The organism is Anaeromyxobacter sp. SG17, from assembly GCF_022690695.1.
In the GTDB taxonomy this organism is placed as follows: domain Bacteria; phylum Myxococcota; class Myxococcia; order Myxococcales; family Anaeromyxobacteraceae; genus Anaeromyxobacter; species Anaeromyxobacter soli.
Genome location: NZ_JALCYX010000009.1, coordinates 1 through 105,946, shown reverse-complemented (window position 1 = coordinate 105,946; position 105,946 = coordinate 1). Strand labels below are relative to the sequence as shown.

Genomic DNA, 105,946 nt, shown 5'->3' with positions numbered 1-105,946 from the left:
CGGCGCCGCAGGGGCCACGCTGCGCGCCAGGACCGGCGCGGCAGGCGCCAGGGTGGGCGCGCGCGGCGCGGCGGCGGGCGGCAGCGCGCCGAAGTCGAGCGAGGGCGGCGGCGTGTCCGCCTCGTCGGCGGGGATCTCCTCGAGGATCTCCGCCCCGTCCACGGTCGGGAGCTCCTCCACGATCTCCGGCAGCCCGAGGTCGTCCGCCGCGGCCGCCGCGGGGAGCGGGTGACTCTCCGTCACGCCATCCGTGTCGAGCCCGAGGCTCGCGTCAGGGTCGCCGAGCGCAGCGGGCGCGCCGGGGCCGGCGCCCTCGGGGGGCGCGGTCTCCCACGGCGCGGGCGCCTCCGCGGTCGCCCAGGCGCCGGCGGGGTCGGCTGCGTCGAACGAGCCGCCCGAGGCGAGCGCGAAGCCCTCCTCGAGCGCGCGGTCGGCGTGCCAGTCGCCGACGCCGCCGGCCGCGAGCGGCCGGTCCGCCTCGAAGCCGCCGCCGTCCGGGGAGCCGAGCGCGGCGGCCACGTCGAAGGCGGCCGAGTCGTCGTACTCGCCGCCGAGCTCGCCCGCGGCGGGCGCGAACACCGGCGGCGGGGCGGACGGATCGAGCCCGAGCGCCGGATCGACTCCATCGCCCTCCGCGGCGAGCGTGTCGGTGCCGTCGCCGAAGGCGGGAGCGCCGCTCGCGAGCTCGTCGTAGGCGCCGAACGCGGCGCCCTCCGGTGCCTGCTCGGCCGCGGGCGCCGGATCCCAGCCCGCGGGCGGGAGCTCGCCGGCGTCCAGCCGGAGCGGCATGGTGAGGGTGGGCTCGGGCTCCGAGGCGAGGCCGAGGAGCTGGGTCGGCTCCGGCATCGCGGCGGCGTCGAGCGCGGTGGGGTCGAAGCCGGCGAGCGCGTCGTCGGGCGCGGGCGCGACCTCGAAGGCCGACTCGTCGAGCGGCTCGAGCTCGAGGGCGGGCAGCTCGCTCGCGGCGTCGCCCTCGGGCGCGGCCGCGGCGAGGTCGAGCGCCTGCGTCGGCTCGGGCGCCTCCGGCGCGAGCGCCGGATCCCACGCCGCCTCGCTGCCCGCGCCGAGGAGCTCCGCCGGAGCTGCGTCCTCGCCCGCGAGCGCGGCCGGGTCGAAGGTCCCGTCCGCCTCGCCGAGCGCGGAGAGCTCGGGCTCGGCCGGATAGGCGCCCGCGTCCCACGGTCCGGCCGCGGCCGGAGCGGCGTACGCGCCCGGCTCCCATCCCGCTGCCCCGCCCGCCGCCGCAGGATCCCAGGCGGCCGCGTTCGGGTCCCAGGGCTGGCCGGCGGCATCGACCGGGAGGGCGTTCGGGTCCCAGGGCTGGCCGGCGGCATCGACTGGGAGGGCGTTCGGGTCCCAGGGCTGCCCGGCGGCATCGACGGGGAGGGCGCTCGGATCCCAGGGCTGCCCGGCGGCATCGACGGGGGCGGCGTTCGGATCCCATGCGCCCGCGCCCTGCGGCGCCGCGCCAGGATCGCCCTCCCAGCCGAGGACGGCGGGATCGAACAGGTCCGCCAGGTCCTCAGCGGTCGCGCCGTCCTCGAGGAGCGGCGCAAGGGCGCCCTCCGGCGGAGGGGCGTCGAAGGCGACCTCGGCCGGGGCGGCGGGGGCGGGCGCGGGGAAGAACGGCTCGGGCTCCGGCTCCGGGGAGAGCTCGGGTGGCGGGGGCGGGCGGTTCCGCAGCCCCGCCGGCAGGAGCGACTCGCGCAGCCGCGCCGCCGCCGCGTTCACGTCGAACCCGCCGCGCGGCGCCCCGCCGCCGGGCTCGCCTCCCACGAGGTCGCGGAGCTGGGCGTGCCGGCGCTCCTCGTCGGGCGAGAGTCCCTTCGCGAGCCGCTTGGCCTCGAGGGTCCGGTACTCCTGCATCACGCTGCGGGGATCGGGCATCGGGTCTTCCGGGGGGGAAAGCCGGCGGGGAGGGGCCGAGCGAGACGGCGGATGATACCTCGCCGGCCGGAGCCCACAAAAGGCGACGCCTCCTTGATTTCCCCAACTCCGGCGGCCATGTATGGCGCGCTCATGAGCCCCCTGCCGGTGGTCCAGAACGGCCGCGCGAAGCCGCCCGCGGCCGGCCCCGAGGCATTCCTGCCGACCACCCCCGGGGAGGTGCGCGCCCGCGGCTGGAGCGGGCTCGACGTCCTGCTCGTGACGGGCGACGCCTACGTCGACCACCCGAGCTTCGGCGCGGCGGTGATCGGGCGCGTGCTCGAGGCGCAGGGCTACAAGGTCGGGATCGTGGCGCAGCCGGACTGGCGGAGCACCGCCGACGTCCTGCGCATGGGCCGGCCGCGGCTCTTCGTCGGGATCACCTCGGGCGCGATGGACTCGATGGTGAACCACTACACGGCGCACAAGCGCCGCCGCTCCGACGACGCGTACACGCCGCACGCCGCCGCGGGCAGGCGCCCCGACCGCGCGACCGCCGTCTACGCTCGCCTGTGCCGCGAGGCGTTCGGCGCGACGACGCCCATCGTGCTCGGCGGCATCGAGGCGTCGCTCCGGCGCATCGCCCACTACGACTACTGGGACGATCGCGTGCTGCCCTCCGTGCTCGTGCCCTCCGGCGCGGACCTGCTCGTGTACGGGCAGGGCGAGAAGCCGGTGCTGGAGATCGCGCGCCGGCTCGCCTCGGGCGAGGACATCTGCGGCCTCGTGGACGTGCCGGGCACGGCGCTCGCGGTGCCGGACCTCGCGCTCGCCCTCCTGGACGGGCGGGCGCGCGCGACGCTCGAGCTCCCCGCCTACGAGGAGATCGCCCTCGACAAGAAGCGCTTCGCGGAGTTCAGCCGCCTCTACCACCTCGAGCACAACGGCGAGAACGCCCGCGTCCTCGTGCAGCGGCACGGCCACGGGGCGCGGACCCGCTTCGTGGTGGTGAACGAGCCGATGGCGGCGCCCTCGACCGAGGAGCTCGACCGCATCGCCGAGCTGCCCTACGTGCGCGAGGCCCACCCGTCCTACGGCGGGGCCCACATCCCAGCGCTCGAGCAGATCCGCTGGTCGATCCAGATCCTGCGCGGCTGCGCGGCGGGCTGCGCGTTCTGCTGCATCACCGAGCACCAGGGGCGCGACATCGCGAGCCGCTCCGAGGCGAGCGTGCTGCGCGAGCTCGCCACGCTCGCTTCGAAGGAGAGCTTCAAGGGCACCATCACCGACGTGGGCGGCGCGACCGCCAACATGTGGGGGATGCGCTGCACGGACGCCGAGGCGCACGCGGTGTGCCGGCGCGCCTCCTGCGTCTACCCCACCGTCTGCAAGTTCTTCGCGGTGGACCACGGCCCGCTCGTGGACCTCTACGAGAAGGCCCGCAAGGTGAAGGGCGTGAAGCACCTCTTCGTCGGCTCGGGCGTCCGCTACGACCTCGCCCAGGCGGACACGAAGAACGGCGCCCGCTACCTCAAGACCCTCGTGCAGCACCACGTCTCCGGCCAGCTCAAGGTGGCCCCCGAGCACGTCTGCGAGCCGGTGCTGAAGCTCATGAAGAAGCCGGGCGTGTCGTCGTTCGAGAAGCTGCGCAAGGACTTCGAGCGCTACTCGCGCGAGGCCGGCAAGGAGCAGTACCTCGTCCCGTACTTCATCTCCTCGCACCCGGGGTCCTCGCTCGAGCAGGCGGCGGAGCTCATGGACTACCTGCAGGACAACCGCTGGAAGCCGCAGCAGGTGCAGGACTTCATGCCGACCCCCATGACCCTCGCCTCGGACATGTACTTCTCGGGCTACCACCCGATGACGGGCGAGCCGGTGCACGTCACGCGCGACATGGACGAGAAGCGCATGCAGAAGGCGCTGCTCCGCTGGGGCGATCCGGCGAACCGTCCGCTCATCGAGAAGGCGCTCCGCAAGCTCGGGCGGCTCCGGCCCGGCGAGCGGCTCGGGCCGGGGATGCGGCCGGCGCGCGGGACCCCGAAGAGGCGCGGCCCCGGCGATGGAGCCCGCGGCCGCGGCCGCCGTGCCTAGCTTGTCGGGGTGATCCCGCACCTCCGTTGCGCCCGCGCCGCCGCGCTCTTCGTGCCCCTGGCGCTCGCCCTCGCCGCAGGCCGCGCCTTCGCGCTGCCCGCCCGCGGCGCGCCGCTCGTCTACCTCGCGCTGGGCGACTCGACCGCCGTCGGCGTGGGCGCCGCGAGCGGCGGAGGCTACCCGCAGCGGCTCGCGCGCCGCCTCGACTCGAGCGGTGTCCCGGTGAAGCTCACGGTCCTCGGGGTGAGCGGCGCGAACACCGCCGACCTCCGGCGAGATCAGCTCCCGAAGGTGATGGCGGCGCGTCCGGCGCTCGTCACCATCGGCACGGGCATCAACGACCTCATGCAGGGGCGCCCGCTCGCCGAGTTCGCCCGCGACCTCGAGATCGTCGCGGATCTCGTGCGGCGCACGAAGGCCACGGTGGTGCTGCAGACGCTCCCCGACCTCACCTTCTCGCCCGCCGGCTACGGCGCGCCGCCCTCGCTCGGCCGCCGCATCGAGGCCTACAACGCCGTCATCGCCCGCGTGGCCGAGCGGCACGGCTTCGTGCTCGCGGACGTCTACGGCAAGAGCCGCAGGGCGCTCCGCGACCGCCGGAGCGAGCTCTTCGGCAAGGACGGCTTTCACCCGTCGTCCGCCGGCTACGAGGTGTGGGCCGAGGCGATGTGGCCGGACGTCGAGCGCGCAGTGGTCCACCCGCGCGTCCAGGCCCGCCGGACGGCGGCGACCGAGCGGTAGGCCGCCGCGCAAGGGCCAGCGCCGCGCGCTCCGGGCCGGCGGGCTCGACACCTTCCCTTCGCCCGCGGCCGCGCGATAGCCTCGCGCCCCCATGGAAGACCACCCGACGGGCTCTCCCGACGCGCGCGCCGCGCGCCACCGCCGCCTCTGCGAGGCCGACCACCGCCACCTCTGGCACCCGTTCACGCAGATGCAGGACTGGCTCGCCGAGGAGCCGCTCGTCGTCGACTCGGCCGACGGCGTCCACCTCGTCGACACGCTCGGCAACCGCTACCTCGACGGCGTCTCCTCGCTCTGGTGCAACGTCCACGGGCACCGGGTGAAGGCGATCGACGACGCCATCCGCGCCCAGCTCGACCGCGTCGCCCACTCGACGCTCCTCGGCCTCGCCTCGACCGCCTCGATCGAGTGCGCCGAGGAGCTCGTGCGCCACCTGCCGCGCGGCCTCACCCGCGTGTTCTTCTCCGACGCCGGCGCCACCGCGGTGGAGATCGCGCTCAAGATGGCCTTCCAGCACCATCAGCTCCGCGGCGACGCGGCGCGCACCGAGTTCGTGGCGCTCCGCGGCGGGTACCACGGCGACACCATCGGCTCGGTGTCGGTGGGCGGCATCGACCTCTTCCACCGCATCTTCAAGCCGCTCCTCTTCGACGTGCACCACGCGCCGCAGCCGTACTGCTACCGCTGCCCGCTCGGGAAGGAGCCTGCGTCCTGCGGCATGGCCTGCGCCGACGCGGTGGAGCAGGTGTTCGCCGAGCGGCCGGGGAGGATCGCGGCGCTCGTCATGGAGCCGGTGATGCAGGGCGCGGACGGCATGATCGCGCAGCCGCCCGGCTACGTGCGGCGCATGCGGGAGATCTGCGACCGGCACGGGGCGCTCCTCGTGTGCGACGAGGTGGCGACCGGCTTCGGGCGGACCGGCACCACCTTCGCCGTCGAGCAGGACGGCGTCGTCCCCGACATCCTCACCATGGCGAAGGGGATCACGGGCGGCTACCTGCCCCTCGCCGCGACCGTCACCACGGAGCGGGTGTTCGAGTCCTTCCTCGGGCCTTATGAGGAGAAGCGGACCTTCTTCCACGGCCACACCTACGCGGGGAACCCGCTCGCCTGCGCGGCCGCGACCGCCTCGCTGCGGCTGCTGCGCGAGGAGCGCGTCATCGAGGGGCTGCCCGCGAAGATCGCGGCCCTCGCGCGCGCGCTCGAGCCGGCCGCGCGCATGGCGCACGTGGGCGAGGTCCGCCAGCGCGGGCTCATGGTCGGCCTCGAGCTCGTGCGGGACCGCGCGACCCGCGAGGAGTACGCCTACGCGCTCCGCTCCGGCCACGAGGTGATGCTGGAGGCGCGCCGGCTCGGCGCCATCCTGCGGCCGCTCGGCAACGTGGTCGTGCTCATGCCGCCGCTCGCCATGACCGAGCGGGAGCTCGAGCAGCTCGCCGCCATCGCGCTCGCGAGCATCGAGAAGGTGACGGCGAGGATCTGACCGTGCGCGGGCTCTTCGTCACCGGGACCGACACCGGCGTCGGCAAGACCGAGGTGAGCTGCGCGCTCGTCGCGGCAGCGCGGGCCGCGGGCGTGGACATGGTGGCGATGAAGCCGGCCCAGTCGGGGGTCACGCCCGGCGAGCCGAGCGACGCGGACCGGCTGCACGCGGCCAGCGGCGGCGTCGAGCCGCTCGAGGCCCTTTGCCCGTACTCCTTCGCCGCGCCGCTCGCGCCCGCCGTGGCCGCGCGCCTCGAGGGCAGGGCGGTCTCGCTCGAGGCGATCGTGGAGCGTGCCCGCGCGCTCGCCGCGCGGCACGACGCCCTGCTCGTCGAGGGCGCGGGCGGGCTCCTCGTGCCGCTCACGGAGCGGGAGACCTACGCCGACCTCGCCGTCGCGCTCGGCCTGCCGGTGCTCGTGGTCGCGCGCGCGGGGCTCGGCACCGTGAACCACACCGCCCTCACCGTCGAGGCGCTCCGCGCGCGCGGGCTCGTCCTCGCGGGCATCGTCCTCAACCGCGCGTGCGACCTCGACGATCCGTCCGTCCCGTACAATGCCGGGGAGATCGCGCGCGTGACGGGCTGTGAACCCCTCGCGAGCCTGCCGTACGCGCGCGATATCGCTGAGCGCCAGCGTTTTCTGCGATCCAGGCTCGCCGGCAAGATCCAGTTTTAGGGCACGGCGCGCGAAAATTGGATCCCCTCGGCGATCGATCCTAGAGATCGCCGCGTGCCGAACGTCGTCGACCTCACGCTCGTCTCCCGCGCCCGCCACGTCCTCCAGCAGGTCCTCGAGGAGCGCGGCCTCGGCTTCTTCCTCCTCGCCTCGTCGCGCGCGCCGAAGCTCGACGCCCGCCGCATCGCCTGGGTGGTACAGGCGGCGCGCCGCAAGGCCGGCCCGCACGCGCGCCGCGATCCGAACGCCCTCTCCCGCACCCGCCGCGTGGTCCGCCGCGAGCTCATCCGCCTGCTCGCCGAGGCCATGCTCCAGGCGGGGGTGTAGAGCGGCGACGCGCGCTCCCTGGCGCCACGTCGGCGGCAGAGCGGCAGCCGTAGCCGCTCGCGAGATCCTGTTTCGGCCGGAGAGGCGGCGCGCTACTCCGCCTTGCCCCCCTGCTTCGCCACGTAGCGCAGCCGCAGGTCGGTGAGGAGGTGCTCCATGAACTGCTCCTCCTCCGGCGTGAGGTTGCCCTTCGTCTTCTCGCGGAGCATGGCGAGGATGTCGATGGACTGGTGGGCGAGGGAGAGGTCGGGCTTGCCCGGGAGGCCGGTGTCGGGGTGCGGCGCGTCGCCGAGGTGGATGAACGCGCTCGAGGCGAGCGAGAGCACGAACGTGTAGAAGTCGATCCCGCCGGCGTCCTTCTCGTCCATGGCGAACCTCCCGAGGGGCGCGCGCGAGGGTCGCGGCCCAGGCGCTCCGGAGTCTACTGGAAGTCGAAGGCGATCCGCTCGGCCGCGTAGCCGCGCTGGACGAGCAGCACGAGCTGGCCGCTCCGGCGCGCCCGCGCGGCGGCGCGGCGGAAGGCCGCGAGGGTCGAGACCTCGGTCGAGTTCACCTCCCGCACGAGGTCGCCCTGCCGGATGCCCACCTGCGCGGCGGCCGAGCGCGGGGCGACGCTCTTCACCACCAGCACCGAGCCCCCCTGAACGCGCTGCTCCCCGAGCGTGAGCCCGGTCGCGCGCGCGGCGAGCTCGGCGGCGGCCTGCGCCGAGAGCTCGACCGAGGTCACCGACACCGCCACCCGCTGGCCGCGGCGGAGCAGCTCGAGCTTCGCGGCGCCGCCGATGGGCAGATCGCGCACGCGGAAGCGGAACTCCTCGGCGCTCTGCGGCGCGAACCCCTGCACCGACTCCACCACGTCGCCCTTCCGGATGCCCGCCGCCGCGCCCGGCGAGCCGGGATCCACCGCGGTGACCACCACGCCCCCCGTCGTGCCCTCGGCCGCGCCGTCCTTCGCGGGCAGGTCGTCCACCGCGACCCCGAGGTAACCCTCGCGCACCTCGCCGTGCTCGATGAGGTCCTCGGCGATGCGGCGGGCGCGATCGATGGGGATGGCGAAGCCGATGCCGGCGTTCCGATCGCCGAGGATGGCGGTGTTGATGCCGACGAGCCGCCCCTCGATGTCGAGGAGCGCGCCGCCGGAGTTCCCCGGGTTGATCGACGCGTCGGTCTGGATGAAGTCGAAGAGCGTCCGCTCGCCCGCCTTGAAGTTCCGGTGCACGGCGGAGACGACGCCGGTCGTGACGGTGTGCGACAGGCCGAACGGGTTGCCGATGGCGATGAGGGTCTCGCCGATGAGGAGCTCGTCCGAGCGGCCCGTGGTGACGAAGGGCAGCTTCTCCTTCGTCTCGAGCTTCAGCACGGCGAGGTCGCTCGACGGATCCGTCCCGACCACCTTCGCGATGATCTCGCGCCCGTCGAGCAGGCCCACCCGGAAGCGGGCGCCGCGCTCGACGACGTGGTTGTTCGTGAGGACGTAGCCGTCGGGCGAGACGATGACGCCCGAGCCGAGCGAGGTGACCGCGTACCCCTTGCGGTAGCGCGGGTGCTCGAAGAGGTCGCCGAAGAGGAGCTCCGCCATGGAGCTCCCCCGCGACGGCACGCGGATGCGGACGAGCTCCTCGGCGGAGACGTTCACCACCGCGCCGCGCACCTTCTCCACCGCGAGGACGACCGGCGTGCGCCGGTTCGGCGACGGCCGCTCGTCGGGGCGGGGGAGGGCGTTCGGTCGGGCGGAGGCGCCCGGGGCGATGAGGACCGCCCCGAGCGCGAGCGAGGCGAGGATCGCGCGGCGCGCGCGCACGGCTCTAGGCGGGAGGAGTCTCGCCGCCGGGGGCGGGCGACTCGGGCTCGTCGTCGACGTCGTCGAGATCGTCGAAGTCGTCGGAGTCCATCGATGCCTCGATCGGCATCGCCTGGTCCGCGAGGTCCGGCAGGGACTTCACGTGCTTCTCGTAATCCTTCTCGTCGAGGACGCCCTTGCGGACGTAGCGACTCGCGACACGCTTGTCGACGAGCTTGTTCTCGGGCTGATCGGCCATGGGTCCACCTGGAACGCGGGAGGCGGGCAAAATATGCGGCGCCTTGCGGGGCAGTCAAGCGCGTGTTAGCGCTGTCGTCATGCCCACTTCCGATGCCTCGGCGGGCGCCGCGCGGCGCGCGCGGCTCGCGGGGCTCTACGCCATCGTGGGGGGCGGGGACGCGATCGGGCAGGCGCGAGCCGCGATCGCCGGCGGCGCCGGCGTCGTGCAGGTCCGCATCAAGGACGCGCCCGCCGGCGCGGTGCTCGCCGCGGCGCGGGAGATCGTCGCCCTCGCGCGGGGACGCGCCCTCGTCATCGTGAACGACCGGGCGGACCTCGCGCTCCTCGCCGGCGCGGACGGCGTGCACCTCGGCGACGACGATCTGCCCCTCGCCGAGGCGCGCCGGCTCGTCGGGCCGGAGCTCCTCGTGGGCCGCACCACCCGCACGCTCGAGGAGGCGCGGGCCGCCATCGCCGAGGGGGCGGACCACGTCGGCTTCGGCCCGATCTTCGCCTCGCGCTCCAAGGCGCTCGCCGTCCCGCCGCGCGGGACGGCCCTGCTCCGCGAGGTCGCCTCCGCGCTGGGCGCGCCGGTCGTCGCGATCGGCGGGATCACCCTCGCGAACGTCGGCGAGGTGGCCCGCGCCGGCGCGGCCTGCGCCGCCGTCATCGAGGCGATCTTCGGCGCGGGCGAGCCGAGCGCGAACGCCGCCCGGCTCGCGCAGGGCTTCGCCGCCGGCCACCGGCTCCGGGAGACGACGCCATGAGGTCGCGACCGCGCATCGGCCTCACCCTCGACGCGGACGAGCGGGAGGGGCGCTACTTCCTCGGCCGCGCCTACATCGAGGCGGTGCTCGCCGCGGGCGGGCTCCCCATCCTGCTCCCGCACGCCAAGGACGCCGCCGCGGCCTACCTGGCGCTCCTCGACGGGCTCGTCGTGACGGGCGGGTTCTTCGACGTGCCGCCGGAGCTCTACGGCGAGGCGCGCCGCGACGCGTGCGGCGCCACGAAGCCCGAGCGCACCGCGTTCGAGAAGGATCTGCTCGAGGCGGCGCTCGCCGCGCGCATGCCGGTGCTCGGCGTGTGCGGCGGCATGCAGCTCCTCAACGTGGTGCGGGGCGGGACGCTCTACCAGGATCTCCCCGGCGACGCCGGCATCCACGGCCACGAGCAGCCCGCGCCGAAGGACGTCCCCTCGCACGAGGTGGCCATCCAGCCGGGCACGCACCTCGCGGCCCTCGTGGGCCCGGGCGCGCTCTCCGTGAACTCGACGCACCACCAGGCGGTCCGCGAGCCGGGCGCCGGCGTGCTCGTGTCCGCGCGCGCGGCGGACGGGATCGCCGAGGCCATCGAGCTGCCGGACCTGCCGTTCGCGCTCGGCGTGCAGTGGCACCCGGAGGCCGTTCTCCGCCACGAGCCGCGCCACGCGGCGCTGTACCGCGGGCTCGTCGCCGCGGCGCGGGATCGCCGCCGGTGAGCGCGCGCGCCGCAAGGGTCCGGGCGAGGGCGCCTGGGCCCGCGCGAGGCTCCCCTCCGCGCGTGCTCGTCGTCGCCGGCCTCGATCCCTCCGGCGGAGCCGGCCTCCTCGCCGACCTCGAGGCCGTCCGCGCCGCCGGCGCGGAGGGCTGGGCGGTCGCGACCGCCCTCACCGCCCAGGGGCCGGGCGGCGCGCGCGGCTTCGAGCCCGCGAGCCCGGGGATCCTGCTCGCCCAGGTCGACGCGCTCGTGCTCGGCGCCGAGCGGCCGCGGGCGGTGAAGACCGGCATGCTCGCCACGGCGTCGATCGCCCGCACCCTCGCCGTCCGGCTCGGCGAGCGCCCGCTCGAAAGGGTGCCGCTCGTCGTTGACCCGGTCCTCGTCGCCTCCTCCGGCGCGCCGCTCTTCCTCGCCGAGGGCCGCCCCCTCGGCGACGCGCTCGCGCCGCTCCTCTCGCGCGCGAGGCTCGTCACGCCGAACCTGCCCGAGCTCGCGGCGCTCACGGGTCTCGACGTCTCGACGGACGAGGCGGCCGTGCGCGCCGCCCGCGCCCTCCCCGCGCGCGCGGTGCTCGTGAAGGGCGGGCACCGCGTGGGGGCGCCGCTCGACCTGCTCGTCGTGCGCGGCAGAGTGACGCGGATCGCGGGCCGGCGGCGGCCGGGGACCGCGCGCGGCACCGGCTGCCGGCTCGCCTCGACGATCGCTGCGCTCCTCGCGCGCGGCGCGCCGCTCGAGGAGGCGGTGCGAGGAGGTAAGCGCGCGGTGGAGCGCTACCTCGACCGCGCGGCGCGCTAGAATGATGCGGAACCAGGGGGAGGTCATGACGGGGATTCACTCGCGCCGCGCCCGCGCCGTCACCGCGACGCTCCTCGCCGTGGCCCTCGTCGCCACGGCGCCGCTCCCGGCGCGGGGCCAGCAGGTGCCGGAGCAGCTGCCGGAGCAGGTGCCCTTCATCGAGCGCCGGGAGCCCGTCCGCCCGACGCGGCCGCCCCCCGATCGCAACCTCGTCCTCCTGTTCAACGTCGCCGGCCCGGCGGGGAACCCCTTCGACGGCGATCGCGGCTGGCGGCTCGAGGCGAGCATCGAGCGACGGCCGGAGGGCCGCCTCTCGTCCGCGGTGGTGATCGGCGGCGGCAGCGTGGCGGTGAAGGGCTACCCGGAGGAGTGGGCGCTCGGGTTCAGCGGCCAGGGCCGCTGGTATGCGCTCGGGGACTTCGATCGCGGCCTGTTCGTGGGCGGCGTCCTCGACTTCCGGCGCATCGGCCCGCACCTCATGTGCGGCGCGGGCCCGCTCGTGGGGTATCGCTACACCACCGCGCGGGGCGTCGCCGCCGAGGTCCACCTCGGCCTGCCGCTCCTCGCGGACTCGTTCTCGTCGGACGCCGCCGGCCGGGTGCCGCTCGGGGACGCCTGGCGGGCGATGCTGCCGGGCGTCTTCGTCGGCGTCGGCGCGGCGCTCCGCACCGGCCGGCGCTGAACGTTTCTGGCGGGGGCTGCGCCCCGGCGGCCTCGCTTCGCTCGCCTGTTCGCGCAGAGCTCCCGCGCGTCGCGCCCTCACGGTCCGTCGCGGCGCTTCTCCATCTCGGCGAAGTAGGTCGTCGTCTTGAAGAAGACGAGCGGGATCGTCCCGGTGGGCCCCTGGCGCTGCTTCGCCACGACGAGCTGCACCTCGAGCGTGTCGCCGCTCGCCGTGCCGGCCTGGACGTCCTTGTTGTCCTCGTCGTTGCGGTGCAGGAACATGACGATGTCGGCGTCCTGCTCGATCGCGCCCGACTCGCGCAGGTCGGAGAGCATGGGCGGCTCGCCCTTGCGCTTCTCCACGCTGCGGTTCAGCTGCGAGAGCGCCACGATGGGGCACTCGAGCTCCTTCGCGAGCGACTTGAGCGAGCGGCTGATGGTGGCGATCTCCTGCTCGCGCGACTGGGTGGCCCGGTCGGACGGGGCGTGCATGAGCTGGAGGTAGTCGATCATCACGAGGTCGAGGCCGCCGTTCTCGCGCTTCAGCTTGCGGCACTTCGAGCGGAGCTCGACCGGGGTGAGGACGAAGTTGTCGTCGAGCCAGATGGACGCGGCGCCGATCTTGTCCGCGTGCGTCGCGATCTTCTGCCAGTCGTAGGCGGAGAGCTGGCCCGCGGAGAGCCGCCGCCAGTCGAGCCGCGCCTCCGAGGCGAGCATGCGCAGCGCGAGCTGGTCGGAGGGCATCTCGAGCGAGAAGAACGCCACCTTCTTCGCCGCCTTGATGGCCGCGTGGGTCGCGATGTTGAGGGCGAAGGCGGTCTTGCCGACCGACGGGCGGGCGGCGAGGACGATGAGCGTGCCGGGCTGGAAGCCGAGGGTGTTCTTGTCGAGCGACTGGATGCCGGTGGGGACGCCGGTGATGGGGGAGAGGCCGGCCTGGACGCGCTTCTGGACCGCCTCGAGGTTCTCGATCGCCCGCATCACCGGCTCGGCGATCTTCTTCAGCGTGTCGGTGCCGGTGCCCGCCGCCGCGCCGAACACGTCCTGCTGGGCGGAGTCGAGGAACTGCTGGACGTTCGGCCCCGCCTCGTAGCCGCGCTCCACCACCCGCTGGGCGGTGAGCATCATCTGGCGCAGCCGGGCGAGCTCCTGAACCGCGCGCGCGTAGTGCTGCACGTTGGCGGTCGTGCCGATGGCGCGGGCGAGCGAGAGCGGCAGCTCGCGCGGGACGGCGCTGCCGAGCAGGCCCTTCGCGTCGAGCCGCTGCTGGACGAGGATCGGGTCGAGCGTCTTCGACTCGCGTGCGAGCTCCTCGCACACCGCGTACACGTGCTGGTGCTGGAGCAGGTAGAAGTCGCCCGACTTGATGAGGGCGGCCACCTGATCGAAGGCGGTCTCCTCGACCAGGATCGCGCCCAGCACCGCCTGCTCGGCGTCGAGGCTGTGGGGCAGGTCGCGGGCGCTGCGCAGCGGGGCGACGAGCGCCTCGGAGGCGCGTCGAACGGGATCGAGCTCGGCCATGGAACGGGCGAGAGCCTACCAGCGACCTCCGACGGGATCACCGTGGATGGCCGGTGGAAAACGTCGGAAATCCCGGGGGAGAGCGCTGTGGAGCGGCTGTGGACGGCGTGTGGACGGCTTGAATGCCGGCCGCGGCCGGACCGTCCGTCCCTTGCGCGTGGGCTGGCGCCGGCGGATCGGCCGCGCGTGCGAATCTCGGAGGCGACGGCCTCCCACCTCGCGGCGCGGCTCCGCCCACTGCTAGAACATCCCTCCATGAAGAAGCCAGCCCTCCTCGCCCTCCTCGCCGTCGCCGCCCTCGGGACCGGCTGCGCGGGCCTCACGAACCTCGCCCGCGTCGCGTTCAAGGATCCGAAGCTCACCTTCCGGTCGGCGACCGTGGAGGCGCTCGATCTCGAGGGCGCCACCCTCGGCGTGAAGTTCGACCTCGAGAACACGAACGGCTTCGGTCTCGACGTCGCCCGCGTCGGCTGGGGCGTCGAGGTGGAGGGGACCCGCATCGCGACCGGCGACATGCCGGGCGGGCTCGCCATCCCGGCGAACGGCGTCGCACCGCTCACCATCCCGGTCCGCATCCGCTACCAGGACGTGCCGGGCATCGTAGGGCTGCTCACGAGCCGGCGCGACGCCATCGCCTACCGGCTCTCCGGCAAGGTGGGCGTCCGCACGCCCATCGGGGTGGTGGACCTGCCGGTCTCGCACTCCGACCGGCTCGCGCTGCCGAGCCTGCCGAGCTTCTCGCTCGAGGGCGTCTCCTTGCGCACGGCCTCCCTCACCGAGATGGCGCTCGACGTGAAGGTCCGGGTGAAGAACCCGAACGCCTTCCCGCTCCCGGCGGGCCGGCTCGACTATGCCCTCTCGCTCGCGGGCTCCGAGGTCGCGAGCGCGCGGGACTCGGCCCTCGCCCGGGTGGCCGGCGGCGCCGCACAGACGATCGCGATCCCCGTGCGCCTCAACGTCTTCCGCGCCGGGCGCGCCGCGACCGACCTCGCCCGCGGGGCGCCGGTCCGGCTGGGCCTCGCCGGGACCGCGGAGGTGGCGGGCATCCCGCTCCCGCTCGCCCTCGACGCGACCGTCCCCGTCGGGCGCTGACCGCCCGGACCCCCGCGCGGCGCGGGCGCCCGCAGGGCCGCTCCACGCGGAGCGTTTCGCTTTACGCCCCGCCACCGCGAGACTAGCCTCCGCGTCGCGAAGGGAGCGGCATGGACGCGGATCAGCTGGTCGACGTGCCGCTCACGGCGGAGGAGCTCCGGGACGCCTGGCCGGCCCTCTCCTGGGAGGAGCGGATCGAGGGGTTCCACCGGCTCGTCCGCGCCGAGGCGGACGACTTCTTCCTCGAGCTGCCCCCCGCCGACGAGGCGGCGCTGCTCCTCGCGCTGCCGCCGCCCGAGCGGCGGCTGTGGATCCGGCTCCTCGCGCCCGACGACGCCGCCGACGTCATCCAGGACACGCCGGAGGAGGAGCGCCCCCGCCTCCTCGAGCTGCTCGATCCGGTGGCGCGGCGCGAGGTGACCGCGCTCCTCGCCTACGCGGAGGACGCCGCCGGCGGCCTCATGAGCCCGCGCTTCGCGCGGCTGCGGCCGGAGATGACCGCCGACGAGGCCATCCGCTACCTGCGCCGCCAGGCGCGCGAGCAGGCGGAGACCATCTACTACGCGTACGTCCTCGATCCCGACCAGAAGCTCGTCGGCGTCGTGTCCTTCCGCGACCTCCTCACCGCGGCGCCCGACCGCCGCATCGCCGATCTGATGAAGCGCGAGGTGGTGAGCGTGCCGGACACGCTCGACCAGGAGGCGGTCGCGCGCATCATGGCCCACGAGGACGTGAACGCCATCCCGGTGGTGGACGGGCAGGGCCGCATGCAGGGCATCGTCACCGTCGACGACGTCGTCGACGTGGTGCAGCAGGAGGCCACCGAGGACATCCAGAAGATCGGCGGCATGGAGGCCCTCGACGCGCCCTACCTCGCCACGGGCTTCCTCGCCATGGTGAAGAAGCGCGCGGGCTGGCTCTCCGCGCTGTTCATCGGCGAGATGTTCACCGCCACCGCCATGGCCGGCTTCGAGGACGAGATCGGGCGCGCGGTGGTCCTCGCGCTGTTCGTGCCGCTCATCATCTCGTCGGGGGGCAACTCCGGCTCGCAGGCCTCGACGCTGGTGATCCGCGCCATGGCGCTCGGCGAGGTGGCGGTGCGGGACGCCCTGCGCGTCGCCCGGCGGGAGGTGCTCTCGGGGCTCGCCCTGGGCATCATCCTCGCCCTCATCGGCTCCCTGCGCATCTTCGCCTGGCAGGGGCTGTTCGGGACGTACGGGCCGCGCACCCCCTCCATCGCGCTCACCGTGTCGAGCTCGCTCGTGCTCGTCGTGACCTGGGGCACGCTCATGGGCTCGATGCTGCCCATTCTCATCCGCCGGCTCGGCTTCGACCCGGCGAGCGCGTCCGCGCCGTTCATTGCGACGCTCGTGGACGTCTCCGGGATCGTCATCTACTTCACCGCCGCGCGGCTCATCCTCGGGCTGTAGCCGGCCGGCGACCCCGGCCCGGCACCCGGGCTGGCGCCCGAGCGGGCCGTTCTCGCGGGCGATGACCTCCTGTATGGGTCCGGTCTCCGGAGGCGAGCGCCTCCGCGAAGGGGGTGTCGATGAAGCCCGTCCTGCTCGTCCTCGCGCTCGCGGCGGCCCTGGGCTGCGCGTCGTCGCGCGGCACCGCGCGCCCGCACGCCGCGCGCCTCGCCGTGCCGATCGAGTACCACAAGCTCGACAACGGCCTGCGCGTCGTGCTCTCGCCGGACCGCAGCGTCCCCAAGGTCGCGGTGGGCGTCTACTACGGCATCGGCTTCCGCGTGGAGCCCAGGGACCGCACCGGCTTCGCCCACCTCTTCGAGCACATGATGTTCCAGGGCTCGCGGAACCTCGGGAAGATGGAGTTCATCAAGCTCGTGCAGTCGAACGGCGGGACGCTCAACGGCTCCACCCGCTTCGACTTCACGAACTACTACGAGGTCGTCCCCTCGAACGTGCTCGAGACCGTCCTCTGGGCGGAGGCGGACCGCATGCGCGGCCTCGCCGTCACGCAGGAGAACCTCGACAACCAGAAGGGCGTGGTCTCGAACGAGGTGAAGGTGAACGTCCTGAACCGCCCGTACGGCGGGTTCCCCTGGCTCGACCTGCCGCAGGTCGCGAACGACAACTGGTACAACGCCCACAACTTCTACGGCGACCTCGCCGACATCCAGGCGGCCACGCTCCCGGACGTCCAGAAGTTCTTCGAGACCTACTACGCGCCCAACGACGCGGTCGTGGCGCTCGCCGGCGACTTCGACCCGAAGGAGGCGCTCGGCTGGGTGAAGCGCCACTTCGCCGACATCCGTCCCGTCCCGCAGCCCCCGCGGCCGGACCTCTCCGAGCCGCGCCAGGAGCGGGAGCGGCGCGCGGAGAAGCTGGATCCGCTCGCCGAGCGGCCGGCGCTCGCGGTCGCCTGGCACGCGCCGCCGCGGAGCACGCCCGAGCACGCGGCGTTCGTGCTCCTCGATCAGATGATCCTCCAGGGGCGCGACTCGGCGCTCTACCAGAAGCTCGTGCAGGAGAAGGGGCTCACCGGCGACGTGTCGGGCGGCGTGAACCTGCTCGGGAATTCCTGGAACTACGACGGGCCCATGCTCGAGATCGCCTACCTCTTCCACGACACGGACCGGAGCGCGGACGAGCTGTTGCGCGCGGTCGACGAGGCGCTCGCGCCGTACCTCGAGAAGCCCGTGGACCCGGAGACCCTCGCGCGTGCCAAGGTGAAGGCGCGCTCCACGCTGTACTCGGAGATGGAGCAGTTCGCGGGGTTCGGCCTCGTGGACCTCCTCGCCGCGCAGGCGCTCTTCCACGACGACCCCGCCCGCGTGAACCGGATCGAGGAAGACCTCGAGGCGGTGACGCCGGCGCTCGTGCTCCAGACGGCGCGCGAGTGGCTCCGCCCGACGAACCGGACCGTGTTCCTCGTGAAGCCGAAGGAGCAGAAGGATCCGAAGGAGCAGAGGAGAGCGCCATGACCTTCCTCGCCGCCGCCCTCGCGCTCGCCGTCGCCCAGGCTCCCGCCGCGCCCGCGGCCGCTCCGCGCGAGGCGCCCCCGCCGCCGCGTCCGCCGCCCGACTTCCGCCTCCCGCGCACGCACGGCTTCACCCTCGACAACGGCCTCGCGGTCACGCTCGTCGAGATGGGCGTGCTGCCCAAGGCCACCGTCGCGCTCGTGTTCCGCGCCGGCACCGGCGACGATCCGCCCGGCAAGACCGGGCTCTCGAGCTTCCTCGCGGCCCTCCTCACCGAGGGCACGACCACCCGCAGCGCCGCCGAGATCGCCGGCGCCGCCGCGCGCTGGGGCGGGGCGATCGAGACGAACGTGACGCCGGACGAGACGATCGTCACGGGCACGGTGCTCTCGGAGTTCGCGCCCGAGCTCGTGGCGCTCGTCGCCGACGTGGCGGCGAACCCCGCCTTCCCGCAGCGCGAGGTGGAGCGCGTGCGGCAGGACACGCTGCGCTCCGTCGCCATCGCGCGCACCCAGCCGCAGGTGCTCGCCCAGGAGCGCTTCCTCGCGACGCTGTACCCGGACCACCCCTACGGCAAGCTCCTCCCCACCCCCGAGATCGTCCGCGGCTACACCGTGGACGAGGCGCGGGCGTTCCACGCCGCGAGCTACCGGGCGCGGCGAGCGCACCTCTACGTGGCCGGGCGCTTCGACCGCGCCGCGACCGAGGCGCGCATCCGCGCGGCGCTGGCCTCGCTCCCGCCCGGCGGGCCGCGCGAGCTCGCGCCGCCGCAACCCAGCTCGCGCCGCGCCGTGGAGCTCGTCGACCGCGCGGGCGCGGTCCAGTCGTCGCTCTACCTCGGGCTGCCGGTCCTCGAGCCGCGCCACCCGGACTACCTGAAGCTCGCGGTCGCGAACACGCTCCTCGGCGGCTACTTCTCCTCGCGGATCACCGCCAACATCCGCGAGGCGAAGGGCTACACCTACTCCCCCGCGAGCGCCGTCTCGGTGCGCGCCGGCACCGGCTACTGGGCGGAGGTGGCCGACGTCACCACGGCGGTCACCGGCGCCGCGATCGGCGAGGTCCTCCGCGAGGTGGAGCGGCTCCGCGCCGAGCCGCCGCGGGAGGAGGAGCTGCGCGCGGTGCAGGCGTACCTCGCCGGCACCTTCGTGCTGCAGACCTCCGATCGCGACGGCCTCATCGCGCGCCTGCGCTTCGTGGAGCTGCACGGCCTCGGCGAGAGGTGGCTCGAGGACTACGTGAGGAACGTCCGCGCCGTCACGCCCGACGACGTGCGGCGCATGGCCCAGACCTGGCTCGATCCCGCTCGCATGACGCTCGTGGTGGTGGGCGACCCGGCCCAGGTGAAGGAGCAGCTCCGGCCGTTCGGGGAGCTCGCCACGCCTCCTGGCGTTCCTGCGCCGGAGACCGCTCCGCCCGCCGCTCCGGCCGCGCCGAAGGAGGCCGCGCCCACGAAGCCAGCTCCTCCCGGCAAGCCGGCGAGACCGCGCACCTGAGCGCTCGCGTTCACTCCACCTTCGAGAGGAACTCCTTCGCCTGGTCCACGGTCTCGAAGACGTGGAAGTCGCGCCTCGCGAGGACCTTCAAGGTGTTGAACACCATGCGGTGCATGCCGGACAGGCCGGTCACCGCCGCCGCCTTCACGTGCGGCCGGTTCCCCTCGGTCAGCGAGCGGAGCGCCTCGATGAGCTTCATGTCCGCGACGACGTTCTTCGCGTTCGTGATGGTGAGGACGGAGCCGAGCGGCTGGGAGCGGACGTCCCGCGCGACCTGCGCGGCGAGCGCGACGACGCCGTCCGCGCCGAGCCCCTCGGCGTCGATGAGGTAGATGCGCTTTCCGTTGTGCTCGATGAAGCGGGCGCGGCGGCTGACGTCCATGGGGGCCTCCCAGGGCATCGAGGGTGCGGCTTCTTAGCACGGCCTCATGCGAGTTCCCGAGAGGCCGCCCCGCCGAGGTCCCGCCCCACACGTGACGAGGCGGCCGTTCGACAATCGCCGCGCGGCCGGAGCGCCGCACGCCCGGCCGGCCGACGCGGTATCGTTTGACGTCATAGGGATGGGTGCGTAGTCTGCCGGCCGTTTTGTCCGACGAGCTCGCCCCCGACATCCAGGCCTTCATGCTCGCGAGCGTGGACTCCTACGAGCAGCTCGAGATCCTGCTGCTGCTCCATCGCGAGCAGGCGGCGCCGTGGACCGCGGCCCAGGTGGCGGAGGCCCTCCAGATCTCGCTCGCGGCGGCGGCGAGCTCGCTCGACGAGCTCGCGGGACGGCGGCTCCTCACGGTGACGAGAGGGAGCGAGCGGAGCCACCGCTACGCGCCCGCGGACGCGGACACCGCCGACGTCGTCGACCGGCTGGCGCGCGCCTACGAGGAGCGCCGGGTGGCGGTCATCGACCTCATGAGCGCGAACGCGATGAGCCGGATCCGGCGCTCCGCGCTGCGCACGTTCGCGGAGGCGTTCCGGGTGACGGGGGCGAAGAAGCGAGATGGCTGAGGCGGTCTATCTCCTGTGCGCGCTCACGAGCGTGGTCTGCGCGGCGCTCCTCGTGCGGAGCTACGCCGCGACGCGGGTGCGGCTCATGCTCTGGAGCGCGCTCTGCTTCGTGGGGCTCGCGCTCAACAACGTGCTGCTCTACGTGGACCTCGTCCTCACCCCGCGCACGGACCTCTGGGTCGTCCGCACCGTGCCGGCGGTGGTGGGCATCGCCCTGCTCGTGTTCGGGCTCGTGTGGGAGTCCGAATGATGCAGTTCGTCTGGGGCGCCCTCGCCGCTGGCTGCGCCGTCGCGGGCCTGTTCTTCCTGCGCTTCTGGCGCGAGAGCCGCGATCGGCTGTTCGCCGGGTTCGCGGCGGCGTTCTTCGTGCTCGCCCTGAACTGGGCCGCCCTCGGGGTGGTGAACCCGAGCGACGAGACCCGGCACCTCACCTACCTGCTCCGGCTCGTCGCCTTCCTCATCCTCATCTGGGCGATCGTGGACAAGAACCGGCGCTCGGCGCGCTGAGCCCGGAGACGGCGGGCGGTCGCGGTCAGGCCGGCTCCGGCTCCTGCTCGGCGGGGCCGGCCGGGTCCGGCGCCACGACGCCGAGCCGCTTCATGCGCTTCCAGAGGGTGACCCGGGAGATGCCCAGCGCGTCGGCGGCGCGCGCGCGGTTTCCGCCGGTGCGCGCGAGCGCCCCCAGGATCACGTCCCGATCGGTCGCGGCCGGCGTGCGGGCCGGGAACGACCCGGCGCAGACGTCGCGCGGCAGGTGCTCGGGCGCGATCGCGAGGCCGCCGGCCTGCAGCGCGGCGAACTCCAGGACGTTCTGGAGCTCCCGCACGTTCCCGGGCCACGCGTAGGCATGGAGGAGCCTCAGCGCACCGGCCGTGGGTGGCGGCACGCCGAGGCGCGCGAGGAACCGCTCCGCGATCGGGCCCACGTCCTCCGGGTGCTCGCGGAGCGCCGGGACGCGGAGCGGGAACACCGCGAGGCGGAAGTACAGATCGGCCCGGAAGCGCCCGTCCGCGACCAGCTGCTTCAGGTCGCGGTGCGTCGCGCAGACGAGCCGCACGTCCACGGGGATGGGCTGCGAGTCGCCGACCCGCTCCACCACGCGCTGCTCGATGACGCGCAGGAGCTTCACCTGGACGGCGGGGGACACGTCCCCGATCTCGTCGAGCAGGAGCGTGCCGCCGCTCGCCTCCTGGAACCGCCCGCGCCGGTCGCGCACGGCCCCGGTGAAGGCGCCCTTCACGTGCCCGAACAGCTCGCTCTCGAGGAGGCTCTCGTTGAGCGCGGAGCAGGCGACCCTCACGAGCGGGCCCGCGGCGCGCCGGCTCTGGCGGTGGATCGCCTCAGCCACGCGCTCCTTCCCCACGCCGCTCTCGCCGAGGATCATCACCGTCGCCTCGGAGCGCGCGACGAGCGAGATCGTGCGGCGCAGCTCGCGCATGAGCGGGTGGTCGCCGAGGAGCCCGTGCCGGTCGTCGCCCTCCGCGTCCGCGCGGCCCGCCCGGTCGCCGGGGGGCGGGACCGCGCACGCGCCCTCGCGAGGCGCCGGGCCGGCCGCCTCGAGCTCCGTCACGTCCGTGAAGCTCTCGAGCGCGCCCGCGGTCCGGCCCGCCTGGTCGTGGAGCGCGACCGCGTTCTTCACGATGAGCCGGTCTCGGCCGTCCTTCGTGCGGATGGTGCAGCACTTCGTGCTCTTGCCGCGGGCCTCGATCCCACAGAGCAGCGGCCCGACGCCGCACATGCAGCCCCGCACGGCGTCCCCGGCGAGGATGGAGCAGCGGCGGCCGACGGCCTCGTCGGACGAGTAGCCCGTGATCCGCTCGGCGGCGGCGTTCCAGTAGGTGACGAGGCCCTCCTCGTCGGTCGTGAACAGCGCGTCCGGGAGCGCGTCGGCGAGCGCGCGGAGCATCTCCAGGCTGCCGAGGCCGAGGAACGGGAGGGGCGGCGTCGAGGTCATCGGATCCGGGGGCGTTGCGGGAACGTTCACCGGAAACGGCGGGTGAACGGGGCGAGACTAACAGACCGCTCGCGGTCGCCGCATCGGTCGGAAACCCGATACGCGCCCGGTACTTGGCCGTGCGGCCGTATGCCGCGGGAGCGCGCCTCGATGGCGCGTCTCTTGCGGAACGCCCCGCCGGCGCGCCGGAACGCGGCGCGAATCGAAAGGAGCAGTCCTCATCATGGAACTCACGCTTCACAAGGCGAGCCGCGCGCTCGGCCTGCTGGCGGCGCTCGCGCTCCCCGGGCTCGGGTACGCGGCGCACCCGTTCCCCATCACGCTCAAGGACGCGGCCGGCACGCCGGTCGCGACGAGCGCGCGGCCGTACAGCTCCGAGAAGAGCTGCGGCGGCTGCCACGACTTCGGGGCGATCACGCAGGGCTACCACTTCCAGCAAGGCCGCACGAACGCCGCCGGCGACCTCCAGGTCTCCGACACGTTCGCGGGCGACATCGGCGCGGGCCAGACCTACGGGATCGGCACGGGCGCCTGGTGGAAGCTCTCGGACGGCATGTACGGCAAGTGGTGACCCCCGTCGGCCGACTCGAGCCAGTTGGCTCGAAAGACGAATCGCAGCTCGACCGAGATGGACAAGACCTCCTTCTTCTTCGCGATGCAGTGCGGCGCCTGTCATCCGGGCGGCGCGGCGCTCGCCTACGACCGCGAAGGTCAGCGCTACTGGGACGGGAGCGTGTTCGGCCACAGCCGCTCCGCCAGCCCTCCCGCGGATCCGCAGCTCGACGGTGACTACGGGTTCGTGAACCCGGCCACCGGCGCGAAGGGCGCCGCGGCCTGGAACAAGACGGGCGTCGCCGAGGCGGACTGCCTGCTGTGCCATCTGCCCGGCTACAGCTGGAAGAACCGCACCGGCACCCTCGGCGCCGGCGCCGCGCTGACCGACGCGAGCGGCCAGCCGGTCGCGGCGTTCGCCGCGGCGAGCACGGCCGGGCTCGGCTTCGCGCAGGTCACGTTCGTCACGCCCGCGCCGCCGCAGCCGAAGGCGCAGACCGTGACGATCGACTACGCCGCGGGCGGCGTGAAGCCGGACGGCACCACGGCGCTCACGCTCGACAACGTCGGCACCTTCCTCGAGCGCAAGGTGCGCGACGAGAACTGCCGGCTCTGCCACGCCACGCCGGACCGGAAGAAGTCCGGCCGCTCGTGGACCGCCGACACCGACGTCCACAAGGCGGCGGGGCTGGGCTGCGTGGACTGCCACCCCGCCGGCCCGGACCACCAGATCGCCAAGGGCGACATCGTCATCGGCTCCGTCCGCGACGACCTCGACGGCGGCATGGTCGATTGCGCCGGCTGCCACCTCGAGGGCCGCGCGCCGGCCGGCATGTCCGCGCCGGATCCGACCGTGGCCCACGGGGACCTGCCCGCGATCCACCTGGAGAAGCTCGCCTGCCAGGCCTGCCACATCCGCTATCTGCAGGATGCCGCGAGCTCGGCGGACGTGACCGAGATCCCCGAGGTGTTCCTCGACATGGTCTCGACCGGCGTCCAGACGCCGGTGCTCTCGAGCGCCACCTTCGGCGGCGGCAAGAAGCTCCTCGGCAGCGATCCGCTGGACCCGTCGCGCGACCTGCCCGAGCTCGTCGCGGCGGCGGCCGAGGTCGACCCGGCCACCGGGAAGCCACACACGGAGTACCTCACGCGCTGGTACCCCTCGCTCCGGCCGTGGAAGGGGCCGTCGATGGCGGCGCAGAAGCTCGTCACCGTGAAGCCGCTCCTCACGGCGTGGTTCGGCGACTGGCTGTCGGGCGACGGGCTCGACGCGCGCATCCGCCCGATCCCGCTGCGGCTCGTGCGCAAGGCGCTCACCGGCACCGTGGCGACGCCGGCGCCCGGCGCGCCGCCGAACCCGTACGTCGGGGGGCTCGCGCTCGCCGACGACGACGGGGACGGCAAGCCGGAGCTCAACACCCGCGCGGAGATCAAGGCGTTCCTCCAGGCGATCGCGAGCGCCACGGACGTGGACGGCACGACGCCGATCGTCACCGCGAAGGCGGTGCTCGTGAAGGCGCCGCACGTCTGGTTCCTCGACGCGAGCGGCGAGGCCCAGTCCTTCGAGAGCCCGGTGGCGGAGAGCCACGACTTCGCCGTGAACCACAACGTGGTGCCGAAGCGCGATCCGCTGAGCCCCACGCTGAAGCCCGGACCGTGGGGCTCGGCCGGCTGTGCCGAGTGCCACTCTCCTCAGTCGGCGTTCTTCTTCGGCAAGCAGCTCATCGAGGTCTACGACGAGACCGGCGCGCCGCAGTACGAGCCGCACTGGGCGGCGATGGGCTACACGGCGGAGCGCGCCGCGGCGCTCACGGCCTCCGTGCCGCAGCCGCCCGCTCCTCCGCCCCCGACGACGGACACGGTGAAGAAGAGCTCCGGTGGCTGCGGCTCGAGCGGCGCGGCCGCCGCGCCCGCCGCGCTCCTCGGCCTGGCGCTGCCGCTCCTGCGGCGCCGCCGCCGCGTGACCGGCTGATCCGCTGAGAGCGGACGCGCGCAGCGCCGCCTCCTCCGAGGGGCGGCGCTGCCGCGGCCGCGCGAGCGTCACCCCGCGGGCGGCGCGCCTGGCAGCGGGGCGACTGCGGCACCGCGGCGGTCGCCTCGCGCACGAGGAAGCAGCGGGACGCGGGGCAGTTCGTGGCGCCCCGATGGTCGCGAATCAACGCGCGCTCCTGCCCGCCTTTGACCCGCGCACGGCCCATGCGCGAGCGGTGAGAAGGATGGATCCATCCGCCTCGACCGGCAGCATCCGGCGGAACCCCTCGCGCAGCGCGGCGCGGTCGTCCTCCGGGAGCGACATGACGTACGCCGGCGCCGGGCCCTGCCCGCCGAGGAACGGGGACCACACGTCGTCGAAGTCGCGAAAGTGCATGGGGACGTCGATGGCGCGCGAGGCGACGCCCGAGAGTCCCGCCGCGTCGAGCAGCGCCCGGAGCGGCGCGGGCGCGCAGATGGGAAAGCGATCGCCCTCGTCGAGGCGGGCCGCCTCGGGATGCCGTTCCTTCGCCGCGTCCCAGAACCGGCGCATGAGCTCCATCCCGGCGGCGTAGTCCCACACGTACAGCGCGATGGTGCTCCCCGGCCGTCCTGCGCGCGCCATCTCAGCGACCATGCGCGACGCGTCCGGCACGAAGTTCAGGACGAGCCCGGAGACGACGGCGTCGAACCGGGCGGATGCGACGGGCAGCGCCTGCGCGTCCCCGACTCCGAACGCGGCCCTCGCGTCCTTCACGGACCGGCGTGCGTGCGCGGCGAACCCCGTCGAGCGATCGATCCCCAGCACCGCGCTCGGCTCGGCACCTTCGGTGATCGCCTCGACGAGAGCGCCCGCGCCGCACCCGACGTCGAGCCAGCGCCGGCGAGGCGGTACGCGGAGCCAGCCGACGAACTCGCGCGCGACGAGCCGGCTCCAGCGGCCGACGTACGCCTCGTACGCCGCTCCCACCGCCCACACGTCGTGCACCGATCGCTCGTCAGGCATCTTCCAGACCCCGGGCGCCGACGCTCGGCCGTCCGGAGCATCGTCGTTTCGGAGGCGGGTGGGGGGCGCTACTCCCGGGCGGGGGTCGTTCGCGGCGCGGTCGGCCGGTGCCAATAGCCGGCGGTTCGCCCTTCGCCGTCGGCGCCAGCGGCAGCACTTGCCGGCGCTTCAGGGCGCGGTCGGTCTGGTGCCGCTCGCATCAAGACAAGCGATTCCTGAGTCGTCGACCGGCCCTAGCACTTCGGGTCCGAACCGGCGTCACGCAATAAACATCACCGTCGGCGAAATCGCTTCCTGCGCTCGCTTGACTCCAGAACACGCGACACGTACAAGGAGTGTCACCACTAATCGTGGATCGGCCGCATCGGGGCGCACCGAGCGCGAGGATGACATGATTGCATCCCTGATTGCCGTACAGTTGGCATACCTTGTCGACGCAATCTGTCCGAACGGTTCCACGAGGTCCTGCGCAATACCAGGGTGTGACTCCGCGCAGCAGACGTGTCTCGACGGTTATTGGGAAGACTGTGTATGCAGGACGTCGTGCACGCTTGGCGCAACCCGCAGTTGCACGCTGACGAGCTGCGTCTACGCTAACCAGACCTGTGGCGCCGACCCGATCTGGAACTCCAATCTGTGGGGCTCGTGTACGTGCGCATGCTACGCAGACAGCAATGCGTGCACGGATGATCTGTGGACGAATGGGCAATGCACGCATCCGGTCAAGAATATCGACGACGGAAACTCATGCACGACCGACACATGCGATCCGGCGACCGGCGGCGTCACTCACCCACCTGCTACCGGTCTGGCCTGTAGCGACAATAATGGCTGCACCCTCAATGACTCCTGCAACGCTTCCGCGCAGTGCGTCGGGACTCCAAAGCCAATCGACGACGGAAATCCATGTACGAATGACACATGCGACCCGGCGACGGGAAGCGTCAGTCACGTTGCAGCCACGGGCTTGGCATGCAGTGACGCGAATGCCTGTACGCTGAGCGACGCGTGCAACGCGTCAGGGCAGTGCGTCGGAACTGCGAAGGCGGTGGACGATGGGAATGCGTGCACGAATGACCGCTGCGATCCTGCGACGGGCGTCGTTTCGCACATCGCCGCGACGGGGTCGAGCTGCAGCGACAACAACGCCTGCACGCTTAACGATGTCTGCAACGCGTCGGCCGCGTGCGTCGGCACGCTGAAAACCGTCGACGACAGCAACCCCTGCACCGCGGATTCCTGCAACACCTCCACCGGGGTCGTAACGCACGCAGCGCTGACGGGGCAGGCGTGCAATGACGCAAATGCCTGTACGCTGAACGACTTGTGCAACGCGTCGGGGCAGTGCGTCGGTACAGCGAAGGTGGTGGACGATGGAAACGCGTGCACGACGGACGGATGCAATACCGCGACCGGCGCCGTTACGCATGTCGCCGCGACGGGGTCGAGTTGCAGCGACAACAATGCGTGCACGCTGAGCGATGTCTGCAACGCATCGGCCGTGTGCGTCGGCACGCTGAAAACCGTCGACGACGGCAACCCCTGCACCGCGGATTCCTGCAACACTTCCACAGGGATCGTAACGCACTCAGCGCTGACAAACGGGTGCTGCGCCACCGGCGTGGCCGTCACGTCGAAATGCTGCACGTCAGGGATCGCTGTGACTCCCGGCACGTCCTGCTCGGACGACGATGCCTGCAACGGGTTCGAGACGTGCAACGCCGCTGGATCGTGCGTTGCCGGCGCACCACCCGTTGTGGATGACGGGAACGCGTGCACGACGGACACCTGTGATCCCGCCAACGGAACCGTCCGCCACACGCAGGTGACGCTCGACGACGGAAACCCGTGCACGTGGGACTCATGTGACCCGACTTCGGGCGTGAGTCACACCGCCGCAACCTCGGACGCGAGCGGCGGCGCTTGCGTCGCGGGCACGTACTTCTGCTACGACAAGTATGGGCGCGTGATCAAGAAGCTGGTGTGCGTGGCGGGACAGCCCTGTATCGCGTCATGCCAGTAGCCGCGGAGACCCAGGTTCAATCAATTGCGCCCGATAAGTGAGTCCTCGGCCAACCTCGTCCCCGCAGGAGCACACATGTTCGTTGCGGCGCCGTCTCGTCGCCTCGCAATTGCGATGGTCATCGTCTTTGCGGCCTGTGGCCGTTCTCCCCGCGACGAAGAAGCGGAGCGCGCACGGGAGTTGAGCGCTCCCCGGGTTGGCGAGGCCTGGGCGGATAGACCCCACGTCGTGTTCACGAAACAGTCGCTTCTGATCACCACCCTCAACGTCCCCGTTCGTCTCCCGGCAACGCTGCCCAGCAGACCATCGCCGGACACGATACGAGTGGGAGACTCGTCAGTGGTCGTTGTCCAGGATGACGGGTCCGTGATCGCGCTCCGTGAAGGTCGAACGCGCATCGAAGCTGTGAGCGGGAAGTCCACGCTCGACGTGGAAGTACTTCCAGCACAAGCCATCGACCTATCGCCCGGGCGAGCCAGGATCGAGCGCGGAGGCACACTCGAACTTCAGCTCACGGACGTGTCCTCCGGAAAACGTCTACCCGCGAGCGCCGCCACGTGGATCACCAGTTCGCCCGAGCGCCTCGTCGTTCGCGATGGCGTCGCGTATGCGACGGGTGTTGCCGGTCCGGTAACGGTCCTGGCCAGATACGGCGACGCCGAGGCACAGGCTGAGATCGAGGTTCAGAAGGCAGTCCGGTTGGAGCTGAATCCTGCCGATGCGCGCATGCGACCTGGGGACGTGCGCCTGTTCCGGCTCGAAGGCGGCAACGCAGGCGAGCGCGTTGCGTGGTCGTCCACCGCTCCTCGCGTGCTCGCGTCGGCCGGGCAGGGACTATTTCAGGCCAGGAAGAATGGGCGTGCGCGGGTGTGCGCCGCTGCGCTGGAAGAGCGCGTCTGCGCAATCGTGGAGGTGGCGAGATGACTTCGACTGCGGCTGCCCTGGTCCTGATGGTCTCCGTCGCCAACGCTGGCCCGACCGTCGTCGAGAGCACCGGCGACCTCTCTTACGCGTATGACTTCGAGCTGCCGAAGGCGCGAGGTCGTTACCAACCCGAGCTCGCGCTCGTGTACTCCAGCGCGGACAACCGCGACGTGGGGTACGGTCACGGGTGGACGCTCACGTCGGTCTACATCGAGCGCGACACGCGAGCCGTCCCGGGCCGGAGCACGACCTGGCTCGTGTCGGGAAAGAACCGGAAGCTCCTCGTTCCATTCAATGTGCAGACGGTTTTCCGCCCCGAGGTAGAAGACGTCTTCTTCGAGGTGACAGCCCTGTCGTCGGGCGCGACGTATTCCGCGCGGGACGCGAGCGGGTCGACGTACTTCTTCGATCGAGTGTTCGGGAATCGGACGTACCTGACGCGCGTGACGGACCTCGACGGCAACGTGGTCACGTTCGGGTTCGACGTCGACAAGGAAGACCCTGTGTCGATTCAGTACAATGTGTTGCCGAATGCGCCATCGACGTTCGCCACGACCGTCCGGCTCGAGTTCGGGACCGGACTCGACGAGGCCGGAACGTCGGTACCCTCTGCGCCAAGAGCTGCAGCGGGCGGCGCTGTCAACCTCGAGTCGTCCTACACGTACATGGCTGAGCGGACATCGCGCCTCACGCGTGTTCGCGTGCTGGGAGGCGTAGGAGCCGCGCAGCGGACGATCCGAGGGTACGACGTCCGGTATACACCGGCGGGCGCGGGAGACGTCACGAGCGTCTCGCGCATCACGCAGCTGGGCGTCGACCTCACCGGCGAGCTTCCGCCCACGCGCTTCGTTTACGCGATCGCGAGCTCCTACGGGGTCGAAGCGTCGCAACCCGGAGCGCTGCCCCTGGTCCCGAAATGCTTCAAGCCGTCGGAGTCCCTTGTCGATCTGGACGGCGATGGGCGCGTCGATTTTGCCTGCTGGGGAACACTCAGCAACGGGCAAACGGGAATCTTATGGCTACGCAACGTCACGCCGATCGGAGGCGCGACCGTAGCTTTCGCAAGCAATTACACGGAGGTTTCAACGCCTGCGTGGGGCTATCTTCGTGATTTCGACGGGGATGGCGTCCCCGACATCGTGTACCCGTGGCTGAACGGGTCTGCGAACATGCACAGCATCTATCGAGGACAGGTCGGCGGGACGACGGTGACCTACTCCTCGAGCCCGATCGTTCTCGACGTCACAGCGTATTGCCCGCCGTTGAGCCAGGACCTCATACGCGGCGCCGGAACCATCGAGTGTAGAGTCATCGCGGACATGAACGGCGACGGCGTGATGGATTACGGTCGGCCGAGTGCCGAGCCGTGCTACGCGGACGCGTATCCGTTTTGTGCCTGCTCCTTTGCTCTGACCAGACTCAACGCTAACGGTACGGGAGAACTCGTGCCTTTTGCCGCGAGAAGATTCTTGCCCGGCTGTCCGCTCGAGCTGGACGCGCAGAACACGTACTCGACTCGTTCTGACACCACGCCGGCGGTCGACATCAACGGCGATGGTCTCGCCGACGCGGTGCGGAACCCGGGTACCTTCCATACGAACTCGCTGGGCTCGGCCAATTACCGGACGACAACGGGAATGTGGATCGTCGGGCTGAACGTCGGTCACGTGAACGACTTCGGGACCACGCAATATTGGGTGAACGACAGCCAGTTCAGTGGGTATGGCGACTCTCCCAATATCCGGCTTGACGCCAACTCGTCGATTTGCTCGCTGGCCACGGTAGACGATCAGGTCTACGGTTCCGCCGATCTTCTGGACTTCAATGGCGATGGCCGCCCCGACTTCTTTAATGCCGGGGGATTGAACTCGAGCCAGATCGCCTGGAATACTGGGCGCGCATTCGGTGCGCTCGTGGACGTCGTGGGACCCACGTCCGATGGAAAACAGTGGGCTCGTTGGGACGGTACGCTCGGTGGGGTATACGACTGGAAGAGCTCCCAATCGTGTTCGCCGAACTCAGGGGTATACGATTGCTGTTCAGCAGAGGTCCCGATGCTCAACTACGCCGGCGAGTTCACGGACATGAACGGCGATGGCATCCCGGACTTCCTGTGGCGGACGTTCGACCCGCCGAGCGTCTCGGCCATGCGCGGCCAGGTGACACTTCTGGATCCGAGCGCAGGCGAGCTTCCCATCGCCCGGCCGATGCTCCTCCAAAAGGTCGTCGTCCCCGACGGCGGGGAGTTCTCGATCCAGTACGTGCCGTCCACCACGTTGGCGGTTCCGCGAGCGCGGCTGAAGCCAGTCGTCTCCGCGCTGACCGTCAGCGGGGCCAACGTCGAGAAGAGCACCACTTACTACTGGTACGCGAATCCCTCGGGAGAGAAGGCCTGGTACGATCCCGCCAAGTTCGATGATCGCGGGTTCCGCGAGTCATGGTCCCAGAACGAGACGACGCGGATCGTTCGCCACACCACCTGGTCGGTGTCACACGCACTGGTGGGCCGCCCGACGCTCGTCGAGCTTGGCATCGCCTCGAACCGTGCGCTCGGAAGACCGGCGGTGTCCTCCGACGCGGGTGCTCCCCCTTCTGCTGCCGACGTGGCGTGGTTTTCTCGAGACTCATTCCAGTACCGTCTCAAGTGGCTCGGCGACGGAAGGGGCCTGGACTGCCTCGCCGCGGGAGAGCCGTCCGCGACCGACTACCCGGTGCGTGTGGTCCCGAAAAGTGTAGCGAAGGCGAACCTCTTCGGGACGACGCAGGCCACGGTCACTACCGCCGTGGATTGCGCCGACGTCGATGACGCTGGAAATTTCCTGAGGGTGGTGTCGACGCCCAGCCTTTACGGAACGCCGGGTCCGGCGCTTGTCACGACGCAGTCTTTCGTCGGAGCGACCAGCTGCGTCAACGTTCCCGCCGAGCTGACGACATCTCGGTGGAGCGGCACGAAGGAGCTCACCCGCGCGATCAAGACGTTCGACACCGACTGTCGCCTTATCGAAGAGTGGTCGCCGGACGAAAAGGGGGGGAGGACGAACCGGATAGCGTACACGTACGCCGGCCCTTTGAAGCAGCTCGATACGACGACGACGGGTGCCACCACGAAGCGCGCGGCGTATGACGCTACTTATGGGCTGTACGTAAAGCAGGAGACCACCGAAGATTCCGCGAAGACGATCAGCACGACGTACGAGTACGACGAGCCGACGGGTCTCCGGATCTCGGCGGTCGGGCCGTCCGTCACCCGTGACCTGAGCGGAGGCACGACCTCGGCGGGATTGGCTCGGTACTACCTCTACGACGCGTTCGGTCGGACCGTCGCGGTGTCGAAGCAGCCGTTCGCTACGAGTACCGACGCCTCGACGGCGGCCTATGTCCCCCGCGCCAGCGGCACCTCCTCCGTCGTTGAGGTGACGCGCTACCTCGACTCGGTGATGCCTCGCGCAGTCGAGACGTACCGGTTTGCGGTGGCAAAGGCGTTCTCCACGACTGAGGGATTCACCGATTCCGACGACGTGATGAAGTCGACCGTGTACCGCGACGGCTTGGGCCGAGTCATCCAGGTTCGCGAGCGCCTCGGCGGCGCGCCTGGCGGAGCCGCGGATGCCGCAGCCCAGGTGAACCAGGCGGTCCGTGGTGTCAAGGTCTCAAAGGCTCTAGTGCTGGACGGAGCCGGCCGTGAGCGCGCGTCGCTCGAACCGTTCTATGCGGACGGCGAATCCTTCGTGGATTACACCGTGGACGGGGCCGTTCCCGTGGTGCGGGGGACGATCACGACGTACGACGACCAACTCGCCTCGTTCGGCTACACCCGACGCGGAGCGGCCTGGTGCACTTCGTACCAGGTCATCACGGCCGGGAAGGTGCCCGGGCCGGCAGCGGATTGCGTCTCCGACTCGTCGAACACGTCGCGGTTCCGACTCGCGACGGAGACCCGGACGACGATCCGAACGATCTCCGGCGGTACCTACGGCCTCTACGTCGCGACGGAGGTGATCCCCCCGGACGTGAACGCGATCGGAGGCTCGACGCCTCGCGTGACGCTCGCCGGTCCTGGGGGTGAGCAACTCGGCTCGATCGATGGCGACGGTAACTTCACATGGATCGAGCGGGACGTGATGGGGAGGGAAGTCGCTTCGTGGCGCGAAGGCGCATCGCGGAGCATCCGAACGCCTATCCCGGTGAGCACGATCAAGTACAACCTCGCGGGACAGGTCGTCGAGACCTGGGACGCGAACTTCCCGACCGTCGCGCAGACGAATACGTATGACGAGGCAGGCAGGCTCTCGTTCGTCACGAAGGACCCCAACACAAAGGAAGGAATCGCCTACGTGTACGGGGCGGGCGGTCTCGGGCGCGTGACGGAGGTCCGCGAGGTCACGTATCCGGGAGGCGTCACGACGGAGCGAGTGCTCGCCCAGAACCACTACGACACGGGCTACGGGCCCGACTACACGTTCGTGTCCGGAAAGCTCTCCTGGACGCTCGACGGAGACGGCAATACCTTCGTCGCGTACGCGTACGACGACGCGGGGCGCGTGTCCCGCCGAGACCAGTGGTTCGGGCCGCTCGGCCAGTCGAAGCGCTTCACGGTGAACTCGACCTACGGGGCGGACGGCCGTGTGCTCGACTCCTGCGTCGTGAACCCGTTCGACGCCTCCCGGATCTTCCGCTACAAGGTCGAGTACGACTCCGCTGGGCGCCCAGTGGTGCTGTCGGGCTCGTACCGCGCAGACTGCGGGGGGACGGACATCGCTGGGACGTCGGCGAAGATCTACGAGGCCGTCCTGGGTACGAACGTTTACGGTGCGTACGATGCGCTCGGGCGCGTGCCCGTGATGAGGGCGGACGACGGCCGCGTGGTGAGCGCGCGCGTGTACGGAGCGAACAGCGGAGCGCTCGTTCGCGAGTGCAAACGGTTCTCGAACGACGTGAGCTGCGTCGGGACGTCACTCGAAGCGCAGAAGGACATTTACCGCACCGACGCGGTGGACGCGACGTACCGCGGCGCGAAGCTCGCGAGCTACTCGGACGCGGCGACCGGGACGAGGTACCAGAACGCGTATCTCTCGAGCGGCCGGCTGCAGAACGCGATGGCGACACCGACGAGCACGGTGGGCGACCTGACGCAGGACTGGACGGCGGCGTTCGTGTTCAACGGCATCGGCAATCTCGATGGCATCGCCACAACTCGCGATGCATCGAGCGGGAACGCGCGGACGGACTACTCCTGGACGGAGCGGTACGGTTACGCGTCGACGTCTTCCGGAGAGCTGCTGGACCGGGCCGTGGCCATGACGTCGTCCGGTACCGTGCCGCCGACGAGCGCTGGGACGACGGCGTACGCGTACGATCTCCTCGGCCACCTCACGTCCGTGACGCGGAGCGCCGGAGAGAGCGAGAACCTGTACTACGCTCCAGGCGGCGAGCTCCTGTACCGGCAGATCGGCGAGCGCTTCGTTTTCTATGTCGGCGAGTACGCAACGGTCACCGCGCGCGGCGCGCCGGGGTGCGGCGCGAGCTGCACGCCGCAACTGTCAACGGTCGAGCTGGACGCCCACGTCGTCTTCGCGGGGACGCGGATCGCGAGCGTGAAGCCGTCGCGGACGCTCTACTACTACCGGACGCGCCTCGGGACGGTGATCGCGACGAGCCTCAGCGGCGGAGTTGTGGGGGCGGCGTACCGCTACGACGCATATGGTGCCCTCGATGCAGTAACGAACGAGACCGAGGCGACGCGCTCAGAGCTGGGTTACACCAATGCTTTATTGTTAAGCGGATCGCTCATTTATCTGAAGACTCGTGTTTATGACACCAAGGCGCGATTGTTTATACAGTCTGACATTGTCGACCGCCTCAGGTACGCATACGTCGCCGGCGACCCAGTCAACTCGTCAGACCCGACGGGCCTCGCAGCAATTGAGAGCGCCCCTTCGATGACGGTCTCGATAATCCAGGATGGGAGCGTGTGGCGAGTCGTCGAGCGGGATAACAACACAGGACGTTTGACGGTGACCGCCTGCTACGACGCTCAATTCCCAGGGGACACGGCAAGCCGCGCAAAGTTCGCGCAGCAGATCGCGCTTCAGAGCGAGCAGGGCTCCGTGGAATATGAGCCTGCGGCCGCACCGTCCAGTCGGGAGCAAGGGACATCGTCAGTCCGCGCGACGAGCACTAATGGAGCGTCTAGGATTCCAACCACGTTCGAGGCAAGGAAACCCGGAAAATCGCCGCCCGGCAAATGGCCGGATGAAGGTCCGCCAGAGGAGGCGGTGGGCAAGAAACCGAAATGGAACCCGGAAGGCTACTGGGAAGGAAAGGGTGATCGCAAAGTGACATGGGACGATCGATCTCACGGGACAGGTGTCGATCGTGGCAAGGGAAAGCAAGACGGACACTGGGATGACGAATCTTCGAACAACAGATGGGACCGATACGGGAACCTGCTGCCGGGCTCGCCCGATCTCAAACGGGCTGAATCCCTACGGGCAGCAGAGGCAGCGGCAGCTACGATTGGGGCCGGCTATGTGATATACCGTGTCGTACGTTTCGCGCCGTCTCTGTTTCCGGCCCTATGGCCCACTATTCCTGTGAATGCCGTGGTACCCTGAGCACCTATTATGAAGCTTCCGAAGCGCTTTGAAACGCTCATTGAGTCCGGCCCCGGAGAAGTGCCGGACTTCTGTTGGCTCGCATTCGCCGTGTGCGCGCTGGGCGAGAACCCGTGCGGCTGGTCTGGATGGATCCTTGACGGTGTATTTCGGTCAGTCGTGGGCGAACAAGCACGCGACGATTCGCGCGTATCATTGCCCAGCAGCGATTCACAGACATGCCCAAGCTGCGGCGGCACGCTCTTTCGCACGGGTCACGACGTAAGGATGGACAGATCCGCCTCTCAAGACAAACGCCTGAAGCTAGGCACGGATTACGATCTTGCCGACGACGTCGAGTACGCGTAATTCGTAACTCCTCGCCGAAGCCGGTCGTGACCAAAGGGATCCCGAAACGCCCGACCCAGAGTTCCGTCGGGCGAACGATCCGGCCGAATCGCGGACCGCGACGATCACGCCTCCGGCGGTCTGCGCCCGCTTCTGCACTGAAGCCAGCGACCGCGACGTGCAGGGTAACCGCCCGGCGGCCGACGTGTTGACTGCGAACGGCTATCGCCGACCGAAGCGGAAGGCCCGATTCACGGCGTTCGCGTCGAAGCCCGCCGGGTCGAAGTACCCGCCGAGCCAGGTGACGATGCTGTCGTGCTCCTCGTCCTTCGGCGACTTGAGTACGCGACACAGTTCCTCGTAGCCAGTCGTGCCCCCGCAGTCCTCGGGAGGGCATGCGCGCTTCCCATCAACGCAGAGCGGGTAGTGGTGGCGAGGATCGGGTTCGAGAACGTCCTCGAGGTCCACGAGGTGCTCCCAGTCGTCGCCGTAGTCGTACCGATAGAGCAGGCGCGCCCCTTTGCTCGGGAGGACTGCCGCAAGCTTCACCTTTCGCTCATCCTTGAGGTCGTCGGCGTCCTCCTCGATCCCGAACATCCCGTAGCGACCCGACCAAGTCTCGAAGCAGTGGAGGTGCGAATCGGTCCACCCCATCGCGTCTTGAAGGACGGCGTGGAACTTCGCGAGCGTCATCTCGGCTGGGACAAGGAGCCGCCGCCAGACGGCGGGAGCCGTGTCCTGGAGCGTGACCTTGAGCTGGTAGATCTTCTTCTTCGTCGCGGCCATGTCCCGCAGGCGTACATGGCCTCCGCCCGCGAGGCAATCACTGAGGGGCGGCAGGTTTCCACCGGTACGGCAGCAGCTCGTCGATCCGCGAGGCCGGATGGGTCTGCACGCGGATGAGCACGTCGGCGAGGTAGTCGACCGGGTTCACGCCGTTCGCCTCGCACGTTGCGATGAGCGAGTAGAGCCCAGCGAGGTTCTCGCCGGCCTCGTTCGTGCCCACGAAGAGGAAATTCTTACGGCCGAGCGCGGCGACACGAAGCGCGCGCTCGGAGGCGTTGTTGTCGATGGGAAGGTGCGGGTCGGTGAGGAAGAGCGTCAGCGCGTCCCACTGGCCTACCGCGTAGCTGATCGCCTCGCCCATCGGTCCTTTCGGCGGGTGCCGCGGACGCTCGGCGTCGAGCCACGCCTTGAAGTTCTCCATCACCGCGCGGCTCTCGGTCTGGCGCATCTCGAGGTGCTCGGGCGTGCCGAGGAGATCGGCATCGAGTGCGGCGCGCTCGATCCTGTAAACCTCGAGGATGAAGACCATCGCCTGTATCGCGGCGTCAGGCGCGACCGACTGGCCATCGAAGAACTTTCGCCGGACGTGCGCGAGACAGCCGGCCCGGACGCGCCGGCCCGGCAAGGTGACGCGGTCGTATCCCTTGTACGCGTCGGCGACGAGCTTACCCGCGGTGCCCTCGAGCACGCGGTCGGGCGTCTCACTCGAGCGGCTCGGCGAGAAGACGTACGCGATCATCTCACGCTCGTCCTCGTCCTTTGCGATGAAGCTCCAGAGCCAGGAGCGCCGCGTCTTCCCCTTCGCCTGCACGCGGTGCGATGTCTCGTCGGCGAGGACGATCTCCTTCTCCGCGATCACATCGAGCAGCCGGTCGGAGATGGGCTTCGTGATCTCGGCGGTCCTGTGGAAGTAGTCGCCGAGCGTCGAGTCGTTCACCTGCACGCCGACTCGGCGGTACGCCTTGGCCTGGCGGTGGAGCGGCAGGGCGTCGGCGCACTTGGAGACGGCGACCTGCGCCATGAAGGTCGGGCCGACGCGCGCCTTGTCGAAGACCTTCGTCGGCCCGTCCGCCGTGATGACTGTCTCGCCGCACTTGCAGCGCAGCTTCTCCTGGATGTGGAGCTGCCGCTCGACGATGGCGGGGACGAGCTCGAAGAGCTCGCTCATCGCGCCGTCGCCGAGCTTCGAGAACTCGTGCCCGCCGCACTTCGGGCAGACCTTCTGGTCCTCGCGGACCTTGTGCTCGATCTTGCGGGTGACGAGCTGGCGCTTCTTCTCCGCGTTCTCCCGACGGGTCTGCAGGGCCGCGATGCGGTCGGCCTCAGCGCGCGCGGGGTCGCGGATCGCCGTCGCGAGCGGCGTGATCTTCTCCGACCGCTTTCCAAAGACGTGCCGCTGGAGCTTCTCGACGGTGTCCTTCACCGAGGCGAACTGCTCGCTCAACGTCGAGAGCGACTCGCTCTGAGCCTGGATCGTCTGCGCCTGGGCCGCGATGGTCTTCTGGGCGGCGTCGAGCTGGATGGCGAGGCTCTCGGCCTGCTCGCGCCACTCGCAGTCGTGGTCGCCGCTCCCCATCAACCATGTTCGATCACAATCAGATCGGCTTGTCCATGGGACGGCTGGTCGGACGATCCGCCTGGGACGGCGGCTCCCAGTGCGCGGGACGTCGGACGCGGCCGAACTCGATCCCGTCGAGCAGCATTGCGAGCTGCGTCGAGTCGATCTCGACAGCCATCGTGTCCTGCCCGATGTGCGGCAGCTTGAACTGCCCGCGCTCGAGCCGCTTGTAGAGCAGGACGAACCCGCCCTTGTCCCAGGCGAGGATCTTCACCCGATCCGCCCGCCTCGAGAGGAAGACGAACAGGTGCCCGGAGTAGGCGTCCTGCCGGAGCTCCTCCTGGACGACGCTCATCAGGCCGTCGATGGACTTCCGCATGTCTATCGGGTTCTTCCCGATGAAGATGCGGACGGACCGCGGGATGGTGATCACGGGCTACAGGGCCGCGGCGAGGGCCCGGAGGTACCTGAGATCCGTTCCCGCGGGGAAGCGGACTCGGACGCCGGACGGGAGGGCCAGCTCGAGGAGATCGTCGCCAGGGGCCGCCGCGATCACCGTGGTCCGCGGCTTCGCCGCGGACGTTACCACGCGCACCGGCAGCAGACGCGAGCCCTTCTCGGCGCTCCCCTGCGCGGGGGCTTGATCAGACGACTTCGCCGCCTCCGTCACGAGCGGACGCGATTCCTTGCGGAGCCGGTAGATCCAGTACCGCAGGTGACTGAGCGAGATCCCGCGCTCCGTCGCGAACTCGCGCTGCGTCAGGTCGCTCGACTCGAAGTCTGCGACGAGCTTCGTCCACCGCGTCCGATCCTGCTCGGCCATGCCGTCCTCCGTCGTGAACGGAGGAGCATCAGCCCGGCCGGTCAGCCCCGCCAGACGTCGATCCCCGGGCGGTTACCGTGCAGGGCCGAAGCGCGATCCCTCGGACCGAATACTGGAACTCTGGGTGGGGTCTTCTGAACCAGCACATCAACAGGCCCGGTGTTCGCGCGATTACGGGCACGTACCGAGGCAATCCGGTCACCCACTATCTCGACCCGCAGACCGGACTGAACGTCATTGCCGACCCCGCTGGAAATTACGTGAGCGGCTGGCGGCTCGGGGCGGAGCAGGTCGAAAGCGTCCTCACCAACGGGAGGCTCTTCTGATGAAGACCGAATCCGGGGTCATGCTCTCGTTGACCCATGACCAGGCGCTAGTCCTTTTCGAGTGGTTGAGCAGAGAAGACGGCAGGAGCGGCCTCCCGACTGAGCATCAGGCAGAGCAGAAGGTTCTTTGGGAGGTCGAAGCTCAACTCGAGCGGGCGCTCGCAGAGCCGCTGCAGCCAGTCTATGCGGCGGCGGTTTCCGCTGCACGGGAGCGTCTGATCTCCGAGGGGACATAGACAAGCTGTTAGGCGGTAAGCGCGCGGAGATGGACGTCTGGTGGTCGATGATCCTCACGGCCCTCAACTAAGGAGAGCGCGATGCGCGAGTCGTAACACCTCGCCCCACTCCGTCGTGACGCGAGGGCGAGCGCCGTCGACAGTGGGTGCCCGCGCGCCCATCAGGGACTAAACGCCCGACCCAGAGTTCCGTCGCGCGACCGATCCGGCCGAATCGCGGACCGCGATGATCACGCCTCCGGCGGTCTACGCCCCTTCGCACCCAGGACCAGCGGCAATAGCGGCGATCCCACGGACCGAATGCTGGAACTCTTGGTGGAGTTTTCCGTTTTGGGCGACGGCCGCGGGCGGCAGCGCAGGCGAGGGCGCCGGTCGATGACCGGCGCCGCCCGTACGGCACGCTGACGCCTCCCGTCAGCGCGAATCGACGGCGCGGTAACCGATCCGCACCGCGCCCCAGTGGACCCCCCGGACGAAGATCGGCACGGACAGATCCGCCATGGTCTCGCCGGTGTCTCTCTGGTAGCGCTGGATGAGGAACGGTGCCTCGCTCCGCGCGGCGGCGAGGCCGGTCCGGTCGTTGAAGATCCGCTTCGTGCGGTTGTTCACGAGGTCGTTCGCGAGGTTCCCGGTGAGGGGCTGCGAGTAGCGCTGGTTGTGCGTGGGGAGGTAGCCGTTCCGGTCGACCATCACCGCGAACTGGATGACGGCCGACTTCGCGAGGACGCTCTCCTCGATGGGGAGGATGTCGCGATCGGAGAGGCGGTCCCACTCTGTGGTGAACTTCGGGGGATCGGTCGCCGGGATCGGGTAGTAGAGGAAGCTGAACAGCCGCTCCTTCGTGACCTCCTTGTCGATCCAGCGGTCCAGGGCCGCGGCGCAGCGCGCGGCGAAGTGGGTCGCGAGGTCGAGCATCTCGCGCTCCTGGGCCGTGAGGCCGTCGGCGGACGTCACCGTGGCCGGGATCACGCTGGGGCGCGGCTCGCCCGCGAGGGCCGGGGAGGCGGCCGCCAGCGAGAGGGCGACGATCGCGAAGCGCGTGCGGGACATGGGCACCATGGTCGATTCTCCTCGTGCGCCTAGTGGCCGAGCCGTGCCATCGCCGCCTTCATGCTGACGCGCAGGCGATCGATGGTCTTCGTGAGCTGCCCGATCTCGTCGACCGCGTCCGACTTGATGGGCGTGTCGAGCGCCTCGCCGAGGCTGATCCGATCGGCCGTCTCGGTGAGCGCCACGACGGGCCGCATCGCCCGCCGCACGACGACGAACATGGCCCCGATCGTCACGAGCGCGAAGCCGCCGAAGACGAGGAGCAGCGACAGGAGGAGCTGGCGCTTGTGCGCGCCGATGCGCTCCATCGACACGCCCACCCGGAACCCTCCCCAGTGCTTCCCCTTCACGTAGATGGGCGAGGACACGTCCCACATCGTCTCGCCGGTGTCGCGCTGGTACTCCTGCAGGAACGAGGGCTGCACGTTGCGCGCGGCGGCGATCCCCACCGGGTCGTCGAACATGCGCTTCGTCCGGTTGCCGACGAGGTCCGCCTTGGCGTCTCCGGTGAGCGGCTTCTGGTAGCGGGTGTTGTGGGTGGGCAGGTAACCGCGCTCGTCGACGCCCACCGCGAAGACGAAGTCCTCCTGCTCGAGGACCTTGTCCTCGAACACGAGCACGGCGCGATCCGTCATGGCGTCGTAGCGCGTGTGGAACTTGGGGTGCGGGCCCCAGTCGTATCCCTTGATGGGCGTGTAGCTCTGGTCGAAGACGTCGGCGACGGTGAGCTGGCCGCTGTCGATGGCGTCGTCGAAGAAGCTGCCGTACTGCCGCGCGCCGAGGGAGGCGGCGACGCGCGCCTTCTCGAGAGTGAGCTCCTCCATTCGTCGTGTCTGCCCGACGGTGATGACGGTGGCCGCGATCGCGGTGAGGACGAGGGCGAGCGCGGCGAGCTTCAGCGAGATCGTGGCGGCGAGGCTCGCGCGCACGGATCGAACGATGGACATCGACTCACCTCCCGGGCCGCCGCCAAGGCGACCCGCCTGCGGGTGAATTGCGCTAGGGCTTCTTCTCCAGCGTGCGGAACCTGAGCCGGTCTCCGGCGTCGAGCGCTTCGCGGAACGCGGCGCGGTCCGCCGCGTCCTCGATCTGGGCGGCGAGGTCGTCGACGAGCGCGCGCGACGCCGCGAGCGCGAACGGGTGCTCCGGGGAGACGCGGTGGACGCCCTCCTCCACGTAAACCTTCGAGATCGGCCCCACGTACCGGGCGAGCTCCTTCGCGCAGCGCGACAGGAACGCGGCCGAGGCGGGGTCGGCGACGGCGATCCGCGAGAGGCCGCTGCTCGAGACCTTCGACCAGCTCAGCCCGGAGTTCGCGAGGACGGGCTTCGAGTCGGAGGGGAGCACCGAGGAGGACGCGGCCGGCGGCGGCGCCGCGGAACCGCCGAGGGTCTGCGACGAGGACGCCGCTCCCCCGCCCTCGAGGGCCTTCTTCAGCTTGGCCGTGGCCACGCGGATCGCGACCGTCGCGAACGACGGGTTCAGCGCGGCGTCCGCCACGAGGGCGAGGACGTGGCTCTTCCCGTCGCGGGAGAGGCCGAGGCTGCGCAGCAGGAGCTTGCCGTCAGCGAACTGGGCGGTCATCGACTCCCAGTCGCCCTGCTGGAGCTGGACCGCGTCCACGGCCTTCACGAGCCAGCCGCTCACCTGCTGGCACAGGTCGCGGTCGTAGATCGTGCGGCCGCGATGGGCGACGAGCTGCCCGTCCGCGTCGAACACGAGCGAGGCGTTCACGCCGGGGAGGTCGAGGAGCGACTGAAGGATCGTGTCCATGGTCACCTCCGCCCCTGGAGCGCGTCGTCCCAGGCCTTCTCGATCGCGGCCAGCGCGGCCGGGCGCGCGACGCGAGCCGCGATCACGTGGCCGCCGCGCAAGAGAACGGCGTGAGCGTCCGTCGCGCCCGCGAGCGACACGCGCTCGAGGGCGCCGAGGCCGAGCTCGCTGCCCACCTGGCCGACGAGGCTCGCGAAGAACCCCATCACCGCGGCCACGCCCTCCCCATCCGGCTCCTCGACGTCGTCGAGGAACGTGCCGGCGAGGTCGCCGAGCACGGCGCTCTTCACCTCGGGTAGACCGCTGATCAGCGTCAGGTCCGACATGGGCTCGCTCCTTGCGACGGAAGGCCGGCCGTTCCGCAGTGCGACTGCCTGGTTCGCATCGGTGTCCTCACGTTCGCGACGTCCTTCCCCGCGGCCAGGGAGGAAGGCCCGCGCCACGGCGGCACGCGTCGATGACGTCGGCGACCTCGGGCGGCGGCCAGCGGTCCGGCTGCCGAGGCAGCGCCGCGGCGGCGCGCTCGGACCAGCGCTCCTCGTCGGACGCGACCCACGCGTGCCACGAGCGGAGGACGCGGCGCCGCTCCGCGGCGGCGAGCACCAGCATGTTCTCGGCGATGCAGTCCACCCGGCCGAGGACGCCGTCCGAGCGAAGCGCGAGGAGGAGCACCGCGTCCGGCGAGACCACGATGGGAGGGGCCCCGCGCGCGAGCGCCGCGTCGATGGCGCCCCGCACGTACGCCCCGATCACCTGGGGATCGAGGGACGGCACCGCGAGCTCCGGGCCGCGCCCTTCGGGGAGCTCGATGCCACCCCGAGCGAGGGCCTCGACGAGCCCGGGCGCGCCCGCGAGCAGGACCTTGAACGATCCGGACCAGCGCGCTGCCTCGAGGACCCGCGCCACCCCCGCCGCGCAGGGCGGCGCCGCGGTCACGCCGTCGAGCACGAGGAGGGGCGTCGCCCGGCGGCGCTGCTCCTCGACGAACCGCTCGACGAGCGCGTCCAGGCAGGCCTCCTCGGACGCCTCCTCCGCCATCCCCGCCGCGCGGCAGATGCCCTGGACGAGGCCGCGTGAATCGACACCGGGCGCGGCGGCCACGACGAGCGTGAGCCGCTCGCCGGCGAGCTCACGCGCGAGCTCCTGGCACAGCGTGGTGCGCCCGCTCTCGCCCGGACCGGTGAGCGCGACGAGGAGCCGTCCCTCGTCGCCGACGGCATCGGTGAGCTCTCGCCGGATCGCCGCGAACGGCTCGCCCCCGCGCGGGCCGCCGGCCTTGTCGCCGCCCACGAACGGGCGGTGGACGAACCCGAGCGCCTCCGCGAGGAGGCGCGGCGCCGGGGCAGTGGAGGGGGCGGGCGGCTGCGCCCGCGCCGACGAGGTACGCGCCGTCATCGGGGCTGCGGAGCGGGGCGACCCGCCGGCCGCCGCGATGTCCTGCAGCACCCTCCTCCCCTCCCAGAGAAGGAGCTGCGCGGACGCGTGCCGCTCCCGCGGCGCCTTCGCGAGCGCGCGAGCGAGGAGGGCGGCGCACGAGGCGGGCAGGCTCGGCACGAGGGCGCGGACGTCGGGCACGCGCTCGCGGAGGTGGCCCTGCTCGACCGCCGCGACGTCGGGACCCGGGTACGGAGGGCGGCCGGTGAGCAGGTGGAAGTACGTCGCGCCGAGCGAGTAGATGTCAGAGGCCGCAGTGGCCGCGGCGCCGCTCCAGATCTCGGGAGCGGTGTAGTAGGGCGTGCCGACGCGCAGGTGGGCGGTGCCGATGCGCAGCTCTGCCGAGCCGAGGGCCATCCCGAAGTCGCCGAGCTTCGTCACGCCGCCGTCGCCGACGAGCAGGTTCGCGGGCTTCACGTCGCGGTGGATGACGCCGGAGCGGTGAGCGGCCTCGAGCGCCGCCGCGGCCTGCAGGAGGATGTCCGTCGCCACCTCCGGAGCGAGCCGCCCCCGCGCCGCGACCACGGCCTCGGCGGAGGAGCCGACCACGTACTCCATCGCGATGTAGCAGTGATCGCCGTGCCTCGCGGCGCCGTAGATCTGGACCACCCGCGGGTGGTTGATCCGCGCGACGAGGCGGGCCTCGGTGAGGAACCACTGGACGGGGTCGTGGCCCTGCGCGTCCGCGACCCTCCACGAGAGGATCTTGATGGCGGTGGGGCGGAGCAACGCCTCGTCCTTCGCGAGGTAGACGACCCCCATGCGGCCGCGCCCGATGAGCCGCTCGAGCCGGTAGTTCCCGAGCTTCACGCCCACGAGGCGCGTCAGGTCCTCCTGCTCGGGACCGCGGGGCTCGTCCGTGGGGGAGGGCCGGTTCATGCGTAGGAGACCTAGAGCTCCACGCCGCTCGCGGCGGGGCGGGCCTGCTCGTCCATCTCCTTGAACACGTTCAGCAGCACCGCCTGGGGGTCGAGCGCGATCGAGACCTGTGCCGAGGTCTCGCCGCCCTCCGGCTCGCGGTTGAACGCGAACTCGCCGTCGGTCCAGCCGACGAGCTCGCGGATGGCGAGCGCGACCTGCTGCTCGAGCGCCTCCTTCACCGCCGCGGCGTCCGCGATGCCCTCGCGCACGAGCACCTCGCCGATCACCGGGTCCGGCTCGTCCTGCACGGCGTGCAGCGCGAGGGGCGAGACCTTTCGCGCGCGGAGGAGCAGCTCTCCCACCCTGGGCGTGCCCGGGGAGGCGCCGCCCGTGATCCAGCCGTCCCGCAGCCTGAGCGCCGCGACGCCGCGCGCGCTGCTGCACACGAGGAGCCCGGTGCGCCTGGCGCTGCGGAGGAACTCGAGCAGGTCGGGGAAGGCGAAGACGCTGAGGCGACCGGAGAACACCGCGTCGAGCGCGCCGGGCGCCTGCGAGCCGCGAGCGAGGAGGGTGGACCCGGAGAGCTGAGGCATGGGCGGCGGCTCGCGCGGCGCGGCCGGCGCGGCGGGGGACGCCACGGACGCCGCCGCCACCACGGCGCGGAGCGCCGCGGGATCCCTCGCCGGCCGCTGCGCGTGCGAGATGCACCCGAGCCCGAGCATCACCGAGGCGCGATCGCCCGGGGCGAGAGGCTGGCCGAGGAGGCCGCGGAACACGCTGCCCGCCTCCGCGTACTTGCCGACCTTGAGCAGCATCCACGCGAGCGCGTCGCGCGCGGGGACGAACCGCGGCCACGCGTTCGCGATGCGCCCGAGCGCCTGGATCGCGCGCGCGCTCGGGGGCGCGTCGTGCTCCCGCAGGTACTCGCTCGCGTCCGCGCGGCTGACGGCGTCGCCGCGGATCGCCTCGATCACGGTGCGCACGCGGTCGGCGGCCGGCGTCTCCACGGCCTCGAGGATCTTCTCCGCCGCGGCGACGTCATCCCGCAAGAGCGCCCGCCGCGCGAGGAAGACCGCCGGCTCGTCCCAGGCCGCGTCGAGCGCCGACGCGCGCGAGGCCGCCTCGGCGGCCTCATGCTCGCGCTCCAGCGAGGCGAGGGTGCGCGCCTCGGAGAGCGACACCTGCGCGGCGCCCCAGGCATCCCCGAGCCGCTCGAACAGCGCGCGGGCGTCGGCGAACCAGGCGAGGGCGCGCGACGCGTCGCGGTCCTGCGAGAGCACGTCGCCCGCGAGCCACTCCGTGACCGCCCTCGACTCGAGGTCGAGCTGGCGTCCGAGTGGGAGCGCCTCCTTCACGTGGGCCCGCGCCGAGGGGAGGCTCCCGCTCTTGAGCGCGGCGCGCGCGCTCCAGTAGAGGGCGAGCCAGCGGAAGGAGAGGTTTGGCTGCGCGCTGACGGTGAGCTCGCGGAGCGCCCGCTCCCCCCCGATGCCATCGCCCGCCAGGATGCTCCCGACGCCCTCGAGGAGGCTCTCGAGCGTGGCGGCGAGCGCGTCGCGGTCCACGGGCTCGTCCCCCGCGCGCGCCGGAGCAGAGGGCGGACGCTCGCCGAGCGCGGCCGCGAGCGTCACGGCCTCGCTGAGGTGGCCGCGCACCATCGCGCGGCGCAGGGCCGCGAAGCGGTCGCTCTCGGCCGAGCGGAGTCTCGGCCCGGACGCCGACGCGGCCTGGCCGCCGGTGGCGCCGCTCGCGACGGGCGGCGAAGGGATCGGAGGCGGCGTGGGCCGGGTGAGCCGCGGGGCGGGCACCGCGACGGCCTCGCGCGACCACTGGTGGAGGGCCGCCTCCACGGCCTTGGTCGCCTTCGAGGGGTCGAGCGCGAGCCGGAGGAACCCGTCCGCCCGGGCGGCGATCGCGGTCGCGCTGCCCGTGCACTTGAGGAGCACCGACTCGAGCCGGGAAAGCTTCGCGGCCTCGCCCGCGGCGGTGAGCGCGTTCAAAGCCGCGGCCGTCTGCGCGGCGAGGTCCGCCGCGGCCGGCGTGCCGGGCGACGCGTCGAGGAGCGCTCCGCGCGCGTCGCCGAGGAGGCCGCCTCGCACCTCGGGCATGGCGCGGAGCTGCTCCGGGAGCGTCATGGGCCGCCTCGCCGAACGAGGGCGCTGCACCGGGGCCGCGAGCTCCCGTCGCCCGACGACGCGAAGGCCTCGTCGGTGAGAACGCGCTCTGGCGAGGACGTGAACATCGTTCCCTCGGGTCCGGGTCGTGCCGCGCCACCGGGCGACGGCCTGCGACAAGACGCCGCGATGTTAGGGAGCGCTGTTTCAGCATGTCAATGCGACCATTCACTACCAGTTTATCGGTCGATATCAGACCGTCCCTCGCTCGCGCGACAGGTCGGAGCGGCGTGCGCGGGCCCATCGGCTCCAAGGGCGCCGAACTCCTGGAGCCGGGTCCCACAGAGACCGACCGCGCCCCACCTTCGCGGACACACGCACGCGCCCGACCCAGCGGCGCGCACGCGCACGCCCGACCCAGAGTTCCGTCGCGCGAACGATCCGGCCGAATCGCGGAACGCGACGGTCACGTCTCTATCCGGATTCCCTGGTGCGACCTATTCCTCGGAGCGACCCGTGCCGCCACGATCGCGGTCGTACCGTCTCGTGAGCGGAAACGGCGGCAACCAGGACTCGCGACGGACGATCCAGCTCTCGTAGGTCGGCATCAGCTGGTCCGGGGCATCCAGGGATCCCAGGTTCACCTCGACCTCGTCTGCGGTGCGTCCAAAGACGGACGAGCCGCAGCGGAGACAGAAGAACCGACCGGCGTAGTCGCCGGTCTCGCCCTCGATCGTCACCGCATCCTGAGGAAACACCGCAGAAGCGTTGAAGAGGGCCCCGTGATGCTTGCGACAGTCGAGGCAGTGACAGATGCCGACGCGGTACGGGCGTCCCGATGCCACGATGCGGACGTTGCCGCACAGGCAACCGCCGGTGAATCGGTCCATGCTCCGTCTCCTCTCGAGCCGGTCGGGGGGCAGTGACGTGCGCGGCTGCGAAACCTCTCCGCCCGGCTGTTCTGTCCCGATATGTGACCGGCCCGCGGTCTACCCCGCCACCCGCTCCAGCCCGCGCACGAGGAAGTAGATCGCGTCCGGGTGGTGCAGGACGATCGCCGAGGTCGACGCCTCCGGCACCATCTGGTTCGCCTCGGTGAGCGAGACGCCGATGGTCCGGTCGGGCTCGAGCAGCTTCCAGACCTGACGCTGGTCGGCGAGGTCCGGCCAGGACGGATAGCCCGGCGAGTAGCGCTTGCCCTGGCCGTCGGGGAGGCCGAGCTCCTTCCGCACCTGGCGGTGCCAGTACTCGGCCATCGCCTCGGCGGTCTCGACGGCGAGGCCGTGGAGGAAGAGCGCGTGGGTGTAGTCGCCCCGCTCCTGCGCCTCGTGCGCGATCCTGGAGGCCTGGTCACCCACCGTGACGACCTGGAAGGCGCACACGTCGGAGCCGCGCTCCTCGCGGAACCAGTCCGCCATGCAGAGGTTCCGGTCGTCGGGCTGGCGCGGGAGCTTCAGGCGCGCGACCTCGGCCTTTCGGTGCACGGGGTCGAGCACCACGAGGTCGTTCCCCTCGGCGTGGCAGGGGAAGTACCCGTAGACGACCTTCGGCACGAGCCAGCCCTGCGCCTGGGCCTCGCTCTTCAGCTCCTCGAGCTTCGGCCCAAACTCCTCGCGGATGAGCTTCTCGTACTCCTCGCCCTTCGCCTTCACGCCCCACTGCAGCTTGAAGAGCTCCGGCAGGTCCAGCATCGGCCACACGTCGGCGAGCGCGATCTGCCCGGCGGGCACCACGCGCGGCCCCCAGAACGGCGGCGCCGGGACGCGCGGCGCGGCCGCCACGGACGACCCGCGCTTCGTGGGCGCGGGCGGCGGCGCCGGGGAGGCCGGCAGGTCGCGGTTCGCGATGGCCTTCTGCAGCACCCCGTGCTTGAGCGCGTCGCGCTTCGCCGGATCGACGAGCTGCTCCACGATCTCGAGCCCCTCGAAGGCGTCCTTCGCGTAGAAGACGCCGCCCGCGTAGGGCGTTCCGCCCTGCGTGAAGTGGGTCTTGTAGCCGAAGCGCCGGTTGATGGCCGCGCCGCCGATGATGATGGGGAAGGCGAGGTTCCGCCGGGCGAGCTCCTCCACGCAGAACGGCATCTGCTTGGAGGTTGAGACGAGCAGGGCGGAGAGGCCGATGGCGTCGGCGTTGGTGGCGACCGCCTTCTCGATGACGGTCGCGACCGGCACCTGCTTGCCGAGGTCGTGCACCGTGAAGCCGTTGTTCGAGAGGATGGTCTTCACGAGGTTCTTGCCGATGTCGTGGACGTCCCCGTAGACGGTCGCGAGCACGACCGTGCCCTTCGTCGAGCCGGCCTTCTTCTCGAGGAACTGCTCGAGGTGGGCGACCGCCTTCTTCATCACCTCCGCCGACTGGAGCACGAAGGGGAGGATGAGCTCGCCCGCGCCGAACCGGTCGCCGACGTCCTTCATGGCCGGCAGGAGCACCTCGTTCAGCACCGAGACCGCCGAGCGGCGGGTGAGCGCGTCGTCGATGAGGGCCTCGATGCCCTCCGGGCGGCGGTGCAGGATCTGGAGGTGGATCCGCTCCTCCGCGCTCTTCCCGCCCGCGCCGGCGAGCGGGTCCACCGCCGCCTTCTCGGGCGCGCCCTTCGCGCCGAAGTGGGCGATGAGCCGCGCGAGCGCGTCGGGGCGGCGGTCGAAGAGGAGGTCCTCGGCGAGCGCGCGCTCCTCCTCCACGATGGCGGGGTAGGGGCGGATGTCCTTCGGGTTCACGATGGCGAGGTCGAGGCCCGCCTGCACCGCGTGGTAGAGGAAGACCGAGTTCACCACCTCGCGGGCGCCCTTCGCGAGGCCGAACGAGACGTTCGAGACGCCGAGGGTGGTGAGGACGCCCGGGTTCTCCGCCTTGATGCGCCGGATCCCCTCGAGCGTCTCGAGCGCGCTCCGGCGGTACTCCTCGCCGCCGGTGGCGAGCGTGAAGGTGAGCGCGTCGAACACCAGGCTGTCCGGCGGGACCCCGTAGTCCGTCGCGATCGCCACGGTGCGCCGGGCCACCTCCGCCTTGCGCTCGGCGGTCTGGGCCATGCCCTTCTCGTCGATGGTCATCGCGACCACCGCCGCCCCGTAGCGCCGCGCGAGCGGGAGGATCCGCTTCACGCGCTCGCCCGACTTCTCGAGGTTCACCGAGTTCACGATGCAGCGGCCCGGGTACACCTTGAGCGCGCCCTCGACCACGTCCGCCTCGGTCGAGTCGATCATGAGCGGCGCGTCCACCGACTGGGCGAGGAGCTTCGCGAGGGTGCGCATCTGCGCGCCCTCGTCGTCGCGCTCGTTGAGCGCCACGCAGACGTCGAGCACGTGGGCTCCGGCGTCGACCTGGCCGCGCGCGATCTGCACGAGCCCGGCGTAGTCGTCGGCGAGGAGCAGCTCCTTCACCTTCTTCGAGCCCTGGCTGTTGAGCCGCTCGCCCACGATGAGCGGCCGGGGCTCCATGGCGAGCGGGACCGCCTTCATGGCGCTCGACAGCTCGGCCGCGGCCCGCGGCCGGGACCGGCGCGGCGCGCGCAGGCCACGCACCCGCTCGACGACCTTGCGCATGTGCTCGGGCGTCGTCCCGCAGCAGCCGCCCACGATCTCGACCCCGTACTCGGCGATGAACCCGGCGAGCGCGTCGGCGAGCGCGTCCGGCGAGAGCTTGTAGACCGCGTGCCCGTCCTCGTTCTCGGGCATGCCGGCGTTCGGCAGGACCGAGACGTAGTGGGAAGACCGCTCCGCGAGGTAGCGCACCGAGGCGCGCATCTCGGCGGGCCCGGTCGAGCAGTTGAGGCCGATGGCGTCCACCGGCAGCCGCTCGAGCGTGGCGAGCGCGCTCGCGACGTCGGTGCCGAGCAGCATCCGGCCGTTCGCGTCGATGAGGGTGGGCTGGGCGATGATGAAGACGTCGCGCAGGCACTCCTTGCGGCAGGCGTCGGCGGCGAGCACGGCCGCCCGCAGCTCCAGCATGTCCTGCTGGGTCTCGATGATGATCGCGTCGACGCCTCCCTCCACGAGCCCCTTCGCCTGCTCGAAGAAGATCCGCTCGAGCGCGTCGGAGGTGATGTTCCCGAGCGCCGGGTCCGAGGAGGACGGCAGCATGCCCGTCGGCCCGATGGAGCCGGCCACGAAGCGCGGGTGCTCCGGGCCGTGGAAGCGCTCCGCGGCCCGGCGGGCGAGGATCGCCGCGCGGAAGTTCACCTCGTAGGTCCGGTGCCCGAGGCCGTACTCGTCGAGCTTGAGGCGCGAGGAGCCGAACGTGTTCGTCTCGACGACGTCGCAGCCGACCGCGAAGTAGCGCGCGTGGATGTCCTCCACGAGGTCCGGGCGGGTGAGGGTGAGGAGATCGTTCGCGCCCTCCTTGCCGCCGAACTCCGCGGCGGTGAGCTGGTGGCGCTGGATCTGGGTGCCCATCGCGCCGTCGAACACGAGGGGGCGGCGGTCGATGGCTTCGCGGAAGGTCACGGGGCGGTCCTCGAAAATGGCAGGCCCGCGCGAGCGGCGCGGGCCGTCCTCGACTGATAGCACCGCCATGCGCGTCGATCGAGCGCGCGGACGCCAGGCGCCGGGGTCCGACGGCCCGGCGGACCCGCGGGCGAGGCCCCGCCGGCCCGCCCGCTGCCCCGTCCTGGGCGGGCGACTACGATCCAGCCATGCTCCACGAGGCGCGCCACTGGCAGCCCGCCGCCGACGGGCGGGTGCTCTGCTCGCTCTGCCCGCGCGCCTGTCGCATCGGGGAGGGGCAGGCCGGGTTCTGCTTCATCCGCCAGAACCACGGCGGCCGGCTCCTCACCGCCGGCTACGGCCGCTCGACTGGCTTCGCGGTCGATCCGATCGAGAAGAAGCCGCTCGCGCACTACCTGCCCGGCTCGAGCGTCCTCTCGTTCGGTACCGCGGGCTGCTGCCTCGGGTGCCGCTTCTGCCAGAACTGGGACATCTCCAAGGCCCGCCTCGACGCGAGCGCCGCCGAGGACGCGTGGACGCCGGAGCGGGTGGTGGACCTCGCCGTCGCGCGCGGCGCCCTGGGGATCGCCTTCACCTACAACGATCCCATCATCTGGGCGGAGTACGCCATCGACGTGGCCCGCGAGGCGCACGCGCGCGGGCTCTTCACCGTGTTCGTGACGAGCGGCTACGTGGCCGGCGAGGCCCGGGCCGAGATCTTCCGCCACATGGACGCCACGAACGTGGACCTGAAGGCGTTCACCGAGGACTTCTACGCGCGCATCACCCTCTCGCACCTCGCGCCGGTCCTCGACACGCTCGCCTGGCTCGCGCGGGAGACGGACGTCTGGGTCGAGGTGACGAATCTCCTCATCCCGGGCCTGAACGACGCGCCTGACGAGACGCGGCGGCTGGCCGACTGGGTGGCGGAGCACATGGGCCCGGACGTTCCCGTGCACTTCACGGCGTTCCACCCCGACTACAAGCTGCTCGACCGCCCCCGGACGCCGCCCGCGACGCTCACCCGCGCGCGCTCCATCGCCCGCGCCGCGGGGCTCCGCCACGTCTACACCGGCAACGTCCACGACCCCGAGGGCCAGACCACCTACTGCCCGCGCTGCGGCGCGCGCGTCATCGAGCGCGACTGGCACGCGGTGCGGGCGGTGCGGATGAAGGGCGGCGCCTGCGCCGAGTGCGGCGAGCGGATCGCCGGGCGCTTCGCGGAGGGGGAGGTCGCCCCGACCGCGGGAAGGCGCGTGATGCTGGGGTTGCCGGAGCTCTGAGCGCGCCCGCTACGGCTGCTCGAGCGAGATCCCGCAGGCCGCCTTGGCGTCCGTGGTGTTGATCCACTCGCAGAACTTCGTGCCTTCCGGCGCGTGACAGGTGCCGAGCCAGGCGTCGCACTGCTTCTGCTTCGTGTCGCCCGCGCCGACCGAGGAGAGCCGGTCCTCCGCGCCGCGCTGGCAGGCGTCGCGCGCGCTGCCGCCGCCGGCGCACTCGCACAGGCGGTTCGCGAGCTCCTGGCAGGGCTCGGTGCAGGCGGAGAGCGCGACGAGGGCGAGGGCGGCGAGGAGGGCGCGCATCGAGCCGGGGAGGATCACCTGGGGCGCCCGCGCCGTCAAGGCGTGTGGGTGGCGGCCGTGAATGCCGCCCGCGCGCCGCCCGTCTGCTATCTAGCTCACCATGATCGCCGCCCTCGCCGCCCTGCTCCTCGCCGCCGCCCCGCCCCCCGCGGACGCGGGCGCGCTCGCCAAGAAGGTCCAGACCTTCTACGAGCGCACCCGCGATCTCGAGGCGCGCTTCCAGCAGACCTACACCTACTCCGGCTTCGGCCGGCGCCAGGTCTCCGCCGGAACGCTCCGGGTGAAGAAGCCCGGGATGATGCGCTGGGACTACGAGACGCCCTCCTCGAAGACCGTGGCGGTGAAGGGCTCGCGGCTCGTGCAGTACGAGCCGGAGGAGAACCAGGCCTACGTGGACGAGCACTTCGACGCGACCGCCATGAGCGCGGCGGTCACGTTCCTCCTCGGCAAGGGCGACCTCGCCCGCGAGTTCCACCTCTCGGTGGACGGCGCGGGAGCGCTCCTGCTCCGCCCCAAGGAGGAGGATCCGCGCGTCGATTCGATCGCGCTCACGGTGGGCCCCGACGGCGAGGTGCGCGCCACGCGCGTCGTGGACGGGGCCGGCAACGTGAACGAGATCCGCTTCGAGAAGGTGAAGCGCAACGCCGGGCTCGCCGACTCCGCCTTCGAGCTCAAGCTGCCGAAGGACGTCCGGAGGATCGCGCCGCCGGGGGCGGAGCGGTAAAGAAGGGGGATGGCCCCTCCCGCTCCCATCCTCGTCGCGAAGAGCACCGAGGAGCTCCTGCTCCTCCCGGCGCTCGCGAACCGGCACGGCCTCGTCGCAGGGGCGACCGGCACCGGCAAGACCGTCACCCTGCGCGTCCTCGCCGAGGGCTTCAGCCGCCTCGGCGTGCCGGTGTTCCTCGCCGACGTGAAGGGCGACCTCTCCGGGCTCGCGCGCCCAGGCGGCGACTCGCCGAAGCTCGCCGAGCGCGCCCGCGAGCTGGGCCTCGCCCTCACTCCCGAGGCGAGCCCGGTCGTCTTCCTCGACGTTTACGGGGAGGCCGGCCACCCGCTGCGGACCACCATCTCCGAGATGGGCCCGCTGCTGCTCGCGCGCGTGCTCGGGCTCAACGAGACCCAGGCCGGCGTGCTGCAGATGGCGTTCCGGGTGGCGGACGAGGGGGGGCTCCTCCTCCTCGACGTGAAGGACCTGCGCGCGATGCTGGAGCACCTCACGGAGCGCGCCGCCGAGCTGCGCGCGCGCTACGGGAACGTCTCCTCGGCGAGCGTCGGCGCGATCCAGCGGGCGCTCCTCGCGCTCGAGTCGCAGGGCGCCGACCGGCTCTTCGGCGAGCCGGCCCTCGCGCTCGAGGACCTGCTCCGCACCGACCTCTCGGGCCGGGGGCAGGTGACGGTCCTCCACGCGGAGCGGCTCGTCCGCTCCCCGCAGCTCTACGCGACGCTCCTCCTCTGGCTCCTCTCCGAGCTGTTCGAGCAGCTCCCGGAGGTGGGCGACCCGGAGAAGCCGCGGCTCGTGTTCTTCTTCGACGAGGCGCACCTGCTCTTCGAGGACGCTCCGGACGAGCTACGCGCCAAGATCGAGCAGGTGGTGCGGCTCGTCCGCTCGAAGGGGGTCGGGGTCTACTTCGTCACCCAGAGCCCGCTCGACGTGCCGGACGCGGTGCTGGGCCAGCTCGGCAACCGGGTGCAGCACGCGCTGCGCGCCTTCACGCCGCGCGATCAGAAGGCCGTGCGCGCCGCGGCGGAGACCTTCCGCGCGAACCCCGGCCTCGACGTCGAGGCCGCCATCACCCAGCTCGGCGTGGGCGAGGCGCTCGTGTCCTTCCTCGACGCGCGCGGCACGCCCGCGCCGGTGCAGCGCGCGCTCGTCGTGCCGCCCCGCTCACGGCTCTCGCCGCTCACGCCCGAGGAGCGCGCCCAGGTGATGGCCGCCTCGCCGCTGCGCGGCCGCTACGACGCCCCCGTCGATCGCGAGTCTGCCTACGAGCGGCTGCAGCGGCGCGCGACGGAGCGGGAGGCAGAGGGGGAGCGTCCCGGGCCCGCGGGCGGTGCGCCGCGCGGCCGGCAGGACGCGGGCGCGCTCGGCCAGGCCGGCGACATGCTCGGCAAGATGGCCACGAGCGCCATGCGCGCCGCGGGGACCCAGATCGGCCGCGAGATCATGCGCGGGATCCTGGGCTCCATGTTCGGCGGGGGCCGCCGGCGCTGAGCCGGGGCCTGCGGTCAGCGCCGCCCGAGCCGCAGCCGCACGCCGAGCGCGACGAGCTGCAGGCCGGCGGCGAGCATCGCACCCGGGCGCAGCTTCGAGCCGCCCACGTCGCGCCAGGCGAGGAGCGGCACCTCCTCGAACGCGTCCTCCCCGAGGGGCGCGACGCCGGGGCCGCCGGCGCGGAGGCGCGCGAGGAGCTCCACGTCGAAGATCCAGCGCGTGCGGAACGGCGCCTCGAGCGCGGCCGCGAGCGCGGGCGTCGCGCGGAAGAGCTTCGCGCCGCACTGGGTGTCGTAGACCGCGAGGCCGAGGGCGAGCGAGGCGAGCGTCGCGAACACGCGGCCGAGGTAGTGGCGGAGCGGCTGACGCTCGATGCGCCTGCCGAGGAGCCGCACGCGCGAGCCGAGCACCGCCTCGCGCCGCGAGCCCCGCGCCGTGTCCACGAGCCGGACGAGCTCGTCGACCGGCGTCGAGAGATCGGCGTCGGCGTAGCCCACCACCGCGGCGCCGCCCGCCAGCGCCCGGCGGAGCCCCTCCCGCACCGCCTCGGCCTTGCCGCGGTTCCGGGGGAGGAGCACGACGGAGATCCGCGCGGGCTCCGCGCGGCGGAGCTCGTCGAGCACCGCCACGGTCCCGTCGGTGGAGCCGTCGTCCACGAGCACGAGCGAGAGGCCCTCGCGCGCGCGGGCGAGCCGGAGGAGCTCCTCGCGCTGGAGCCGCACCGCCTCGTTGAAGCAGGGGATGACGAGCGCTACGGCTTCCGGCATAGGGCCCAGTAGCTCAGGCCGGGCAGGTCGAGCCCGAGCCGCGAGAGCAGGAGCGAGAGGGACGCGTCGAGCGCGAGCGCGCCGCGGACGGCGGCCGTCACGGCCGCGGGCGCGTCCCACTCGCCGAGGTCCTTCGGCGGGGGCGCCGAACGGGAGAGGCGCTCGAGCGCGACCTGCGCCGCCCGCGGCGCGACGAGGGCGTGGAAGAGGCCGCCGCCGCGGACCACCTCGAGCCCGGCGCGCGCGAGGACCGCCCGCGCGGCCCGCGGCGCGTAGCGGCGGTGGTGCCGGAGCTTCACGTCGTGGCTCGAGAAGAGGGCGGGCCAGGCCGGCACCGACACGAGCGCGTGCCCGCCGGGCGCGAGCCGCGCCTCGACCACCTCGGCGAGGAACGCGGCGTCGTCCTCCACGTGCTCGAGCACGTCGAGGAGGAGGGCGAGCCCGAACGCGCCCTCCGGCGCGGCGCGGGTGAAGCGCAGGCCTGCCGACGGGGCGAAGGCCTCCGAGGCGAGGTGCGCGTCGGTGTAGTTCGTGTCCCAGCAGGTGACGGACGAGCCCTCGGCGAGCGCCTCGGTGAGCCGGCGGGAGAAGAAGCCGTCGCCCGCGCCCACGTCGAGCACCGCCACGCCCGGCCCGAGCAGGCCCGCGCCGCGCAGGACCCGCAGGAAGAAGGCGACCCGCGCCTCCTCCCAGGGGTGGCGCCGGACGGGGGCGCGCTCGAGCTCCAGGAGATCCATCGTCGGCGGAGACTTTCGCGCGTTCGGGGCCGCGAGGCCAGCCCGTTGACACTCCCATCGCGCGCGCGGATCCTCGCGCCCGCGTGCAACGGATGTCCCCCGGCGCCCCCGACGAGAAGGGATCCGCTCCCGGCGTCCCGGCGGGAAGGGCGGGCGGGCGACTCGCCCCCCTGCGCGCGCGCCTCGCGCCGCACGCCCCCGCGCTCGTCGCGGGGCTCGCGGGCGTCGGCTGGCTCGCCTGGAACGCCGGTGGCCTCGCCCTCGCCGCGCCGGGGAACGTCCGCTGGCTCCTGGGCAGCGACTTCGGGGCGAGCTACGTCGGGTGGCTCTTCTTCCGCTCGGCGCCGTTCGAGCTGCCCCTCGGCGCGAACCCGCTCTATCCCTTCGGCGTCGGCTCGACGCTCGGCTTCACCGACTCGCTCCCGCTCGTCGCGGTGGTCCTCCGCCCGCTCGCGGCGCTCCTCCCGCAGGACTTCCAGTACGTGGGGAGCTGGCTCGTCGTCGCCTTCGCGCTGCAGGGGTTCGTGGGCGCGAAGCTCGCGCGGCTCGCGACGCCGGACCGCGTCGCCCAGGCGCTCGGCGGGGCGCTGTTCGTGCTCGCGCCGCCGCTCCTCCACCGGCTCGTGGGCCCGAGGACGGGGCACGCGAGCCTCTGCGCGCAGTGGATCCTGCTCCTCGCCCTGTGGCTCGCGCTGGCGCCCGCGCGCGAGGACGCGCCCCGGCTCCGCGCGAGGGTCGCCGCGGCGCTCCTCCTCGTCCTCGCCGCGGCGGGGGTGCACCCGTACTTCGTGGTGATGGCGTCCGCCCTCGCCGCGGCCCTCCTCGCGCGGATCGTCCTCGTCGAGCGGCGCGGGGGCGCCTCGCTCCTCGCGGGCGGCCTCGCCGCGATCGCGCTCGCGGCGGGCGCGGGGCTCGCGCTCTTCGGCTTCCTCGTGAGCGGGGTGCGGGCGCGCGCGAACGGCTTCGGCTACTTCTCGGCCGACCTCGCGACCCTCGTGAACCCCATGGGCTGGTCGCGTGTGTGGGCGGGGCTCCCGGTCCACGCCGGCCAGTACGAGGGGTTCGGCTACCTCGGCGCGGGCGTCCTGCTCCTCCTCGTCCTCGGCGCCGTCCTCGCCGCCGCGCGGCGCCGTCCCCCCGCCGCCGTCGCGCTCGCCCGTGTGGCGCCGATCGTGGTGATCGCGCTCGTGCTCGGCTTCTTCGCGCTCTCCGGCACCGTGCGGGCGGCGGGAGAGGTCGTCGGGCGGCTCCGCTTCTACGAGGCGGTGCCCGCGCTCTCCGGCACCTTCCGCTCGTCGGGCCGCTTCGTCTGGCCCCTCCACTACCTGCTCCTCCTCGGCGGGATCGGCCTCGCCGCGGTGGCGCTCGGCGAGCGGCCGCGCGCGCTCCGGGGCGTGCTCGCGCTCGCGGTGGTGGCGCAGGTGCTCGACGTGAGGCCGCCCGCGCCGCTCCGGCTCGCCCCTTCGTTCCCGCCTCCCGCGCCGGAGTGGGCGCTCGCGGAGGGTGCGTACCGCCACGTCTCGATGTTCCCGCCCTACCTCCTCGCCGGCGGGGACCCCGTCGCGCCCGAGCCGGAGCTCTGCGGTCCGCACCTGCACCCGCCGGACAGCTACCTGCCGCTCGCGGAGGCGGCGTATCGCCTGGGCGCCACCTTCGACGCCGCGTACGCCGCCCGCCTCGATCCCGGGCGAGCGATCACCGCATGCCGGGCGACCCGCCGCGCCGTCGAGGCCGGCACGCTCGATCCCGCGACGATCTACGTCGTGCACCCGAGCGCCATCGCTCGCTTCCTCGCGGCGGGCGCGGACTGCGGCGCCGTCGGCGACGATCGGGTGTGCGTCGCTCGGGGGCGGCGGGATCCCTTCGCCGAGGCGCTGCGGGCGCACCCGCTGCGCTGAGAGCTCAGCCGACGACGGGGAGGCCACCGCGGCGGCGCGGGCCTGCGTCGCGGGGTTCCGCCTGGGGAAGCGGGCGTCGCGCCCGCTCCGGATCGCGCGCCACCACGCGGCCGACGAGGTCGTACTCGGAGGCGTCGGTGATCTCGACGGTGGCGAGCTCGCCGGGGTAGGCGACCCCGTCGTTGATGTAGGTGATGCCGTCGATCTCCGGCGCCTGCTGCGCGTGGCGGCCGGCGAGGAGGTGCTCGGTCTCCTCCGAGCGCCCCTCCACGAGCACCTCGAGCTGCCGGCCGATCATCGCCTGCTGGTGGTCGCGGGAGATCTCCTGCTGGAGCGCCATGATGCGATCGCGGCGGGCGCGCTTCACCGCCTCCGGGAGCTGCCCGTCCATCTCCGCCGCGGGCGTGCCGTCCTCGGGCGAGAACTCGAACACCCCGAGCCGCTCGAAGCGCTGCTCCTCCACGAAGCGCACGAGATCCTCGAAGTCCTCCTCCGTCTCGCCGGGGAGCCCGACGATGAGCGAGGTCCGCAGCGCGATGCCGGGCACGCGCGCCCGAAGGCGAGCGAGGAGCTCGCGCAGGAACACCGAGTCGCGGCCGCGCTTCATCGAGCGGAGCAGCCGGTCGGAGGAGTGCTGCAGCGGCATGTCGAGGTACTTCACGATCTTCGGCTCGCGCGCGATCACGTCGACGAGCGCGTCCGGCACGTCGCGCGGGTACGCGTAGTGGAGCCGCAGCCAGCGGATGCCGTCCACCTTACACAGCTCCGGCAGGAGGTGGTGCAGGCGGACCTTGCCCGGCAGGTCGTAGCCGTAGGCGGTGAGGTCCTGCGCCACGAGCGAGAGCTCGACGGTGCCCTGCGCCGCGAGCGCGGCCGCCTCGGCCACGACGTCGTCCACCGGCCGCGAGCGCTGCGCGCCGCGGAGCTTCGGGATGATGCAGAACGCGCAGGCGTTGTCGCAGCCCTCGGAGATCTTGAGGTAGGCCGTGTGCGAGGGGAGCGAGTTCACCCGCGGCGTCGAGGCGGAGTGGACGAAGTCCGGGTCGGGCACGACGAGCCGCTTCGCCTGCGCGTCCGAGACGACGCGGGCGATGTCGGCGTAGGCGCCGGTGCCGAGGAAGTGGTCCACCTCCGGCAGCTCGGCCGACAGCTCCTCGGCGTGACGCTGCACGAGGCAGCCGGTCACGACGAGCTTCTTGCAGCGCCCCTCCTGCTTCATGCCCGCGAGCTCGACGATGGCGTCGACCGACTCCTCCTTGGCGCTCTCGATGAACCCGCAGGTGTTCACCACGATGACGTCCGCCTGGGCGGGGTCGCGCTCGAGGCGGTAGCCGGCGCCCGTCAGGGTGCCGAGCATGACCTCGCTGTCCACCCGGTTCTTCGGGCAGCCGAGCGTGTGGAGGTAGACGCGGGTGGTGGTCATCGGGGCGCCCGATCTAACAGACGGGGTGGGCGCGGACAATCCGCGGTGAGCGGGCGGGCGGGGGGTAGGTCTCTCACTCCCTGAAGTTCTGGAACTGCAGCGGGACGCCGAGCGCTGCGCCGCGGATGGCCTGCATCGCCGCCTGCAGGTCGTCCTTCTTCTTCCCGGTGATCCGCACCGCCTCCCCCTGGATCGCCGCCTGCACCTTGAGCCCGCTCTCCTTCACGAGCGCCACGATCTTCTTCGCGTCCTCCTGCTTGAGCCCGCGCTTCAGCTTCACGAGCTGTCGCACCGAGCCGCCGGAGGCGGGCTCGACCTTCTGCGGGTCGAGGCCCTCGAGCGGGACGCCTCGCTTCGCGAGCTTCTCCATGAGCACCTGCAGGGCCGCCTCGGCGCGCCCCTCGGAGGCCGCCTTCACGACGACGTGCAGGTCCTTGTCGCGCTCGAGGTCCGTGTTCGTGCCCTTGAAGTCGAAGCGCTGGAGGATCTCCTTCCGCGCCTGGTTGAAGGCGTTCTCCACCTCCATGAGGTTCAGCTCGGAGACCACGTCGAAGCTCGGCATAGACCGCTGTTCCTCCCCGCGCGTCGCCGCGCCTTAGAGCTCCAGCACCACCGGCAGCACCGTGGGCCGCTTCCCCGTAGCCCGCTTCAGCGAGCGGCGGACCGCGACCCGGAGCGTCTCCTGCACCTCCTCGACGGAGAGGCGGGCCTGCGGCGTGAGCTCGTCGAGCGCGCGCAGCGCCTCCGCCCGGAGCTCGTCCTCCGCCCCCTCGAACCCGGCGACGCCGCGGGCGAAGAGCTCGGGCCCGCGTATCACCGCGCCGGTCGCCTTGTCCACGACGAGCACCGCGATGCAGAGCCCCGCCTCCGCGAGCAGGCGCCTGTCCTTCACCACCATCGCGCCGATGTCCTGCCCGAGCAGCGCGTCGCGGTCGGTGTAGACGCGCCCCACCGGGACCGGCTCCGCGAGCACGCTCACCCCGCCGTCGCCGAGCTCGAGCACCTGCCCGTCGAGGAGCAGGTGGCGCCCGCGCACGCCCTCGGAGGCGGCGTGGGCGGCGTGGCGGGCGAGGTGGCGGTACTCACCGTGAATGGGCACGAAGTGCTCGGGGCGGGCGAGCGCGATGAGGCGCCGCTGCTCGGCCTCCTGCGCGTGCCCGGAGACGTGGAGCGGCCGCAGCCCCTCGTAGGCCACCTGGGCGCCGCGGCGGCAGAGCGCGTTCACGACCTCGCCCACCGCGACCTCGTTGCCGGGGATGAAGCGCGAGGAGAGGATGACGAGGTCGCCCGGCGCGAGGTCGAGGTCGGGGTGCTCGCCGCGCGCGAGCCGTGAGAGGGCGCTCCGCGGCTCACCCTGGGTGCCGGTGGTGAGGACGCACAGCTCCTTCGGCGGCAGCTCGCGCGCCTCGGGGAAGCCGACCGGCATCCAGGCGGGCAGATCGAGGTACCCGAGCGACTGGGCGAGCCGGACGTTCGACTCCATCGAGCGGCCGAGGAGCGCCAGGCGGCGTCCGAAGGCGCGGGCGGCGTTCGCGACCTGCTGGATGCGGTGGATGTTGGAGGCGAAGCAGGCGACGAAGACGCGCCCGGGAGCGCGCTCGAAGGCCTCCTCGAGCGCGGCGCCGACCTCCGCCTCGGAGAGCGAGGAGCCGGGGCGCTCCGAGTTCGTCGAGTCGGAGAGGAGGAGCCGCACCCCGCGCGCGCCGAGCGCCTCGACGCGGGCGAGGTCGAAGCCGGGCCCGGCGATGGGCCGCGGGTCGATCTTGAAGTCGCCGGAGTGGACGATCGTCCCCTGCGGCGTGGAGAAGGCGAGGCCGCACGCGTCGGGGATGGAGTGGGTGACGGCGTAGAACTCGGCCGCGAGCGGCGACGCCTCCCCCGCCGGCCGCAGGTCGCCGGGCGCGACCTCGCGCAGGTCCGCTGCGACGCCCGCCTCGTCGAGCCGCGGGCGCAGGAGCGCGAGCGTGAAGCGCGTCCCGTACACCGGCGCCTTCACGTCCCGGAGCAGGAAGGGTAGCGCGCCGATGTGGTCCTCGTGCCCGTGCGTCAGGTAGATGGCGCCCACCTGCTCGCGCCGCTCGCGCAGCCAGCCGAGGTCGGGGGCGATGAGGTCGACGCCGATCGGCTCGTTCGGGAAGAGGATGCCGCAGTCGACCACGGCGATCCGGCCGTCGGCCTCGATCGCCATGCAGTTCATGCCGATCTCGCCGAGGCCTCCGAGCGGGACGATGCGGACGGGAGGCGCCACGCGGGGAATCTACTCCTCGCGCCGGCGTGGAGGGGCGGGAACCCGGCTCCCTGGCTCCGGGCTCCCCACCCGCTCCGCCCGACGCGTTCGGCGCCGGGCGGGAAGCGCGAGGCCGCGGACCGGCTGCGGACCTGTCCGCGGCGCGCTCCCCGGGGTGAGAGACCCGCGAGCCGCGGATCGTGACGCGACGGCCCCGTGGTAGCCTCGGCCGCCCATGCGAAGCCTCGCCCGCGCGGCCGTCGTGCTGGTGTTCTCCCTCGCTCTCACCGCCGGTGCGGCGCGCGCGAAGGACCGGCCCGCGCCCCGCAGGACGGGGGCCCCCGCGCGCGAGGCTCCCCGGGCGAGCGGGCAGTCCGCGCCCGAGCCTGCGCCCGCTCCCGGGGCGAGCGGCTCCGACGTCGTCCGCCTGCGCTTCGCCTGGCCGGCCGCGGCCGAGGTGCAGGCGACGCAGCGGAGGACGCGGCACCGCACCGGCCTGCCGCCCAGCACGACGATCACGCGGTTCACCCAGCGCCTCGAGCAGGCCGGCGGCGCGCTCCGCATCTCCACCCGAGGCACCTCGTGGGAGGGCGACGCCCCGTACCCGGGCCCGCCGGCGGCGGTGGACGGGATCCTGCGGGCGGCGGAGTCCGTGGTGCAGGTGGTGTCGCCGGAGGGCGAGTTCGTCGCCCTGGAGGGCGTGGAGGCGCTGCGGCCCGGGATGGCGCGCATGCTCGAGGGGTCGGTCCCCGACGATCAGCGGGAGCGCGCGCTCGCCTTCGCCGAGGCGGCCACGCAGGCGCAGGCGCGCGAGATGTGGAACCTCGCGGTCGGGTTCTGGATCGGCGCGGACCTCGAGCTCGGCGAGCGCTACGGCATGAGGACCGAGGCGGAGGTGCCGCTCCTCGGCACGAGAGCGGACTTCGAGCAGGAGTTCTCCGTGCGGCGCAGGGTGCCGTGCTCGGCGCGCGATCACGAGGAGCGCTGCGTCGAGATCACGCTGCGCGCGGCGCCGGATCCGGCCGCGCTCCCGGGCCTCGCGCGGGCGGTGGTCGCGAAGCTGGCGGGGCCCGAGGCGAGGCTCCCCGAGGACGCGCTCCGCGAGCTCGTCGTGGAGAACGAGCTCGTGCTCGTCACCGAGCCGGCGACGCTGCTCCCCCACCGCTTCGTGTGGACGCGCTCGGTGCGGGCGACGGTCGCGGAGGGCGGCGGCGAGCCGCGGGTGCTCGAGCAGGTGGAGCGGAGCGAGTCCGACTACCAGTACGGCGCGCCCGCGCGGAAGAAGCCCGCGCGCAAGGCGAAGCGCACCGCCGCCCGGGGCTGAGCTCTCGCCTCGGGGCCCTCGCCCCGCGCGGCCCGGGCCCGCTTCGATTATCCTTCCCGACCCCATGTCGACGTCCGACCCGCTCCTCGAGGGCCTGAACGACGCCCAGCGCGAGGCCGTGCTCCACGGCGAGGGCCCCCTCCTCGTCCTCGCCGGCGCCGGCAGCGGCAAGACGCGCGTCATCGTCCACCGCATCGCCCGGCTCGTGCGCGACGAGCGGGTGATGCCCTGGCACATCCTCGCCATGACCTTCACGAACAAGGCGGCGGGCGAGATGCGAGAGCGGCTCGAGCGGCTGCTCGGCGTCCAGGCGAACGAGCTCTGGGTGCAGACGTTCCACGCCTTCGGGGCACGCTTCCTCCGGCGCGAGGCGGCGCGCGCCGGCCTGCCGCCCTCCTTCGCCATCTACGACGACGACGACCAGATACGGCTCGTGAAGCGCATCTTCCAGGAGCTGCGCGTCGAGGACGGCGAGCCGCTCACCGCGCGGCAGGCGCTCTCGCGCATCGACCGCTGGAAGAACGCGGCGCTGCGCCCGGACGAGGTCGTCATCGGCGAGTACGACGTGGAGGGGCAGCTCGCGCGGGAGGTCTACGGCCGCTTCGAGGCCGCCCTCGCGCGCGCCGGCGCGGTGGACTTCGGCGACCTCCTGCTGCGCCCGGTGCGGCTCCTCGAGGAGGACCCGGCCGTGCGCCGCACCTGGTCGGGCCGCTTCCGCCACCTGCTCGTGGACGAGTTCCAGGACACGAACGCCGCGCAGTACCGGCTCCTCAAGCTCCTCACGAACGAGAAGCGGAACGTCTGCGTGGTGGGGGACGACGACCAGGCCATCTACCGCTGGCGCGGCGCCGACGTGACGAACATCCTCGAGTTCGACCAGGGCTTCCCCGGCGCCCGCGTCGTGAAGCTCGAGCAGAACTACCGCTCCACGCGCACGGTCCTCGACGCGGCGCACGCCGTCATCTCGAAGGCGCGGCGCCGGCGCGAGAAGCGGCTCTGGACCGAGAGCGGCGCGGGCGAGCCGCTCGCCCTCGTCGTCGGCCAGGACGAGCACGACGAGGCGGAGCGCATCGCGCGCGCGGTGCAGACGGAGCGCGCGCGCGGCACCGCCGGCGACGAGATCGCCGTGCTCTACCGCACGAACGCGCAGTCGCGGCCGCTCGAGGCGGCGCTGCGCGCGGCGCGCGTGCCGTACGTGATCGTCCGCGGCACGAGCTTCTACGAGCGGGCCGAGGTGCGCGACGCGGCCGCCTACCTGCGCCTCTCCCTCTCGCCCCGGAGCGACCTCGACCTCGAGCGGGTGGTGAACCGGCCGCCGCGCGGCATCGGCGAGAAGACCGTCGAGCGGCTCCGCGCGCACGCCCAGGCGCGGGGGATCTCGCTCTTCGACGCCATCGCCGACCGCGACGCGGTCGAGGACCTGAAGCCCGCCGCGCGGCGCGCCCTCGCCGAGTTCCACGCGCTCGTGGCGGGCCTCGCCGCCGACGTCCCCGCCCTCGACGCGGGGATCGCCGTGCAGGAGGCGCTGAAGCGCTCGGGGCTCCTCGCGCGGCTCGAGGAGGAGCACACCGACGAGGCGGTCGAGCGCGCGGAGAACCTCGTCGAGCTCGTCGCCGCGGCGCGCGAGTTCGACGAGTCGCTCCTCGGCGAGCCGCCGCCGCGCGATCCGGACGACGTCCGGCCGCCGCCGCTCGCGCGCTTCCTCGAGCAGATCGCGCTCCTCGGCGAGGCCGACGCCGAGACGCCGGAGGGGCGCGTCTCGATCATGACGCTGCACGCCGCGAAGGGCCTCGAGTTCGAGGCCGTGTTCCTCGCCGGCCTCGAGGACGGGACCTTGCCCTACGAGCGGCCCTGGTCCGACGCGGGCCCCGCCGAGCGCGAGGCCGCCGAGGACGAGGAGCGGCGGCTCTGCTACGTGGGCATGACGCGGGCGAAGAAGCGGCTCACCCTCTCGCTCGCGCGCCGCCGCATCGGCTACGGCGAGGGCGGCCCCTCGTACCGCTCGATGGAGCCCTCGCGCTTCCTCGCGGACCTGCCGCCGGAGCTGTTCGGGCTCGCCCACCGGGTCGCGCCGTCCGCCGCGCCCGCCGCGCGCGGCCCCGTCATCCGCCGCCCGCCGGGCTCGCTCCCCGGGGAGCCGCACATCGAGCTCGAGGACGACGGCCCGCGCGAGACCCCGGCGCCGCGCCGGACGGCGCCCCAGCGCCAGGGGCCGATGGTGGACTACTCCTTCGACCAGCGGGCGGAGGCGAGCGGCACGCTCCCGCGCGGCACGCGCGTCCTCCACGCCTCGCTCGGCGAGGGGACCGTGCTCGCCTGCGAGGGCGCGGGCGCCGGCGCGAAGGTGACCGTCGTCTTCGACGAGGTCGGCGAGAAGCGCGTCCTCGCCCGCTTCCTGTCGGCCGTCTAGTTCGGCGCTCCGGGGGTGCGCGGCACGTTGCCGAACGTCTCAGCGCCGTCGCTCGTCCGGCCGTAGGCGCTGCCGCTCGCGCGCGGGCCGAAGTAGACGAGGTCGTACGGAGCGTGGATGGTGCCCGCCGGGAACACGCCGAGCTCGCCGCCCGAGGTGGAGAGGACGAACGGCAGGTGCGGAGGCCCCGCGGTGGGATCCGGCGGCAGCGCCGGATCGGGAGGCGGCGGGGGCCAGGGCGTCCCGTCCGCGACGAGCACGAGGTGGCCGTGGCCGGGCAGGACCGTGCCCGCGGGCAGCGCGTACTTGGCGGGGACGCGCAGGTCGTCCGTCACCTGCGCGCCCGAGAGGTCGAGGTCTGCGTCGCCGCGGTTGTAGAGCTCGACGTAGCCCGGCCCGGTGGCACCCGGGAGCCCGAGCTCGTTCACGACGAGCGGCCCCGAGCCGTGCGCGCGGAGCGCGGGCAGGCGGGAGAGGAGCACGCTGCGGCGGTCGCGGACGAACGCCAGGAGGCGGGCCGGCTCCGTCGCGGCGCGCGCCGCGTCCACGAACGGATCGCCCAGGATCTCGGGGCCGACCGCCGCCCAGAGCGCGTCGAGGTAGGGGCCGACCCGCTCCGGCGTGAAGACGCCCTGGAGGGCGGACTCGAGCCTCGCGAGCAGGCGCGCGCGCAGGGCGGGGTGATCCCAGACGCGCGTCGCGAGCACGCTCCAGGTCGGCTTCTGGCCCGCGCGCTCGTTCACGCGCACGTCGTAGATCCGCTTCACGGCGTCGTCGTAGATCGAGAAGATCTGCGCCTCGCGCCAGACGCCGCCGAGCGGCGCGCCGGCGGAGAGGTCGCGCGACCAGTAGGGCTGCGCGTTGTTGAGGTCCCACGGCACGTAGGTCCAGACGTCGCGGTGCAGCTCGTGCACCCAGTACGCGCGGGCGTCCTCGAGGACGGTGTTCGCGATGAGCTCGTCCGCGGCGAGGTTCCCGAGGTAGGCGTCGAGGTCCATGACCTCGCCGAGCCGCCGCTCGAGGTCCGCGTCGTCGGTCCGGCTGACCACCTCGAGGAAGCGATCCAGGTCGTCCCACGGGAGCGCCTCGTTGCGGGTCTTCGTGAAGTCCTGCTGGTAGGAGGCCTCGAAGCGCGGCTGCTGCTTCAGCTCGCAGTTGCGCCCCCCGCAGCGGTAGATGGAGGCGTCCGGCTCCTGGCCGTGGTGGACGAGGTACTCGCCTCCCACGCGCTCCATGTCGAGGAACACCCCGCGGTACTCGCCGTTCACGGTGAGCTTCACGAAGCGCGCGTACGGGACGGGGAGGCCGAGGACCCGGTAGAGATCCACCGCGAACCGCTCGACGAGCTTCGCCGCGTCGTCGTACTCCGCGAGCAGCGCGAACCGGTCCCGCCCCTCGAGCGCGTAGCCGGGGTCGAGGTCGATGCGCCAGCTCTTCTGCGGCCGCGTGCGCGAGGAGGCGCCGCGGTAGCGCACGAGCCCCTTCGCCTCCCGGCCGTCGAGCTTCACCGTCGCCGGATACATGACGTCCCAGTACGGGTTCGCGTCGAGCGCGGCGAGGTCGCTCGCCGCGAGCGTGACGTCGAGGCGGCGGAGGCGGACCTCGGGGGAGGGGAGCTCGCCCGGCGCGGCCGCGGGCCAGGACGGACCGGGCGGGGGGAGCTGCTGGTAGGGAGGCGGCTCGACCTGGGGCGGCGTGGTGGCGGGCGGCTCGCCTGCGCCGGTGCAGGCGAGCGCGAGGAGGAACGCCATGGGCAGCGGGGCTCGCCTGTTCACCCGTGGAAGGTGCGATCCAGGTGCGCGGATCCACCAGACGCCGGGCGGGGAGCGCCGCACCTCGGGGAGCAGGCGACCGGGCAGGTCATCGCCGTCGAGCCCCCGCCGGGCTTAAGCTTCGGGCATGACCGCGAAGACTGGCGCCGCGCCGATTCCCGTGACCGACGAGCTGCTCCGGGCGCTGCCGAAGACCGACCTGCACTGCCACCTCGACGGCTCGATGCGCCTCGGCACCCTGCTCGAGCTCGGGGAGGCGCAGGGCGTGCACCTCCCGGCGGACACGCCCGAGGGGCTCGCCCGCGCGGTGCGGATGGGCGAGCAGTGCGAGTCGCTCGAGGACTACCTGACCGCCTTCGACGTGACGCTCTCGGTGCTCCAGACCGAGGACGCGCTGCGGCGGGTGGCCCACGAGCTCGCGCTCGACTGCGCGGCCGAGAACGTGCGCTACCTCGAGGTGCGCTACTCGCCGGTCCTCCACACGCGGCAGGGGCTCAAGCCCACCGCGATCGTGGACGCCGTGCTCGACGGCCTGCGCGCGGCGAACCGGGCGACCGGCATCCGCTCGAACGTGATCATCTGCGGGATCCGCCACATCGACCCGCAGACCTCGGTGCGGCTCGCCGAGCTCGCCGTGGCCTACAAGGGCAAGGGCGTGGTCGGGTTCGACCTCGCCGGCGCGGAGGAGGGGCACCCCGCCCGCCGCCACCGCGAGGCGGTGCAGCTCATCCTCGACAACAACGTGAACGTGACGATCCACGCCGGCGAGGCGTTCGGCCCCGAGTCGATCGCCCAGGCGGTCCACACCTGCGGCGCCCATCGCATCGGCCACGGCGTGCGGCTGCGCGAGAACGGCGACCTGCTCAACTACCTGAACGACCACCGCATCCCGCTCGAGATGTGCCCGTCCTCGAACGTGCAGACGCGCTCGGTCGCCGACTACGCGAGCCACCCGCTCAAGTTCTACTTCGACTTCGGGCTGCGGGTGACCCTCAACACGGACAACCGGCTCATCACGGACACGAGCCTCACGAAGGAGCTGCGCCTCGCCCACGAGAAGATGGGCTTCACGCTGGAGGACCTCTGCACGCTCCTCGTGCAGGGGTTCAAGAGCGCGTTCCTGCCGTTCCGGGAGAAGGCGGAGCTGCTCCGCGACGTGAACGCCGAGATCGCGGCGGTGCTGGCGCGCTTCGCTCCCCCGGCGGCGGGCGGCCGCGCGGCGGAGCAGGCGGGGGCGGCGGTGACCGCCGCGGCCGCGGTGCGGTAGAGTTCGAGGCGTGACCGCACGCCTCCGGTACCGCTCCCCCATCGGCATCCTGGGCGTCGAGGCGACCGACGCGGGGGTGGTGGGCGTGACCTTCGGCGACCGCGGCGGCTCGCGCCCCGGGCCCTCGGCGCAGGCCCGCGCCCACCTCGACGCGGCCGGCGCCGCGCTCGACGCGTACTTCGCCGGCCGGCCGCCCGTGCTGCCCGCCCTCGATCTCCGCGGGACGCCGTTCCAGCGCGCCGTGTGGGCCGCGCTCGTCGAGATCCCCTGGGGCGAGACCCGAGGCTACGGCGAGCTCGCCGCCCGCCTCGGCCGGCCCGGCGCCGCGCGCGCCGTGGGCGGCGCGAACCACGAGAACCCGGTGGCCGTGCTCGTCCCCTGCCACCGGGTGGTGCAGGCGGGCGGGCGGCTCGGGGGCTACGCCGGCGGCCTCGACGTGAAGCGCTGGCTCCTCGCGCACGAGGCCGCCCACGCGCCGCTCCTGCGGCTCGCCTGATCGCTGGCCCCGCCGCCGCCGTGGAGCGCGCCACGTCCTCGCGACACCGCCCGGCGCGGTCCAATATGGAATCCGCGGCCCTGACGGGGCGACCCGCGTCCGCGTTCTCGCTCGCGCGCCTTTCGTCGCGGTAGAGCGAGACGACGCCGCGCTGGTGCGGCCGCTTCCTTGCCCCGCCTCGCGCGGGTGCGTAGCCTCGATGATGTTCCAGCCTCACGCGGAGTGACCCGATGGCGAAGCTTCTCGCGATGATCCTCGCCGGCGGCGAGGGGCGCCGGCTCGACCCGCTCACGCGGGAGCGCGCCAAGCCCGCCGTCCCCTTCGGCGGCCGCTACCGGATCATCGACTTCGTGTTGTCGAACTTCGCGAACTCGGGCGTCCTCAAGATGAAGGTGCTCGTGCAGTACAAGTCCGAGTCCCTGAACGCCCACATCCAGCGCGGCTGGCGGCTCACGGCGCTGCTCGACCAGTACGTGGAGATCGTCCCCGCGCAGATGCGCGTCGGCCCGAAGTGGTTCGAGGGCTCCGCCGACGCGATCTACCAGAACCTCAACATCATCACCGACGAGGAGCCCGAGTACACCTTCATCTTCGGCGCCGACAACATCTACCGCATGGACGTCCGGCAGATGCTGGAGTTCCACGAGGAGAAGCGCGCGGACCTCACCGTCGCGGCCATCCCGGTGCCGGTCCACGAGGCGGGCGAGTTCGGGATCATCGAGGTGGACGCCGACGGCCGGATGATCGGCTTCGTCGAGAAGCCGAAGAGCGACGTGAAGACCATGCCCGGCGATCCCACCCGCGCGCTCGCCTCGATGGGGAACTACCTCTTCACGACCGACGCGCTCGTGCAGGAGATCGTCCGCGACGCCGGCGACACCAAGAGCGCGCACGACTTCGGCAAGTCGATCGTGGCCGGGATGTACGGGAGCAAGCGCGTCTACGTCTACGACTTCGCGAAGAACGTGGTCCCCGGTCAGGGCCAGAAGGAGGCGGGGTACTGGCGCGACGTCGGCAGCCTCGACGCCTACTACCAGGCCAACATGGACCTCGTGGACGTCGACCCGTCGTTCTCGCTCTACAACGACCGCTGGCCCATCTTCACGGCGCAGCACAACTTCCCGCCGGTGAAGTTCGTCTTCAACAACGAGGTGGAGCAGCGCGTCGGCCACGCCACCGACTCGCTCGTGTCGGAGGGCTGCATCATCTCCGGCGGCCACGCCCACCACTGCGTCCTCTCGCCCAAGGTGCGCATCAACAGCTACAGCCTGGTCGAGGACTCGATCCTCTTCGAGAACGTGAACATCGGCCGACACTGCCGGATCCGCCGCGCCATTGTGGACAAGCACGTGGAGATCCCGGCGAACACCACCATCGGCTACGACCTCGAGCAGGATCGCAAGCGCTTCCACGTCACCGAGAGCGGCATCGTGGTGATCCCGAAGGCGATGCGGATCGAGCCGGATCGGTGAGCGGCGCCCGCCCGGTCCCCAGGACCGGGCCGCGGCGTGAGCGCTCCCGCGCTAGCCGCGCACCATCCGCTCGGCCTTGTTGAACGCGATCTGGAGATCGACCGGCTTCTCCATCACGTCCGAGGCGCCGAGCTCCACGAGCAGATCGCGCATGTGCTGGTCGCCCCCCAGGGCGGAGACGACGAGCACGGGGATCGCCGCGGTGCGGGGGTCCGTCTTGAGCTGGCGGAGGACGTCGCGGCCGTCGAGCGCCGGCATGGCGACGTCGAGCAGGATCACGTCCGGGAGCTGCGCCAGCGCGGCGGCGAGGGTCTCGACCCCGTCGCGCGCGAACGTGACCGCGTGCCCCCGGTCGCTCGCGTAGGAGCCGTAGAGCTTCGCGAGCGCCGCGTCGTCCTCGGCGAGGAGGATCCGGAGCGGCGGCTGCGAGCGGGGCGCCATGTGGGAGGAAGCATACCGCCCCAGCAGGCGGGCGCAACCCGGGGGGCCCCACGGCCGCCCGCCCCCTCGCCAGCGGGCGTCAGCGGGTCCAGTAGTACGTCCACTTCACGAGGAAGGTGTCGGTCGCCGGCCCGGCGCCGAGCGCGTGCGGGCCGAGCGTGACCGGGAGCGCGCTCGCGCCGTCCCACTCGAGCTCGCGCTGGGCGCGCGTGTAGACGAGGTACAGGGTGGAGCCGAGCCGGTACTCCCAGCGCAGGACGGCGTTCAGGTTGAGCGCGCCCTCGCGGAAGTCGTTCTCGCTCGGCGGGGGCGCCTCGGCGGGCGAGAGCGAGGCGAGCGTCACCTTGCGGTCCCGCGCGGCGGCCTGGCGGAACCCGCGGAACTCGCCGTACGACGCGAAGAGCTGCGCGTAGCCCTGGAGGGTGAGCCGCGGCGTGACGACCAGCTGCTGGCGCACCGTCACGGAGAGCGAGGGCGCGCCGAGGTCGCCGAAGCGGTAGACGCCGGGGGTCGGCTCGTCGACGTACCGCGCCCGCCAGCGCGACGCCTCGTAGTGAACGTCGAGGCGGCTCTCGAGCCGCGCGTGCGGCCTCACGACGAGCATGCCCTTCGTTCCCCAGTAGCCGAGCGCACCGAGGGGTCCGACCGCGGCGGTGCGCCCGCTGCCGGCGGCGACCTCGAGGTACACGGGCCTCGAGGGGTCGAGCGCGGCGTAGCATTCGGCGTAGGTGAACGGCGCCTTCTCGAGCGCGACGCCGGTCTCGGAGATCTCGCGCACGTCCCAGGAGCGGTCCTCCGCCAGGGCGGTGCAGCCGACCCACTGGTAGGTGCGGAGCTGCGCCTCGCCGCCGATCCAGACCTGCTTCGTCCGCGCGAGGCCACGTCCGTCGGTGGTGCGGTGCCCCTCGACGCCGGTGACGAGCGCGTAGGAGTGGAACGGCCCGCCACCGGTCGGCCGGACGTAGCGCACGAGCGCGCGCCCGAGCTGCTCGTTCTGGGTGCGCTGGTAGCCGAGGGCGTTGAGCTCGAGCCGGGGTGACTCGTACTCCCAGTGGACCTCGAAGCGCCACGGCTCTCCCCCGACGCGGCCGACCGCGGCGTGAGCGCCGTAGCCGAGATCGCCCTCCTCGAGCACCGTCCCGTCCGCGAGCGTGCGCGAGCGGGGCGAGATGGGCGCGCCGGGGGCGGCCCGCGTCGGCGCGCCGCCGAGCGCCTGCGAGCCGGTGACCTGGCCGAGGAGGAACCACGCGCCGTCGCGCGAGCGCAGGTTCCAGTCGAGCGCGGCGGCGTTGCCGCCGAGCACGTCGCAGCGCGCAGGGCGGCGCAGGCGCGGGTCGTCGGCCTCGTCGTCCTTCTCGGCGTCCTCGATCGAGCAGGCCGGGCCGAGGGGCAGCGCCGAGGTGAAGGTCGCGCCGAAGCTGCGCGACGGCGCGGGCTGGTAACGCGCGACGCCGGCGAGGAAGTTGCGCGGCGCCGGGGCGAGCTCGGGGAGCGCGGCCCGCGGCCCGAAGTGGAGCGGCTGGGCCGCGTCGAAGCGGAAGGAGCGGTCGGGGGTCGCCTCCGGCAGCCCCGCGCCGGCGCCGGTGACGAGCGCGTCCGCGAACCCGACCTGGAGCGTGTCGGAGGGCTTGCCGGTGAGCTTCGCGGCCCCGAGGATGGGCGCGTCGAGGCCGATGCGGCGGGAGTAGAAGAGCTGCTGCGGCGAGCGGCGATTGGGGATCGCGACCGGCTGGAACAGGTCCATGCCCTGCGTGAAGAACGGCCGCTTCTCCGGGAAGAAGATCTCGAAGGTGGAGAGGTTCTGGATGATCTCGTCCGCCTCCACCTGCCCGAAGTCCGGGTTGAGCGTGCCCTGGAGCGAGACCGCGCGCCCGAGCGAGGCGCGCACGTCGAGCCCGACGTCGCCGACCGGATCGACGTCGCGCGGGCGCGGAACGTCCGAGACCCGCGGGCGGAAGGCGAGCCGGGCCGCGGTGTAGGGGGCGACCTCGAGCTCCTGCACCGGCCGGAGCCCCTCCAGCCCGACCAGGCTGCCGAGGCGCGCGATCTGCCCTCGCGTGCCGCGGGGGATGAGCACCGAGAGGACCTCCTCGTGCCGGCGCGCGATGACTCGCTTCACCCCGAACCCCCACGTCTGCACGGGCGCGTTCGAGAAGCGCAGCGCGGCGAGCGGGATGCGCAGCTCGGCGCCCCAGCCGTCGGGGAGGGCCGCCGTGGCGGCCTCCCACACGGCGTCCCAGTCTCCCGTCGACGAGTCGTCCTCGAAGAGCAGCGCGTCCGTCTGCACCCCGGCCGCGTTGAGCTCGAACACGTAGGCGGCGCGGTGATCACCCATCGAGTCGATGACCACCGTCACCGCGTCGGAGTACGGGGCCCGATCGCGCCGCCCGAGCGGCCGGCGCACCTCGCCGGGGCTCCGGTCGTGGGCGACGATCCCCACGTACAGCGCCCGGTCGTCGAACAGGACGCGCACCTCGGTGCGCTCGGACGGCGGGGCCCCCTGCGCCGGGAAGACCTGGACGAAGCCGTCGAAGGCGGGGGTGAGATCCCAGGCCGGATCCTCCAGCCGACCGTCGAGGACGATGTCCCCCGTGCGGCGGGCGGCCGTGAGCGGCTCGCCCGGGGCGGCGGCGAGCGCCGGAAGGGAGAAGGCGACGGAGAGGAGCGCGAGCGAGCGTCGGAGCATGAAGGCGGAGGGCGCCGGGCGGCTGAGGCGTTCGGGGCGTCTACGCCGCGGAGCAGGGAATATTTCGCACGGCGGGTCGGCGGTACGGAGGGGGCCCGCTACGGAACGTGACGCCGGAGGAGGCGGGGCTTATAACGCCGCGCCATGACGCCGAGAATCCTCGCGACCGCGCTCGCCGTCGCGCTCCTCCCCGCCCTGCCGCGCGCGCAAGCTCCCGCCGTCGCGGCCGACGCCGCGAGCGCGCCCGAGATCCCCTACACGCTCTTCCGGCTCGAGAACGGGCTCACCGTGATCCTCCACGAGGATCACACGACGCCCATCGTCGGCGTCCACGTCCAGTACGACGTCGGCTCGAAGAACGAGAAGGAGGGGCGGACCGGGTTCGCCCACCTCTTCGAGCACCTCATGTTCCAGGGGACCGAGCACCTGCCGAAGGGCGAGGCGGACCGGCTCCTCGACGCGGCGGGCGGGAGCGGCAACGGCTCCACCGCGCAGGACACCACGCAGTACTGGGAGCAGGTCCCGACGAGCGCCCTCGAGCAGATGCTGTTCGTCGAGGCCGACCGCATGGGCTACCTCCTGCCCACGCTCACGCAGGACAAGCTCGACAACCAGCGCGACGTCGTGCGCAACGAGCGGCGCGAGAACTACGAGATGCAGCCGTACGGGCTCGCCTACGAGCGGATCCTCTCGAACCTCTGGAGCCCGGAGTTCCCGTACCACTGGATGCCCATCGGCTCGCACGAGGACCTGGAGGCCGCGACGCTCGGCGACGTGAAGGAGTTCTTCCAGCGCTGGTACGGGCCCGAGAACGCGGTGCTCGCCATCGCCGGCGACATCGACCCGGCGAGGACGCGCGCGCTCGTCGAGAAGTGGTTCGGCGGGATCCCGGGCAAGCAGAAGCCGGCCGCGCCGAGCGTGCCGGCGCCCGCGCCCATCACGGCCGAGAAGCGCGTGACGATGCAGGACCGCGTGCAGCTCCCCCGCCTGTACATCGCGTGGCAGACGCCGAAGCTCTTCGCCGACGGCGACGCCGCGCTGGGCGTCGCCGGCCAGGTGCTCTCCGAGGGCAAGAGCGCGCGCCTCGAGAAGCGGCTCGTGATGGACGAGCGGATCGCGCAGAGCGTCTCGGCGGGCCAGTCCGGGCAGGCGCTCGCGGGCATGTTCCTCGTCGTGGCCACCCCGAAGCCGGGGATCTCGCTCGAGCGGCTCGAGAAGGAGATCGACGAGGAGCTGGCGCGCCTCGCCGCGGAGCCTCCGAGCGCGGAGGAGCTGCAGCGCGCGAAGAACGTCATCGAGTCGAGCGCGATCTTCTCGCTCGAGCCGGTGGGCGGGTTCGGCGGCCGCGCCGCGACCCTCGCCGACTACTACCTGCGGGCGGGCGACCCGGGCTACCTCGCGAAGGACCTCGCCCGCTACCGCGCCCTCACCCCCGCCGACGTCTCCGCCGCCACCCGGCGCTTCCTCCGCAAGGACGCGCGCGTCGTCCTGACCGTGACGCCGTCCGCCGGCGGGCCGGAGGTCCCCGCGCCGCAGCGTCCGCCAGCGGGCGCTCCCCCCGGCCCGGGCGCCCCCGCGCCCGCGCCCAGCCCGGCGCCTCCGCCGCCCCCCGCCGCCAGCCAGCCGAACCCGCCCGCGAACGGAGCCGTCCGATGATCCGCCGCAACGCCCTCGTCCTCCTCGTCGCCGCGTCGCTCGCCTGCGCCGGGCCGCGCGCGAAGGCGCCCGCCGCCCCGCCGCCCGTCGCAGCCGCCGCGCCCGCACCCGCAGGGCCGGACCGCTCGCAGGTCCCGCCGCTCGGGCGCGCGCCGGAGCTCGAGCTCCCCGCGCAGCGCCACTTCGCGCTCTCGAACGGCCTCAAGGTGCGCCTCGTCGAGTACCGCCGCCTCCCGGTGGTTGCGATGAACCTCCTCGTGGGCGCCGGCGCGGGGCGCGATCCGGCGCGCCTGCCCGGCCTCGCGAGCTTCACCGCCGCGATGCTCACCGAGGGGACGAAGACCCGCTCCGCGATCCAGCTCTCGGACGAGACGAACTTCCTCGGGGCGTCGATCCACGCCTCGGCCGGCCCCGACTCCGCCGCCGTGTCCGGGGCGGTGCTCGCGAAGCACCTCGCGAAGTACCTCACGCTCTTCGCCGACGTGACGATGAACCCGGCCTTCCCGCGGGGGGACTTCGACCGCGTGCAGGACCAGCGGCTCGTGGCGCTGCTCCAGCAGCGGGATCAGCCGCAGCCCATCGCCTCGAAGACGTTCATCCCGATCTTCTGGGGCCCGATGCCCTACGGCCACTATCTGCTCGGGAACGAGGCGTCGGTGAAGGCGACCCGCCCGCGCGACCTCGCCGAGTTCCACGCCCGGAACTACCGCCCCGAGAACGCCGAGCTCGTCGTGGTGGGCGACGTCGCGGAGGCGGAGCTCCGCCCCCTGCTCGAGGCGACGCTGGGCCGCTGGAAGCGCGGCGGTGCGCCGGGGCGGCTCGCGCCCACGCCGCCCGCCGCGCCGCACCGGACGATCCTCGTCGAGAAGCCCGACGCGCCGCAGACGTACCTCCTCGTCGGGATGCCCGGCGCCCTGCGCTCCTCGCCCGACTTCGTCGCGGCGTCGGTGGCCTTCCAGGTGCTCGGCGGCGGCTCCTCCTCGCGCCTGTTCCGCAACCTGCGCGAGGAGAAGGGTTACACCTACGGTGTCTACGCCATGGGTGACGCGCGCAAGCTCGCCGGCGTGAGCCTCGTCGCCGGCAGCGTCAAGGCCGACGTCACCGGCCCGGCCGTGAAGGAGCTCCTGCACGAGCTCGCCCGGATGCGCGAGGAGCCGGTCCCGGCGCAGGAGCTCTCCGACGCGAAGGACGCGCTGGTGCTCGGCCTGCCCGCCGACTTCGCGACCGCCGGAGGGATCGCCTCCCGCGTCGCGGAGCTCGCCCTGCACGGGCTGCCCGACGACTACTGGAACGGCTACGCCGACGCGGTGCGGAAGGTGGACGCCGAGGCGGTCCGGCGGATCGCGCAGCGCTACCTCGATCCGGCCCGCATGACGGTGGTCATGGTCGGGAACCCGTCCGTCGTACGGCCCCAGCTCGCGGGGCTCCCGCTCGGACCGGTCGATGAACGCCCCGCCCCCTCCCCGGCGCGTGGGACGCGTCCGGCCCGCGCGGCGGGCGCGCGCTGAGGACGCGGGCGCGCCCCCGCGCCGCTCCCCGACGCGGATCGCGCTGTCCCACAGCGGCCTCCGCGTTCCGCGTCGGAGCGCGCGGCGTCGCTCTTCGCCCTCTTCGCGAGGTGCGATATCCGCCCGCGCTCGCTCGGGTGCGACATCGGGACACGATGACCTCGGACGCGTACACGTGTTGGATGTTCTCCTCACGCGAGGTCGATGATGGCGGGGAAGACCGGCCGGTGGTTCGGGTTGCCGAAGCGCGTCGCGCTCGGCTTCGCCGTGGCGGTCGCCTCCCTCATCGCCTCGGGCGTGCTGTCCGGCGTCACCCTCGGGAAGAGGACCGACGCGAGCGTCGCGGCGGAGATGGCCGCGGACACGCAGCTCGCGGTCGAGGAGCTCGAGTCCGCGATGCTCGTCTCCGACGCGGCCCTGGACGCGTACGTCGCGGGCGGCGACGCCCGGCACCGCGCCCGCTACGAGAACGCGCGGGGGAGGATCCCCGGCGCGGTGCAGCACCTCACCGACGCGGTCGGCGCCGAGCGCGTGGACGACGACGGGGTCTACCTCGGGAAGATCCGCCCGGCCGTGAAGCGCCTCGTCGACGGCCAGGGGCGCGCCCTCGCGCTCGCCGACGCCGGGCGCTTCGAGGAGGCGCGGATGCAGCGCGCCACCGAGGCGGTGCCGCCGCTCGAGCGGGCGCACGCCGCGCTCGAGGCGCTCGAGAGGCGCGAGGAGGCGGAGGTTGCCCGCGCGATGGCCTCGGCCCGCCGCACCCGCACGATCTCCAACGCCGTGTTCGTCGGCCTCGACGGGCTCCTGCTCGCGTTCGTCCTCGGCGCGGCGCGGGTGGTGCGGCAGGAGATCCGCGCCCGCGAGGCGCACGAGGCGGAGCGGGCGCGCGTGCTCGAGGTGCAGCAGCGGATCGTCGCGGTGGTGAGCCACGACCTGCGCAACCCGCTCTCCGGGATCCTCACCGCGGCGTGGGCGCTCGCTCGCACCGACCTCCCCGAGGACGCCAAGCGCGCAGCCCGCCGGATCGCCGCCGCGGGCCGGCGGATGGAGCGGCTCATCCGCGACCTCCTCGACTGGAGTCGCGCCAAGGCCGGCGCCGAGATCCCGGTCCACCTGTGCGAGGCCGACCTGTACGACGTCTGCACCCGCGTCGCGGAGGACCTGGCCGACGCCCGCGGCCACCGGATCGAGCTGTTGCGCGCGGGGGACACGCGCGCCCGGTTCGACCCGGATCGCATGGAGCAGGTGGTCGCGAACCTGCTCTCGAACGCGCTCAAGTACGGCGATCCCGACCGGCCCGTGCGCGTCGGCGCGGTCGGCGAGGACGGCGCGGTCCGCCTCGAGGTGCGCGACGAGGGGCCCGGGCTCGATCCCGCGATCCGGGCCAGCATCTTCGAGCCGTTCCAGCGGGCGCCGCGCGGTCTCCCGGGCGCCCACTCCAGCGTCGGCCTGGGGCTCTTCGTGGTGCGGACCCTCACGGAGGCCCAGGGCGCGCAGGTGGACGTCGAGTCGGCGCCGGGACAGGGCACGACCTTCGTCGTGAGGGTGCCGCGCGCGGTCCGCCTCTCGCTCGCCGAGGCGCGGGTGGGGTGACGCGGGGGTCGGCGCCGAGGTTCACGCCGACCCCCGAGCCCAAAGCGATCTCCGCTGCCGTGACGACCGCGAGCTCGACGCCGGGCGAGAGCTAGCGTCGGTCGACGCGACGCGACGCGCGACCTCGACCGCAATTTGGGCCGCGATCGCGACCCGTTCGAAACCAACCGCTCGCCCCCGCCCCCGTGGAGGGCCCGCCGGGCGGGGTGCCGAAGTACACGGCGCCGGCGGCGGGCTCCCGGCCCGCCGCACCCCGCCATGGCCGACCTCCAGAACGAGTTCTCCTGGTCGAAGTCGCGCCACGAGAAGTTCGTGGAGTGCCGGCGCGCCTATTACTACGCGTACTACGGGAGCTGGGGCGGCTGGGAAGCCGCGCCGGGCTCGACGGTGCGCGAGCTCTACGTCCTCAAGAAGCTCTCCTCCCGCTGGCAGTGGGCCGGCTCCGTCGTGCACGACGCGCTGAAGCAGATGCTCTCGCGGGCGCGCGCGACCGGCGACTTCCTCTCCCTGGACCGGATGCTGGAGCGGACGCGGGCCCGCGCGCGGGCGCAGTGGTCGACCTCGCGCGAGAAGAGCTACTGGCGAGAGGCGTCGCGCATCGTCGGTCTCGTCGAGCACGAGTACGGCGACGTGGTGCCCGGCGAGGACTGGAAGCGGCTCTACGAGGGCGTCGTGGACGGCGCGCTCCGGGCGTTCTACGCGAGCCCCACCTTCGAGGAGATCCGCCGCACGCCGCGCGAGCAGTGGCTCTCGGTGGACGAGCTCGACTCCTGGAGCTTCGAGGGGACCAAGATCTGGGTCGCGATCGACTTCGCCTACCGCGACGCCGACGGGCGGGTGCGGATCCTCGACTGGAAGACCGGCAAGGAGCGCGGCGTCGACCACACGCAGGTGGGGATCTACGCGCTCTACGCGCAGCGGAAGTGGAGCGCCCCGCCCGACCAGGTGCTGGGCGGGCTCGTCTACCTCGTCGCGAACGGCGCCGGCTCGGGCGGTGACACGGTGTCGGTCGCCGCCGACGCGGCCGCGCTGGAGCGGTGCCAGGCGGAGATGCGCCACTCCATCGGGCAGATGCGGGCCGTGCTCGCCGACCCCACCCGCAACCAGGCCCTCATCGACCAGTTCCCGCAGCACGCCGAGCGCGACGGCTGCCGCCGCTGCCCGTTCCGCCGTCCGTGCGGGCGGATGTAGCCGGGCAGGCGCGGCTCCCGCAGCGGAACGCGAGCGCCCCGTCCTCGGGCCGCTTCGTCTCCCACCGGAACGCGTCGTTGCGGGGGCCGTGGCCGACCGGCGCCTCGCCCGTCGGCGGTCGCCGGCTCATGTCGGCGCTCTAGCCGCGCGCCTCGTAGTCCACCACCGCCCGGTTCTCGCGCACGCGCGCGATGAGGTCGGCGACGGCGCGGTGCTCCGGGTGCGCCTGGTAGGCGTCGAGCGCGGCGCGATCCACGAACGTGGAGTAGAGCGCGACGTCGAAGGACGCCTCGCTGCGCGCGAAGTCGATGCCCACCTCGATCTCGAGGAGCCCGGGGATGCGGCCCGCGAGCCCCTCGAGCGCCGCCTTCACCCTGCGGGCGTTCTCCTCGCGGGAGCCGCCCTCGGCCCGCTCCTTGAGCGTCCAGAACACGATGTGCTTCACCATTCCGTTCACCTCCCGCGCGGGCGCACCCGCGTTCGATCCGAAGGACGTTTCCCTGGCTTCGGCTCGCGCTTCCCGGCGCGGCCGTCCGGACTGTCGAGCCGCTTCTCCATGCGGATCGCGGCGAGCGAGGCGCCGCCGGGGAGGGGGACGCGGAGGTCCCCGCGGCGCGCGAAGCCGAGGCGCTCGTAGAACGGGACGGCGCCGAGCGCGGCCAGGACGCGCAGCCGCGTCGCGCCCGCGCGGCGAGCGGCGCGCGCGGCGTGCCGGACGAGCGCGCTCCCCAGGCCGCGGCCGGCGGCGCGGGGCAGGACGAAGACGGCGGTGAGCTCCGTGCCGCGCCGCGCCGCGTACCCCACGACGAGGCCGTCGCGCTCCGCCACGACGTAGCGCTCGCCGCCGGCCGCCATGGCCCAGCGGTGGTACAGCGCCGGCAGCGACGCCCAGGCGCGGAGCTCGGCGTCGGAGTAGGCGGCGGCGCCGCGCCCGCGGACGGCCGAGCGCATGACCCGCGCGACGGCGGTCGCGTCGTCGAGCGACGCGGCCCGGAGCGTCGCGGCCCGTGGCGCGCGCGGACGCGACGAGCGGCCGGCGAGGCCGCGGCCCCGGCTCACGCCTTCGTGTCCTTCTCCACGAGCCCGTAGCGCTGGAGCTTCTCGTAGAGCGTGGAGCGGTGCAGGCCGGCCGACTCGGCCGCCTTCGCGACGTTGCCGCCCGCCTCGCGCAGGAGGTCCTCGAGGAACTTCCGCTCCCACGCGTCGCGCGCGCGCCGGTAGCGCCCCTCCGCCCCGCCCGCCGCCGCGTCGCCTGCGGGCGGGGTGAGCTCGGGCGGGAGGTCCGCGAGGGTGATCGCGTCTCCGCGCGCCAGCAGGAGCCCGCGCTCGATCGCGTGCTCGAGCTCGCGGATGTTGCCGGGCCAGGGGTGGTCGAGGAGCGCGCGCATCGCCTCGCCGTCCGGCGCGAGGGGCGGCCGGCCGAGGCGCAGGGCGTGCTTCTCGACGAAGTGCTCGACGAGGAGCGGGATGTCCTCGCGCCGCTCGCGCAGGGGCGGGAGCCGGAGCGGGACGACGCGCAGCCGGAACCAGAGGTCCTCGCGGAACTTCCCCTCCTTCACGGCCCGGGCGAGGTCCTCGTTCGTCGCAGCGATCACCCGCACGTTCGCCTTGCGCGGCTTGCGGCTGCCCACCGGGATGTACTCGCCGTCCTGGAGCACGCGCAGGAGCTTCGGCTGCAGCGCCGGCGGGAGGAGGCCGATCTCGTCGAGGAAGAGCGTGCCGCCCTCCGCCTCGGCGAAGAACCCGGCCCGCGCCTGCTCGGCGCCGGTGAAGGCGCCCTTCTCGTGCCCGAACAGCTCCGCCTCGGCGAGGTTCTCGGGGATGGCGCTCATGTTGAGCGCCACGTAGGGCCCGCCCGCGCGCCGGCTCATGGCGTGCGCCGCGCGGGCGAGGAGGTCCTTGCCGGTGCCGGACTCGCCCTCGACCAGGATCGGCACGTCGGAGGGGGCGATCCGCTCGAGCATCCCGACGAGCGCCTTCATCGGCTGCGACTTCCCGATGATCCCGTGCACGCCGAACTCGCCGGCGAGGGCGCTCCGGAGCCGCGCGTTCTCCCGCTTGATGCGGGCGTGCTCCACGGCGCGGGCGACGACGAGCTCGAGCTCCTCCGGCTCGAACGGCTTCTTGAGGTAGTCGAACGCGCCCGCCTTCATCGCCTCGACCGCGGTCTCCACCGTGGCGAACGCCGTGACGAGGATGACCGGGATCTCCGGCACCTTCGCCTTGAAGCGGCGCATCCCCTCGATGCCGTCGAGCCCTGGCATGCGCAGGTCCGTCACGATCGCGTCGAACTCGGCCCGCTCCACCGCGGGGAGCGCCTCGGCGACGGAGGGGAAGTCGTACACGGCGTAGGACCGCCCGAGCGTGCGCTTCATCATCTGGCGCGCCGAGTCGAGGTCGTCGATGACCATGAGGTTCGGTTTGCTCACGGCGCTCCTCTCACGGCGTCCCCTGCGAGCGCGACGGCCGCTTCGGACGGCGCGGCGGGGAGGCGGATGCGGAAGGTCGCGCCGCGCCCGGGCGCGCTCTCGACCTCGACGGTCCCGCCGTGCGCCTCCGCCGCCTGGCGCACGATGGCGAGGCCGAGGCCGGTCCCGTTCGCCTTGGTGGTGAAGAACGGGTCGAACACGTGCGCCGAGACGTCGCGCTCGAGGCCGGGGCCGCTGTCCGCCACCTCGACCACCACGGCCTCGCCCTCGCGGCGGGCGCGGGCCACGAGCGTGCCGCCCCCGCGCTCCTGCATCGCCTGCACGGCGTTCACGCAGAGGTTCAGGAACGCCTGGCGGAGCAGCTCCCCGTCGGCCACCACGTCCGGGAGGTCCGGCGCGATCTCGACCACGCGCTCCACCCGCGCCTGCGCGGCCGCGGGGCCGACCACCTCCACCGCCTCGCGCAGGATCGGCTCGACCGGCTGGGCGATCGGGTGGACCGTGCGGGCGCGCGCGAACACGAGGAAGCGCTCGATGAGCACCGCCGCGCGCGTCACCTCGCGGCGGATCGCCTCCACGTCGCCCTTCACCTCCGCCTCCGGCGGGAGCTCGCGGGCCGCCACCGACGCGTAGCCGCGGATGACGTTCAGGGAGTTCCCGATCTCGTGGGCGAAGCCCGCGGCGATCCCGCCGAGCGTCGCGAGGCGGTCCGCGCGCAGCACCTCGCGGGTCTTCTGGGCGACGCGCTCCTCGAGCTCGGCGATGAGCCGCTGGTTCTCGGCGCGGCGGTCGTCGAGCCGCCGGGACATGTCGTTGAACGCGCGCACGAGATCGGCGAGCTCGCGCTCCTCAGGCTCCTCGAGGCGCACGCCGCGCTCCTCGACGAGCGACTCGGCCGCCTCGGACAGCCGCACGAGCGGCTGGGTCACGCGGCGGAGGAAGATCGCGGCGAGCAGCTGCCCGACGAAGATCCAGAAGGCGGCGACGATGCTCGCCCCCCACGCCAGGTTGCGGGCGTTGCCGATCACCTCCTCGTGGGTGAAGTCGACCCGCACCGCCCCCACCACCGCGCCGCCTCGCAGGATGGGCGCGGAGGCCACGATCCCCTCCGGTCGCAGGAGCCGCCCGAGCGCCTGCAGCGGCGCCTCCGCGACCTGGAACTCGCTGGGCGGAACGCCCTCGGGGCAGGGCTCCTCCGTGCGCGTGACGCAGGCGAGGACCTTGCCCCTGCGGTCGACGATCCAGGCGCGGTCGAGCGGTGCGCTCGCCACCACCCGCTCGAGCACCGCGGGGAGCGCGGCCTCGCCGCCCGGATCCACGCCATCGGCCCGCACCCAGTGGGCGCCCGCCGTGGCGGCCGTGGACGCGATGGCGACGCCCTCGCGCGCGAGGAGCTCCTGGCCGCGGACCACCTCGCGCCAGAGCGCGACCGCGGTGACGCCGCTCATCGCGAAGATGATGACCGCCGCGATGAGGACGAAGAGCTTGAGCCTGAGGGTCACGGCCCGCCCTCCTCCTGCGGGTGCAGGGGCCGAGGCGCGCCGGCGAAGGCGTGGCAGGCGGTGCAGGTCTTCCCGTTCGCGTGCGCGCTGGCGTGCGCGTGGCAGCGCTGGCAGCTCGCCGGCTCGGCGGACCAGGTGTGCGGCGGGTGGCAGTCCACGCAGCGGGCGTGGGCGGCGTTCGCGTGCAGCCCCGCGCGCCGCGTCGCGGCGAAGTCGTGGCAGTGCGTGCAGGAGACGAGCGTCTCGCCCGGCGGGGCGTGCGGCCGGTGGCAGCTCGAGCAGGCCATCGCCATCGGGCCGTGCTCCTTCACCGGCGCGTGGATGCCCTGGGCGGTGTGGCAGCGGAGGCAGTCGCGGCGCGTCGGCCGGAGCCCGGGAGCGTCGCCGAGGAACTCGTGGCACGCGAAGCAGTGCATCCCTTCCATGCCCTGCACGCGGACGGCGTGGCCGGGGTGGCACTCGGCGCACTTCGCGGCGATGGGCTCGAAGCCGTGCATGCTCGCGGCGTGGCAGCGCACGCAGGCGATGCGGTGCTGCTCGTAGTGGATCCGGTGGCCGCGCGAGCCCCCCACCTGCGGCCAGCGCGGGTCGTGCGAGAAGTGGCACTCGGCGCAGGAGCCGATCTCGACGCCGCCGTGCCCCGCCGGCGCCTTCCCGAGGAGGAACGCGCCCAGCATGGCGACGCCCTGCTCGGCCTTCGCGTGGTGGCAGCGCTGGCAGGCGACGCTCTTGTGCGTGCCGGCCATCCAGAGCGCGAACTCCGGGCTCGCCTGGTGGCAGGTCGCGCAGAGGCGCGGATCCTCGTCGACGTAGCGCTTGAAGCGCCACGCGCCCGCGGCGAGGGCGGCCACGGCGAGCGCGGCGAGGGTGAGGGCCAGCGTCTTCGCGGGGCGTGAGAGCCTCATGGGGGAGCGCGATTGTAGCGCGGCCCGTCCCGGGTCCGCGCGTCCGCGCCGCCCTGGAAAAAGAGGGGGGCCGCGCAGTCTCCCGCGCGGCCCCCCGACGCTCGCTCCCTGGGCGGGCGGCTTACTTCTGCTCGTCGCTCATCCGGTCGTACTCCAGCGGATGCTCGTGCTTCATCATCTCGACGCTGATCCGGCCGTTCAGCCAGGCCCAGTTCATCGGGAAGATCGAGGGCTTCAGGTGCACGTTGTAGAAGTGCACCACGAAGAGGAAGAGGATCGCGAGCGTCGCCTCCTCGCCGTGGATGATGAGGGCGGAGGAGATGAGCCAGCTCGGCGCCCACGCCGCGAAGAAGGCCGGGAACCAGAAGATGAACCCGGTGCCCACCATCATCACGATGCCCCAGAACACGGCCCAGTAGTCGAACTTCTCCAGGTACATGTACCGGTCGAACCTGGGCCGCTCCTTCTTCACGCCGAGCATGAAGAGGATGTTGTCCCGCATGTCGACGGCGTCCTTCGGCCCGGGCAGCATCGAGAGCGGGAGCCGCTTCTGGGCGGCGAGGAACGTCAGGTAGAAGAGGTGGTAGATCGACGAGGCGATGATGAGGACGGCGCCGACGCGGTGCCACATCGCCGCGCCCTCCGCGCCGCCGAAGATCTTCATGAACGCCTCGGAGTAGGGCGCCGCGTCCCTGCCCCCGATGATGGGCGCGTTGCCGAACGTCCCGGCGCCGCGGAGCGGCCAGCCGGTGATGCCGAGCAGGATGACGCCGGAGAGCATGAGCCAGTGCTGGATGCGCTGGTGGATGTCGAACCGGATGACGCTCCGCACCGCGTCGACGGAGGGGCCGTGGCCGCCCTTCGCCCGCATGCGCTGGCGCAGCTCGTAGACGAAGTCGACGAGCACGTGGAACGCGAAGAACAGCAGCGTGAGCGTGGTGAGGTACGAGAACGCGATGTGGATGATGTGCGGGACGGGGTGCCCGGACGTCTCCTGCGGCGTCTTGTGGGCGATGAGCGACGCGAAGCTGTCCGTGGCGCCGGCGTGGCAGCGCGCGCAGGCGTCCTTGCGGTTCTTCACGTTCACGATCGAGTTCGGGTCCGTCTTCGCCACGATCGCGTGGGTGCCGCCCCGGTTCGCGGGCGCCGCGTGGCAGCTCACGCACACCGGCGCGAAGGTGTTGCCGACGCGGACGAGGCGGCCGTGGATGGAGTCGTGGTAGGTGACCGCCGCCTCGGGGTTGAGGCCGGCCTCCTTGGCGAACTCCTCGTTGCCGTGGCAGGCCTCGCAGCGCTTCGCCATCGCGCGGCGATCCTCGGGCACCGGCTGGCGGGCGCCGGACTTCGGCTCGTAGAACGCCAGCGCCTTCACGGAGTGGAGCGAGCCGTGGCAGGAGGCGCAGGTGGGACCCGCGACCTTCGCGTCCTCACGCTGCCACTTCGAGTGGACCGAGGCGGCGAACGCGTCGGTCTGCTCGGTGTGGCAGTTCTGGCAGGCGAGGTAGGCGCGCGGGGAGGTGACCTTCACCTTCTTCTCGCCGTCGGCCCAGGCGGCCTTCTCCAGCCGGGAGACGAACTTCTGCTCCGCGTCGGACAGGGGCGGGAGGGTGCCGCCCATCGCGTGCTCTTCCGTGTAGCCCGCGTGGCAGTCCGTGCAGCCGACGCCGTTCTGGGCGTGGACGGACTTGGCGAAGAGGTCCGGGTGGACGGTGGGGCCGTCGCCGCCGGGGGAGTGGCACTGGAGACAGGTGTCGCTGCCCTGGGGCAGCTTCGGCTCTTCCGCTCGAGCGGTCGAGGCGAGGAGGAGCGCGAAGGAGAGGAGAATGGCTCGCATAGGCGGTGGGTCGCGGGTGCAACGGACATGCCCCTGCACCCAAACAGATTCTGAGGTTATGTTCCGGAAATCACGAGGGTTTGCGCGACATCAATCGCCGGGAGGTCGCAAAGCTTGCGCGCAATCGGCCCGAACGGGAAAGGCTGCGCGTTCGCGCACACCGCCGCGAGAAAAGCCGCGAGCCCGGAGAGGTCCCCGGGCCCGCGACGGGTCGAGCGGCACATCGGCGGCGCAGCTACTCGGGCGACGCCTCCTGGGCGGCCGGCTTCCGGACGGCGAGGCCGGTCAGCGCGCCCACGCCGGCGCCCGCGGCGGCGCCCATCACCGCGAACAGCGCGCCCACGCCGGCCACGCCGAGCACGATCCCGAAGACGATGAGCGCGCGCACGAGGAACGTCGGCTCGAGCGGCGTGCCGAAGATGCCGCCGGCGAGGAGCACGCCCGCGTAGCCGCCGTACAGCATCGAGGGGAGGAGCGCGACGGCGAGGAAGAGGGCGAGGCCGAGTCCGGCGCCGATGAGGGAGGGGGTCTTGCTCTGCATGACGGTTCTCCTGGTTCGCTGCGGTCTGGAAGGTTCCGGCGAGCACCACCGCGTCGCGTCCGCCGTGCTCGCTCCCTACTGCACGACCGCTGCCAGGATCGCCGCGCCTCCTCTCGCGGGCTTGCGCGCTCCGGCGTCGGGTTCTCCCGACAGCCCGCCGGGGCGGGACGACATCGCGCTGCGCGCTCCACATCATGCGGTTCCGCGGCGCGCCGGAGCCGCCTCAGCTCCTCAAGGCCGCGCGTCCACCCGCACCACCGGATAGCGTCGGTACGTCTCGTCCCAGGCCGGGTGGCGGCGGAAGAAGAACTCGCTCCGCGCCCGCCGGTCCGCCGCGAACGTCGGATCCGCGAGCCGCTGCTCCCACTCCGCGCGGACCGCCGCGTCCTCCGCGAGCAGCTGGCGGGCGAACGGCTCGAGCACGTAGTCCTCGATGTACTCCTTGCGCTCGAAGGCGGCGTTGAAGGTCCCCCAGGCGAGGAGCGCGTCGGGCGCGGCCGGCTCGAGGAGGTGCGCCGCGACGAGCGCGCGCGGCTGGGCGACGGGCACGAACAGCGCGCCCGCCCCGATCGACCGCCGCTCGCAGGCCCACGCGCCCTTCACCGAGAGCTGCTGGCGCCCCTCGAACGGCTCGGCGCGGAACTTCGCCTCCGTGGCGCGGAAGACCTCCACCTCGCGCGGCGGGCGCGCGCCGCCGAGGCGCTCGAAGCGCACCCCGTGGACCGCGAGCTTCGCCGCGACCGGCTCCGCGAAGCCGGCCGGCACCACCCAGCCGCCCCTCGGGAGGACGGCGCTCGCGGCCGGGCGGAGCGCGGCGAGGTACGGCACGTTCCAGACCTCCGGGCGCGACTCGTCGTAGCGGGTCACGGGCGCGCCGGTCACGACGGAGGGCTCGCGGACGTAGGCGTAGCCCCGGAAGGCGAGGGGCGTCGGCTCGCCGGTGGGCTCGAAGGCGAGCGCGACCTCGCGCCCGGCGAGCGCCGGCGCCTCGCGATCCGCGCGCTCGGCGGCGGCGCGCCAGCGGGCGCCGCGCTCGGCGGCGAGCTCGAGGAGCGCGCGGAGGAAGTCGACCGCCCCCTTCACGCGCTCGCCGTAGGGACGCCACGAGTGCGCCTCGAGGAGGATGCCGATGCGGTCCTGCGCCGCCCAGTAGCCGTGGCCGAAGTGCGGCGGCGGCACGCCCTGCGCGAACCCGCTCGCCGGATCGCCGTCCTCGCGGAAGGAGGGGTAGAAGTCCACCGGGAGGTGGCCGCCGGTGGTGAGGCGCGCGAGGAGCGCCTCGGAGAGCGCAGCGCCCTCGGGACGGAGCGCCGCGGCGTAGCCGAAGCGCGGCTCGACCATCACGGCGAGGTCGTGCTGGAACTGCGCGCCGTCGGTGACGTGCAGGTCCGCGTAGACGATGGGATCCCACTTGCGCAGGAGCGCGAGCATGGCGCGCGTCTCGGGCGCGTCCGCCTTCAGGTAGTCGCGGTTCAGGTTCAGGTTCGCCGCGGTCACGCGCCAGCCCGCCTCGAGCGGCCCGCGCTGGTTCGGCCGCTGCAGCGGCCCGAACCGCTCGTGCCCGTCGACGTTGAAGACCGGCACGAACACCGCGGTGACGCCCGCGAGCGGGCCGCCGCCCTTCCGCAGCAGCTCGCGGAGCAGGATGAAGCCCGCGTCCTTGCCGTCGAGCTCGCCCGCGTGGATGGCGCCCTGGAACAGGACCACCGGGCGCCGCCGCGCGCGAGCCGCGTAGGGGGTGAGGACGCCGTCGGCGCTCGCGACGAGCGCCACGAGCTCGCGCCGCTCCGGCGTCACGCCGAAGCTCACGCAGCGGGCGCGCCGCGGGAAGGCGCGCGCGTAGTCGCGACACAGCCGGACCGCCTCGTCGTAGCGGCCGGTGCGCTCGAAGGCGGTGCGCTCGGCGGTGGTGACGAGGTCCTGGGCGGTTGCGGAGAGGAGCGCGGCCGCGAGGGCCGCCGCGGGGGCGATGGGCATGGCCGCGCATCATAATGAGCGCGGCGCGAGATAGCCTGTCAGTGCGAGCGCCACCGCCGAGAAAGCCTGCAGCACGCCCGCGAGCCCCGCCGGGATGGGTCCGACGAGGACGATCCAGAGCGACATCCCACACGCGACCACCGCGAGGCTCGCGTGCACACGCTGGCGCCGTGCCGCCGGCGACGGGTCCGCCGCGCCCGCCGCGACGGGCATCCCCACCACCGCCGCGAACGTCGCGACGAACAGGCCGAATCCGACCAGCGCGACCTCGCTCTCCGGCACGGCCGCCGACACGAGCACGCCGAACGCCGCCGCCGCGAGCGCCGGGAGCGAGGCGAGCGCGAGCCCGGCGTTCGCGCGGCCGGCGCCGCGCGACGACGATCGCGAGGGCGGCGACCGAGAGCACCGCCCCGGCGGCGGCGCGGCGGGCGCTGCCGTGGAGCGGACCCGCCACGCGCGCGTCCTCCGCCCCGGCGAGCACCTCCAGCGGCGCGCGGTCCGCCTCGGCGAGGAGCTCCTCGCACTCGGAGAGCGGCCGCCGCGCCGCGCACATCGTGAGCGCGACGTCGCGCCTCGGCGCGCACGCAGCGCGGGTGCGCCCCGAGGCGAGGCACTCCGCGTACGCGAGCCGTGCTCCCACGTCCCGCTCCGCCGGCGGCTCGGTGGAGGCGGCGACCCCGAACGCGAAGGCGATGGCGACGACGAGCCCGGCCGCCGCGTACGCGATCGGCGATCCCTCGAGCTCGAGCGCCAGGGCCATGCGCGGGACCTAACGCCCGCGAGGCCTCGGCGCGAGACCCCTCGCCGCGCTCGACGATCCGTCAACCGGGAGGCCGCCCCGGCCTCACCGGAGACCGATCGAGACGTCACGCGGCCGCAGCGACCCTCAGGCGGAACGACCGCCGCGGCCCGAGGGCCGGCGGCGGTCGTGGAGAGAGCGCCTTCGCCAGGCGCGCTTCGTTCGGGGCGGGACGGACGAGCTACCCGTGCGCCGTGACCTGGCGCAGGATGTCCAGCTCCTCGAGCGCCTTCCCCGCGCCGATGACGACCGACGAGAGCGGGTCCTCGGCGAGGAACACCGGGAGCCCGGTCTCCTCGCGGAGCAGCACGTCGAGGTTCTTGAGCAGGGCGCCGCCGCCCGCGAGGACGATGCCGCGGTCGGCGATGTCGCCCGCGAGCTCGGGCGGGGTCCGCTCGAGCGTCACCTTCACCGCCTCGACGATTCCGTTGATGGGCTCGGAGAGCGCCTCGCGGATCTCGGAGGACGTGACGGTCAGGGTGCGCGGCACGCCGGCGACGAGGTCGCGCCCCTTGATGTCCATCGTGAGCTCCTCCTCGGTCGGATAGGCGGTGCCGATGCCCATCTTGATGAGCTCGGCGGTGCGCTCGCCGATGAGGAGGTTGTACTTGCGCTTGATGTGCTGGATGATCGCCTCGTCCATCTTGTCGCCGGCGATGCGCACCGAGCGGCTGTAGACGATCCCACCGAGCGAGATCACCGCGACGTCGGAGGTGCCGCCGCCGATGTCGACGATCATGTTGCCCGAGGGCTCGGTGATGGGCAGGCCCGCCCCGATCGCCGCCGCCATGGGCTGCTCGATGAGGTAGACCTCGCGCGCGCCCGCGCTCTCGGCCGCCTCGCGCACCGCGCGCTTCTCCACCTCGGTGATCCCCGAGGGGATGCCGATGATGATGCGCGGCTTCACGAAGCTCTTCCGGTTGTGCGCGCTCTGGATGAAGTACTTGAGCATCGCCGCCGTGACCTCGAAGTCGGCGATGACTCCGTCCTTCATCGGGCGGATGGCGACGATGTTCCCGGGCGTGCGCCCGAGCATCTCCTTCGCCTCCTTGCCCACGGCGAGGACCTTGCGGCCGCCGCGCGCGTCCTGCTGGACGGCGACGACGCTGGGCTCGTTCGAGACGATGCCCATGCCGCGGATGTAGATGAGGGTGTTCGCGGTCCCGAGATCGATCGCGAGATCGCGCGACAGCATGTTGTGAAGCCAGTTGAGCACGGCGGGGTCCGGATTATGGCAGGGCGGGTTCGAACGGCAAGCGGTTTCGGGAGGTTAGCGCGCCTTCGCGGACAGGTTCGCCGCGGGGCCGATGTGCTCGTCGAGCCACCCGAGCACAACATCGTAGAACACTCTCGCATTCTTCGGCTTGGAGACCCAATGCCCTTCGTCGGGGAATGCGAGGAGCTTCGAAGGGATCCCGCGCCGCTGCAGGGCCGTGAAGGCCGCGTAGCCCTGGTCGACGCCGGTGCGGTAGTCGAGCTCGCCCACCGAGACGAGGGTGGGCGTGTGCCAGCGCTGCACGAAGCGAGAGGGCGAGAACTTCTGGTAGTCGCCCGGCTGCTCGAACGGCGTCCCGCCGAACTCCCACTCCGGAAACCACAGCTCCTCGGTCCGGTAGAAGAAGGCTTCCAGGTCGAAGATCCCGGCGTGCGAGACGAGGCAGCGGAAGCGGTCGGTCTGGCCGTTCAGCCAGTGAACCATGTAGCCGCCGTAGCTCGCGCCCGCGGCACACATGCGCTCACCGTCCACCGTGCCTAGGGCGATGGCGGCATCGACGAGGGCCATTAGGTCCTCGTAGGGCTTGCCGCCCCAGTCGCGCGAGACGGCGTCCACGTAGGCCTGCCCGTAGCCGGTCGAGCCGCGCGGGTTCGGCAGCACCACCGCGTAGCCGCGCGCCGCGTACAGCATGGCGTTCCAGCGCGAGGTCCAGGCGTCGTTCCAGGCGCCCTGCGGTCCCCCGTGGACGAGCACCGCCGCCGGGTGGCGCTCGCCGTCGCGGTGGCCGGCGGGGAGGACGATCCAGCCGAACACCTTCGTGCCGTCCTTCGAGATCGCCTCGAGCGGCCGCAGCATCGGGCGCGCGACGCCGGCGAGCGCGTCCGCGGCGAGCCGCGTGCGCTCCGCCCAGCGCGCCTTGCCCGGTGCTCCCTCCAGCACCGCGACCTCGGGCGGGGCGGAGATCCCGTCCACGAGCGCCGCGGCGCGCGTCCCGTCGGCCGAGTACGAGACCGACTGGACGTTCACGCGCGGCCTTCCGCCGAGCGCCGGTGTGCCGGCGAGCTTCGCGATCTTCCCGCTCCGGACGTCCACCTCGTAGAGCTCGTGGTAGCCGGAGGTGAGCGCCGCGAACCGCAGCGCCGCGCCGCCCCGCGCCCAGTGGAGGTCGCTCGCCGAGAGCTCCGTGCCGGCGGTGAGGTCGCGGGCGTCCTTGCCGTCCGTCCCGGCCACCATCACCCGGAAGCGGTCCGACTCGTAGCCGCCGCGCGCCTGCGAGAGCCAGGCGATCCGGTTGCCGTCGGGGGAGGGACGCGGGCTCGCGTCCCAGCCCGGCCCGCTCGTCACGCGGCGGGCCTCGCCGCCCGCGAGCGGCACCGCGAAGACGTCCGCGTTGGTGGAGGCCGCCTCGAGCGGGTCGGCGACGGAGGTGAAGTAGAGCGTCTTCCCGTCGGGCGAGACCGCGAGATCGTCCACGCCGCCGCGGACGGCGGGCGGCGCGTCGCGATCGCCCGGCGTGAGGTCCGCGGGCGCGCCGCCGTCGAGTGGCACCCTGAGGACGTGCGTGCGCAGCCGCTCGCGCCACTCGTTCCAGTGCCGGAACAGGAGACGGGTCGCGAGGCGCGGCTTGCCCTTCGCCTCCGCCTCCGCCCTGGCTGCGCAGGCGGCGTCGGCGCCGCAGCGCGGGTCCACGTCCGCGGTGACGAGGAGCGAGGCGCCGTCCGGCGCCCAGAGCAGCTCGCTCACACCGCCGGGCAGGTCGCTCACCGGCCGGATCTCACCCGAGGCGAGGTCCACCACGTGCGCCTGGGGGGTACCGCCGCGCGTCGAGACGAAGGCGAGCCGCTTGCCATCCGGAGAGAAGCGCGGTGAGGAGATGCGCTCGTCACGATCGGTGAGCTGCCGCCGCACGCCGCCCGCCGCGGGGACGACGTAGAGGGCCGAGGAGATCTTGTCGCCCGCCCGGTCGAGTCGCCCCACCGTGAAGGCGACCCGGGCGCCGTCCGGCGAGAGCTCGGGCGCTCCGACGCGCGGGAGCGCCACGAGGTCGTCCACCGTGAACGGCCGGGGCGCGGCCGTGGCCACGACGAGCGCGGCGAGGGCGGAGGTCAGCATGGAGCGCCCTTCTACCACGTGCGCCCGCCACGTCCGAACGGCGCGGAGAGCTTTGCGGGGGCGGGCTCGCGCGCTACGCTCCGGCGCGAGCGATGGCGCGTCGCAAGCCCGCCCCGGAGCCCCCTGTGGCCTGCGCCCGCTGCGGGCACCTCGCCGATCCCTCGCGCGGGAGCGCGAACTTCTGCACGGCCTGCGGGGAGCCTCTCCGCGCGGGCGCGACCGGCGCGCGCGGCACCGGCCGCCGCCGCGGGAAGGATGGGGTCGTCGCCGACCGCTACCGGCTCGTCGAGCTCCTCGGCGAGGGCGGGATGGGCCGGGTCTACAAGGCCGAGCACATCCGCATGGGGAAGACGCTCGCGCTGAAGCTCCTGCGGGAGGACTTCGCCCGGGAGCCCACCGCGGCGGAGCGGTTCCTCGCGGAGGCGCGGGCGGTGTCGCGGCTGTCGCACCCGCACACCCTCGCGGTCTTCGACTTCGGCGAGGTCGGCCGGCAGGGCGGCCTGTACCTCGCCATGGAGTACGTGCCGGGCGAGGATCTCGCCGCGGCGCTCGCGCGGAGCGGACCGTTCCCCGAGGCGCGCGCCCGCGAGGTCGGCCAGCAGGTCCTCGGCTCGCTCGCCGAGGCGCACGACGCCGGCGTCGTCCACCGGGACGTGAAGCCCGCCAACGTGATGCTCATGCGCACGCGGGGGGGCGAGGACTTCGTGAAGGTCCTCGACTTCGGCATCGCCTCCCTCCGCGACGACTTCGCGGGCGGCGCCGACGCCGGCGCCGGCGCCATTCTGGGCACGCCCGCGTACCTCGCCCCCGAGCAGGCCCGCGGCTCCGCGCTCGATGGCCGCGCCGATCTGTACGCCCTGGGGTGCGTGCTCTACGAGCTCGTCGCGGGCCGGCCGCCGTTCGTGGCGCCGAGCCCGATGGCGGTCGTAAAGGCGCACCTGTCGCAGGAGCCGCCGCCGCTCGCCTCCCTGGCGCCGGGCGTGTCGCGCGCCTTCGCGGACGTCGTGCACCGCGCGCTCGCGAAGCGCCCTCAGGATCGCTTCCCCTCCGCCGACGCCATGCGCGCGGCGCTCCTCGCGCTCGCCGCGCCCGCCGGCCGCGCCCGCACGACCGCGCGGGAGCTCGAGGGCGACCTCGACCTCGCGAGCCGCGAGGACTTCGACGCCCTCGGCAGGCAGGTACGCGCGCTGCGCGCGGGGCGGCTGGCGCCGCTCGCGCTCGCAGGGAGCCTGGCGGTGCTCGCCGCGGGCGCCGCGCTCGCCTGGCGCTGGGACGGTGCGTACGCCCTGCTCGCCGCCCGCGCGCCGTCGCTCGCGGCGGCGCTGCCCGGCGCGCTCCGGCCCGACCTGCCCTTCGACGGGCGCGAGCACGAGCCGAACGACCGGCCCGAGCAGGCGAACCCGCTCCCGCTCCCCGCCGGCCCGGAGGGCGCGACGGAGCTCCTCGGCCGGGTGGGGGAGCGGCGCGGGCGCGAGCTGGGGGACGCGGACGTGTTCCGCGTGGAGGTGCCCGACGCGGGGCCGCGCACGGCGCTCGAGGCGGAGTGGACGGGCGCGGACGCCGGCGCGGGCCTCCCCGGCCTCGACGTGGCGCTCACGCTCCACCGCGCGCCCGACGAAGCCGCGGGAGGCGAGGCGCCGCTCGTGGCGCAGGTGGATCGCGGCGGGCCGGGCGGCGCGGAGCGGCTCGTCGCGGCGGTCTCGCGGGGCACCTATTACCTCGCGGTGCGCGAGCGGCACGCGCCCGGGGCGCCGCCCGTCGAGCGGCCCGAGCACGACTACCGGCTGAGGGTGCGGCTCGTCGAGGCGAGGCCGGGCGAGGAGCTCGAGCCCGACGAGCCGCCGGCGCCCGGCGCGGCAGCGGCGGAGTGGGCCGTCCTCGCGGCCCGCAACCCGCTCCGGCCGGGAGCGCCGCTCCGCGGGGAGACCTCGACCGACGACCCCGACGTGCTCGCCGCCGAGGTGGCGGGTGCGCCGGCGCTCGTCGCGCTCGTCCCGGATCCCGGCGTCGCGCTCGAGGTGCGCGCCCCGGCCCACGGCCCCGCTGCCGCTGCCTCGGAGGCGCTGGCGGAGGGCCTCTCCGCGCCCGGCGGATCGCCGCTCCTCGTTTCGCTCGCGCCCGTGCCCGTGCCGGCCGCGCCGGTGCTGCTCGAGGTCTCTGCCCTCGAGGACGCGGGCGGGTACACGGCCCTCGCGCTCGGCACGGACGCGGCCTCGGGCGAGGCGGCCCTCGCGCTCGTGCGCGCGCTCGCCGGCGCATCGCGCGCCGCGCCGGCGCTCGAGCTCGCCGCCGCCTACGCGGAGGAGCTGCCGAGAGCCGCCGCGCGCGACGCCGTGCTGCTCGAGGCGGGACGCATCGCCGAGGCCGCGGCCGCGAGCCTCGCGCCGGAGGGCGTCGCGGCGTACGACGCCGCCGCCCGGCGGCTCGGCGAGGCGCTCTTCGAGGCGGCGGACGGCAAGGTCCGCTACCTCGCCGCGTTCGAGCGGAGGATCGGCGGCGCGGGACCGCTCGCGGAAGAGGCGGCGCTCCGGGCCATCGCGCTCGCGCCGCCCTGCGGCGCGGAGGAGGTCTGGGCGAGGGCGGAGGCGGTCCTCTCGCGCGCGCCCGCGCCGGCTCCGGAGCGCGCCGCCACCGCCCGCGTGCTCGCCGCGCGCGCCGCGGAGGAGCTGCTCCGCGCGGCGCCGGCGGACCCGGCGCTCCGGGTACGCGCGGCGGACGCGTGGCGCGCCGTCGCCGTCGCCGTGGCCGGGGGGCCGGACTCCGCCCTCTCGAGCGCGCGCGCCGCCGCGATCGACGCGGGCGAGCTGCCGCCGGACGCCGGGCCCCTCTGCCGCTGAGGGAGCCTCCTCGATGGCGCGGGGCGCGGCGCGTGGCCGAAAACGAGGAGAGGGCCGGCCCCTGAGGACCGGCCCTCTCGATGAGGCGGTGCGGGCGAGCGGTTACGCCGGCTCGGCCTCGACCTTCACCTTGGCCTTGCCGACCACCTCGCTGTGGAGCTTCACGGGGACCTCGAAGTCGCCCGTGGTCTTGATCGGCTCGGAGAGATCGATCGAGCGGCGGTCGATCTGCAGGCCGCGCGCGGCGAGGGCCTCGGCGACGTCCATCGCCGTGACCGAGCCGTAGAGCTTGTCCTGCTCGCCGACCTTGCGCACGAGGGTGATGGGCGTCTCGGCGAGCCGCTTCGCGACGGCCTGCGCGCTCGCCTTCATCTTGGCGGCCTTGGCCGTCGCGATGGCCTTCTGGTGCTCGAGCTCGCGGACGTTCTTCGGGTTCGCGAGGACCGCGAGGCCGCGGGGGAGCAGGAAGTTGCGCCCGTAGCCGGGCTTCACTTCCACGAGCTCGCCGCCCTTGCCCAGGTTCTCGACGTCTTCACGGAGGATGAGCTTCATCGCCGGCCTCCCTTTACATCCCGCCCACGGTGTAGGGCAGGATCGCGAGCATGCGGCCGCGCTTCACGGCGGTGGCCACCTCGCGCTGGTGCTTCGCGCAGTTCCCGCTGATGCGGCGGGGGATGATCTTGCCGCGCTCGGTCAGGAAGTACTTCATCTGCGACTGGTCCTTGTAGTCGACCTTCAGCGTCTTGTCGGCGCAGAACCGGCAGACCTTGCGCCGGCCGAAGCCGCGCCGCCCACCGCCCTCGTCGCCGCCGCGATCGTCGCGATCGCCCCGGTCGCCGCGATCCCCGCGGTCGCCGCCGCGCGAGCCGAAGCCCCCGCCGCCGCCGCCACCACCGCCGAACCCGCCGCCGCCGAAGCCGCCACCGCTCCGAGGACCGCCGAACCCACCGCTGCTCTTCGGACCACCCATGTCAGGACGTGCCATGGCCTATTCCTCCGCCTCGGGCGCCTCGGCCTCGAACGGCTCCTCGCCGGGCACGAACTCACCGCGCTCCTCGCGCGGCTTCTGCTCGTCCTCGACGGCCTGGATCTTCACGTCGGCCTCGACCTGGCGGGCGTCGAAGTCCACGCCGTCGGCGACCTTCACCGACTGGAACTTCTGCACCACGTCGATCATCTTCAGGTTGCGCTCGAGCTCCGCCACCAGGCCAGGCTGGCCGATGTACAGGACGTGCATGTAGAGCGCCTTCGGGTTCTTGCCGACCGGGAACGCGGTCTTCCGCTTGCCCTGGTTGGTGAACCGGATGACCTTGCCGCTCTCGCGCGTCACGACGCCGCGCAGGCGCTCCTTGATCTCCTCCACCTGATCGTCCGGCGTCTCCGCCTTGAGCAGGTAGATGGTCTCGTACTCGCGTACGAGCTTCCTCGTCTCCGCCATGTCGCTCCCCTCGGGTCTGAAAGCGGCGGTTCGCCCGCCGCGAGGAGTCGTCTCCGTCTCCGCCGCCCGGCCCCATGCCGGTCGGCGGGTGCTGCAGGAGAGTGCTGCTATCCCGCCGCGCTCGCGCGGCGGTTCACCTGGTTCATCGCCTTCGCCGCGCCCAGCTCGACGACGAGCCGGGTGGCGTCGGTGGCGCGCACGAGGCAGTCCTCGAGCTCCGCCTCGTCGCCCTTCGAGAACCGGCCGAGCACGTAGTCGGCCGGGTCCATCCGCGGCGGCGGCCGGCCCACGCCGACGCGCACGCGCGCGTAGTCGGGGCCGCCCACGTGGGCGTTCACGCTCTTCAGGCCGTTGTGCCCGCCGTGACCGCCCCCGACCTTGAGCTGGATCCGGAAGGGGTCGAGCTCGAGGTCGTCATGCACGACGACGAGGTCCTCGCGCCCGAGCTTCCAGAAGTGGAGCGCGGGCCCGACGGCCTCGCCGGAGTGGTTCATGTAGGTCTGGGGCTTCATGATCCAGACCCGCTCGCCGCCCGCCCGCCCCTCCGCCAGCTCGGAGGCGAACTTGCGGAGGGTGAACTCGGCCCCGAGGGCGAGCGCGAGCCGGTCGGCAACGAGGAAGCCGACGTTGTGGCGCGTGCGCGCGTAGTCGGGGCCGGGGTTCCCAAGGCCGACGACGAGCTTCAAGGGCGTGCCTACTTCTTCGCGCCCTTGGCCTCGGGCTTCTTGCCCTCGGCCGCAGGAGCGGCGGCGCCCGCAGCCGCGGGGGCCGCGCCCGCCGGGGCGGCAGCGCCCTCGGCCGGAGCCGCGCCCGGAACGGCGGCCGCCACCGGGGCGACGACCTCCTCCTTCTCCGGCACGGCGACGAACGCGATCACGTAGTCGGTCGTGAACTTGAACTTGCACCCCTCGGGCGGGGTCAGCTCCGAGACGTGGATCGAGGCGCCGATCTTGAGGTTCGTGACGTCGACCTCGATCCGCACCGGGATCTTCGCCGGGAGCGCCTCGAGCACGATCTCGTGCGTCGCGAGCGAGAGGATGCCGCCCTCCGCCTGGCCGGCCGCGCGGCCGGTCGTGACGACCGGCACGTCGACCTTCACCGGCTCCTCGAGGCTCACCTCGAGGAAGTCGGCGTGCTCGAGCTTCCGCGAGACGGGATCGACCGCCCAGTCCTTGAAGAGGACGTGCTTGTCGCTGCCGTCCAGCTTCAGGGTGAGGAGGGTGTTGAACTTGTGAGGGGTCTCGATCGCCTTGAGGAGCGCGCTGGGATCCACCGCGAGGTGGGTCGGCTCCTGCTTGCGGCCATAGACGACCGCGGGGATGAGGCCCTGCTGACGCAGCCGGCGGGCGGGACCCTTGCCCTTGCCCTCGCGGCGCTGCGCGTTGACGATGATGTCGGCCATTCTCGTCCTCCCAATGGACTCGGGCCGCTCCGATCGGGGAGCGGAGCGCGAGGGGCCGCCGGATGAGCGTGCCGGCCCTGGGTGGTGTGAGGGCCCCCGACCTTCCGGGAGCCACGGGAGCGCGGGTGATTACCGGAAACCCCGCGGCGAGTCAAGAGGTTCGGGGCGGTTTACCGTCGGGGGCCCCGCCGAGCAGGGGCGGGGGCGCAGCCCCCGCTTAGACAAACAAACTCGACAGCGAGTCGGCCGAGTGGATCCGGCGCATGGCCTCGGCGAGGAGCCCCGCGACCGAGAGCGCGCGGATCTTCCGGCACGCCTCGGCCTCCGGGCGGAGGGTGATCGTGTCGGTCACCACGACCTCCTCGATCGGGCTCTTCACGATCCGCTCGACGGCCGGGCCGGAGAGCACCGCGTGCGTCGCGTACGCGTAGACCTTGAGCGCGCCCTTGTCCATGAGCGCGTTCGCCGCCTGGGTGAGCGTGCCGGCGGTGTCGATCATGTCGTCGAGGAGCACGGCGATCTTCCCCTGCACCTCGCCGATGACGTTCATGATCTCGGCGACGTTCGGCTTCGTGCGCCGCTTGTCGATGATGCCGAGGGTGGACCCGAGCCGCTTCGCGTAGGCGCGGGCGCGCTCCACGCCGCCGGCGTCCGGCGAGACGACCACCACGTTCTGGGTGTCGCCGTCGAAGCGCTTGCGCATGTGCTCGACGAGCACGGGCGCGGCGTAGAGGTGGTCGAACGGCACGTTGAAGAAGCCCTGGATCTGGCCGGCGTGCATGTCCATCGAGACGACGCGCGTCGCGCCCGCCGCCACGAGGAGGTCCGCGACGAGCTTCGCGGTGATGGGCGAGCGCGAGGCGACCTTCCGGTCCTGCCGCGCGTACCCGTAGTAGGGCATGACGGCGGTGATGGAGCCCGCGGACGCGCGCTTCAGCGCGTCCATCATGATGAGGAGCTCCATCGCGTTCGTGTTCGCGTCCGGGGAGGTGGACTGGACGACGAACGTGTCGAGCCCGCGGACGTTCTCGCCGATCTCGACCTGGATCTCGCCGTCGGAGAAGCGCCCGACCGTCGCGTGGCCGAGGGGCCGGCCGAGCTCCTTGCAGATCGCCTCGGCGAGCTTCCGGTTCGAGTTGCCCGAGAAGACCCGGTAGTCGGGCCGATTTCCAAGGAATTGCATCGCGCGCTCCGGCGTGATCCCGCGAAGAACAGACGACGGCCCCGGGGAGGGGAGGCCGTCGGCGGCGCCACATATACCGGAACCGTCGGACGGACCCAACGGGCAAGCGCGCCGGAGCGGAAAAGCGAGACCGGCGCCGCGTCAGGCGTCGTGCGGATCGGTGCCGGTCGGGCGGGGAGCCGCCCCCTTGTGCACCTCGCGCTCGTACTGGGCGAGGATCGTCCGCTCCATCCGCTCCCGCGTCTCGGTGTTGAGCGGGTGGGCGATGTCCTTGAACGTGCCGTCCTTGCGGCGCTTCGCCGGCATCGCGATGAAGAGGCCGGTGTTGCCGTTGATCACCTTGAGGTCGCGGATGACGAAGCAGTCGTCGAGGGTGATCGTGACGTACGCCTTCAGCTTCTCTTCGTTCACGGGGAAGACGCGGACCTCGGTGATCTCCATGGCGTAACCCCCGGATGCCGTCGCACCGTCCTCGCGGCGAGGACCCTCACGTCCTGCGCGACGATCTCCTCCGCGATCGTCCGCGCCGCTCGCGCCGCCGCGTTCTTGCTGGGAAAAAGCCCGAACACGGTGGGCCCGCTTCCGGACATTATAGCGGCCGTCGCGCCGCGACCCACAAGCAGCCCCAAGAGCGTCTTCAGGGGCGGCCGCTCCGCGAGACAGGGCGGCTCGAGATCGTTCCCCGCGCGGGACGGATCGAAGCGATCGAAGCGTGGCGCGAGCCGGGGGCTGCGGCCGTGCCGCGCTGCGTCGAGCCAGCGGTAGGCGTCGCCGGCGCGGATGGCGAGCTCGGGAGCGGTCGGGTAGACGAGCACGAGGTGCTGAGGCGCCACGTCGGCCGGCGTGAGCCGCTCGCCGCGGCCCTCGGCCCACGCCGGGCCGGGGCCGAGGAAGAACGGCACGTCGGAGCCGACCTCCGCCGCGATCGACGCGAGCGCCCCGGCGTCGCGGATCCGGAACGCGCGCGCGAGGCAGCGGAGCACCGCGGCCGCGTCGGACGAGCCGCCGCCGAGGCCGGCGGTGACCGGGACTCGCTTCGCGATGCGGATGGCCACGGCGCGCTCGATCCCGAAGCGCGCGCGGAAGCGCTCCGCCGCGCGGGCGGCGAGGTTCGAGGCGCCGTCGAGCTCGGGGCGGCCCGGCACGCGGCAGGTGACCGGCCCCGCGCGTTCGCCCACCGTGACGTCCACGCGGTCGCCGAGGTCGAGCGGGACCATGAGCGAGCGGATGCCGTGGAAGCCGTCCTTCCGCGGCGGGCCGACGCGCAGGACGAGGTTCACCTTCGCAGGGGCGATCGTCTGGAGGCGCACGCGTCGCTCCTACCACAGGCGGCGCGCGCCCTGCGGCCCCGCCCGCGCGTCGCCCTGCGAAGGGCATGGCGCCACCCCGGTCAGAGCGTGAGGCCGTAGAGCGCGCCGTACTTCGTCTTCACGTAGCGTTCGAAGTCCGCGTCGGTGAGCCCCACCCCGGCCGCGTCGCGCACGATGTCCTCGGCGTCCTTGCGGCGGCCGACGCGGTAGACCTTCTCGGCGAGCCAGCGCCGCAGCGGGGCGAGATCGCCCGCGGCGATGGCGTCGTCGAGCCCGGGGAGCGCGCGCCCGGCGGCGGCGAAGAGCGTCGCGGCGTAGAGGTTGCCGAGCGTGTAGGTCGGGAAGTAGCCGAGGTCTCCCCACGCCCAGTGAATGTCCTGCAGCACCCCCTCCGCGTCGTCGCGCGGCCGGACGCCGAGGAGCGCCTCGGAGCGCGCCGCCCACGCCTCGGGGAGGTCCGACACCGCGAGCGTGCCGCGCATCATCCCGAGCTCGAGCTCGAAGCGCAGCGCGACGTGGAGGTTGTAGGTGACCTCGTCCGCCTCGACGCGCACGAGCGAGCGCTCGACGCGGTTCACCGCCCGGTGGAAGTCGGCGGGCGCGACCCCGGCGAGCTGCGGGAAGCGCGCGGCGAGCCGCGGCAGGAACGCACGCCAGAACGGAAGCGAGCGGCCGACCAGGTTCTCCCACAGGCGCGACTGCGACTCGTGGATCCCCATCGACGGCGCGGCGCAGAGCAGGGAGCGGCGGTGCTCGCCGGGGAGGTGCTGCTCGTAGAGCCCGTGGCCGGCCTCGTGGAGCGTGGAGAAGATCGCGGAGAGCGGCTGCGCCTCGTAGACGCGCGTCGTGACGCGCACGTCGCCCGGGTCGAGGCCGAGGGTGAAGGGGTGGAGCGAGCGATCCTGCCGGCCGGCCGCGGGGTCGAAGCCGAGCGCCGCGAGGAGCTCGAGGGTGAAGCCCCACTGGGCCTCGCCGTCGAAGCGGCCGGAGAGGAACCCGTCCTCGGGCGCAGGGGCCGCGTCGATCGCCGCGACGAGCGGCGAGAGCCACCCGACGAGCCGGCGGAGGATGGGCTCGAGGCGGGCGACGCGCATGCCGGGCTCGTAGCCCTCGAGGAGCGCGTCGTAGGGTTCGGACGCGCCGGGGTCCGGCTGCGCCTCCGGCCTCCGCGCCAGCATGGGCATGAGCGCGTCGGCCTGCTCGCGCCGGAGCTCGACGAGCCGGGCGAGCTTGGGGGCGAAGAGGGCGAAGGCGCGCGCGTTGCGGGCCGCCTTCCAGGCGTCGACGCCTTCCGCCTGGGCCTGCGCGAGCGCGCGGACGAGGTCCTGCGGCACGCGCGCGGCGCGCTCGTGATCGAAGCGGAGCGCGCGGAGGGCGGCGGCGCGGTCGGGATCCCCGGAGGCCTCGCGCTCGGCGAGGTCGAGCGCCTCGGCGACGCGGGGCTGGGTGAGCCGCTCGTGGAGGGCGGCCTGGACCGCGGCGAGCTGGTCGCCGCGGGCGACCGCGCCCTTCGCCGGCATGAACGTCTCCTGGTCCCACTGAAGGAGGGAGACGGCGCCCCCGAGCGCCCGCACGTCGCACATGACGGCCGCGAGCGTCTCCCACGCGGCGCTCCTCGGGGCGGGGGCGGTCTCGGGCATGGCCGCTCATTTAGGCAGAGGAATCCGGGGGGACAAGCATTATGCTCCCCGCCCGTGCGAGACCGCAGCTACGACACCGTCCCGTTCCGGCTCTCCGAGATCGAGCACCGCTACGGCGAGAACGTGCACATCGTCGCGAACCCGTTCCTCCTCGGACACCTCGCGACGCTCTGCGCGAAGGAGACGCGCCAGCCCGACATCAGCCGGCTCGTGCGCATCCTCTACGAGGACCTCATCCGCACCGTCCTCAACGTCGAGTTCCCGCGCCGGCGCGTCTCGGTCCCGACGCGCATGATCGACACCTCCCCCCAGGGGATCTTCGAGGGCGAGGTCATCGACCGGGCGGTCCGCGCCGTGACGGTGAACATCGCCCGGGCGGGCGCGCTCCCGTCGCAGGTCGCCTACGACCTCCTGAACGAGACGCTGGAGCCCTCGCTCGTGCGGCAGGACCACATCATCATGAGCCGCATGCTCGGGGTGAACGAGGAGGTCGTCGGCGCCGGCATCGGGGGCATGAAGATCGGCGGGGACATCGACGAGGCGTTCCTGCTCTTCCCCGACCCGATGGGCGCGACGGGCAGCTCGCTCTCGACCGCCATCCAGACCTACAAGACGAAGGTCCCCGGCAGGCCCCGGCGGATCGTGAACATCCACCTCATCGTCACCCCGGAGTACCTCCGCACGATGACGCGGGCGCACCCCGACGTCGTCGTCTACGCGATCCGGGTGGACCGCGGCCTCTCCGCGCCGGACGTCCTCGCGACGATCCCGGGCACGCGCTGGGACGACGAGCGCGGCCTCGACGACCACCAGTACATCGTCCCCGGCGGCGGCGGCTTCGGGGAGATCCTGAACAACGCCTATGTCTAGCGGCGCGGGCAAGGTCGACGTCCTCATCTCGCAGGCGGACCTGCAGGCGCGGGTCGCGGCGCTCGGCGCCGAGATCACGCGCGATCACGCGGGACGCTCGCTCGTGGTGGTCGGGGTGCTGAAGGGGAGCTTCATCTTCCTCGCCGACCTGGTGCGGGCGATCGACCTGCCGATCTCCATCGACTTCATCGGCATCTCCTCGTACCAGGGCACCCGCTCGACCGGGGTCGTGCAGATCACGAGCGATCTCACCCGGCCGATCGAGGGCAAGGACGTGCTCCTCGTCGAGGACATCGTCGATACCGGGCTCTCGATGCGGTACCTCCTCGACAACCTCGCGACGCGCAAGCCCGCGAGCGTGCAGGTGTGCGCGCTCCTCGAGAAGCCGTCGCGCGCGGTCGTGAAGGTGCCCATCCAGTACCGCGGCTTCGAGATCGGCGACGAGTTCGTGGTGGGCTACGGGCTGGACTGGGACGGCAAGATGCGGAACCTGCCGTTCGTGGGCGTGCCGCGGGTGTGAAGGGGTAGTCGTCATTCGTGACCGGCCGCGGGCGAGAGGCCCGCCGGCACGAGGCTCTAGCGACGGCGCGGTTCGCGGCGCGGAAGGCGATCGCGAGCGCGCGAACCGTCGCGCAGCGCGGGAGGACACTCGTGGCGGACGACACGACGAGGACGCCGCGGCGCGGCGGCGGGGCGAGGGCGGCGGTCGCGTGGGTCGCGATCGTGGGGCTCCTCGCGCTCGTCCTGTGGCTCGTCTCGGAGCGGAACGCGCGCACCTGGTACCTCGTTCCGGACGAGGGGCGCCTCGTGGTGATGCGCGGCATCCTCGCGCCCTTGGGCCGGCAGACCTTCAAGACCGCCGATCCGTCGCAGGCGCAGGCGTACGAGCCCATCGTGGCGCCCCCCGGCAAGCCGCTCCCGGCGGAGCGCGCGTTCGAGGAGCGGAGCCTGCTCGACCAGGGGATCTACGATCTCCTCTCCGGCTGGGCGCGCGAGGAGATCGCGAGCGGCGACGCGGCGCGGCTCGAGCGCGGGCTCGGCTACCTCTCCCGCGCCGAGCGGCTCGCCGGCCTCTCGCCCACGCAGCGCGAGGACCTCTCCGCGCTCCGCGCCGAGTCCGGGTTCTACGAGGCGCAGCGGCTCCTCGATCGCGCCGTCGGCGAGCTGCGCGACGCGACGGAGAAGCTGCGGCACACGGGCGCCTCGCGCTCCGCCCGCGCGAACGACGCGCGCGCGCTCCTTCACGACGTCGAGCCCGCGCTCGACGCCGCCTCGATCGCGCTCCGGAATGCGGCCAGCGCGCAGCGGTCCCAGCAGAGCGGGCAGGGCGCGCAGCCGGCGGCGCAGCCCGGGGCGCCGGCCCAGGCGGCCCCGACCGCGCCCGAGTCGGCCCCGGCACCGCCATCGGGGGAGTCGGGCGGCGAGAAGCGCTAGGTCCGCGCCGTGGCGGGGCCGCCGCCCCGAGGTGCGCACACCTCCGCTCCTCTCCGACCCCCGCGCTCCCCGCGGGCCGCCCGCCTAAGCGCCGCGGGCCCCGCCGCCGGACGCCCGGGGCCGGGGTGGTAACATCGCCGCGCCATGGCCCCCTTTCACGCGCGCAACGGCGCGGGCGATCTGCTCGCGCGCTACAGCTTCATCGAGCCGCTCCTCGCCGGCCGCCGCGTGCTGGAGATCGGCGCGGCGGCGGCCTCCGACGGCGCGACCGCGCTGTTCCTCGCCGAGCGCGGGGCGGCGGCGGTCCTCTCCATCGCGCCGAGCGAGCCGGAGCTCGCCGCCGCGCGCGAGGCCGGGCACCACCCGTTCGTGCAGTTCCGCGCCGCCGAGCCCGAGGCGCTGCGGGCCGGCACCTTCGACCTCGTGCTCGTCGCCGACGGGAGCGCGCTCGCGCGCGAGCCGGCCCGCGTCGCGACGCTCCGGCGCCTCCTCGCGCCCGGCGGCCGCCTCGTGACCGCGATCGCGGCCGGGGGCACCGCGCTCGCCGATCTCGGCGGCGAGCCGGCCGCGCCCGAGGCGCCGCCCTACGAGGCCTTCGTCGCGACGCTCGCGGACGAGTTCGCCCTCGTGGAGGTCGCCACGCAGTCGGCGACCGTCGGCTACGTGCTCGCGCTCGCGAGCGCCGGCGAGGACGAGCCGGACATCGCGATGGACGGCACGGCACGCTCGCCGGGACGCCCGAGACCGCCGCCTACGTCGCCATCTGCGGCGACGAGCCGTGCGGGCTCGGCGGCCTGTCGGTGGTGGCGCTCCCGGTGCGGCCGCTCGCGGACGGCGCGCGCGGCGCCGCCGGGACCGCGCGGGCCGCCGCGGATGCGCTCGCGACCGCCGAGGCGCAGCGCGCCCTCGCCGCGGG

The 105,946-nt window shown here is 72.9% G+C and carries 89 protein-coding genes and 1 pseudogene; 40 read left to right on the top strand and 50 right to left on the bottom strand.

Annotation, left to right across the window (positions count from 1 at the left end; translation table 11 throughout):
• Nucleotides 1–1,887, bottom strand: a pseudogene (locus MNY60_RS06375) (hypothetical protein); the annotation flags it as partial.
• A 132-nt stretch (nucleotides 1,888–2,019) separates the two neighbouring features.
• On the opposite strand from MNY60_RS06375, the gene MNY60_RS06370 reads away from it, so the two are divergent.
• From MNY60_RS06370 to MNY60_RS06350, 5 genes are all read left to right on the top strand, one after another.
• A complete protein-coding gene (locus MNY60_RS06370) occupies nucleotides 2,020–3,957 on the top strand; it encodes a YgiQ family radical SAM protein (RefSeq protein ID WP_242339889.1) in 1,938 nt (645 codons plus the stop codon).
• A gap of 9 nt (nucleotides 3,958–3,966) precedes the next feature.
• Complete coding sequence (locus MNY60_RS06365) at nucleotides 3,967–4,698, top strand: SGNH/GDSL hydrolase family protein (protein WP_242339890.1); 732 nt, start codon at nucleotides 3,967–3,969, stop codon at nucleotides 4,696–4,698.
• A 91-nt stretch (nucleotides 4,699–4,789) separates the two neighbouring features.
• Nucleotides 4,790–6,181, top strand: a complete 1,392-nt coding sequence (gene bioA, locus MNY60_RS06360; RefSeq protein ID WP_242339891.1) for an adenosylmethionine--8-amino-7-oxononanoate transaminase — start codon at nucleotides 4,790–4,792, stop codon at nucleotides 6,179–6,181.
• Nucleotides 6,182–6,183: 2 nt separating this feature from the next.
• Nucleotides 6,184–6,855, top strand: coding sequence for a dethiobiotin synthase (gene bioD / locus MNY60_RS06355; RefSeq protein ID WP_242360225.1), 672 nt, complete (start codon nucleotides 6,184–6,186; stop codon nucleotides 6,853–6,855).
• Between the two features lie 54 nt (nucleotides 6,856–6,909).
• Nucleotides 6,910–7,182: a hypothetical protein gene (locus MNY60_RS06350; RefSeq protein WP_242339893.1), complete on the top strand. Its 273-nt coding sequence runs from the start codon at nucleotides 6,910–6,912 to the stop codon at nucleotides 7,180–7,182.
• 92 nt (nucleotides 7,183–7,274) lie between these two features.
• Here the strand turns inward: MNY60_RS06350 and MNY60_RS06345 are convergent, their stop codons facing one another.
• From MNY60_RS06345 to MNY60_RS06335, 3 genes are read right to left on the bottom strand one after another with little or no spacing between them, the layout of a single operon-like run.
• Complete coding sequence (locus MNY60_RS06345) at nucleotides 7,275–7,550, bottom strand: DUF1844 domain-containing protein (RefSeq protein ID WP_242339894.1); 276 nt, start codon at nucleotides 7,548–7,550, stop codon at nucleotides 7,275–7,277.
• 53 nt (nucleotides 7,551–7,603) lie between these two features.
• The gene (locus tag MNY60_RS06340; protein ID WP_242339895.1) at nucleotides 7,604–8,983 is read right to left on the bottom strand and encodes a trypsin-like peptidase domain-containing protein; all 1,380 of its coding nucleotides are present in this window, start codon (nucleotides 8,981–8,983) and stop codon (nucleotides 7,604–7,606) included.
• A 4-nt stretch (nucleotides 8,984–8,987) separates the two neighbouring features.
• Nucleotides 8,988–9,221: a hypothetical protein gene (locus tag MNY60_RS06335; RefSeq protein WP_242339896.1), complete on the bottom strand. Its 234-nt coding sequence runs from the start codon at nucleotides 9,219–9,221 to the stop codon at nucleotides 8,988–8,990.
• Nucleotides 9,222–9,300: 79 nt separating this feature from the next.
• Between MNY60_RS06335 and thiE the strand changes: the two genes are divergently transcribed.
• The 4 genes from thiE to MNY60_RS06315 all read left to right on the top strand — a co-directional run bounded on the left by thiE (nucleotide 9,301) and on the right by MNY60_RS06315 (nucleotide 12,155).
• The gene (thiE, locus tag MNY60_RS06330) at nucleotides 9,301–9,969 is read left to right on the top strand and encodes a thiamine phosphate synthase (protein WP_242360224.1); all 669 of its coding nucleotides are present in this window, start codon (nucleotides 9,301–9,303) and stop codon (nucleotides 9,967–9,969) included.
• The gene (locus MNY60_RS06325; protein WP_242360223.1) at nucleotides 9,966–10,679 is read left to right on the top strand and encodes a gamma-glutamyl-gamma-aminobutyrate hydrolase family protein; all 714 of its coding nucleotides are present in this window, start codon (nucleotides 9,966–9,968) and stop codon (nucleotides 10,677–10,679) included. Before thiE ends, MNY60_RS06325 begins: the two co-directional genes overlap by 4 nt.
• Before the next feature lie 62 nt (nucleotides 10,680–10,741).
• Complete coding sequence (locus MNY60_RS06320; RefSeq protein WP_242360222.1) at nucleotides 10,742–11,473, top strand: bifunctional hydroxymethylpyrimidine kinase/phosphomethylpyrimidine kinase; 732 nt, start codon at nucleotides 10,742–10,744, stop codon at nucleotides 11,471–11,473.
• 4 nt (nucleotides 11,474–11,477) lie between these two features.
• Nucleotides 11,478–12,155 (top strand): hypothetical protein, encoded by a 678-nt coding sequence (locus MNY60_RS06315; RefSeq protein ID WP_242360221.1) that lies wholly within the window; start codon nucleotides 11,478–11,480, stop codon nucleotides 12,153–12,155.
• Between the two features lie 77 nt (nucleotides 12,156–12,232).
• Here MNY60_RS06315 and dnaB read toward each other — a convergent pair whose 3' ends face one another.
• The gene (gene dnaB, locus MNY60_RS06310) at nucleotides 12,233–13,657 is read right to left on the bottom strand and encodes a replicative DNA helicase (RefSeq protein ID WP_242339901.1); all 1,425 of its coding nucleotides are present in this window, start codon (nucleotides 13,655–13,657) and stop codon (nucleotides 12,233–12,235) included.
• A gap of 255 nt (nucleotides 13,658–13,912) precedes the next feature.
• On the opposite strand from dnaB, the gene MNY60_RS06305 reads away from it, so the two are divergent.
• From MNY60_RS06305 to MNY60_RS06290, 4 genes are all read left to right on the top strand, one after another.
• Nucleotides 13,913–14,749 (top strand): LEA type 2 family protein, encoded by an 837-nt coding sequence (locus MNY60_RS06305; protein WP_242360220.1) that lies wholly within the window; start codon nucleotides 13,913–13,915, stop codon nucleotides 14,747–14,749.
• A gap of 110 nt (nucleotides 14,750–14,859) precedes the next feature.
• Complete coding sequence (gene mgtE, locus MNY60_RS06300; RefSeq protein ID WP_242339903.1) at nucleotides 14,860–16,179, top strand: magnesium transporter; 1,320 nt, start codon at nucleotides 14,860–14,862, stop codon at nucleotides 16,177–16,179.
• 119 nt (nucleotides 16,180–16,298) lie between these two features.
• Nucleotides 16,299–17,696 carry a pitrilysin family protein gene (locus tag MNY60_RS06295; RefSeq protein ID WP_242339904.1) on the top strand — a complete coding sequence of 466 codons (1,398 nt, stop codon included), beginning with the start codon at nucleotides 16,299–16,301 and terminating at the stop codon, nucleotides 17,694–17,696.
• The gene (locus MNY60_RS06290) at nucleotides 17,693–19,189 is read left to right on the top strand and encodes a pitrilysin family protein (RefSeq protein ID WP_242339905.1); all 1,497 of its coding nucleotides are present in this window, start codon (nucleotides 17,693–17,695) and stop codon (nucleotides 19,187–19,189) included. The genes MNY60_RS06295 and MNY60_RS06290 overlap by 4 nt, the downstream gene beginning before the upstream one ends.
• A 10-nt stretch (nucleotides 19,190–19,199) precedes the next feature.
• Here MNY60_RS06290 and MNY60_RS06285 read toward each other — a convergent pair whose 3' ends face one another.
• Nucleotides 19,200–19,571, bottom strand: coding sequence for a hypothetical protein (locus MNY60_RS06285; RefSeq protein WP_242339906.1), 372 nt, complete (start codon nucleotides 19,569–19,571; stop codon nucleotides 19,200–19,202).
• Between the two features lie 182 nt (nucleotides 19,572–19,753).
• Between MNY60_RS06285 and MNY60_RS06280 the strand changes: the two genes are divergently transcribed.
• From MNY60_RS06280 to MNY60_RS06270, 3 genes are read left to right on the top strand one after another with little or no spacing between them, the layout of a single operon-like run.
• Nucleotides 19,754–20,188, top strand: coding sequence for a hypothetical protein (locus MNY60_RS06280; protein WP_242339907.1), 435 nt, complete (start codon nucleotides 19,754–19,756; stop codon nucleotides 20,186–20,188).
• Nucleotides 20,181–20,438, top strand: coding sequence for a DUF5985 family protein (locus MNY60_RS06275; protein WP_242339908.1), 258 nt, complete (start codon nucleotides 20,181–20,183; stop codon nucleotides 20,436–20,438). The genes MNY60_RS06280 and MNY60_RS06275 overlap by 8 nt, the downstream gene beginning before the upstream one ends.
• Complete coding sequence (locus MNY60_RS06270) at nucleotides 20,435–20,695, top strand: DUF5985 family protein (protein ID WP_242339909.1); 261 nt, start codon at nucleotides 20,435–20,437, stop codon at nucleotides 20,693–20,695. The genes MNY60_RS06275 and MNY60_RS06270 overlap by 4 nt, the downstream gene beginning before the upstream one ends.
• Before the next feature lie 25 nt (nucleotides 20,696–20,720).
• Here MNY60_RS06270 and MNY60_RS06265 read toward each other — a convergent pair whose 3' ends face one another.
• Entirely contained in the window at nucleotides 20,721–22,142 is a 1,422-nt protein-coding gene (locus tag MNY60_RS06265) for a sigma-54-dependent Fis family transcriptional regulator (RefSeq protein WP_242339910.1), read from the bottom strand.
• 223 nt (nucleotides 22,143–22,365) lie between these two features.
• Here MNY60_RS06265 and MNY60_RS06260 point away from each other — a divergent pair, with 223 nt between their 5' ends.
• Nucleotides 22,366–22,713 carry a hypothetical protein gene (locus MNY60_RS06260; protein WP_242339911.1) on the top strand — a complete coding sequence of 116 codons (348 nt, stop codon included), beginning with the start codon at nucleotides 22,366–22,368 and terminating at the stop codon, nucleotides 22,711–22,713.
• Between the two features lie 57 nt (nucleotides 22,714–22,770).
• Nucleotides 22,771–24,666 carry a multiheme c-type cytochrome gene (locus tag MNY60_RS06255; protein WP_242339912.1) on the top strand — a complete coding sequence of 632 codons (1,896 nt, stop codon included), beginning with the start codon at nucleotides 22,771–22,773 and terminating at the stop codon, nucleotides 24,664–24,666.
• Between the two features lie 183 nt (nucleotides 24,667–24,849).
• Here MNY60_RS06255 and MNY60_RS06250 read toward each other — a convergent pair whose 3' ends face one another.
• On the bottom strand, nucleotides 24,850–25,671 hold the full coding sequence (locus MNY60_RS06250) for a class I SAM-dependent methyltransferase (RefSeq protein ID WP_242355230.1): 822 nt from the start codon (nucleotides 25,669–25,671) through the stop codon (nucleotides 24,850–24,852).
• A gap of 948 nt (nucleotides 25,672–26,619) precedes the next feature.
• Complete coding sequence (locus MNY60_RS06245) at nucleotides 26,620–27,459, bottom strand: hypothetical protein (protein WP_242355228.1); 840 nt, start codon at nucleotides 27,457–27,459, stop codon at nucleotides 26,620–26,622.
• 601 nt (nucleotides 27,460–28,060) lie between these two features.
• On the opposite strand from MNY60_RS06245, the gene MNY60_RS06240 reads away from it, so the two are divergent.
• Together MNY60_RS06240 and MNY60_RS06235 are read left to right on the top strand one after the other, a co-directional pair.
• The gene (locus MNY60_RS06240; RefSeq protein WP_242355227.1) at nucleotides 28,061–28,618 is read left to right on the top strand and encodes a hypothetical protein; all 558 of its coding nucleotides are present in this window, start codon (nucleotides 28,061–28,063) and stop codon (nucleotides 28,616–28,618) included.
• Nucleotides 28,615–35,232 carry an RHS repeat-associated core domain-containing protein gene (locus MNY60_RS06235; RefSeq protein WP_242355225.1) on the top strand — a complete coding sequence of 2,206 codons (6,618 nt, stop codon included), beginning with the start codon at nucleotides 28,615–28,617 and terminating at the stop codon, nucleotides 35,230–35,232. Before MNY60_RS06240 ends, MNY60_RS06235 begins: the two co-directional genes overlap by 4 nt.
• Nucleotides 35,233–35,781: 549 nt before the next feature.
• Here MNY60_RS06235 and MNY60_RS06230 read toward each other — a convergent pair.
• Genes MNY60_RS06230 through MNY60_RS06215 form a run of 4 tightly spaced genes read right to left on the bottom strand, consistent with a single transcriptional unit; the run spans nucleotide 35,782 to nucleotide 38,726 of the window.
• Complete coding sequence (locus tag MNY60_RS06230) at nucleotides 35,782–36,345, bottom strand: plasmid pRiA4b ORF-3 family protein (protein ID WP_242338719.1); 564 nt, start codon at nucleotides 36,343–36,345, stop codon at nucleotides 35,782–35,784.
• 37 nt (nucleotides 36,346–36,382) lie between these two features.
• Entirely contained in the window at nucleotides 36,383–37,921 is a 1,539-nt protein-coding gene (locus MNY60_RS06225; RefSeq protein WP_242338718.1) for an IS66 family transposase, read from the bottom strand.
• 19 nt (nucleotides 37,922–37,940) lie between these two features.
• Nucleotides 37,941–38,336: an IS66 family insertion sequence element accessory protein TnpB gene (tnpB, locus tag MNY60_RS06220; protein WP_242338716.1), complete on the bottom strand. Its 396-nt coding sequence runs from the start codon at nucleotides 38,334–38,336 to the stop codon at nucleotides 37,941–37,943.
• A gap of 3 nt (nucleotides 38,337–38,339) precedes the next feature.
• Nucleotides 38,340–38,726, bottom strand: a complete 387-nt coding sequence (locus tag MNY60_RS06215; RefSeq protein WP_242338715.1) for an IS66 family insertion sequence element accessory protein TnpB — start codon at nucleotides 38,724–38,726, stop codon at nucleotides 38,340–38,342.
• 77 nt (nucleotides 38,727–38,803) lie between these two features.
• On the opposite strand from MNY60_RS06215, the gene MNY60_RS24450 reads away from it, so the two are divergent.
• Together MNY60_RS24450 and MNY60_RS06210 are read left to right on the top strand one after the other, a co-directional pair.
• On the top strand, nucleotides 38,804–39,052 hold the full coding sequence (locus MNY60_RS24450) for a colicin D domain-containing protein (protein ID WP_374109396.1): 249 nt from the start codon (nucleotides 38,804–38,806) through the stop codon (nucleotides 39,050–39,052).
• On the top strand, nucleotides 39,052–39,288 hold the full coding sequence (locus MNY60_RS06210) for a hypothetical protein (RefSeq protein ID WP_242338713.1): 237 nt from the start codon (nucleotides 39,052–39,054) through the stop codon (nucleotides 39,286–39,288). The genes MNY60_RS24450 and MNY60_RS06210 overlap by 1 nt, the downstream gene beginning before the upstream one ends.
• A 414-nt stretch (nucleotides 39,289–39,702) precedes the next feature.
• Here the strand turns inward: MNY60_RS06210 and MNY60_RS06205 are convergent, their stop codons facing one another.
• The 8 genes from MNY60_RS06205 to metH form a co-directional block, all read right to left on the bottom strand.
• Nucleotides 39,703–40,347, bottom strand: a complete 645-nt coding sequence (locus MNY60_RS06205; protein ID WP_242338712.1) for a hypothetical protein — start codon at nucleotides 40,345–40,347, stop codon at nucleotides 39,703–39,705.
• 20 nt (nucleotides 40,348–40,367) lie between these two features.
• Nucleotides 40,368–41,285 (bottom strand): HAMP domain-containing protein, encoded by a 918-nt coding sequence (locus MNY60_RS06200; RefSeq protein ID WP_242338710.1) that lies wholly within the window; start codon nucleotides 41,283–41,285, stop codon nucleotides 40,368–40,370.
• A gap of 52 nt (nucleotides 41,286–41,337) precedes the next feature.
• On the bottom strand, nucleotides 41,338–42,111 hold the full coding sequence (locus MNY60_RS06195) for a roadblock/LC7 domain-containing protein (protein WP_242338708.1): 774 nt from the start codon (nucleotides 42,109–42,111) through the stop codon (nucleotides 41,338–41,340).
• Between the two features lie 2 nt (nucleotides 42,112–42,113).
• Nucleotides 42,114–42,437, bottom strand: coding sequence for a hypothetical protein (locus MNY60_RS06190; protein ID WP_242338706.1), 324 nt, complete (start codon nucleotides 42,435–42,437; stop codon nucleotides 42,114–42,116).
• A gap of 67 nt (nucleotides 42,438–42,504) precedes the next feature.
• Nucleotides 42,505–44,424 (bottom strand): protein kinase, encoded by a 1,920-nt coding sequence (locus tag MNY60_RS06185; RefSeq protein ID WP_242360218.1) that lies wholly within the window; start codon nucleotides 44,422–44,424, stop codon nucleotides 42,505–42,507.
• 11 nt (nucleotides 44,425–44,435) lie between these two features.
• A complete protein-coding gene (locus MNY60_RS06180; RefSeq protein ID WP_242360217.1) occupies nucleotides 44,436–46,538 on the bottom strand; it encodes a DUF4388 domain-containing protein in 2,103 nt (700 codons plus the stop codon).
• Nucleotides 46,539–47,014: 476 nt separating this feature from the next.
• The gene (locus MNY60_RS06175; RefSeq protein WP_242338700.1) at nucleotides 47,015–47,407 is read right to left on the bottom strand and encodes a GFA family protein; all 393 of its coding nucleotides are present in this window, start codon (nucleotides 47,405–47,407) and stop codon (nucleotides 47,015–47,017) included.
• Between the two features lie 99 nt (nucleotides 47,408–47,506).
• On the bottom strand, nucleotides 47,507–50,959 hold the full coding sequence (metH, locus tag MNY60_RS06170) for a methionine synthase (RefSeq protein WP_242360216.1): 3,453 nt from the start codon (nucleotides 50,957–50,959) through the stop codon (nucleotides 47,507–47,509).
• A 188-nt stretch (nucleotides 50,960–51,147) separates the two neighbouring features.
• Between metH and amrS the strand changes: the two genes are divergently transcribed.
• Complete coding sequence (amrS, locus tag MNY60_RS06165) at nucleotides 51,148–52,221, top strand: AmmeMemoRadiSam system radical SAM enzyme (protein WP_242360215.1); 1,074 nt, start codon at nucleotides 51,148–51,150, stop codon at nucleotides 52,219–52,221.
• Between the two features lie 9 nt (nucleotides 52,222–52,230).
• Here the strand turns inward: amrS and MNY60_RS06160 are convergent, their stop codons facing one another.
• On the bottom strand, nucleotides 52,231–52,521 hold the full coding sequence (locus MNY60_RS06160) for a hypothetical protein (RefSeq protein WP_242360214.1): 291 nt from the start codon (nucleotides 52,519–52,521) through the stop codon (nucleotides 52,231–52,233).
• Nucleotides 52,522–52,621: 100 nt separating this feature from the next.
• Here MNY60_RS06160 and MNY60_RS06155 point away from each other — a divergent pair, with 100 nt between their 5' ends.
• Together MNY60_RS06155 and MNY60_RS06150 are read left to right on the top strand one after the other, a co-directional pair.
• Nucleotides 52,622–53,245, top strand: coding sequence for an outer membrane lipoprotein carrier protein LolA (locus MNY60_RS06155; RefSeq protein ID WP_242360213.1), 624 nt, complete (start codon nucleotides 52,622–52,624; stop codon nucleotides 53,243–53,245).
• Nucleotides 53,246–53,254: 9 nt separating this feature from the next.
• Nucleotides 53,255–54,733, top strand: a complete 1,479-nt coding sequence (locus tag MNY60_RS06150; RefSeq protein WP_242338686.1) for a helicase HerA-like domain-containing protein — start codon at nucleotides 53,255–53,257, stop codon at nucleotides 54,731–54,733.
• A gap of 14 nt (nucleotides 54,734–54,747) precedes the next feature.
• On the opposite strand, the gene MNY60_RS06145 is transcribed toward MNY60_RS06150, so the two are convergent.
• Together MNY60_RS06145 and MNY60_RS06140 are read right to left on the bottom strand one after the other, a co-directional pair.
• A complete protein-coding gene (locus MNY60_RS06145; protein ID WP_242360212.1) occupies nucleotides 54,748–55,500 on the bottom strand; it encodes a glycosyltransferase in 753 nt (250 codons plus the stop codon).
• Nucleotides 55,485–56,237: a bifunctional 2-polyprenyl-6-hydroxyphenol methylase/3-demethylubiquinol 3-O-methyltransferase UbiG gene (locus MNY60_RS06140; RefSeq protein ID WP_242360211.1), complete on the bottom strand. Its 753-nt coding sequence runs from the start codon at nucleotides 56,235–56,237 to the stop codon at nucleotides 55,485–55,487. The genes MNY60_RS06145 and MNY60_RS06140 overlap by 16 nt, the downstream gene beginning before the upstream one ends.
• A 92-nt stretch (nucleotides 56,238–56,329) precedes the next feature.
• Between MNY60_RS06140 and MNY60_RS06135 the strand changes: the two genes are divergently transcribed.
• Nucleotides 56,330–58,135, top strand: a complete 1,806-nt coding sequence (locus tag MNY60_RS06135; protein WP_242360226.1) for a DUF6311 domain-containing protein — start codon at nucleotides 56,330–56,332, stop codon at nucleotides 58,133–58,135.
• Between the two features lie 4 nt (nucleotides 58,136–58,139).
• Here MNY60_RS06135 and rimO read toward each other — a convergent pair whose 3' ends face one another.
• The 3 genes from rimO to MNY60_RS06120 all read right to left on the bottom strand — a co-directional run bounded on the left by rimO (nucleotide 58,140) and on the right by MNY60_RS06120 (nucleotide 61,806).
• The gene (rimO, locus tag MNY60_RS06130) at nucleotides 58,140–59,558 is read right to left on the bottom strand and encodes a 30S ribosomal protein S12 methylthiotransferase RimO (RefSeq protein ID WP_242338680.1); all 1,419 of its coding nucleotides are present in this window, start codon (nucleotides 59,556–59,558) and stop codon (nucleotides 58,140–58,142) included.
• Between the two features lie 73 nt (nucleotides 59,559–59,631).
• Nucleotides 59,632–60,120 (bottom strand): YajQ family cyclic di-GMP-binding protein, encoded by a 489-nt coding sequence (locus tag MNY60_RS06125; protein WP_242338678.1) that lies wholly within the window; start codon nucleotides 60,118–60,120, stop codon nucleotides 59,632–59,634.
• A 33-nt stretch (nucleotides 60,121–60,153) separates the two neighbouring features.
• Entirely contained in the window at nucleotides 60,154–61,806 is a 1,653-nt protein-coding gene (locus MNY60_RS06120) for a ribonuclease J (protein WP_242338676.1), read from the bottom strand.
• A gap of 214 nt (nucleotides 61,807–62,020) precedes the next feature.
• Here MNY60_RS06120 and MNY60_RS06115 point away from each other — a divergent pair, with 214 nt between their 5' ends.
• Complete coding sequence (locus MNY60_RS06115; RefSeq protein ID WP_242355613.1) at nucleotides 62,021–63,109, top strand: hypothetical protein; 1,089 nt, start codon at nucleotides 62,021–62,023, stop codon at nucleotides 63,107–63,109.
• A gap of 64 nt (nucleotides 63,110–63,173) precedes the next feature.
• On the top strand, nucleotides 63,174–65,519 hold the full coding sequence (locus tag MNY60_RS06110; protein ID WP_242360210.1) for an ATP-dependent helicase: 2,346 nt from the start codon (nucleotides 63,174–63,176) through the stop codon (nucleotides 65,517–65,519).
• Here the strand turns inward: MNY60_RS06110 and MNY60_RS23670 are convergent.
• Entirely contained in the window at nucleotides 65,516–67,270 is a 1,755-nt protein-coding gene (locus tag MNY60_RS23670) for a CotH kinase family protein (protein ID WP_277956873.1), read from the bottom strand. The genes MNY60_RS06110 and MNY60_RS23670 overlap by 4 nt on opposite strands.
• A gap of 148 nt (nucleotides 67,271–67,418) precedes the next feature.
• Here MNY60_RS23670 and add point away from each other — a divergent pair, with 148 nt between their 5' ends.
• The 3 genes from add to glgC all read left to right on the top strand — a co-directional run bounded on the left by add (nucleotide 67,419) and on the right by glgC (nucleotide 70,526).
• The gene (gene add, locus MNY60_RS06100; protein WP_242338670.1) at nucleotides 67,419–68,558 is read left to right on the top strand and encodes an adenosine deaminase; all 1,140 of its coding nucleotides are present in this window, start codon (nucleotides 67,419–67,421) and stop codon (nucleotides 68,556–68,558) included.
• Between the two features lie 10 nt (nucleotides 68,559–68,568).
• On the top strand, nucleotides 68,569–69,054 hold the full coding sequence (locus MNY60_RS06095; RefSeq protein ID WP_242338668.1) for a methylated-DNA--[protein]-cysteine S-methyltransferase: 486 nt from the start codon (nucleotides 68,569–68,571) through the stop codon (nucleotides 69,052–69,054).
• Between the two features lie 230 nt (nucleotides 69,055–69,284).
• Nucleotides 69,285–70,526, top strand: a complete 1,242-nt coding sequence (glgC, locus tag MNY60_RS06090) for a glucose-1-phosphate adenylyltransferase (RefSeq protein WP_242338666.1) — start codon at nucleotides 69,285–69,287, stop codon at nucleotides 70,524–70,526.
• Between the two features lie 51 nt (nucleotides 70,527–70,577).
• On the opposite strand, the gene MNY60_RS06085 is transcribed toward glgC, so the two are convergent.
• Nucleotides 70,578–70,967 (bottom strand): response regulator transcription factor, encoded by a 390-nt coding sequence (locus MNY60_RS06085; protein WP_242338664.1) that lies wholly within the window; start codon nucleotides 70,965–70,967, stop codon nucleotides 70,578–70,580.
• 79 nt (nucleotides 70,968–71,046) lie between these two features.
• Nucleotides 71,047–73,653, bottom strand: coding sequence for a DUF5916 domain-containing protein (locus tag MNY60_RS06080; RefSeq protein WP_242360209.1), 2,607 nt, complete (start codon nucleotides 73,651–73,653; stop codon nucleotides 71,047–71,049).
• A gap of 144 nt (nucleotides 73,654–73,797) precedes the next feature.
• On the opposite strand from MNY60_RS06080, the gene MNY60_RS06075 reads away from it, so the two are divergent.
• The 4 genes from MNY60_RS06075 (at nucleotide 73,798) to MNY60_RS06060 (ending at nucleotide 79,601) form a co-directional block, all read left to right on the top strand.
• Nucleotides 73,798–75,309 carry a pitrilysin family protein gene (locus tag MNY60_RS06075; protein WP_242360208.1) on the top strand — a complete coding sequence of 504 codons (1,512 nt, stop codon included), beginning with the start codon at nucleotides 73,798–73,800 and terminating at the stop codon, nucleotides 75,307–75,309.
• Nucleotides 75,306–76,817 (top strand): pitrilysin family protein, encoded by a 1,512-nt coding sequence (locus tag MNY60_RS06070; protein WP_242340915.1) that lies wholly within the window; start codon nucleotides 75,306–75,308, stop codon nucleotides 76,815–76,817. Before MNY60_RS06075 ends, MNY60_RS06070 begins: the two co-directional genes overlap by 4 nt.
• A gap of 207 nt (nucleotides 76,818–77,024) precedes the next feature.
• A complete protein-coding gene (locus MNY60_RS06065; protein WP_242340914.1) occupies nucleotides 77,025–78,410 on the top strand; it encodes a sensor histidine kinase KdpD in 1,386 nt (461 codons plus the stop codon).
• Nucleotides 78,411–78,668: 258 nt separating this feature from the next.
• Nucleotides 78,669–79,601: a PD-(D/E)XK nuclease family protein gene (locus MNY60_RS06060; RefSeq protein ID WP_242340913.1), complete on the top strand. Its 933-nt coding sequence runs from the start codon at nucleotides 78,669–78,671 to the stop codon at nucleotides 79,599–79,601.
• Nucleotides 79,602–79,740: 139 nt separating this feature from the next.
• On the opposite strand, the gene MNY60_RS06055 is transcribed toward MNY60_RS06060, so the two are convergent.
• The 11 genes from MNY60_RS06055 to MNY60_RS06005 all read right to left on the bottom strand — a co-directional run bounded on the left by MNY60_RS06055 (nucleotide 79,741) and on the right by MNY60_RS06005 (nucleotide 92,916).
• On the bottom strand, nucleotides 79,741–80,049 hold the full coding sequence (locus MNY60_RS06055) for a Dabb family protein (RefSeq protein ID WP_242360207.1): 309 nt from the start codon (nucleotides 80,047–80,049) through the stop codon (nucleotides 79,741–79,743).
• A gap of 5 nt (nucleotides 80,050–80,054) precedes the next feature.
• Nucleotides 80,055–80,660: a GNAT family N-acetyltransferase gene (locus tag MNY60_RS06050; RefSeq protein WP_242360206.1), complete on the bottom strand. Its 606-nt coding sequence runs from the start codon at nucleotides 80,658–80,660 to the stop codon at nucleotides 80,055–80,057.
• Nucleotides 80,657–82,030 carry a sigma-54 dependent transcriptional regulator gene (locus MNY60_RS06045; protein ID WP_242356617.1) on the bottom strand — a complete coding sequence of 458 codons (1,374 nt, stop codon included), beginning with the start codon at nucleotides 82,028–82,030 and terminating at the stop codon, nucleotides 80,657–80,659. Before MNY60_RS06045 ends, MNY60_RS06050 begins: the two co-directional genes overlap by 4 nt.
• Nucleotides 82,027–83,532: an ATP-binding protein gene (locus MNY60_RS06040; RefSeq protein WP_242360205.1), complete on the bottom strand. Its 1,506-nt coding sequence runs from the start codon at nucleotides 83,530–83,532 to the stop codon at nucleotides 82,027–82,029. The genes MNY60_RS06045 and MNY60_RS06040 overlap by 4 nt, the downstream gene beginning before the upstream one ends.
• A complete protein-coding gene (locus MNY60_RS06035; RefSeq protein ID WP_242360204.1) occupies nucleotides 83,529–84,437 on the bottom strand; it encodes a hypothetical protein in 909 nt (302 codons plus the stop codon). The genes MNY60_RS06040 and MNY60_RS06035 overlap by 4 nt, the downstream gene beginning before the upstream one ends.
• A gap of 121 nt (nucleotides 84,438–84,558) precedes the next feature.
• On the bottom strand, nucleotides 84,559–86,271 hold the full coding sequence (locus MNY60_RS06030; protein ID WP_242340906.1) for a cytochrome b/b6 domain-containing protein: 1,713 nt from the start codon (nucleotides 86,269–86,271) through the stop codon (nucleotides 84,559–84,561).
• Nucleotides 86,272–86,506: 235 nt separating this feature from the next.
• Entirely contained in the window at nucleotides 86,507–86,812 is a 306-nt protein-coding gene (locus MNY60_RS06025; RefSeq protein ID WP_242356623.1) for a hypothetical protein, read from the bottom strand.
• Between the two features lie 231 nt (nucleotides 86,813–87,043).
• Complete coding sequence (locus MNY60_RS06020) at nucleotides 87,044–88,789, bottom strand: M14 family zinc carboxypeptidase (RefSeq protein ID WP_242340903.1); 1,746 nt, start codon at nucleotides 88,787–88,789, stop codon at nucleotides 87,044–87,046.
• A 9-nt stretch (nucleotides 88,790–88,798) separates the two neighbouring features.
• Nucleotides 88,799–89,089, bottom strand: a complete 291-nt coding sequence (locus MNY60_RS06015; protein ID WP_242360203.1) for a hypothetical protein — start codon at nucleotides 89,087–89,089, stop codon at nucleotides 88,799–88,801.
• Between the two features lie 680 nt (nucleotides 89,090–89,769).
• On the bottom strand, nucleotides 89,770–90,804 hold the full coding sequence (locus tag MNY60_RS06010) for a rod shape-determining protein (RefSeq protein WP_011984441.1): 1,035 nt from the start codon (nucleotides 90,802–90,804) through the stop codon (nucleotides 89,770–89,772).
• Between the two features lie 54 nt (nucleotides 90,805–90,858).
• On the bottom strand, nucleotides 90,859–92,916 hold the full coding sequence (locus MNY60_RS06005; protein WP_242360202.1) for a S9 family peptidase: 2,058 nt from the start codon (nucleotides 92,914–92,916) through the stop codon (nucleotides 90,859–90,861).
• Nucleotides 92,917–93,008: 92 nt separating this feature from the next.
• Between MNY60_RS06005 and MNY60_RS06000 the strand changes: the two genes are divergently transcribed.
• On the top strand, nucleotides 93,009–95,753 hold the full coding sequence (locus tag MNY60_RS06000; RefSeq protein WP_242360201.1) for a protein kinase: 2,745 nt from the start codon (nucleotides 93,009–93,011) through the stop codon (nucleotides 95,751–95,753).
• Between the two features lie 102 nt (nucleotides 95,754–95,855).
• On the opposite strand, the gene rplI is transcribed toward MNY60_RS06000, so the two are convergent.
• The 9 genes from rplI to MNY60_RS05955 all read right to left on the bottom strand — a co-directional run bounded on the left by rplI (nucleotide 95,856) and on the right by MNY60_RS05955 (nucleotide 102,726).
• On the bottom strand, nucleotides 95,856–96,305 hold the full coding sequence (gene rplI, locus MNY60_RS05995; RefSeq protein ID WP_242341164.1) for a 50S ribosomal protein L9: 450 nt from the start codon (nucleotides 96,303–96,305) through the stop codon (nucleotides 95,856–95,858).
• Between the two features lie 13 nt (nucleotides 96,306–96,318).
• On the bottom strand, nucleotides 96,319–96,738 hold the full coding sequence (gene rpsR / locus MNY60_RS05990; protein WP_242341165.1) for a 30S ribosomal protein S18: 420 nt from the start codon (nucleotides 96,736–96,738) through the stop codon (nucleotides 96,319–96,321).
• 3 nt (nucleotides 96,739–96,741) lie between these two features.
• Entirely contained in the window at nucleotides 96,742–97,191 is a 450-nt protein-coding gene (locus MNY60_RS05985) for a 30S ribosomal protein S6 (RefSeq protein ID WP_242341166.1), read from the bottom strand.
• 107 nt (nucleotides 97,192–97,298) lie between these two features.
• The gene (gene pth / locus MNY60_RS05980) at nucleotides 97,299–97,877 is read right to left on the bottom strand and encodes an aminoacyl-tRNA hydrolase (RefSeq protein ID WP_242341167.1); all 579 of its coding nucleotides are present in this window, start codon (nucleotides 97,875–97,877) and stop codon (nucleotides 97,299–97,301) included.
• An 8-nt stretch (nucleotides 97,878–97,885) separates the two neighbouring features.
• A complete protein-coding gene (locus MNY60_RS05975; protein WP_242341168.1) occupies nucleotides 97,886–98,593 on the bottom strand; it encodes a 50S ribosomal protein L25/general stress protein Ctc in 708 nt (235 codons plus the stop codon).
• A 217-nt stretch (nucleotides 98,594–98,810) separates the two neighbouring features.
• Nucleotides 98,811–99,776 (bottom strand): ribose-phosphate pyrophosphokinase, encoded by a 966-nt coding sequence (locus tag MNY60_RS05970; protein WP_242341169.1) that lies wholly within the window; start codon nucleotides 99,774–99,776, stop codon nucleotides 98,811–98,813.
• A 141-nt stretch (nucleotides 99,777–99,917) separates the two neighbouring features.
• Nucleotides 99,918–100,217 (bottom strand): septation regulator SpoVG, encoded by a 300-nt coding sequence (gene spoVG / locus MNY60_RS05965; RefSeq protein ID WP_242341170.1) that lies wholly within the window; start codon nucleotides 100,215–100,217, stop codon nucleotides 99,918–99,920.
• Nucleotides 100,184–101,086 (bottom strand): 4-(cytidine 5'-diphospho)-2-C-methyl-D-erythritol kinase, encoded by a 903-nt coding sequence (gene ispE / locus MNY60_RS05960; protein WP_242341171.1) that lies wholly within the window; start codon nucleotides 101,084–101,086, stop codon nucleotides 100,184–100,186. The genes spoVG and ispE overlap by 34 nt, the downstream gene beginning before the upstream one ends.
• 80 nt (nucleotides 101,087–101,166) lie before the next feature.
• Nucleotides 101,167–102,726: a carboxypeptidase M32 gene (locus MNY60_RS05955; protein WP_242341172.1), complete on the bottom strand. Its 1,560-nt coding sequence runs from the start codon at nucleotides 102,724–102,726 to the stop codon at nucleotides 101,167–101,169.
• A gap of 54 nt (nucleotides 102,727–102,780) precedes the next feature.
• On the opposite strand from MNY60_RS05955, the gene MNY60_RS05950 reads away from it, so the two are divergent.
• From MNY60_RS05950 to MNY60_RS05935, 4 genes are all read left to right on the top strand, one after another.
• On the top strand, nucleotides 102,781–103,596 hold the full coding sequence (locus tag MNY60_RS05950) for a uracil phosphoribosyltransferase (RefSeq protein ID WP_242360200.1): 816 nt from the start codon (nucleotides 102,781–102,783) through the stop codon (nucleotides 103,594–103,596).
• Nucleotides 103,589–104,116, top strand: coding sequence for a hypoxanthine phosphoribosyltransferase (hpt, locus tag MNY60_RS05945; RefSeq protein ID WP_242341174.1), 528 nt, complete (start codon nucleotides 103,589–103,591; stop codon nucleotides 104,114–104,116). Before MNY60_RS05950 ends, hpt begins: the two co-directional genes overlap by 8 nt.
• A gap of 131 nt (nucleotides 104,117–104,247) precedes the next feature.
• The gene (locus MNY60_RS05940) at nucleotides 104,248–105,030 is read left to right on the top strand and encodes a hypothetical protein (RefSeq protein WP_242341175.1); all 783 of its coding nucleotides are present in this window, start codon (nucleotides 104,248–104,250) and stop codon (nucleotides 105,028–105,030) included.
• A 144-nt stretch (nucleotides 105,031–105,174) separates the two neighbouring features.
• Nucleotides 105,175–105,946, top strand: a 772-nt coding sequence (locus MNY60_RS05935; protein WP_242360199.1) for a bifunctional 2-polyprenyl-6-hydroxyphenol methylase/3-demethylubiquinol 3-O-methyltransferase UbiG, incomplete at its 3' end; no start/stop codon positions are given.

What these genes read in the sequence shown, in the direction of transcription:
- MNY60_RS06370 (WP_242339889.1), top strand. Translation starts at nt 2,020, where the DNA reads ATGAGCCCCCTGCCGGTGGTCCAGAACGGCCGCGCGAAGCCGCCCGCG.
- bioA (WP_242339891.1), top strand. Translation starts at nt 4,790, where the DNA reads ATGGAAGACCACCCGACGGGCTCTCCCGACGCGCGCGCCGCGCGCCAC.
- MNY60_RS06345 (WP_242339894.1), bottom strand. Translation starts at nt 7,550, where the DNA reads ATGGACGAGAAGGACGCCGGCGGGATCGACTTCTACACGTTCGTGCTC.
- MNY60_RS06335 (WP_242339896.1), bottom strand. Translation starts at nt 9,221, where the DNA reads ATGGCCGATCAGCCCGAGAACAAGCTCGTCGACAAGCGTGTCGCGAGT.
- thiE (WP_242360224.1), top strand. Translation starts at nt 9,301, where the DNA reads ATGCCCACTTCCGATGCCTCGGCGGGCGCCGCGCGGCGCGCGCGGCTC.
- MNY60_RS06325 (WP_242360223.1), top strand. Translation starts at nt 9,966, where the DNA reads ATGAGGTCGCGACCGCGCATCGGCCTCACCCTCGACGCGGACGAGCGG.
- MNY60_RS06315 (WP_242360221.1), top strand. Translation starts at nt 11,478, where the DNA reads ATGCGGAACCAGGGGGAGGTCATGACGGGGATTCACTCGCGCCGCGCC.
- dnaB (WP_242339901.1), bottom strand. Translation starts at nt 13,657, where the DNA reads ATGGCCGAGCTCGATCCCGTTCGACGCGCCTCCGAGGCGCTCGTCGCC.
- MNY60_RS06305 (WP_242360220.1), top strand. Translation starts at nt 13,913, where the DNA reads ATGAAGAAGCCAGCCCTCCTCGCCCTCCTCGCCGTCGCCGCCCTCGGG.
- mgtE (WP_242339903.1), top strand. Translation starts at nt 14,860, where the DNA reads ATGGACGCGGATCAGCTGGTCGACGTGCCGCTCACGGCGGAGGAGCTC.
- MNY60_RS06295 (WP_242339904.1), top strand. Translation starts at nt 16,299, where the DNA reads ATGAAGCCCGTCCTGCTCGTCCTCGCGCTCGCGGCGGCCCTGGGCTGC.
- MNY60_RS06290 (WP_242339905.1), top strand. Translation starts at nt 17,693, where the DNA reads ATGACCTTCCTCGCCGCCGCCCTCGCGCTCGCCGTCGCCCAGGCTCCC.
- MNY60_RS06285 (WP_242339906.1), bottom strand. Translation starts at nt 19,571, where the DNA reads ATGGACGTCAGCCGCCGCGCCCGCTTCATCGAGCACAACGGAAAGCGC.
- MNY60_RS06275 (WP_242339908.1), top strand. Translation starts at nt 20,181, where the DNA reads ATGGCTGAGGCGGTCTATCTCCTGTGCGCGCTCACGAGCGTGGTCTGC.
- MNY60_RS06270 (WP_242339909.1), top strand. Translation starts at nt 20,435, where the DNA reads ATGATGCAGTTCGTCTGGGGCGCCCTCGCCGCTGGCTGCGCCGTCGCG.
- MNY60_RS06265 (WP_242339910.1), bottom strand. Translation starts at nt 22,142, where the DNA reads ATGACCTCGACGCCGCCCCTCCCGTTCCTCGGCCTCGGCAGCCTGGAG.
- MNY60_RS06260 (WP_242339911.1), top strand. Translation starts at nt 22,366, where the DNA reads ATGGAACTCACGCTTCACAAGGCGAGCCGCGCGCTCGGCCTGCTGGCG.
- MNY60_RS06255 (WP_242339912.1), top strand. Translation starts at nt 22,771, where the DNA reads ATGGACAAGACCTCCTTCTTCTTCGCGATGCAGTGCGGCGCCTGTCAT.
- MNY60_RS06250 (WP_242355230.1), bottom strand. Translation starts at nt 25,671, where the DNA reads ATGCCTGACGAGCGATCGGTGCACGACGTGTGGGCGGTGGGAGCGGCG.
- MNY60_RS06235 (WP_242355225.1), top strand. Translation starts at nt 28,615, where the DNA reads ATGACTTCGACTGCGGCTGCCCTGGTCCTGATGGTCTCCGTCGCCAAC.
- MNY60_RS06230 (WP_242338719.1), bottom strand. Translation starts at nt 36,345, where the DNA reads ATGGCCGCGACGAAGAAGAAGATCTACCAGCTCAAGGTCACGCTCCAG.
- MNY60_RS06225 (WP_242338718.1), bottom strand. Translation starts at nt 37,921, where the DNA reads ATGGGGAGCGGCGACCACGACTGCGAGTGGCGCGAGCAGGCCGAGAGC.
- MNY60_RS06215 (WP_242338715.1), bottom strand. Translation starts at nt 38,726, where the DNA reads ATGGCCGAGCAGGATCGGACGCGGTGGACGAAGCTCGTCGCAGACTTC.
- MNY60_RS06210 (WP_242338713.1), top strand. Translation starts at nt 39,052, where the DNA reads ATGAAGACCGAATCCGGGGTCATGCTCTCGTTGACCCATGACCAGGCG.
- MNY60_RS06205 (WP_242338712.1), bottom strand. Translation starts at nt 40,347, where the DNA reads ATGGTGCCCATGTCCCGCACGCGCTTCGCGATCGTCGCCCTCTCGCTG.
- MNY60_RS06200 (WP_242338710.1), bottom strand. Translation starts at nt 41,285, where the DNA reads ATGTCCATCGTTCGATCCGTGCGCGCGAGCCTCGCCGCCACGATCTCG.
- MNY60_RS06195 (WP_242338708.1), bottom strand. Translation starts at nt 42,111, where the DNA reads ATGGACACGATCCTTCAGTCGCTCCTCGACCTCCCCGGCGTGAACGCC.
- MNY60_RS06190 (WP_242338706.1), bottom strand. Translation starts at nt 42,437, where the DNA reads ATGTCGGACCTGACGCTGATCAGCGGTCTACCCGAGGTGAAGAGCGCC.
- MNY60_RS06185 (WP_242360218.1), bottom strand. Translation starts at nt 44,424, where the DNA reads ATGAACCGGCCCTCCCCCACGGACGAGCCCCGCGGTCCCGAGCAGGAG.
- MNY60_RS06180 (WP_242360217.1), bottom strand. Translation starts at nt 46,538, where the DNA reads ATGACGCTCCCGGAGCAGCTCCGCGCCATGCCCGAGGTGCGAGGCGGC.
- MNY60_RS06175 (WP_242338700.1), bottom strand. Translation starts at nt 47,407, where the DNA reads ATGGACCGATTCACCGGCGGTTGCCTGTGCGGCAACGTCCGCATCGTG.
- amrS (WP_242360215.1), top strand. Translation starts at nt 51,148, where the DNA reads ATGCTCCACGAGGCGCGCCACTGGCAGCCCGCCGCCGACGGGCGGGTG.
- MNY60_RS06160 (WP_242360214.1), bottom strand. Translation starts at nt 52,521, where the DNA reads ATGCGCGCCCTCCTCGCCGCCCTCGCCCTCGTCGCGCTCTCCGCCTGC.
- MNY60_RS06155 (WP_242360213.1), top strand. Translation starts at nt 52,622, where the DNA reads ATGATCGCCGCCCTCGCCGCCCTGCTCCTCGCCGCCGCCCCGCCCCCC.
- MNY60_RS06150 (WP_242338686.1), top strand. Translation starts at nt 53,255, where the DNA reads ATGGCCCCTCCCGCTCCCATCCTCGTCGCGAAGAGCACCGAGGAGCTC.
- MNY60_RS06145 (WP_242360212.1), bottom strand. Translation starts at nt 55,500, where the DNA reads ATGCCGGAAGCCGTAGCGCTCGTCATCCCCTGCTTCAACGAGGCGGTG.
- MNY60_RS06140 (WP_242360211.1), bottom strand. Translation starts at nt 56,237, where the DNA reads ATGGATCTCCTGGAGCTCGAGCGCGCCCCCGTCCGGCGCCACCCCTGG.
- MNY60_RS06135 (WP_242360226.1), top strand. Translation starts at nt 56,330, where the DNA reads ATGTCCCCCGGCGCCCCCGACGAGAAGGGATCCGCTCCCGGCGTCCCG.
- rimO (WP_242338680.1), bottom strand. Translation starts at nt 59,558, where the DNA reads ATGACCACCACCCGCGTCTACCTCCACACGCTCGGCTGCCCGAAGAAC.
- MNY60_RS06125 (WP_242338678.1), bottom strand. Translation starts at nt 60,120, where the DNA reads ATGCCGAGCTTCGACGTGGTCTCCGAGCTGAACCTCATGGAGGTGGAG.
- MNY60_RS06115 (WP_242355613.1), top strand. Translation starts at nt 62,021, where the DNA reads ATGCGAAGCCTCGCCCGCGCGGCCGTCGTGCTGGTGTTCTCCCTCGCT.
- MNY60_RS06110 (WP_242360210.1), top strand. Translation starts at nt 63,174, where the DNA reads ATGTCGACGTCCGACCCGCTCCTCGAGGGCCTGAACGACGCCCAGCGC.
- MNY60_RS23670 (WP_277956873.1), bottom strand. Translation starts at nt 67,270, where the DNA reads ATGGCGTTCCTCCTCGCGCTCGCCTGCACCGGCGCAGGCGAGCCGCCC.
- add (WP_242338670.1), top strand. Translation starts at nt 67,419, where the DNA reads ATGACCGCGAAGACTGGCGCCGCGCCGATTCCCGTGACCGACGAGCTG.
- glgC (WP_242338666.1), top strand. Translation starts at nt 69,285, where the DNA reads ATGGCGAAGCTTCTCGCGATGATCCTCGCCGGCGGCGAGGGGCGCCGG.
- MNY60_RS06085 (WP_242338664.1), bottom strand. Translation starts at nt 70,967, where the DNA reads ATGGCGCCCCGCTCGCAGCCGCCGCTCCGGATCCTCCTCGCCGAGGAC.
- MNY60_RS06080 (WP_242360209.1), bottom strand. Translation starts at nt 73,653, where the DNA reads ATGCTCCGACGCTCGCTCGCGCTCCTCTCCGTCGCCTTCTCCCTTCCG.
- MNY60_RS06075 (WP_242360208.1), top strand. Translation starts at nt 73,798, where the DNA reads ATGACGCCGAGAATCCTCGCGACCGCGCTCGCCGTCGCGCTCCTCCCC.
- MNY60_RS06070 (WP_242340915.1), top strand. Translation starts at nt 75,306, where the DNA reads ATGATCCGCCGCAACGCCCTCGTCCTCCTCGTCGCCGCGTCGCTCGCC.
- MNY60_RS06065 (WP_242340914.1), top strand. Translation starts at nt 77,025, where the DNA reads ATGGCGGGGAAGACCGGCCGGTGGTTCGGGTTGCCGAAGCGCGTCGCG.
- MNY60_RS06060 (WP_242340913.1), top strand. Translation starts at nt 78,669, where the DNA reads ATGGCCGACCTCCAGAACGAGTTCTCCTGGTCGAAGTCGCGCCACGAG.
- MNY60_RS06055 (WP_242360207.1), bottom strand. Translation starts at nt 80,049, where the DNA reads ATGGTGAAGCACATCGTGTTCTGGACGCTCAAGGAGCGGGCCGAGGGC.
- MNY60_RS06035 (WP_242360204.1), bottom strand. Translation starts at nt 84,437, where the DNA reads ATGAGGCTCTCACGCCCCGCGAAGACGCTGGCCCTCACCCTCGCCGCG.
- MNY60_RS06030 (WP_242340906.1), bottom strand. Translation starts at nt 86,271, where the DNA reads ATGCGAGCCATTCTCCTCTCCTTCGCGCTCCTCCTCGCCTCGACCGCT.
- MNY60_RS06025 (WP_242356623.1), bottom strand. Translation starts at nt 86,812, where the DNA reads ATGCAGAGCAAGACCCCCTCCCTCATCGGCGCCGGACTCGGCCTCGCC.
- MNY60_RS06020 (WP_242340903.1), bottom strand. Translation starts at nt 88,789, where the DNA reads ATGCCCATCGCCCCCGCGGCGGCCCTCGCGGCCGCGCTCCTCTCCGCA.
- MNY60_RS06005 (WP_242360202.1), bottom strand. Translation starts at nt 92,916, where the DNA reads ATGCTGACCTCCGCCCTCGCCGCGCTCGTCGTGGCCACGGCCGCGCCC.
- MNY60_RS06000 (WP_242360201.1), top strand. Translation starts at nt 93,009, where the DNA reads ATGGCGCGTCGCAAGCCCGCCCCGGAGCCCCCTGTGGCCTGCGCCCGC.
- rplI (WP_242341164.1), bottom strand. Translation starts at nt 96,305, where the DNA reads ATGAAGCTCATCCTCCGTGAAGACGTCGAGAACCTGGGCAAGGGCGGC.
- rpsR (WP_242341165.1), bottom strand. Translation starts at nt 96,738, where the DNA reads ATGGCACGTCCTGACATGGGTGGTCCGAAGAGCAGCGGTGGGTTCGGC.
- MNY60_RS05985 (WP_242341166.1), bottom strand. Translation starts at nt 97,191, where the DNA reads ATGGCGGAGACGAGGAAGCTCGTACGCGAGTACGAGACCATCTACCTG.
- MNY60_RS05975 (WP_242341168.1), bottom strand. Translation starts at nt 98,593, where the DNA reads ATGGCCGACATCATCGTCAACGCGCAGCGCCGCGAGGGCAAGGGCAAG.
- MNY60_RS05970 (WP_242341169.1), bottom strand. Translation starts at nt 99,776, where the DNA reads ATGCAATTCCTTGGAAATCGGCCCGACTACCGGGTCTTCTCGGGCAAC.
- spoVG (WP_242341170.1), bottom strand. Translation starts at nt 100,217, where the DNA reads ATGGAGATCACCGAGGTCCGCGTCTTCCCCGTGAACGAAGAGAAGCTG.
- MNY60_RS05955 (WP_242341172.1), bottom strand. Translation starts at nt 102,726, where the DNA reads ATGCCCGAGACCGCCCCCGCCCCGAGGAGCGCCGCGTGGGAGACGCTC.
- hpt (WP_242341174.1), top strand. Translation starts at nt 103,589, where the DNA reads ATGTCTAGCGGCGCGGGCAAGGTCGACGTCCTCATCTCGCAGGCGGAC.